We start from the raw sequence: 115,343 nt of genomic DNA, 5'->3' as shown, positions 1-115,343 counted from the left end.
CGTCGGCCCGACCACCGCCTACGCCCTGATGCAGGCCTGCGGCCTGGTCGACGACCACCTGGCGGACTGCCACGTCCGCACCGCCGGGACCCGCGGGGACGAGCGCTAGCGGCCCAGGTACGTGGGCTTCTCCTTGGCGACGAAGGCGCGGACCGCGATCCGGTGGTCCTCGCTCTCGCCGGCCAGGGTCTGCAGCTCGTCCTCCTTGTCGAGCAGTTCGTCCAGCGAGTGCGAAGCGCCGTACGCCAGCGACTCCTTGATGGCGCCGTAGGCCAGCGTCGGGCCCTCGGCCAGCTCCCGGGCGAAGGTCCGCGCGGTGGCGGCGAACTCCTCGGCCGGCACCACCCTGGTGGCCAGGCCCAGCTCCATCGCCTCGGCGGCCTTCACCGTCCGGGGCAGCATCAGCAGTTCGGTGGCCTTGGCGTGCCCGACCAGCCGGGGCAGCGTCCAGGAGGCGCCGGAGTCGGCGGTCAGGGCGATCCCGGCGAAGGCGGTGTTGAAGCCCGCCCGGTCGGAGAGGATCCGGAAGTCGCAGGCGAAGGCCAGCGAGGCGCCCGCGCCGGCCGCCACCCCGCCGACCGCGGCGACGGTCGGCTTGCGCATCCCGGCCAGTGCCCGCACCAACGGGTTGTAGTGCTCGGCGACGGTGCCCAGCGCGGTCTCGCCGGTCTCCTCGGCCCGCTTCAGCATCGTCAGGTGCTCGTTCAGGTCCTGCCCGACGCAGAACGCGCGCTCGCCGGCCCCGGTCAGCAGCACCGCGCGCACCGCCGGGTCCGCGGCCGCGGCGACCACGGCGTCCCGCAGCGCGACCTTGGTCGCGACGTCCAGGGCGTTCATCGCCTCCGGGCGGTTGATGGTGATGACGGCCAGGCCGCCGTCCAGCTCGTACAGCACGGAATCGGACATGGGCGAGGGGCTCCCTTGTGCTCGGATCGGTTGTTCTCGGCTCGGTGTCGGTCGTGTGCCAGGATGCCGGAGCATCCGGCCGGCTGGGGAGTGTGAGGTATCGCACCTTCCGGCGACGTGCGCACCGCCGCCACGCCGGGGCTTATGACGGCAATTGCGGCGCTTGGGGGCGGTCCGGCCGATGTTGCACCGAGAGTGATGTTGGTCATCAGGCCGTGGCATGCGGGATAATGGCTTCCGATCAATGCGTTCGATACCGGCGGTGGACGGACTGCCGGTGCGTAGCTGAGCGGTTGCAGGAAGGGGAACGAGCATGGCGGCCATGAAGCCGCGGACGGGTGACGGCCCGCTCGAAGTCACCAAAGAGGGACGGGGCATCATCATGCGCGTTCCGCTCGAAGGCGGCGGACGCCTTGTGGTGGAGCTCACGCCTGACGAGGCCGACGCGCTCGGCGAGGCCCTGAAGAAGGCCTGCGGCTGACCGCAACGGGTGCTCGTCATCTCCTGGAGATGTGCTGCCGGGCCCGGGTACGACGTCACGTCGGCCCGGGCCCCGCGACGTTCCGGGGTCCGGGCCCGTGGGCCGCGGTCGGTCTGAGGGCCGCCGCCCGCGGGCGGGCCGCTAGCGCTTGACGGCGCAGAGCAGCCCGTCCGAGACCGGCAGGAGTGCCGGCAGCAGCGCCTCACTCTCCCGGACGGCCTGGACGAGGTCGCGTACCGCGCCCGTCTGCGGGTCCTGCAGCTCCGGCTCGGCCAGTCGGCCCTCCTGGAAGACCCCCTCGAAACAGACCATCCCGCCCGGCCGCAGCAGCCGCAGCGCCTCGGCCAGGTACTCCCGCGACTCGGCCGGGTCGCCGTCGCAGAACACCAGGTCGTACTGGCCGTCGGCGAGCCGCGGCAGCACCTCCAGCGCCCGACCCGGTATGAACCGCGAGCGGTTGGCCGCGAACCCGGCCGCGTGGTACGCCTCGCGGGCCAGCTGCTGGCGCACCGGCTCCGAGTCGACCGTGGTGAGCACGCCGTCCGGCCGCATCCCGCGCAGCAGGTACACCCCGGACACACCTGTCCCGGTGCCGATCTCGGCCACCGCCTTGGCGTCCAGTGCGGCGGCCAGCAGCCGCAGGCACGCCCCGCCGCTGGGCCCGATCGCCCGTATCCCGGTACGCGCGGACTGGGCCCGGGCGTAGGTCAACACCGCGTCCTCGCCGACGTAGGTGTCGGCGAGGGCCACGCGCGCGGGCCCGAACTCGCTGATGGCTGCCTCTTTCGGAGCCCCGGGTGACAGCCCGGTGCCGGGGGAAGTCGATATTTCCTGGCACAGATTACTGGCCGACCGGGAACCGCGTACGGCGGCGGGCCGTTGTCACCAAGGACCGGGTACGGGAGACCTCCCGGGCACTTTTATCCGGGCTTGACGGGTGAGGTGGATATGGTGGTGGCCCTGCTGGGCAGAAGAGCCGACCGAGGAGGTGTGGCCGAGGGCGACGTCCCCGTGCGGCGGCACACCCGCGGCACCGCGTCGGCCCGTACGCCGAAGCCCGTGATGAACCAGCCTGCGCACTCCGACCTGGACCAGCCCGCCGCCGAAACGCCGGCCGCCGGTACCACCGAGGCCCCCGCCCTCGCGACCTTCACCGAGGGCCCCGACGCGCAGACCTGGACTCCGCCCTCCTGGGAGGAGATCGTCGAGGCGCACAGCGCCCGCGTCTACCGCCTCGCCTACCGTCTGACGGGCAACCAGCACGACGCCGAGGACCTCACCCAGGAGGTCTTCGTCCGGGTGTTCCGTTCGCTGTCGACCTACACCCCCGGCACGTTCGAGGGCTGGCTGCACCGGATCACCACCAACCTGTTCCTGGACATGGTCCGCCGCCGCCAGCGCATCCGCTTCGACGCGCTCGGCGAGGACGCGGCCGAGCGGCTCGCCTCCCGCGAGCCCAGCCCGGCCCAGCACTTCAGCGACACCCACTTCGACGCCGACGTGCAGCACGCCCTGGACACCCTCGCCCCGGAGTTCCGGGCCGCCGTGGTGCTCTGCGACATCGAGGGCCTGTCCTACGAGGAGATCGCCGCCACGCTGGGCGTCAAGCTCGGCACCGTCCGCAGCCGCATCCACCGCGGCCGCTCGCACCTGCGCGCCGCGCTCAAGCACCGCGCCCCCGGCTCCGCCCCCGGGCGCGAGCGCCGTGGCGGCTCGGAGGAGCCGGTGCCGGTGGGCGCCGCCGCCGTCGAGGGCGCGCTCGCGCCGGGTGCGCGCGGACGGAGGCGATCGTGAGCGGAACCGGCCGGTCCGGGCCGGGCCAGTCGGACGCGTCCGGCCGGTCCGCGGCCCGGCGGGGCTGGGCGCTGCCCGGCCGCCGCGGCAGCGACGAACCCGGTGAGCCCCTGCTGCCCGCACTCCCGCTGCCGGGCGAGACGGCGCTGCGCGCGGTGCCGGTGCGCGCCGCCGAGCCCGCCGCCGAGGAACACCACCTGGGCGAGCGCCTCTCCGCGTTCCTGGACGGCGAACTCGGCCACGACTCGCGCGAGCGCGTCCAGGCCCACCTGGCGACCTGCCCGCAGTGCCTCGCCGAGGCCGACGAGGGCCGGGCCGTCAAGCACCTGCTGACCCGTACCGGCACGCCCGGCCCGTCCTCCGGCCTGATGGCCCGCCTGATGGCCGTCGGCGGCCTGCCCGACGACGACCCGGCGGACACCGACTGGCCCACCGGCCGCGGCACCCGCGGTGACGACGACGACCTGCCCGGCGGCGGGGTCGCGGCCGCCGGCACGCTCGGCGGCAGCCGGCTCACCGGCGGCTCCTTCGGCCGCGGCGCAGGCGCCTCCTTCGGCGCGGGCGCGCTCGGCGCCGGCACCCCGGTGCCCGGGGTCGACCCGCGGGCCTTCGGACGCGGCGGCGCGGTGCTGCGGCCGCTGATGGGCCGGCGTACCGGCCGCCCCGAGGCCGCGGCCCGTCCCGAGAGCCCCGTCCGGCCCCGTCCGGCCGCAGCCGCCGCCGTCCGTTCCGCCGCGCCTCGCGGGCGCCGCTTCGTCTTCGCCGCCGCGGGCGCCTTCTCGGTCGCCGCGGTCACGCTCGGCGGCGTCGGAGGCCTCAGCACCCAGGGCGAGGACCAGCACAGCACCTCGGTCAGCCCGGGCTCCAGCACCGGCCGCACCGGCGGCCTGGTCCCGATGACCGCACAGATCCCGGTGGACTTCCCGGCCCGCCCCGTCGCCGCGACCCGCGCCGCGACCCCGCCGCCCGCCCCGGACCGGAACCCGGGCGGCCTCCCGGCACTGCGCCAACAAACCCGCTAGAGCGGATCTCGCACCCCGGTCGAGACGGCCCTGGCCGTCGGCAGGTCTTTACCACGGCTTCATCACAGCGTGGACCAGGGACCCGCCGATGGCCATTACCCTGTAGAGACCGTCGTCCGACGAGCTAGGGAGCTTAGGTGTTCAGCGATGTAGGCGGGCTGGAGCTCCTGACCCTGGTCGTGATGGCGATCATCATCTTCGGACCGGACAAGCTGCCGAAGCTGATCCAGGACACCATGGGCTTCATCCGGAAGATCCGTTCCTTCGCCGACAACGCGAAGGAGGACATCCGCAGCGAGCTGGGGCCCGAGTTCAAGGACTTCGAGTTCGAGGACCTGCACCCCAAGACCTTCGTCCGCAAGCAGCTCATGGGCGGCCAGGAGGACCCGCTGGGCCTCAAGGAGATGAAGGACTCGCTCGACATCCGCTCCGTCCTGGACGACAAGCCGGCGGCGCCGGTGAACGGCCGCAGCGGCAGCGTCAGCTTCGAGAAGCCCGCCGCCGCGGCGGCAGCCCCGGCGGCAGCCTTCACCGGAGCGCCGCTGCAACCCGGCGAGCGGCCCCCGTTCGACCCCGACGCGACCTGACCGGACCCCGGTCCCGTCGCCGCCGCGCCCCGGCGCGGGCCCCGTAGCACGACACCGCCGCCCCGCCCGGCCACCCGGCTGAGCGGGGCGGCGGCGTGTGCGCCGCTATTGTGCTGATTGTTCCCGCTGAGCCGTCCGTCACATTCCGCGCTGTCGCGGACCAGGATCGGCCCCCGGGGACGGCGCGGTACGCCACGATGGGAGCGCGCCACGGCAGGCACACGTGCGTTTGAGGAGGCCCGGGGATGGACGCGACGAGTCAGGCGGTGGGGACGACGGCCACGGCCGGCGGCCCGGTGGTCGGCGGGCAGGCCGGCCCGCCGGACCCGCTGGTGCCCTACCTGTCCGCAGACTTCCCCTGGTACGGCCTGGACGACGGCTGGACCGGCCGCCGCTACCTGATGCAGGCCGGCGCCGGCGGCCCCCGCGGCGGGGCGGCCGGCAGCGTCGACTACGGCACCCTCGGCCACGGCGAGGAGCCGGCCCGGCAGTACGAGCCGCGCGACATGCGCAGGTTCGCGGTCGTGGTCACGGTGGCCCGCCGCGACAGCCGTCGCAGCGCCGACAACACCGGCACCCTGGAGGCGACCTCCGCCTCCTCCGCCGCCTGGCTGGCCGGCTCCGGCCTGCTCGCGTCGACCTGGCCCGGCCAACTCGACCGCGCGCTGCGCCAGGACTGGCTGGACCAGCAGAGCGCCCTGGCCTGGGACCTCGCCGACGACCTGGCCGGCCCCGGCTGGTCCACCCTCAGCCTGCCGGTCAACGGCCTGCCGCAGCCCTTCCGCTACCGCGAGTCCGAGTACGGCTGGGTGCTCGCCGGCGAGGCCCCCGGCGTCCTGCTCGGCGCCTACGGGCGCGGCGTCAGCGCCTACGGCACCGGCTTCTCCACCGTCCCCGACCTGACCGCCTACGCCCGGCCGTAGGCCCCGCGAAGACGCCGAAGGGGCCGGGTGGTTCGAAACCACCCGGCCCCTTCGGGGCTGTCAGGCCGATCCGCCGTCAGAACTTGTTCTTCGGCGTCAGTCCGAGGGAGAGCCCGGAGAGGCCGCGCTGACGGCCGCCGAGCTTGCCGGCGACGGCGCGCAGGGCGGTGCCGGCCGGGGAGTCGGGGGCGGCGAGCACGACCGGGCGGCCGTCGTCGCCGCCCTCGCGCAGGCGCACGTCGATCGGGATCGAGCCGAGCACCGGGACGGTCGCGCCGACGGTGCGGGTGAGCGCGTCCGCGACGATCTGGCCGCCGCCGGTGCCGAAGACGTCGATCATCTCGTCGCAGTGCGGGCACGGCATGCCGGACATGTTCTCGATCACGCCGACGATCTTCTGGTGGGTCTGCACCGCGATGGTGCCGGCCCGCTCGGCCACCTCGGCGGCGGCCATCTGCGGGGTGGTGACGATCAGGATCTCGGCGTTCGGCACGAGCTGCGCGACCGAGATCGCGATGTCGCCGGTGCCGGGCGGCAGGTCCAGCAGCAGGACGTCCAGGTCGCCCCAGTACACGTCGGCCAGGAACTGCTGGAGCGCGCGGTGCAGCATCGGGCCGCGCCAGACCACCGGGGCGTTGCCCGGGGTGAACATGCCGATCGAGATGACCTTCACGCCGTTCGCCTGCGGCGGCATGATCATGTCCTGGACCTGGGTGGGCCGGCCCTCGACGCCCAGCATGCGCGGCACGCTGTGGCCGTAGATGTCGGCGTCCACGACGGCGACCTTCAGGCCGTCGGCGGCCATCGCGGCGGCCAGGTTGACCGTCACCGAGGACTTGCCGACGCCGCCCTTGCCGGAGGCGACGGCGTAGACCCGGGTCAGCGTGCCCGGCTTGGCGAACGGGATCTCCCGCTCGGGGGCGCCGCCGCGCAGCAGCTGGGAGAGCTCCTTGCGCTGCTCGTCGCTCATCACGTCGAGCTCGACCTCGACGCCGGTCACGCCGGCGACCCGGCCGACCGCCTCGCGGACCCGGGTGGTGATGGTGTCGCGCATCGGACAGCCGGAGACGGTCAGGTAGACCGCGACGCGCACCGCGCCGCCCTCGGCGATCTCGACCGATTTCACCATGCCGATCTCGGTGATCGGGCGGTTGATCTCCGGGTCGTTGACGGTCGCCAGCGCCTGGCGTACGGAGTCCTCCGTGACGCCGGCCGCGACCTCTGTCTCGTTGGCCATGTCTTGATGGTACGGCGCTCGGCGGATCCCCTAACCCGCCGGTAGCGTGCCGCCGGTCACAGCGTCTCGGAGGGCTCCCGGCGCTCGTCGATCTCCTTGAGCAGGGACTGCAGTTCGGAGCGGATGCTCCCCAGCTCGGAGGCGATGAAGGCCCGGGTGGCGACCTCGCCGAGCCCGTGCCGCAGCGCCGCGACCTCGCGGGTGAGGTACTCGGTGTCCGCGATGTTGCGGTCGCTGCGGGCCCGGTCCTGCTCCATGTTGACCCGGTCCCGGTTGTCCTGGCGGTTCTGCGCGAGCAGGATCAGCGGGGCCGCGTACGAGGCCTGGAGCGACAGCACCAGGGTGAGGAAGATGAAGGGGTAGCTGTCGAACCGCACGTTCTCCGGCAGCAGGGTGTTCCAGGCCACCCAGACGATGATCACCACCGTCATCCAGACGATGAACCGGCCGGTGCCCAGGAAGCGCGCGATCCGCTCGGAGAGCTTGCCGAACGCCTCCGGGTCGTAGGAGGGCAGGGTGATCAGGCCGGGCCGGGCGGTGCGGGGCTGGTCGAGCCGGGTGCGGGCCGGGCCCGCCACGGAGATCTCGGTGCGCCGGTCCCGGCCGCCCTCGCGGCCGCGCAGTTCGCGCAGCTGGCGCAGCTCCCGCAGCTCGCTCTGGAGGCGCTGGCGGGGGGACTCGTCCCGCCGTCCCTTGCGGTCAGCGTCCACCGTGCACCTCTTCCCTCGGGTCGTCTTCCCCCGCGTCGTCGTGGCCGTGCAGCACGGACTCGCGCCAGTCCTCCGGCAGCAGGTGGTCGAGCACGTCGTCGACGGTCACCGCGCCGATCAGGTGGTCGGCCTCGTCGACGACCGGCGCGGACACCAGGTTGTAGGTCGCCAGGTAGCTGGTGATCAGCGACAGCGGGGTGTCCGGCGGCAGCGGGTCCAGGTCGTCGTCGACCAGCGAGCCGACCAGCACGTACGGCGGCTCGCGCAGCAGCCGCTGGAAGTGCACGGTGCCCAGGTACTTGCCGGTCGGGGTCTCGTTCGGCGGCCGGCAGACGTACACCTGCGCGGCGAGCGCGGGCTTGTGGTCGGAGACCCGGATGCGGGCGAGTGCCTCGGCCACGGTCGCGTCCGGCTCCAGCACGACCGGCTCGGTGGTCATCAGACCGCCGGCGGTGTTCTCCTCGTACGACAGCAGGCGGCGGACGGGCTCGGCCTCCTCCGGCTCCATCAGCTGGAGCAGCCGCTCGGCCTCGTCGTCGGGCAGCTCGGAGAGCAGGTCCGCGGCGTCGTCCGGGTCCATCGCCTCCAGGATGTCGGCGGCGCGTTCGTCCTTGAGCTTGCCGATGATCTCGACCTGGTCGTCCTCGGGCAGCTCCTCCAGGACATCGGCGAGCCGCTCGTCGTCGAGCGCGGCGGCCACCTCGGCGCGGCGCTTGGCGGACAGGTGGTGCATGACGCTGGCGAGGTCGGCGGCGCGCAGCTGGTCGAAGGTGGCGAGCAGGTTGGCGGCGCCCTGGTCCTGTTCGGGCAGCGCGAAGCCGGTGACGTCCTGCCAGTCCAGGGTGAGCCGCTCGCCCTTGCCCTTGCGCAGCCGGCCGGCCCGGCCGACCTGGACGAAGACCCGGCTGATCTCCCACTCGCGCAGCCGGGTCTGCACCATCCCGACGTCCAGCACGGTGACGTCCTCACCGGTCTTGGACCAGGTGACGGTGCGGTCCAGCAGCTCGGCGAGCACCAGGGTCTCGGACGGGCGCTGCTCGAAGCGCCGCAGGTTGATCACGCCGGTGGTGAGCACCTGACCGGACTCCAGGCTGGTCACCCGGGTCATCGGCAGGAAGATCCGGCGCCGGCCGACCACCTCGACCACCAGGCCGAGCACCCGCGGCGGGCGTCCGCCGAGGCGCAGCGAGACGACCACGTCCCGGACCCGGCCGACCTGGTCGCCGTTCGGGTCGAAGACGGCGAGGGCGGAGAGATGGGAGATGAAGACCCGGGTGCCTGGCCCTGCCATGAACTCCCTCGACTCGTTCGACGCGGTGCCTGGTACGCCGGGGCGCACCCGCGGCCAAGGCTACCCGCGCGTCGGGGACCCGGCCCGACGAGGCACGGTACACATCCGAGGAGTCCCGGGCGTGAATCTTTAGCGGCGCTTGAACAGCAGTTTGGGCAGGCCGGCCGGGATCGGGCGCCGGGTGGTGGCCGGGGTGGGCATCGGCTGGGCGGCGTGCGAGCCGTCCGGCATGGTGCCCGGACGCTCGGTGAGCGCGCCGGCCGGCTCCAGCCGCAGCACCCGGCACTCGCGGGCCCAGCGGTCGGCGATGGTGTCGGTGTCGGGCGCGTTCAGCCGCTTGCCCTTGAGCTCCTCGACGGCGCCCAGCCAGGCCTCGCCGCCCGGGGGCAGCTCCGAGACCCGGGCGTTCCAGCCGGTCAGCCGGCCGCCCTTGTCCTTGCTGCGGACGGTCACCACCGCGCCGGATCCGGCGGTCAGGCCGTGCAGCGGCTGCTCGCCGCCGTCGCCGACCACCACCACCGCGCCGTCGTACCAGGCGTGCCAGAGCGGGCGGGACTGTTCCTGGCCGTCCGCGCGGACCCAGAGCAGGCCGGACTTCTTCGCGGCCTCCTCCAGCAGGGCCCGGTCGAGGAGGTCGTCGGCGGTTGCGGCGGCGGTCGTACGGTCCATGGCGCACAGCGTACGGCTTCTCCCGTCCACGAGGTGTCTCAGCCGTCGGGCGACAGTTCCATCGCCCATCCACGGGCCTTACCGTAGGAGCGCCCGACCCAGCCCACGTGACCAGCAGAGGAGCGCCGTGCCCGCCGCCCGGCCCGCGACCGCACCCGCCGCCACCGCCGCGCCGCCGGCGCACCCGCTGCCCACCCTCGACCTGCTGCTGCTCGCCGTCTCGATCGCCGGCATCTCGCTGTCCGGCCCGCTGATCAGCGCCACCGCCGCACCCGCGCTGGCGATCGCCTTCTGGCGCAACGTCATGTCGGTCGGCGTCCTCGGCCCGTACGCGCTGCTGCGCCACCGTGCCGAGCTGCGCGGGATCGGCCGGCGGGCGCTGCTGCTCGCGACGGCGGCCGGCGCGCTGCTCGCGGTGCACTTCGCGCTCTGGATGCCCAGCCTGCGGATGACCTCGGTGGCCTCGGCGACCGCCCTGGTCACCACCACCCCGCTGTGGACCATCCTGCTGATGCGGCTGTTCGGCGCCCGCGCACCCCGGATGGTCTGGCTCGGCACGGGTGTGGCCTTCGCCGGCGTGCTGGTGCTGACCGGCGTCGACCTCTCGCTCTCCCCGCGCGCGCTGCTCGGAGACGCCCTCGCCCTCGGCGCGGGCCTGGCGGCGGCCGGGTACGTGCTGCTGGGCGCGGAGGTCCGCAAGACCGTCAGCACCACCGCGTACACCCTGGTCTGCTACGCCACCACGGCGGTGGGCCTGCTGGCGATCTGTCTGGTCGCCGGGGCGCCGCTGTCCGGCTGGCCGGCCGGGGTGTGGTGGCAGATCGTGCTGCTGATGGTGGCCGCCCAGCTGCTCGGCCACTCGCTGAGCAACCGCGTGGTGCGCGCCCTCGGCCCGTCGATCACCTCCACCGCGATCCTGCTGGAGACCCCGGGTGCGGCCCTGATCGCCGCTCTCTGGCTCGGTCAGTGGCCCCCGGCGGCCGCCTACCCGGCGGTGGTGCTGATCCTGATCGGCCTGGTCCTGGTCGCCCGCGGCGGCCGCCGCTGAGGACGCCTCAGAGCCAGCCGTTGCGGCGGAAGCCCCGGTACATCCCGATGCAGATCAGGACGATCCCGCCGAGCACCATCGGATAGCCGTACTTGTGGTGCAGTTCGGGCATGTACTCGAAGTTCATGCCGTACACACCGGTGATCATGGTGGGCACGGCGAAGATCGCCGCCCAGGCGGTGATCTTGCGCATGTCCTCGTTCTGCGCCACCGAGACCTGCGCCAGGTTGGCCTGGAGCAGCGAGTTGAGCAGCTCGTCGAAGCTGTGGACCTGCTCGGTGACCCGGGCCAGGTGGTCGGCGACGTCCCGGAAGTACTTCTGGATGTCCGGGTCGACGAGGCGCTGCAGCGGCTCGGACAGCTGCTGCATCGGGCGCAGCAGCGGCACCACGGCGCGCTTGAACTCCAGGACCTCGCGCTTGAGTTGGTAGACCCGACCGACGTCGGCGCTGCGCCCGCCCTTGGCCGAGAAGACGCCGTACTCGATCTCGTCCACGTCGTTCTGCAGCCGCTCGGTGACCAGCAGGTAGTTGTCCACGACGTGGTCGGCGATCGCGTGCAGCACCGCCGAGGGGCCCTTGGCGAGTAGCCCGGACTCGTCCGCGTCGGCCTCCAGCCGGTGCCGCAGCTCCTGGAGCGAGCCGTGGCCGCCGTGCCGGACGGTGATCACGAAGTCCCGCCCGGCGAAGACCATCAGCTCGCCGGTCTCCACCACCTCGCTGGTCGGGGTGAGCTGGTCGTGCTCGACGTAGCGGATGGTCTTGAAGACGGCGAACAGCACGTCGTCGTAGCGCTCGACCTTGGGCCGCTGGTGCGCGTGCACCGCGTCCTCGACCGCGAGCGGGTGCAGGCCGAACCGCTGGGCGATGCCCTCGAACTCGGCCTCGGTCGGCTCGTGCAGCCCGATCCAGCTGAACGAGCCCTTGCCCTCCGGGAGTTGGTGTGCGGCCTTGACTCGGCGGGCGGCCTCGCGGGGGCTGCAGGTCTCGCCGTTGCGCTTGCCGTGCTGGTAGACCGCGCAGTCCACGACCGCCGACCCGGCGCCCATCGGGACGGCGTCGTACCCGCCGACCGCGGACCGGCGGCGGTTGGTGCGGACGGCGGCGCGCAGGCTGTTGATCATCGACATGGCAGGCTCCCTGGGACAGGAGCCGCCGCACAGCGGCGTCGGAGTCCCCCGGTCGGAGGCGGGGGAGGAACGGGCGGCCGTGGTGCGACGGCGAAGAACACCGGTGAAGGGGGATCGGGGTGCTCTCCCGGCCGGTCCGTCCGCGTTCGGTCTGCCCGGGCTACCTCGGCTGGTTCAGCCGGTTCAGCCTGCGTGGCGAGGGGTACGGGGAGGACAGGGCCGGGTAGAGCTGCCGGTACTGCATGGTCGGCCGGTATCCACCGCAACCACCTCCTTCGCGCCGCTGCCCCGGGGACGAAGCGTTCCCGGTGGCCAGTCGCTCACCCTAACATCTGACCGGCCATCGGTGCCCGGGCTTTCCCAAGGCTTTGCCCGGGGTCGCCCGTCCGCGGCCGGTCCGCCCCCGCGGGTTACGCTCACCGGCATGGCGCACGACTTCCCGCTCTTCGGCGAACCCCACGGTGGCAGCTCCCCGGCGCTCTCCCGGGAGGCGGTGCTGGCCGCCGTCGAGGCCAGGCTGATCACCACCTTCGGCGCGTCGAGCGGCCGAGCCGCGGTCACCTTCCTCGGCACCGACCGGATCGAGGTGCTGCGCTTCGGACCGGACGCCGACGGCCTGGTCCGGTACGCGACGCTCGGCATGTCCGCCGCGCCGATGGCCGACCCGACCGCACCGGTCGCCGACCAGCTGCGCGGTCCGCGCGCCGAACTGGTGCTGACGGTGCGCGGCGGGCGCGACAGCGTGCTCCGCAGCCTCGCCACCCTCGCCGCGACGCCGCAGGTCGAGGGCTTGGTGGTGGCCCCGGGCAGCTCGCTCGACCTGGGCGCCCCGCTCTGGGACGGCGCGCCGTTCACCTCGGTGCTGGCCGCCGAGCCGGGCGGCCTGGTGCCGGACCTGGAGCTGGCCGAGCCGGCCGACCCGGTCCGCTTCCTGCCGCTGCTGCCGATGACGCCCAACGAGGCCGGCTGGAAGCGGGTGCACGGCGCGGCCGCGCTCCAGGAGCGCTGGCTGAACCAGGGCACCGACCTGCGCGATCCGGACCGGCGCGGCGTCCGGCTGGACTGACGGCGGCTCAGCGGCGGGGCCGGGGCCGGGCGTACGCGTCGATCGCACGGGCCGGGCGCGCGGGTCGGGCCGGCACCCCGCCGCCGCGCCCCCGCACGCGGGGCGCGCGGCCCTCAGGCCCCGATCGGCTTCGCGCCGGTGGCCTGCTCCAGCAGCGCCTCGTACACCGCCGGATCGGTGGTGTACTCGCCGAGCCGGACGGTCTTGCGGGTGCCGTGGTAGTCGCTGGAGCCGGTGACCAGCAGCCCCAGCTCGCCGGCCAGACCGCGCAGCCGCACCCGGGTCTGCTCGTCGTGGTCGATGTGGTCCACCTCCAGCGCCGCCAGCCCGGCTGCCGCGAGGTCGGCGATCACCTGGTCCGGGACGGTCCGCCCGCGTTTGACCGCGCCGGGGTGGGCGAACACCGGCACCCCGCCGGCCGCCCGGACCAGCCGGACCGCCTCGACGGGGTCGGTCTCGTGCTTGCGCACGTCCGCCCGGCCGCCGTTGGCCAGCCACTCGGGGGTGAAGGCGTCCGAGACGGTGGCCACCACGCCCGCCTCGATCAGCGCGCTGGCGATGTGCGGCCGTCCGACCGAGCCCGCCCCGGCGATCCGCGCCACCTGCTCCCAGCTGATGTCCGCCCCGAGTTCGCGGCAGCGCTCGACGATCGCCCGCCCGCGCCGGAACCGGTCGGTGCGCACCAGCTCCCGCTCGCGCGCGAACTCCGGCTCGTCCGGGTCGAACAGGTACGCCAGCAGGTGCATGCTGACGCCGCCCACCGCGCAGGACAGCTCGGCCCCCGGGACGACGGTCAGCCGGGTGCCGACCGGCAGCGCGCGCACCGCCTCGGCGGCCTCGGCGTGGCCCGCGACGGTGTCGTGGTCGGTGAGCGCCACGACGTCCAGGCCCGCGGCCACGGCCGCCGCGACCAGCTCGGCCGGGGTGTCGGTGCCGTCGGAGGCATTGCTGTGGGCGTGCAGGTCGATGCGCACGGGGCGGACTCCTGGAGGCTCGTGGGTGCCGCCCAGGATAGGACAGGCCCTAAGGCGTGTCTGACAGTTCCCGCCGGGCGTGCGATCCGACGCGAATTGCCAGACACGCCTTAACCGAGCAGGCGGGGGGAGAGGGCCCCGCAGGGGAGCAGGTCCAGTTCGGCGCCGGCCTCGCGCAGGTCGGTGAGGACCAGCTCGTCGTACATCACCAGGGCGGACTGCTCGGGCCAGGCGACCGCCCAGAGCCAGAGCCCGCGGGCCTCGCCGGCGAACACCGCGCGGTCGACCGGGGCGTCCGGGACGTGGAACATCGGGGTGGGCCGCCCGGCGGCCATCAGCTTGGCGTCGGCGGGCTTGTAGAGGCCGACGGAGTCGCCCGGGTCGGGTCCGGCCAGTCCGGCGTAGCGGGCACCGAGGCCGACCCCCAGTTCCTCGGCGATCAGCACCAGCTCGCCGAAGCCGCCGAGCGGCGCCGGGCCGGAGCAGGCGACGGCGGTGGCCCGGGCTCCGGAGACGTCGTCGCCGACGTGCGCGATGCCGGTGTAGAGCCAGCCGACCGGGAGCGGCCAGGGCAGCCAGACGGGGACCTGCGAACGGGCGACGGCGACGCCCAGGGCCTCCACGCTCGGTGGCAGGACGGGCTGCATCGGGTGCACGGCTCCGTGCCGGTCGCACTGCCACGTGTCTGAGAACAGACCGGGGGCGCGGACCCGACCGGCGCACCTCGGGCAGCTTGGCTCGCCCCTCATAGCCGACAACGCTCCTCCCTCCGGACCGCCGCGTCAAGGACGATCACCCGTACGGAGGGCGCGGCGGCACCTGTCGGTGGCGGGGCCCGTCCGACGCGGGGTGGGGCGCGGTACGGGCGGTTCCCGTTGGGGGATGTCCCGTGGCGGGCGACGGCAAACGTCGGGGGCGCCGGGCCCGGACGCACTGACGCCCCGTCATCGGCGATCGCGGTGACGGGGCGTCAGTCGGGTATCGGAACGTCCGGATCGGATGCTCCTGGCTCGTCGGCGGCGGGTGAGGTCTCCCGGTCGGAGGCGCCGCGCGTGGTCAGACGGTCGGGCACGGGCGGATGAGCAGGCGCTCGCCGGTGCGGGCGGCGGCCTGGACGACCTCGCGGACGGTCTCGGCGTCGGCTATCAGACGGCCGGCGGCGGAGCCGTTGACGTCGTCCAGCCGGACGATCTCGAAGCGCATGGTCTTCGTCATGGGCGTCTCCTTTCCTGGCCCCGTCGGTCGGGGCGATTGCGGCTGAGTGGGTACCAGCCCTTTCGGGGTCCTGCGGGTCCGGCGGTGCGGCCGGATCGTTCGGTTCGTGCGCGTGGCGGTCTGCTGCGGCAAGGGCTCCCCCTACTTGCCTGGTGCGTCTGGCGCCTCGTGAACCACGGTGACGTGGTGGTGCTTCCGGGCCGTTGCCCGACCGTAAAGTCCAGGTTTCGGCTGATTCGCGCCGACGCGGAGGCCGGCGATGATTCCCGGACAGAATCAAAGATTACCGTAACTAACGAATTTTGTCCTGCGTTGAGGGCGGTCGAACTTCGAGAAGTGGTTCAGACCACTCTCCGGATCGGTCCGGTCAGGCCCAGAACGCGGCCAGCGCCTCGGCCGTGGCGGCCGGCCGTTCGGCGTTGGGGGAGTGGCCGGCGTCCTCGACGACCACCCGGCGGGCTCCCAGGCGCTCCGCCATCCCGGTCTGCTCCGGCACCGGCCAGGCGTAGTCCCGCACCCCGGACAGCACCAGCACCGGCAACTCGGCGGTGGCGGCGGCCAGCTCCGCCACCCGGTCCGGCGCGGCGACCAGATGACCGCCGGTGACGGTCAGCGCCAGCGGCACGTTGGCCAGCCAGCGGCGGTGCAGGAACTCCTCGACCGCCGGTTCCGGGCGCTGCCGCCGGTCCCCGCTGCCCTCCTCCAGCTGTCGCATGACCTGCCAGATCTCCTCCAGGCCCATGACCGGCAGCACGTCCAGCAGCAGCTTGGTGCGGGCCGCCTCGGCCGGGTCGATCGCGCCCGGGCCGGTGGACATCAGGGCCAGCGAGCGCCACGACGGCGGGCCGTCCGCGGCGGCGGCCAGCACCGCCTCCCGGACCACCTGGCCGCCGAAGGAGTGCCCCAGCAGGTGCGGCGGCGGCCCGCCGTCCGCGGCCAGGGCCTCGGTGAGCGCCCGGACGTCCGCGCCCAGCGCCTCGACCGCGTACGCGGCCGGGTCGTCCGGGCCGCCGGTCTCGTACTGGCCGCGCTGGTCGACGGCGGTCACCCGGTAGCCGGCCGCCGCCAGCGGCTCCAGCAGGGCGATGAAGTCCTCCTTGCTGCCGGTGAAGCCCGGGACCAGCAGCGCCGAGCCGCGCACCGGCCCGTCCGGCTCCGCCCGCAGCGCGGCGAAGGCGCCGCGGGCGGTCGACAGCCGCAGCGCCCGGGCGCAACGGGGGAGGGTGAGGAACGGCGGGGTGCTCATGGGCTGCTCTCCTGCGGGCGGGATAGGGCCCGCCCGGCTGATCCGGCAAGATCGACCGGGCAGGACCTGGCCGGTGACCCCGAGCCTATCCAGGAACGCCGGAGGGGACGGGCCAGGCCGTCAGGGGCCCGGCCCGCCCCCTCCGGGGCGGGGTGCGTCAGCTCTCCGGGGTGGCCTCCGGCGCGGCGGCGGCCTTGCGGGCGCGGGTGCGCTTGCGCGGGGCCGGGACCTCGGCCGCGGCGTCGGCGGCCGCAGCCTCCGGGGCCGCCGGGGCGGTCGCGGCCTCAGCCTTGGGCTTGCGGGTGCGGGTCCGGGTGGCCGGCTTCTTCTCGGCGACGGCCTCGGCGGCCGGGGCCTCGGCGGGGGCCTCGACGGCCTCCACCTTGGGCTTGCGGGTGCGGGTCCGGGTGGCCGGCTTCTCCGCGACCGCGACCGCGGTCTCGGCGACCGCCTCGGCGGTGGGTGCCTCGACGGCCTCGGCCTTGGGCTTGCGGGTGCGGGTCCGGGTGGCCGGCTTCTTCTCGGCGACGACCTCGGCGGCCGGAGCCTCGGCGACCGGAGCCGCCACGGCGGCCTCGGTCACCACGACGGCCTCGGCGACCACGGCAGCGGCCTCGGCGACCACGGCGGCCTCGCCGGCGCCGCGCGAGCGACGGCGACGACGGCGCGGTGCGGCCTCGCCCTCGACGCCCTCGACGGCCGGGGCCGCCAGGGTCTCGACGGCGGTACCGGCCTCGCCCTCGGCGACCGCCGAGCCCCGCCGGGTGCGGCGGCGCTCACGGGTACGGCGCGGCTTCTCCTCGGTGGCCACGGCGGCCTCGGCGGCCTCGGTGCGGCCGGGGCCGCTCCGCGTGCCCCGGCCCCGAGCGGTGCGCGCACCGCGTCCGCCGGTCTCGCCGAGGTCCTCGACCTCCTCCGCGCCCAGCCCGGCCCGGGTCCGCTCCGAACGCGGCAGCACACCCTTGGTGCCCGGCGCGATCTTCAGCAGCTCGTACAGGTGCGGCGAGGTGGAGTAGGTCTCCTCCGGGTCGTTGAACGACAGCTCGAGCGCCTTGTTGATCAGCTGCCAGCGCGGGATGTCGTCCCAGTCGACCAGGGTGACGGCGGTGCCCGAGGCGCCGGCCCGGCCGGTGCGGCCGATCCGGTGCAGGTAGGTCTTCTCGTCCTCGGGGCACTGGTAGTTGATCACGTGCGTGACGCCCTCGACGTCGATGCCGCGGGCGGCGACGTCGGTGCAGACCAGCACGTCGACCTTGCCGTTGCGGAACGCCCGCAGCGCCTGCTCGCGGGCGCCCTGGCCGAGGTCGCCGTGGACGGCGCCGGCCGCGAAGCCGCGCTGGGTCAGCTGGTCGGACACGTCGGCGGCGGTGCGCTTGGTCCGGCAGAAGATCATCGCCAGCCCGCGGCCGTCGGCCTGCAGGATGCGCGAGACGAGCTCGACCTTGTCCAGCGAGTGCGCACGGAAGATGTGCTGCTCGGTGTTGGCGACGGTGGTGCCGGTGTCGTCCGGGGCGGCGGCCCGGATGTGGGTCGGCTGGCTCATGTACCGGCGGGCGAGGCTGATCACCTGGCCCGGCATGGTGGCCGAGAACAGCAGGGTCTGCCGCTTGGCCGGCAGCATGGTGATGATCTTCTCGACGTCCGGCAGGAAGCCGAGGTCGAGCATCTCGTCGGCCTCGTCGAGGACCAGCGAGCGGACCTTGGACAGGTTCAGCTTCTTCTGCCCGGCCAGGTCCAGCAGCCGGCCCGGGGTGCCGACCACGATGTCGACGCCCTTGGCGAGCGCCTCGACCTGCGGCTCGTAGGCGCGGCCGCCGTAGACGGCCAGGACGCGCACGTCGCGGACCTTGCCGGCGGTCTGCAGGTCGTTGGTGACCTGGGTGCAGAGCTCACGCGTCGGGACGACGATCAGCGCCTGCGGGGACCCGCAGAGCTGCTCCTCGGTGGCCCGGCCGGCGTCCACGTCGGCGCGCACGACGACCCGCTCGATCAGCGGGAGGCCGAAGCCGAGGGTCTTGCCGGTGCCGGTCTTGGCCTGGCCGATGACGTCGTGGCCGGTCAGCGCGACCGGGAGGGTCATCTCCTGGATCGGGAAGGGATGGACGATGCCGACGGCCTCGAGCGCCTCGGCGGTCTCCGGGAGGATTCCCAGGTCCCGGAACGTCGTCTTGATGGGTTCAGCGGTGGTGGACAGGGTGCTGCCTCTTCCGTGTGGAGGGGCCGAGAGCGAGCGGCGGGCGGGCAGCCGCACGGCTGCGTACGGGCCTGGGCGGCCCTGATGCAGCTGAGCGGACGCACAACCGCGCCGGTCCCTGCGGCCGGCCGGTGCGCGCTGCCCTGGTACGGGGCGCGTCGCCGGCGGCGTCGGGGAGGATTCCCGTGAGGGACCTGCGCGGGACCTTCGCCAGGGGGCGCGGTCTCGGCGGCCCTCGCTCGGCCACTGATGCGGTGCCAAGGCTTGAAGTCCAAGCCATGGTCGGAGCCGATCGGCTCTCCGACCGGGCATCCGCGTACGTGAGTACCCGTGGCTCCGGTGCGGACACGTCCGGGTGGACGGTGCCGCTACGGAGCGGGCTTGCGCGGGACACCGAGACGGCGGTGACACCGTGCGAGCACGACGGGGCTCCGTACCACCATACAGTCAGGCGACGACTCGAACACGTGACGCGTCTGACATTGCCCCCGCCGACCCGGCCCGGAAGGGGGATTCCGGCCGGTCACCCGGGTGCCGCTCGGCGGCCGCTCCATGTGGGGGAGCCGGGCGGACGGCACTAAGGTGACGGGTCATGGAGACCCATGGTGAGACGCAGGACGCCGCGGCCGGCTCGATCGGGGACTGGGCCGCGTGCTCGGCCGACCCGGGCTACCGGGCGGCGGTGCTGGATCTGCTCGGCGCGCTCGCGTACGGCGAGCTGAGCGCCTTCGAGCGGCTCGCCGAGGACGCCAAGCTGGCTCCGGACCTCGCCGACAAGGCGGCCCTGGCCCGGATGGCCTCCGCCGAGTTCCAGCACTACCAGCGCCTGCACGACCGGCTCGCCGAGGTCGGCGCCGACCCGCAGGAGGCGATGCGCCCGTTCGTCGAGCCGCTGGAGCTGTTCCACCGGATGACCGCGCCCTCGGACTGGCTGGAGGGCCTGGTCAAGGCCTACGTCGGCGACGCCATCGCGACCGACTTCTACCGCGAGGTCGCCGTCCGGCTCGACGACGACACCCGCGAGCTGGTGCTCGGCGTCATGTCCGACACCGGGCACGCCCAGTTCGCGGTGGACAAGGTGCGCCAGGCCATCGAGGCCGACCCGCGCTCCGGCGGCCGGCTCGCGCTGTGGGGCCGGCGGCTGATGGGCGAGGCGCTCAGCCAGGCCCAGCGGGTGGTCGCCGAGCGGGACGCGCTGTCCAACCTGCTGGTCGGCGGCGTCCAGGTGCAGGGCTTCGACCTGGTCGAGGTCGGCAAGATGTTCAACCGGATCACCGAGGCGCACACCCGGCGGATGGCCGCCCTGGGCCTGGCCAGCTGACCGGTCAGGCCGGCCGGTGGCGCCGCGGCGCGCGGTGGGCGCCGCCCCGGTGCGGGTGGTGCCGGTGCGCCGGGGCGAGCCCGGCGGCCAGGTCCGGCCGGGCCAGTGTCGCGGTCAGCACCGCCGAGGCCACCGCGGCGGCCACGATCGACCCCGCCGGGTAACGCCCCTCCAGGCAGAAGTGCGTGACCACCCCGCCGAGCAGCGCCGCCGCCAGCGCGGTGCCCACGGTCAGGGTGCGGGCCGTCCGGAAGTACGAGGGCCGGGCCAGCAGCGCGACCAGGCCCGTGACCAGGCCGACCAGGGCGAAGGCGATCGATTCGACCAGCAAGACTGCCTCCCGGAGGACGGGCGCGCGGCGCCGACGGCCGCACTGTCGCCGTACCCCGCCCCACCCGGCCGTACACGCAGCGGTGCCCCGCTCCCTGGGGGGAGCGGGGCACCGGGTGAGCAGTTCGGGCAGCGCCTCAGAGGGTGCCGAAACCGACCTTGCGGGCGGCCTGCTCGCCGATCTCCACGTACGCCAGGCGCTCGGCCGGGACGATGACGCGGCGGCCGTGCTCGTCGGTCAGCGCGAAGAGCTTCTCCGAACCCTCCAGGGCCTTGGCGATCGCGCTCTGGATCTCATCGGCAGTCTGCGAGCTCTCGATCACGATCTCGCGCGGCGTGTTCTGCACGCCGATCTTGACCTCCACGGCTTCCGTCCCTCCGGGGTTGCAGCCTCCACGCGCGGACACCCGACCGCCTGGGACAAGCGTTCGCGACGACCGCGCCGTACGGCTTCACCATAGAGCACGAGATCACCACGGCGGCGAAGGTCGCCGGATCACCCCTGCTAAGAGGGGGCCTCCCCGTCCTCCGCGACCGGGTGCATCGGGAAGCCCTTCAGACCGCGCCAGGCCAGGCTGGCGACCAGCCGCACCGCCTCGTCGCGGGGGATCTCCAGCCCCTGCGAGAGCCAGTACCGGGCGGTGATCTGGGCCAGGCCGCAGACCCCGGCAGCGAGCAGCTTGGACTCCGACTCGGGCAGGTCGGTGTCCTCCTGGATCACCTTGCTGACCAGCGTCGCGCTCTCCTCGGAGGCCCGCTCGACCCGCTCGCGCACGGCCGGCTCGTTGGTCAGGTCCGACTCGAAGACCAGCCGGAACGCGCCGGACTCGCTGGAGACGTAGTTGAAGTACGCCTCCATCGTCGCGGCCACCCGCAGCTTGTTGTCGGTCGTCGTCGACAGCGCCTCGCGGGTCGACTCGACCAGGGCGTCGCAGTGCTTGTCCAGCAGCGCCAGGTACAGCTCCAGCTTCCCGGGGAAGTGCTGGTACAGCACCGGCTTGCTCACCCCGGCACGGTCGGCGATGTCGTCCATGGCGGCCGCGTGGTAACCCTGCGCGACGAACACCTCCTGGGCGGCACCGAGCAGTTGTTCACGACGGGCGCTTCGCGGCAGGCGGGCACCGCGCGGGCGCTCCTGCGCCTCCTGGATGGCCGTCACGGCGCTCCTCACTTCGGGTTGTTCGGGGCTGGCAAGAGGGCCGATTCTACTTTTCGGTAACCGCTTCCGCGTTCGGCGGGAGTGAGAAAAGGACCTCGGCCTCCTTGTCAGGAGCCCACAATACGGCGCTGACCTCGGCGTCGGCAGTGGTGTGACAGGGGGTGAAACGGCCGGACCGCCCCCGACGGTCCCCGGCCGGGGCTCACTACCATCGTCCACCATGAGCAGCGCTGAGCAGCAGGTACGTACGGTCGAGATCCCCGGCGCGGTGCTCGCGGTGCATCGGCCGGCCACCGGCGGGGAGGGCGACGGACGCGAGCCCGGGCTGTTCGTGCACGGCCTCGGCGGCTCGGCCGGCAACTGGACGGCCCTGATGGACCGGCTCGGCGACCTGGTCGACGGCGAGGCCGTGGACCTGCCCGGCTTCGGCCGCTCCGGCCCGCCCGCCGACGGCAACCTGAGCGTCTCGGGCCACGTCCGCGCGGTGATCGGCTACCTGGAGGCCGCCGGACGCGGGCCGGTGCACCTGTTCGGCAACTCGCTCGGCGGCGCCGTCGCCGTCCGGCTGGCCGCGTTGCGCCCGGACCTCGTCCGTAGCCTCACCCTGGTCTCGCCCGCCCTGCCCGAACTGCCGCCGCAGCGCTCCGCCTGGCCGACCGGCCTGCTCGCGCTGCCCGGGGCGCCCGCGCTGCTGCGCCGCCTCCCGGCGAACGGACGCGGCCCCGAGGCGGCCACCGAGGACCTGCTGCGGCTGGTCTACGGCGACCCGGGCGGCCTCTCCCCGGCGGCCAGGGCCGAGGCGGTGGCCGAGTACCGGCGCCGGCTGCAGGTGCCGCACGCGCTGCAGGCGCTGACCGGCTCGGCCCGCGGCATCGTCTCGGCGTACACCGAGCGCGGCGAGCAGGCGCTGTGGCGGCAGGCCGAGCACGTGCGGGCGCCGGTGCTGCTGGTGTACGGGCTGCGCGACAAGCTCGTCTCCTACCGCTCCGCCCGGCGGGCCGGCGCGGCCTTCGCCGACGTCCGGCTGCTGGTGCTGCCGGAGTCCGGCCACGTCGCGATGATGGAGCACCCCGAGCAGGTCGCCCGCGCCGTGCGGGAGCTGCTGGCCGCGAGCTGACCGGCGGGAACGGGCCGCCGGAACGGGCGGTCGGAACGGGCCGCTGCAACCGGCCGCCGCGGAGGCCGGGTAACGGCCCGGTTCGGGGTGAGGTCACGCCGGTTCACTCGTTCAGGTGGCAACCAGGCAGGTGACCGATGGATTGCCCGGGGCCGGTCCTACCTTTCTGCTGTCGGACCGAACAGGTGTGGGGGAGGTCGTGGCCGCCGGAGGAACCGAGGGCGGCCGCACCCAGGGGTCCCGGCGGGTCGGGCCCGGCCGCCGGAACGGGCGTGCGCCCGGGGGAACGGATCGCGGGAGGGCGCGGCCGGACCGTCGGGACGGACGGCCGCGCCGCCACGCGGTGGTGCTTCGCCCCGGGGGCGTCACGGTGTCGTACCCGGCCGACCGGGCTCCTCGGCCCCGGACCGTCCCCGCCGCCGCGCGGGGCCGCGCCGGGTGACCACGCCGGCCGCTCAAGCCATCCGTCGATCCGCCCGCGATCCGTTCTGCCCTGGAGGTCTCCCGTGCGCGTTGCCCTGCTCACCGAGGGTGCCCGGCCACCTTCCCAGCGTGGCGCCGGAGGCTGGTGCGACCGGCTGGCCGAGGGTCTGCCGGAGCACGGGTTCGAGCTGTACCTGGTGACCGGCCGGGGCGGCGCCGAGCGGCGGTCGCCCGCCTGGCGCGGGGTGCGCGAGCCGGCGCTGTGGGGGCGCCGGCCGGGCGGGCGGTCGCCGGGCGCGCTGCGCAGCCGCCAGTACGCCCGGGCGTACGAGGAGCTGGTCAGCGCGCTGGTCATGCCGGGGGAGCGGGCCGGCTTCGGGGCCGGGCTGTACCGGCTGGCCGCCCTCGCCCGGGAGGACGGCGCGCTGCCCGCCTTCCTCGCCTCCGTGCACGCCCGGCGCACCCTGGAACGGGTCTGGCGGCTGCCGGGCGCGGACACCTCGGCCGGGCGTCCGCTGGTCTGCGACGTGCTGGTCGCGGCGGACCTGCTGGAGCAGTGCCTGCGGCCGCTGTCCGCGCCCTGGTACGGCACCGGGCCCGGCGGCCTCGGCGCCGTCGACCTGTGCCACGTGGTCGGCGGCGGCCTCGCGGCGCTGCCCGCGCTGGCGGCCCGCCACCTGCACGGGGTGCCGTTCGTGGTCACCGAGCACGGCCTGCACCTGCGCGAGCAGTACCTCGGCTACCGCGCGGCGCCGTACCGGTGGCCGGTGCGGGCACTGCTGCTGGCGTTCTTCCGGGCGCTCACCGAGGAGACCTACCGGCAGGCGGCCGTGCTGACCCCCGGCAGCGTCCACGACCAGCAGTGGCAGCGCCGCTGCGGGGCCGACCCGGCGCGCACCCGGGTGGTGTACGAGGGGACGCCCGCGGTGACCCGCCCGGCGGCCGGGCCCGAGCCCGCGGTGCCGACCCTGGTGTGGGCGGGCGCGCTGGAGCCGGGGCGGGACACCGAGCTGATGCTGCACGCCTTCGCGCAGGTGCGCGCCGACCTGCCGCAGGCCCGGCTGGTGATCCACGGCGAGGAGGCCGCGCCCGGCTACCGGGCGCACTGCGCGGCGGTCGCCGAGCGGCTGGGACTGGCGGCGGCGGTGGACTTCGCCGGGCGGCCCGGCTCGCTCGCCGAGGCCTGGGCGGGCGGCACCCTGGCCGTCTTCTCCGCGCTGTCCCAGCGCAGTCCCCGGCTGCTCGCGGACGCGATGCTCAGCGGCCGGGCGGTGGTGTCCACCGATGTCGGGGTGGCCCGCGAGGTGGTCGGGCCGACCGGGCTGCTGGTGCCCGCCCGGGACCCGCGCGCGCTGGCCGGCGCCTGCCTGGCGCTGTTGCGCGACGAGGAGCGGCGGGGCCGGCTCGGGCTGGCCGGACGGCTGCGGGCGCAGGAACGCTTCGCCGTGGAGCCGGTGATCGGCGCCTTCCGGGAGATCTACCTGGAGCTGGTCTCGCAGTACCCGGCCTTCCCCGACGGCGGGGGCGGCGGCGCGGCGGGGGAGCCGCCGCGCCCGTTCGCCCGGCCCGCCGAGTACTGGCTCGCCGACGGCCGGCGCGCCGCGGAGGCCCCGGGTGGTCCGGGCGGCCCGGGCCGCCCCGGCGGTCCGGACAATCCTGGCAGTCCGGACGGTCGGGACGGCCACGCGGGCCGCGACGGGCGGGCCGGGGCCGACGGGGCCGACGGCTTGGCGGACGAGGGCGGCGACGCCGGCGCGCAAGAGCGCCCCGGCGCCCTCGCGGAGGTCGTCTGATGGCCGGCGGCGCGGCGGTGGGCGGCGCCGGGCGCCCGGTGGGCGACCCGGTCCGCGAGGTGATGGCCGAGCACCGGGCGCTGTGCGAGCGGGCCGTCGACCCCCTGGAGATCGCCGCCGGGCTGGAGGAGGCCGGGCTCGGCCCGGAGGCCGCCGCGCGCTGTCGGCACGCCGACCTGTTCTCGCTCGCCGAGGAGCTGTACGCGCGGGTGCCCCGCCGCCCGCCCGCGCCGGAGCCGCCGCGCGGCCGGGAGCGCGCCGCCGCCGTCCGGGCGACGCTGACCGCCGCCGCGCTGGCCGCGCTGCCCTGCGCGGCGGTGGTCGCGTTCGGCGCCCGCTGGACGGTGCTGCTGCCCGCCGCCGTCCCGCTGGCGCTCGCGCCCGCCCTGGCCGCGGACCCCGCGGCCGAGCCCGGCCCGCCGCACACCGGCCCCTGCCGCGCGGCGGACGGGCTGGGCCCGGCGCGGGCGCCGCGGCGGGCCGGCTCCCGGTGGCGCCCGGCGGCGCTGGGGTACGGCCTGGGCCTGGCCGCGCTGCTGCTGCTCCCGCTGGCCGCGCCGGGCGGGGACCGGCCGCTGACCGCCGCGCTGGTGCTGGCCGGGGCGGTGTCGGCCGGGGCGGCCGAGCGGGCGGCCCACTGGTCCCGGCAGGTCGGCCGCGGCCATCTCGGGGCGGCGGCCACGCTGGCCGAGTTCCGGGCCCGGATGCGGCCGGTGCTGCCGGTGGCGGTCGCCCTGCACCTGGCGGTGCTCGCGGTGCTGACCTTCGCCGCGCTGGCGGTGCTGACCGTCGTCGCGCCGCGCCCCGGGCCGGGCCACGGCGGCGGGCTGCTGCACCTGGCGGCCGAGCGGGCCGGCGCCGCGCAGTGGGCGGCGCAGGGCGTGCTGGGCCTGTTGCTGGTGCTGCCCGCGCTGCTGGCCCGCTGCGGCCGGACCGCGGCCGCCGCGGCGGGGGCGCTGGCCGGCCCCGCCGCGACCCTCGGGCTGCTCGCCCTGGGCCGTACCGGTCCGACGGCCGGGCTGCTCGGCGGCGGCGCGGTCGCCGCCGGGCTGCTGGCGTACGCCTGGGCCGTGCTCGGCCGGGCCGGCTCGCACCGCTGAGCGCCGTCCCCGTTCCTGTCTTGGTTCGTCCCGTTGTTGATTTCAGTCCGCCAGGTCGTCTCCGACCTCGCTTCGTGGAAGGACGCCCCCGATGAGGGTGCTGCTGCTGGGCGCCGACGGCTTCATCGGCCGCCGGGTCACCGATCGTCTGCTGATGGACCAGGAGTTGCAGGTGACGGTGCTCGGCCGGCGCGACTCGGCCGACATCCGCTTCGACCTGACCACCGGGAGTCCGGGTGCGCTGGCCCGGTTCCTGGACGCGGTCGCGCCGCAGGTGGTGATCAACTGTGCGGGTGCCACCTACGGCAGCTCGCGGACCCTGATCCGGTCGAACACGCTGGCCGTCGCCACCGTCTGCGAGGCGATCCGGCGCAGCCGGGAGCCGGCCCGGCTGGTGCACGTCGGCTCGGCCGCCGAGTACGGCCCGGTGCCGGGCGGGGTGCCGGTGTCGGAGCAGGCCGAGCCGCGGCCGGTCGGCCCGTACGGGGTGTCCAAGCTGGCCGGGACGGAGCTGGTGCTGGCCTCCGGCCTGGACGCGGCGGTGCTGCGGGTGTTCGACGTGGTGGGCCCGGGGGCGCCGACCGCCTCGCTGTTCGGGCGGCTCGCGGAGGGGCTGCGGCGGGCGCTGGAGCGGGACGAGGCCCAGGTGCGCATGCCGGACCTGTCCGGATACCGGGATTTCGTGGACGTGCGGGACGTCGCGCGGGCGATCCAGGCGGCGGCGGTGTCGGCCGCCACCGGGGTGATCAACATCGGCAGCGGGCATGCCGTCCGGGCCCGGGACGCCGCCCAGCTGCTGGTCCGGGCGTCCGGCTTCGAGGGGGCGATCGTCGAGGAGAACCGGCAGGTCCTGCTGCCCGCGCAGGTCGGCGGGCCGGGCGGCGACCACCTGCCCGGCCACCACCTGCCGGGCCACCGCCCGGAGGGCCGGGTCGCGGCGGGGGAGCCGGTGCCGTGGCGGCAGGCGGACGTGCGCACCGCCCGGGACCGTCTCGGCTGGCGGACACAGGTGCCGCTGGAGGAGTCGCTCGGGGACGTCTGGCTGGAGACGGCCTGCCGGGTCTGAGCGGACGCCGGAAAGCGCCCCGGGCCTGTGCCGACAGGCCCGGGGCGCTTTCCGGGGCCCGGCGGGCGGTCCCACGATCCGACGCCGCGCGTCTCGCCCGTCGGACGAGCTGTCTCGGAATACCGGAGGGGCATGACACTGTTGGCGTAAGGAGCCACCCGCGCGGCGGAGCAGCGACCCCGCCACGAGGGTGGTCCTGGCCACCTGAACAAGACACCCATCGGAGTCCCCGTGTCGTTGCCACCCCTGGTCGAGCCGGCCGACGAGCTCACCGTTGACGAGGTCCGCAGGTACTCCCGCCACCTGATCATCCCCGACGTGGGCATGGCCGGGCAGAAGCGGCTGAAGAACGCCAAGGTGCTGTGCGTCGGCGCCGGCGGCCTGGGCTCGCCCGCGCTGATGTACCTGGCCGCCGCCGGTGTCGGCACGCTGGGCATCGTCGAGTTCGACGTGGTCGACGAGTCCAACCTGCAGCGCCAGATCATCCACGGCCAGTCGGACATCGGCCGCTCCAAGGGCGAGTCGGCGCGGGACTCGGTGAAGGAGATCAACCCCTACGTCGACGTGATCCTCCACGAGGAGCGCCTCGACAACTCCAACGTCCTGGAGATCTTCTCCGGCTACGACCTGATCGTCGACGGCACCGACAACTTCGCCACCCGGTACCTGGTGAACGACGCCGCGGTGCTGCTCGGCAAGCCGTACGTGTGGGGCTCGATCTACCGCTTCGACGGCCAGGCCAGCGTGTTCTGGGCCGAGCACGGCCCCTGCTACCGCTGCCTCTACCCGGAGGCCCCGCCGCCGGGCATGGTCCCCTCCTGCGCCGAGGGCGGCGTGCTGGGCGTGCTCTGCGCGTCCATCGGCTCGATCCAGGTCACCGAGGCGATCAAGCTGCTGGCCGGCGTGGGCGACCCGCTGGTCGGCCGGCTGATGATCTACGACGCCCTGGAGATGAACTACCGCCAGGTGAAGATCCGCAAGGACCCGGACTGCGCGGTCTGCGGCGAGAGCCCGACGGTCACCGAGCTGATCGACTACGAGGCCTTCTGCGGCGTCGTGTCGGAGGAGGCGCAGGCCGCCGCCGCCGGTTCGACCATCACCTCGGCGCAGCTCAAGCAGTGGCAGGACGACAAGGAGGACATCTTCCTGGTCGACGTCCGCGAGCCCGGCGAGTACGAGATCGTCAACATCCCCGGCGCGGTGCTGATCCCGAAGAACGAGTTCCTCATGGGCGACGCCCTGGAGAAGCTGCCGCAGGACCGGAAGATCGTGCTGCACTGCAAGTCGGGCGTGCGCTCGGCCGAGGTGCTGGCCGTGGTGAAGGCGGCCGGCTTCGCCAGCGCCGTCCACCTGGGCGGCGGTGTGCTCGGCTGGGTCAACCAGATCGAGCCGCACAAGCCGGTCTACTAAGACCGACCGACACATGGTGGGCGGCGTCGCGACGCCCAGGCTGTCGCCTGGACGGCTTCTCCTCAGTCGCCGCAGCTCCGCTGCTACTCCCTCGTCGGCACCGCCCAGACTCGGCCCGGACGCCGCTCCTTCATCCACCCACCATGTGCCGGTCGGTCTGAGGCATGACACGGCGAAGGGCCCGCCTCGGCGGGCCCTTCCGCGTCTCCGGGCTCAGAGCGCGCCGCGGCGCTGCAGCATGTTGTAGGAGATCCAGCCCGGCAGCACCGGCAGCCAGAAGGTGAGCGCCCGGTAGAGGAAGACCGCCGGGGTGGCGACCGCCGGCGACACGTCCGCGACCGTCAGGGCGCCGATAAGGGCGACCTCGACCGGGCCGATGCCGCCCGGGGTGGGGATCGCCGAACCGGCCGCGTTGGCGGTCAGGAAGACCACCGCGACCGCCGAGAAGCTGACGTTGCCGCCGAAGGCCTGCACCGAGGCGTCCAGGCAGGCGGTGAAGGACAGGGTCAGCAGCAGGATGCCGCCGAAGCCGGTGACCAGCTTGCTGGGCGTCTGCATCAGGTCGAGCATCCGCGGGACGACGCCGAAGAACAGCGAGCGCAGCCGGCCCAGGACGAACCGGCGCAGCGGCGCGACCGCCGCCACCACCAGGGCGAGCACGGCGGCGGTCAGCACGCCGATGATCACCGCGCGGGAGGCGGAGAGGTCGCCGTTGGTCTGGCTGCCGGTGATCAGGCCGAAGCTGAACAGCAGCAGCAGGTGCCCGGCCAGGCCGGCCAGCTGGGAGGCGCCGACCGAGGCCACCGCCTGGCCCGAGCGGATGCCGGCCTTCTGCAGGTAGCGGGTGTTGAGCGCGATGCCGCCGATCGCGGCGGGCGCGACCAGCTTGACGAACGAGCCGGCCAGCTGGGCCGCGACGGTGCGTCGGAACGGCAGCTTCTCCGGGACGAAGCCGGTCAGGCTCATCGCGGCGGCGACGTAGCTGAAGGCGGCCGCCGCCAGGGCCACCGCGGCCCAGACCCAGTCCATCTGGGAGAGCTTGAGCTGGGCCGGCTTGATGGTGGTCAGGGCCAGGTAGGCGGCGAAGGTGAGCGCGATCACCATGATCAGGCTCTTCGGCTTCAGCCGTTCCAGCTTGGCCGGCTCCATCGGAGCCTCGGGGGCGATCTGCAGGATCTGGCCGCGGATGCGGCTCAGCAGGTCCTCGCCGGCCGCCGCGATGTCCTCCTCGGCCTGCTGCTGGGTGCGCTCGCCGGCCGCGACCTGCTCCAGCGCCCGGGCCTTGGCGGCGGCCTTGCGCTCCTTGCCGAGCCGGGTGAGGTCGATCCGGGTGGAGCGGCTCATCCCGACCGGCTGGAGCAGGGGCAGCGCCTGCGCCACGCGGTCGGCGCCGAGCACCGCGTTGGCGGTGGCGACGGCGCGCTCCGGGCCGATCCGCAGCGCGAAGGTGGTGAGCAGCTGGGCGACGTCGATGCGCAGGGTCAGGTCGGTGGCGGCGATGTCGCCGCCGGAGAGGTTGACCAGGCAGGCCGTCTTCTCGTCCACCACCAGCAGCGACTCGCCGGTCAGCCGCCGGTGGGCGATCCGGCGCTCGTGCAGCGCGGCCACCGACTCCCACAGCGAGGCCATCACCAGGTCGGTGACCTCGTCGTCGGAGAGCTCGTCCAGGATGCGGCCCTCGACCTTGCCGTAGACCAGGATCGCGGCGTCCGGGCCCAGCTCGGAGGTGGCGACCAGCTGCGGCGCGCGGGCGCCCGAGGCGGCCGCCGCGTACGCGATCAGGGCCTCCTGCTCCAGCGCCTGGCGCAGCGACTGCGGGCTGCGGCGCACCGCGACCGAGCGCAGCCGCAGCCGCCGCCAGGCCCGGTAGAAGAACCCGGAGGCCTGCTGCTCGCGGTCGATGATGTGGACGTCCAGCGGCGGGCCGCTCTGCTGGGTCACGTAGTAGCGGCGGGTGCCGCCGGGCGCGTCCGGGGCGCGGTGGGCGCTCTGCGGGGTGAAGCCGACCTTGCGCAGGCCGATCATCAGGTGCTGGCCGGTGGGCCGGATGTTCGGGGAGCCGATCGCGTACAGCGTGCCGTAGGCGACGGACCAGCCGATCAGGACGGTGAGCAGCAGCGACAGCGGGGTGGTGTAGCCGCCGAGCAGTTCGGTGATCCCGCTGAAGACCACCACCACCCACAGGGCGACCCGCCAGCGCGGTCTGCTCGACATGCCGACCGCGGTCATGTAGGCGATCACCGGGGCGAGGTAGCCGTGCACCGGGTCGGTGAGGGTGCCGTTGCTGTCCATCGGCAGCCGGGTCAGCGCGTCCCGGATGTGGTCGGAGGCGCCCTCGGCCACCCACCAGTCGATGCCCAGCGAGACGCCGTAGGCGAGCACCGAGGCGAGGACGCCGTCGGCGACCCGCAGGCCGTCGCGTTTGATCAGCCGCTCGACCGCGAAGGCCAGCGGTACGGCGAGCACCGCGACGCTGGAGAGCAGGCCGGTGATCGTGGAGAGCACCGCGGAGAAGTGCGGCGCGTTGGTGGCGATGTCCTGTTCGATGCCGGTGGTGGTCGAGGTGGCGATGCCCGCCAGCACGAAGACGGCGACTATGCCGCAGACGCCGGCCAGGAAGCGGATCAGGTCGGACGGGCGGTGCGCCCGGGCGGCGAGCAGCGGCTCGTCGACGTCCAGGTGCGGGGTGTCGTCCAGCGGGTCGTGGTAGTCCGGCAGCGGGCGCCGGGCCGGTGGCTCGCCGGCGGGGGCGGGGACGGTCGGTTCCCCGGGGGCCGCGGCGGCTTCGGCGGCTTCGGCGGGTTCCTCGGGGGCCTCGGTGGGCGCGGGGGTCTTGATCGTCAGGTCCTTGATCAGGGAGACTTCCGGGGTCGGCCCGGCTGCGGGCCCTCCACCAGGAGCCGAGGGTACGGCGGCGGCGGACTCGTCGGAGTCCTTGTCCACGCCCACGTCAGCCGTCCCGGTCATCTGGTCTTGTCCTCGTATCACCACTCACCGCCCCGAAGATGGTGGCATGCCCTGGCGCCCCGTGCTGGACAGGGGGCGGATCGGGCGCGGCGGATCGTTCGTACGGGGCCTGGGGCGCGCGCCGGTGAGGAAGAATGCCGCAGGTGACGGACGTAACAGACGACGGCCTCCCGGACGCCCTGCCATCCTTCGCCGAACTGGTGCTCGACCTGACCGAGCGGATTCCACCCGGCAGGGTGATGACCTACGGGGACGTTGCCGAGTACCTCGGCCAGGGCGGCCCCCGGCAGGTCGGCCGGGTGATGGCCCTGTACGGCGGCTCGGTCCCCTGGTGGCGGGTGATCCGCGCCGACGGCCGCTTCCTGCCCGGGCACGAGCACCGCGCCTTCGCCCACTACGGCGAGGAGGGCACCCCGCTGCGCGAGCTCGCCGACCCGCCCCGGGTCGACCTGCGGCGGGCCCGCTGGGACGGCCGGGAGCTTCCGGGGAATCCGCCGCGCGGACGGGATTGACGGGGCAGGATCGTAGGCTCGATGCGGGCGGGCCCCGGCGGGCCCGCTCGACCACGCCTCCAGCACAACCCCAGGATCCGTTCAGTGAGTTCTCCGTACCGGCTCGTGCGCAGCCCGCTCGTCCAGCCCGCCCCGCCGGTGCTGGACGAGTACCAGCGCGCCGTGGTCGAGCACGACGGCGGCCCGCTGCTGGTGCTCGCCGGCCCCGGGACGGGCAAGACCACCACGCTGGTCGAGGCGGTCGCCCGGCGGATCGAGGACGGCACCGACCCCGAGCGCATCCTCGTCCTCACCTTCAGCCGCAAGGCCGCGCTGGAGCTGCGCGACCGGATGTCCGGCCGGCTCGGCGCCTCGGCCGCGGCCGCGCAGGCCACCACCTTCCACTCCTTCTGCTACGCCCTGCTGCGCGCCCACCAGGACCCGCAGGACTACGCCGAGCCGCTGCGGCTGCTCTCCGGCCCCGAACAGGACGTCATGGTCCGCGAACTGCTGGCCGGCGGCGCCGAGGACGCCCGGCTCGGCAGTTCCCGGATCCACTGGCCGCTCGACCTGCGGGCCTGCCTGACCACCCGCGGTTTCGCCGACGAGGTCCGCGCCGTCCTCGCCCGCAGCCGCGAGCTGGGCCTCGGCGAGGCCGAACTGGAGCGCTTCGCCCAGGGTGTCCAGCGCCCCGACTGGGCCGCCGCCGCGCACTTCCTGGCCGACTACCTCGACGTGCTCGACCTGCGCGGCGTCCTCGACTACGCCGAACTCGTCCACCGGGCCGTGCTGCTCGCCGAACGCCCCGAGGTCGGCGAGGAACTGCGGCGGCGCTACGAGGTGGTGTTCGTCGACGAGTACCAGGACACCGACCCCTCCCAGGTCCGGCTGCTGCGCCAGCTGGCCGGGGACGGACGGGCGCTCGTCGCGGTCGGCGACCCCGACCAGTCGATCTACGCCTTCCGCGGCGCCGACATCAACGGCATCCTCGACTTCCCGCAGACCTTCCGCCGGGCCGACGGCGGCCCCGCCGACGTCAAGGTGCTGCGCGTCTCCCGCCGCTCCGGCGCCGTCCTGCTCGCCGCCTCCCGGGAGATCGCCCGGCGGATGCCGATGGGCCGGCTGCCCGCCGACAAGCTCGCCCAGCACCGCGCGCTGCTGCCCTCCCGCGAGGGCGGCCGGGTCGAGGTCTACACCTACCCCACCCCCGGCGCCGAACTCGACTCGATCGCCGACCTGCTGCGCCGCGCCCACCTGGAGGACGGCGTGCCCTGGGGCGAGATGGCCGTCCTCGTCCGGGCCGGCGCCCGTTCCATCCCCGGCGTCCGGCGGGCGCTCAGCGCGGCGGGCGTCCCGCTGGAGATCGACGGCGACGACCTGCCGCTGCGCGAGGAGCCGGCCGTCGCCCAGCTGCTGCTCGCCCTGCGGGTCTGCGCCGAGCAGGCCGCCCGCGACCGGCACGGCGACCCGGACACGCCCGACCCGCTCACCACCGAGCTGGCCCACGCCCTGCTCACCGGCCCGCTCGGCGGCCTCGACGGCTCCGACCTGCGCCGCCTCGGCCGCGCCCTGCGCGAGGAGGAGCGCGCCGCCCTGCGCGCCGACGGCAACCCCGCCGCCCCGCGCCCGGCCGGCGACCTCCTGCGCGAGGCCCTCGCCGAGCCCGAGCGGCTGGTCGCCCTCGACCCCGCCCACGCCCGCCGGGCCCGCGACCTCGGCACCCTGCTGCGCAAGGTCCGCGAGCGGCTGGCCGGCGGCTGCACCGCCGAGGAGGCGCTCTGGGAGCTGTGGGACGGCAGCCGCCGCTGGCGCGAGCGCCTGGAGCGGGCCGCCCTGCGCGGCGGCGCCGCCGGCCGCAACGCCGACCGCGACCTCGACGCGCTGTGCGCGCTGTTCGAGACCGCCGCCCGCGCCGAGGAGCAGGTCACCGGCCACCGCGGCGCCCTCGACCTGCTCGCCGAGCTCGACGCCCAGGACATCGCCGCCGACACCCTCACCGTGCGGGCCGTGCGCCCCGAGGCCGTCCGGCTGATGACCGCCCACCGCGCCAAGGGCCTGGAGTGGCGCCTGGTCGTCGTCGCCGGCGTCCAGGACGGCCTCTGGCCCGACCTGCGCCGTCGCGGCTCCCTGCTGGAGGCCGACCGGATCGGCCGCGACGGCCTCGCCGAACCGCTCTCCCCGGGCGCCCTGCTAGGCGAGGAACGCCGGCTCTTCTACGTCGCCGCGACCCGCGCCAGGGAGCGGCTGATCGTCACCGCCGTCAAGGCCCCCGCCGACGACGGCGACGAGCCCTCCCGCTTCCTGCGCGAGCTCTACCGCGAGGACGTCGACCCGCGCACCGGCCGGGTCGTGCGCCGCACCCCGCCGGTCACCGTCGAGGACGTCACCCACCGCCCGCGCCGCCCGCTGTCCGTCCCCGCGCTGATCGCCGAACTGCGGGCCGTCACCGTCGACCCGGCCCGCTCGCCCGAACTGCGCCGGGCCGCCGCCGAACGGCTCGCCGTCCTCGCCGCCGCCACCGACGACGAGGGCCTGCCGCTGGTGCCCGCCGCCCGCCCCGAGCGCTGGTGGGGCCTGGACGACCCCACCGCCGCCCCCGAGCCGCTGCGCAGCGCCGACCTGCCGGTACGGCTGTCCGGCAGCGGCCTGGAGCAGCTGGAGAGCTGCTCGCTGCAGTGGTTCCTGGACAAGGAGGTCAAGGCCCGCGTCGCCGGCTCCGCCGCCCAGGGCTTCGGCAACGTCGTGCACGCGCTCGCCGACGAGGTCGGCTCCGGGCGCACCCCCGCCGACCTCGCCGTCCTGATGGAACGCCTGGACACCGTCTGGGACGCGCTGGCCTTCGACGCGCCCTGGAAGTCCCAGCAGGAGAAGACCGAGGCCCGCGCCGCCCTGGAGCGCTTCCTCAACTGGCACGTGCTGGAGCGCGGCCGCGACCTGGTCGCCACCGAGCACGGCTTCGACGTCACCCTCGACGTCGGCGGCGTCTCGGTGCGCATCCGCGGCTCGATGGACCGGGTCGAGAAGGACACCGCCGGGCGCGCCTACGTGGTCGACTTCAAGACCGGCAAGCAGATCCCCACCGACAAGTCGCTGCCCGAGCACAAGCAGCTCGCCGTCTACCAGCTCGCCGTCCGCGCCGGGGCGCTCAACGAGCTGCCCGGCTTCGCCGACCGCCCCCCGGCCACCGGCGGCGCCGAACTCGTCCACCTGCGCGAGCCCGCCGCCAAGGCCGCCCAGGACGCCCCCAAGGTGCAGCGGCAGGACCCGCCGGAGGGCGAGCCGTGGATCGAGAACCTGCTCGCCGCCGCGGCCGGCAAGGTCCTCGCCGAGCGCTTCGTCCCGCAGACCGGCGGCGGCTGCGACCGCTGCGCCTTCCGCCGCAGCTGCTCCGCCCAGCGGGACGGGGCGCAACTCGTCGAGTGAAGGTTGTCCGCCGCTCCGGTTAACGTTGCGGGGTGACCGCCGTGCTCAGCCATCCCGACCAGCTCAAGGAGCTGCTGGGCATCCCGTTCAACCGGGAGCAGATGGCGGCCATCGGCGCCCCCCTGGAACCGGCCGTGATCGTGGCCGGCGCCGGCTCCGGCAAGACCACGGTGATGGCCGCCCGCGTCGTCTGGCTGGTCGGCTCCGGCGCCGTACGGCCCGAGGAGGTGCTCGGCCTCACCTTCACCAACAAGGCCGCCGGCGAGCTCGCCGAGCGGGTGCGCGCCGCCCTGCTGAGAGCCGGCGTCGCCGGGGAGGACGACGCGGAGCCGCTCGGCGAACCGGAGATCTCCACCTACCACGCCTTCGCCGGCCGGCTGCTCAAGGAGCACGGCCTGCGGATCGGCGTCGAACCCGACGTGCGGCTGCTCGCCGACGCCACCCGCTTCCAGCTCGCCGCCAAGGTGCTGCGCACCGCCCGCGGCCCGTTCCCCGCGCTCACCGGCACCTTCGCCAACCTGGTCGCCGACCTGATCGCGCTGGACGGCGAACTCGCCGAGCACCTGGTCGAACCGCACGTCCTGCGCGCCCACGACGAGGACCTGCTGGACACCCTCGCCACCGTCAAGCTCACCAACGACGACCTGCGGGCCGTGCCCGTCACCGCCCGGGCCCGGCTGGAGCTGCTGCGCCTGGTCGAGGACTACCGGCGCCGCAAGCAGGCCGCGGGACTGATGGACTTCGGCGACCAGATAGCCGCCGCCGCCCGGCTCGCCCAGCAGCGGCCCGAGGTCGGCGACCTGCTCCGCGGCCAGTTCCGGGTCGTGCTGCTCGACGAGTACCAGGACACCTCGGTCGCCCAGCGGCTGATGCTCGCCGGCCTGTTCGGCGCCGGCCCCGAAGCCGCCGGCCCCGACACCGCAGGCCCCGACGGCGCCGCCCCCGGCCACCGCGCCACCGGCCACCCCGTCACCGCCGTCGGCGACCCCTGCCAGGCGATCTACGGCTGGCGCGGCGCCTCCGTCGCCAACCTCGACGAGTTCCCCCGGCACTTCCCGAAGGCCGACGGCAGCCCCGCCGCCCGCTACGCGCTCAGCGAGAACCGCCGCAGCGGCGGGCGGCTGCTCGCCTTCGCCAACGAACTCGCCGCGCCGCTGCGGGCCATGCACGAGGGCGTCGAGGCGCTGCGCCCGGCCCCCGGCGCGGAGCGGGACGGCTTCGTACGGGCGGCGCTGCTGCCCACCCACGCCGAGGAGGTCGACTGGCTCGCCGACTCGATCGCCCACCTGGTGCGCACCGGCACCGCGCCCGGCCGGATCGCCGTGCTGTGCCGCGGCGGCGCGGCCTTCCCGGACATCCACGCGGCCCTGGTCGCCCGCGAGGTGCCGGTCGAGGTGGTGGGCCTGGGCGGACTGCTGCAACTGCCCGAGGTGGCCGACCTGGTGGCGGTCTGCGAGGTGCTCCAGGACCCGACCGCCAACGCCGCGCTGGTGCGCCTGCTGATCGGCCCGCGCTGGCGGATCGGCCCGCGCGACCTCGCCCTGCTCGGGCGCCGGGCCGCCGACCTGGTGCGCACCGACCGGCCCGAGGGCGTCGAGGCGCTGACGGCGGCCGTCGCCGAGGCCGACCCCACCGAGGTGGTCTCGCTCGCCGACGCGGTGGAGACCTTCCTCGACGCGGAGCAGCCCGACGAGCTGCCGTTCTCCGCCGAGGCCAGGGTCCGCCTCGCCCGCCTGGCCCAGGAGCTGCGCGACCTGCGCCGCTCGCTCGCCGACCCGCTGATGGACGTGCTGCACCGGGTGCTGGCCGTCACCGGCCTGGAGGTCGAACTCGCCGCCTCCCCGCAGGCGCTGGCCGCGCGGCGGCGCGAGACCCTGCACGCCTTCCTGGACGTCGCCGCCTCCTTCGCCGACCTCGACGGCGACCCGGGCCTGGCCGCCTTCCTCGGCTTCCTGCGCGCGGCCCAGGAGTACGAGCGCGGCCTGGACAGCAGCCTGCCCGGCGGCGAGGACACCGTGAAGGTGCTCACCGCGCACAAGTCCAAGGGCCTGGAGTGGGACGTCGTCGCCGTCCCCGGCCTGGTCAAGGGCGCCTTCCCGTCCGGCACCGCGCGCGAGCGCTGGACCAGTACCAAGAGGGTGCTCCCGCACGCCCTGCGCGGCGACGCGGCCACCCTGCCGGACGTGCGCGGCGGGTGGAACGGCAAGTCCATGACCGCGTTCAAGCAGCAGCTGGCCGAGCACTCCCGCACCGAGGAGCTGCGCCTGGGCTACGTCGCGTTCACCCGCCCGCGCACGCTGCTGCTGGCCTCCGGGCACTGGTGGGGGCCGAGCCAGAAGACCGTCCGCGGCCCGTCCGTCTTCCTGGAGCAGCTGCGCGAGCACTGCGACCTCCCCGGCGCCGGGGAGGTCGAGCGCTGGGCCGAGCAGCCGGAGAAGGGCGCCGAGAACCCGGCGCTGGCCGCCCCCGTCGAGCGTCCCTGGCCGCTTCCGCTGGACCCGGCCGCCCAGCACGCCCGCCGCCGGGTCGCCGCGGTGGTGCACGCCCGACTGGCCGGCGCGCCCGCCCCCGAACCCGAGCCGATGGCCGCCGAGGACCAGCGCCAGGTGGCCTCCTGGGACCGCGATCTCACCGCGCTGCTGGGCGAGTTGGAGCGTTCCCGGCGCACCGCCCGCGAGGTGCCGCTGCCCGCCGCGCTGTCCGCCACCCAGCTGTTGCGGCTGGCCGCCGACCCGGACGGCTTCGCGCACGACCTGGCCCGGCCGATGCCGCGTCCGCCGCAGCCGGCCGCCCGGCGCGGCACCCGCTTCCACGCCTGGGTGCAGTCCCGGATCGAACCGCTGCTGCTGATCGAGCCCGGCGCGCTGCCCGGCGCCGACGACGACGGCATCGAGGACGAGCAGGACCTGGAGCGGCTCAAGGAGGCGTTCCTGCGCACCCCGTACGCCCAGCGCCGGCCCCACCGGGTGGAGGCGCCGTTCCACCTGGTGCTCGGGGGGCGGGTGGTGCGCGGCCGGATCGACGCGGTCTACCGGGACGGTGACGTGTCGTCGGTAACCGGTGGCGCGTCACGCTACGAAGTGGTGGACTGGAAGACCCACCGCGAGGAGACCGCCGACCCGCTGCAGCTCGCGGTCTACCGGATCGCCTGGGCCGAGCAGGCGGGCGTTCCGCCGGAGCAGGTCACGGCGTCCTTCCTGTACGTCCGCAGCGGGCGGATCGTCCGTCCGGCAGGACTTCCCGACCGAAAAGAGTTGGAACGGCTCCTGATCGGGAACAGTGAAGAATGAGTCACGCAGAGCATTCAAGTCATCACGGCAACGCCCGAAACCTGTGCGTCATGCACGTTTCGCGCCTATTGTGGGGTCGGTAACCGGTCAACCCCCGTGCTCCGGCCGCCAGCGAGGCCCGCATTCCCTGACCCTCAGTCATCACCGCAGGTGCCCCCGGGCACCGGCGTCTTCTGCTGGAGTAACGACGTTGAGCGCGACCGGATGGATCAGAGAGCGGTTCACCGGGCCGACCCCGGGACCCGCTCCAGGCGTGACCGGCACCTGGCCGAGGACGGCGCTCGCGCTGCCCTTCATCGGCATGGCGCTGATCGTCGCCCTCGACTACGTCAGCAACACCGAGGTGACGGTCGAACCGGCCCTCACCGCCGTCCCCGCGCTGGCCGCCGTGGTCAGCCACCGCACCTGGTACCCGCTCGCCATCGGCCTGTTCACCGAGGCGGTGGCCTTCCTGATGGCCTTGCGCAGCGACACGCTCGACCAGTCCGTGCACACCGCCAGCGTCTTCGCGATCCTGCTGGTCGCCGCGATCGGCTGGGTCAGCGCCACCCTTCGGCTGCGCCAGGAGCGGGCGCTGGCCGACGCCCAACTCGTCGCCTCGATCGCCCGCCGGGTGCTGCTGCGGCCCGTCCCCGAGCGGGTCGGCACCGTCCGGGCGGCCGTCCACTACGAGGCCGCCGCCGCGCACGCCAGGATCGGCGGCGACCTGTACGAGGTGGTCAACACCCGGCACGGCGTCCGGGCCGTGGTCGGCGACGTCCGCGGCAAGGGCCTCGGCGCGGTCGAGACGGCCGCCGCCGTCCTCGGGGCCTTCCGCGAGGCCGCGCACCAGGAGCCCGCGCTGGACCGGGTCGCCGGCTGGCTGGCCGTCAGCCTCGACCGGGCCCTGCACGAGAACGACCACCCGGGAGTGGAGGAGGAGTTCGTCACCCTGGTGCTGATCGGCGTCGGAGCGGACGGCACCGCCGAACTGGTCAACTGCGGCCACCCCGCCCCGCTGCTGCTGCGCGGCGAGGACGTCCGGCCGCTCGAACTCGCCGAGACCGTACCGCCGCTGGGCGTCCTCGACCCGGCCGACGTCCGGCCGCCGGTGCACCGGGTGCCGCTGCGGCCCGGCGACCGGGTCCTGCTGTTCACCGACGGGGTGATCGAGGCCCGCGACCGCTCCGGCACCTTCTACCCGCTCGCCGAACGCCTCCCGCGCTGCGCCGACGGCCGCCCGGCGGACGTCCTGCAGCGCCTGCACGAGGACGTGGTGCGCCACGTCGGCCGCCAACTCGGCGACGACGCGGCCATGCTGCTCCTCCAGTACGAGCCACCCCCGGCCATCGGGGCCCAACTCCCGCACCAGAACGGCGTCCTGACCCACACCACCCAGAGCTAGGCCCTGGAGCCCGCCGGCCTCAGAGGCCGACCTCCACCAGCAGCGGCCGGTGGTCCGACACCGCCGCGCGCGGCGCCGCCGCCGGGCCGACCGCGGCGCGCGGCACGCCGATCGCCAGCACGTGGTCGAACTGCACCGCCGGGCGGTGCGAGGGGTACGTCGGGGTGCGGGCCAGGTCGTGCCAGCCCTGCAGGCGGGCGCGGGGCTCGCGCACCCGGCGCCGGCGCGGCTCGGCCAGCGCCGGCCGGGCCCGCCGGGCCGCCCGCAGCTCCCGTACCCGCACCCGCGCCCGGGGTGCGGTGCGCTCCAGCGCGGTCGCCCCGCCGAGGACGGTTCGGGGCACCGCGCCGATCAGGTTGAAGTCGCCCAGCACCAGGTACGGCTGCGGCAGGTCCGCGATCCACCGCCGGATGCCGGCCAGCTGCGCCATGTTCCAGCCGGGGACGAAGGACAGGTGCGCCGCCACCACGGTGAACGGGCCGTGCTCGCCCTCCAGTACGGCCGCCAGCGCCGCCCGCGGCTCGTCCGGCACCGGGGTGAGCCCGCGCCGGCCGGCCACCCGCAGCGGCAGTCCGAACGGCGCCGGGGCGAACCGGCGGGCCCGCCAGTGCCGCACCGGCAGCCGGGTCAGCAGCGCCGTGCCGTACGAGGGGACGGCGCCGTCGCCCACGTCGCCCGGCCCGTACACCCGCAGGCCGCCGGGCGCGGACGGCTCCGGCACCCAGCCCGCGACCGGCGCCGGGCGCCCGTGCAGGGCGGCGGCGAAACGCCAGTCGGCGGCCCCCATCGCCTTGGCCGCGACCGCGGCCTGGTCGGTGCCGCCGGAGCGGGACTGGTGGCGGTCCACCTCCTGCAGGGCCAGGACGTCGGCGTCCAGCGCGGCCACCGCCTCCGCCAGCGGCCCGCCGGCGTCGGCCGGGTAGGGCCGCGGGGCGCCGTCCGGGGCGAGCGGCTGACCGTGCAGCAGGTTGAAGGTGGCGATGCGCAACTGGCTCACACCGCACGACGGTACCCGGTCGCCGGGGGAGGAGGCGCGGCTTGAGGCCGTAGGGCATACCGGGTATACATACTCGGTATGTCCATCCGTCACGGTCTGCTCGCCCTGCTCGACCAGGGCCCGCGCTACGGCTACCAGCTGCGCACCGAGTTCGAGGCGCGCACCGGCGCCACCTGGCCGCTCAACGTCGGGCAGGTCTACACCACGCTGTCCCGGCTGGAACGGGACGGGCTGGTCGAGCCCGCCGGGGAGGACGAGGAGGGCCACCAGTTCTACGCCGTCACCGCATCGGGACGAGCCGAGCTGCGGGCCTGGTTCGACACCCCGGTGCCCCGGACCAACCCGCCGCGCGACGAACTGGCCATCAAGCTCGCCATGGCGGTCACCGTCCCCGGGGTGGACGTCACCACCGTCGTCCAGGGCCAGCGCCGGCACAGCATCAAGGCGCTCCAGGACTACACCCGGCTCAAGGGCCGCGCGCTGGCCGGGGAACCGAGGCCCGGCGTCGCGTCCTCCGCGAGCCACGACCTCGCCTGGCTGCTCGTCCTCGACCAGCTGATCTTCCAGACCGAGGCCGAGATCCGCTGGCTCGACCACTGCGAGACCCGCCTCGCCCAGCACGCGGAGGCCGAACAGGCCCGCGCCGCCGAGGCCGCCCGCGACGGCGGCGCCACGGGCGCCCCGCCCGCCCGCCGCCGCTTGCGCGCCTGAGCGCGCCCGGCCGCGGCGGCCACCCGAACCACCGACTCGGACCCGACGCCGAGCACACCACCAGCACAAGGGGGGAACCATGTCCCACACCCAACCGGCCCGGCAGACGCCGGTACTGCACCTGGAGAACGTCACCCGAGTCCATGGCCAAGGCGCCGCGCAGGTCCAAGCCCTGCGCGGCATCGACCTCAAGGTCCACCCCGGCGAGTTCGTCGCCGTCATGGGCCCGTCCGGCTCCGGGAAGTCGACGCTCCTGACCCTCGCCGGCGGACTGGACACCCCGACCGACGGCCAGGTCCTCGTCGAGGGCGTCGCCCTCGGCGGGCTCACCCGCAAGCGGCTCGCCCAGGTCCGCCGCCGCTCCGTCGGCTACGTCTTCCAGGACTACAACCTGATACCGGCCCTCACCGCTGGCGAGAACATCTCGCTGCCGCGCGAACTCGACGGCCTCTCCGCCCGCGCCGCCCGCCGCGAGGCGCTCGCCGCCCTGGAGGAACTCGGCATCCCCGAGCTCGCCGACCGCTTCCCCGACGACATGTCCGGCGGCCAGCAGCAGCGCGTCGCCATCGCCCGCGCCCTGATCGGCGACCGCCGCCTGGTCCTCGCCGATGAGCCCACCGGCGCCCTCGACTCCACCACCGGCGAGGCCGTCCTCGCCGTCCTGCGCGCCCGCTGCGACGCCGGTGCCGCCGCCATGATGGTCACCCACGAGGCCCGGCACGCCGCCTGGGCCGACCGCGTGGTCTTCCTGCGCGACGGCCGCATGGTCGACGAGAGCGTCAGCCAGGACGCCGCCAGCCTGCTCGTCACCGCCGCCACCAACAGCGTGAAGGTGGACGAGTGAAGCTCAGCGCCTGGCGGGTCGCCCTGCGCATCGCCCGCCGCGACGCCTTGCGGGCCAAGGGCCGCAGCGCCCTGGTCATCGCCATGGTCGCGCTGCCCGTTCTCGGGGTCACCGGCGCCGACGTGGTCTTCCGCAGCGCCGACCTCGAACCCGCCGAACACGTCGTGCGCGTCATGGGCCAGGCCGACGGCGAACTGGAGATGGTCGAACGCGGCGCCACCGTCCTGCAGGCGCCCGACCCCGAAAAGGGCATGACCGTCAACAGCCCCAAGTACGAGGCCAAGGACGGCGCCGCCCCCCGGTACACCCCCGTCCAGCAGCGCAGCCTCGACACCGAACCCGCCGAACTGGCGCGGCAACTGCTCCCGCCCGGCGCCACCCTCGTGCCCGAGCGGCAGGGCCCCTTCACCGCCGCCGGCAGTGCCCAGGGCCTGCTCAGCGCCCGGACCACCGAGCTGGACCTCACCGATCCGGTCTGGAAGGGCCGGGTCAACCTGGTGAAGGGCCGCGCTCCGGCCACCGACCGCGAAACCGCCGTCACCGGGGAGTTCCTCTCCCGCTCCGGCCTCAAGATCGGCGACCAGACCACCGTGCGCGGCCTGGAGGACGCCCCCTTCACCATCACCGGCGTCGTCGAGTACCCCGGCGAGCTGACGGCCACCGAGATCGTCGCCCGGCCCGGCACCCTGATCAGCAAGGTCGCCAAGCTCACGGGCGCCGGCGACGGCCGCAACGCCGGTACCGACGAGCCCACCCGCTGGCTCGTCAAGCTCCCCGCCGGCGCCACCCTCGACTGGTCCAAGGTCACCGAGCTCGGCGGCTACGGCTTCACCCTCGCCTCCCGCACCGTCCTGCTCGACCCGCCGGCCCGCGCCGACGTGCCCTACTACGTCGAGGCCGACAAGCACGGCGGCAGCAGCACCGGCTACCTCGACCGCACCTCCGTCGTCATCCTCGCCACCGTCGTCGGCATGGCCCTGCTGGAGATCGTCCTCCTCGCGGGCCCCGCCTTCGCCGTCGGGGCCCGGCGCTCCCGGCGGCAGCTCGGCCTGCTCGCCGCGGGCGGCGGTGAGCGCGCCAACGTCCGTGCCGTCGTCCTCGGCGGCGGCATCGTCCTCGGCGTCACCGGCGCCGTCGTCGGCCTCGGACTCGGCATCGGACTGGTCGCCCTGCTGCGCACCCAGGCGGAGGAGTACGCCGGCCAGCGCTTCGGCCACTTCAACCTGCAGCCGCTCGACCTGCTGGGCGTGCTCCTGGTCGGCCTGGTCACCGGCCTGCTCGCCGCCGTGGTGCCCGCCGTCCAGGCCTCCCGCCAGGACGTCGTCGCCGCGCTCACCGGGCGCGACTCGCTCAAGCCCCCGAGCCGCAAGCTCGCCCTGCTCGGTCTGCTGATGGTCGGCGGCGGCGCCGCGCTCGCCCTGCTCGGCGCCACCAGCGGCTTCGCCAGCCGCAGCCTGGCCGTCCTCGGCGGCTCGGCCGTCGCCGAACTCGGCATGGTCGCCCTGACGCCCTACCTGGTCGGGCTGTTCGGCCGGCTCGGCCGCTGGCTCTCGCTCGGCCCCCGGCTCGCCCTGCGCGACTCGGTGCGCCACCGCGGCCGCACCGCGCCCGCCGTCGCCGCCGTGATGGCCGCCGTCGCCGGCACCGTCGCGGTCAGCGTCTACACGGCCAGCTACGACGAGGAGGGCCGTCGCGAGTACGTCGCCGCGGCCCCCGCCGGCGCCGTCCTGATCGGCAGCGGCTGGCTGCCCGCCGCCGAGGGCAAGCTGCTGCCGCAGATGCGCGACGAGGTGGAGCGCAACATCCCCGCCCTCGGGCCGCGCGCCGACGTCCAGCGCGTGAACTACAAGGGCGACTGCTCCGCCGGCGGCAGCTGCGGCTACATCCGGGTCGAGCTGCCCAAGGAACTGCGCTGCCCCGTCGTCGACAACGACGACCTCGGTTCCGCCGAGACCGAGCGCCTCCTCACCACCGACCCGCGCTGCAAGAGCATGGGCCACCGGGGCAGCCCCTACGGCGACCTCAGCGCGGGTGACGCCACCCTGTTGCGCAACCTCTTCGGCGTCACCGACCCGGCCGCCGGCCGGGCCCTCGCCGCCGGCAAGGCCGTGGTCTTCGACGCGCGCTACCTCAAGGACGGCAAGGTCGCCGTCGAGTTGAACGATCCGTTCCAAGCGGGCGACGTGCCGTCCCCCGGCAAGCGCGGCCACACCGAGATCGCCGTCGACGCCGTCCTCGTGTCCGCGACGGTGCCGGCCAACGGCGCAGCCGTGATCAGCCCCGACACCGCCACCCGGCTCGGGCTCACCACCTCCCCGGCGGGCTCGGTCTGGCTGCCCGACGGCGCCCCCTCCGACGGCGCCCAGCAGAAGGCCAACGGGGCGCTCGCCAAGCTCACCGACCAGGACGTCCTCTCGATCGAGCGCGGCTACCAGTCCAGGGCCGATCTGATCAGCCTCGGGCTGTCGATCTTCGCCGCCGTCGTCGCCCTCGGCGCGGCCGGCATCGCCACCGGCCTCGCCGCCGCCGACTCCCAGCGCGACCTGACCACCCTCGCGGCGGTCGGCGCCGAGCCCCGGATCCGGCGCACACTGTCCGGCTTCCAGTGCGGGGTGATCGCCGCCATGGGCACCGTGCTCGGCACCGTCTGCGGGATCGTGCCGGCGGTGGCGCTGCGCAAGGTCCAGGGCGCGGCGGCCACGGTACCGGGGATGACCGCCGACGTGATCGCCAACAAGTCGGTCGTGGTCTTCCCGTGGACCACCCTCGCGATCACCGTGGTGGTGCTGCCGCTGCTCGCGGCGGGCCTGGCCGCGCTGCTCACCCGCTCGCGGATCTCGCTGCTGCGCCGCTCCGGCTGAGGTCCCCGTGCCCTCCCGTCACCCCCGTCCGCGCCCCGGTCACCGCCGGGTCGCGGCCGGGGGTGACGGAGGTTACAGCCCCGGCGGCGCCCGGCAGCCGGACGGCCCGGGCGGGCACCCGCACGGGCGAACTAAAGTCGTCCGTATGACGAGAACTCCGGACAGCGTCGTCCGCGCCTTCATCGACCAGCACCAGGCCGCCTTCCTCGCCGACCTCTCCGAGTGGCTGGCCATCCCCTCGGTCTCCGCCGACCCCGGCCGCGCCGGCGACGTGCGGCGCTCCGCCGAGTGGCTGGCCGCCAAGCTGCGCGACACCGGCTTCCCGGTGGCGGAGGTCTGGGAGACCGACGGTCTGCCGGCGGTGTTCGCCGAGTGGCCCTCCGGGGACTCGTCCGCGCCGACCGTCCTGGTCTACGGGCACCACGACGTGCAGCCGGCCGCCAAGGAGGACGGCTGGGACACCGAGCCGTTCACCCCGACCGTGGTCGGCAAGCAGCTGTTCGCCCGCGGCGCCGCCGACGACAAGGGCCAGGTGTTCTTCCACACCCTGGGCGTGCGCGCCCACCTGGCCGCCACCGGGCGCACCGCGCCGGCCGTCAACCTCAAGCTCCTGATCGAGGGCGAGGAGGAGTCCGGCTCGCCGCACTTCGCCGACCTGGTCCGGCGCGAGGCCGGGCGGCTGGCCGCCGACGTGGTGGTCATCTCGGACACCGGCATGTGGTCCGAGACCACACCGACCGTCTGCACCGGGATGCGGGGCCTGGCCGACGCCCAGATCGACCTGTACGGCCCGGACACCGACATCCACTCCGGCTCCTTCGGCGGCGCCGTCCCCAACCCGGCCGAGGTCGCCGCCGAACTGGCGGCCGCCCTGCACGACGCCGACCGGCGGGTGGACATCCCGGGCTTCTACGACGGCGTGATCGAGCTGACCGACCGCGAGCGCGAGCTGTTCGCCGAACTGCCCTTCGACGAGGCGCAGTGGCTGCGGGTCGCCAAGTCGTACGGCACCCGGGGCGAGGCCGGGTACTCGACCCTGGAGCGGGTCTGGGCCCGCCCGACCGCGGAGGTCAACGGCGTCTGGGGCGGCTACACCGGCCCCGGCGGCAAGACCATCGTGCCGTCCTCGGCGCACCTGAAGCTGTCCTTCCGGCTGGTCGCCGGGCAGGAGGTGGAGAAGGTGCGCGAGGCCGTCCGGGAGTGGGTGGCCGCGCGGGTGCCCGAGGGCGTCCGTTACGAGCTGGCCTTCCCGGGCGCGACCCGGCCCTGCCTGACCCCGCTGGACCACCCGGCGCTGCAGTCCACTGTCCGCGCCATGGGGCGGGCCTTCGGGCAGAAGATCCTCTTCACCCGCGAGGGCGGCTCCGGCCCCGCCGCCGACCTGCAGGACGTGCTCGGCGCGCCGGTGCTGTTCCTCGGTATCTCGGTGCCCTCGGACGGCTGGCACTCGGTCAACGAGAAGGTCGAGCTGGACCTGCTGGCCAAGGGCGTGGAGACCGCCGCGTACCTGTGGGGGGACCTGGCCGAGAACTTCCGGCCCGGCGCGTGAGCCCGTCCGGCCCGCCGGGGGAGCCCGCGCGAGCACACCATGGCAGTCAGATCACTCATCCGGATGATTCATCACGTGGGGATGGAACGAAGTGAGCACCGTGCCTGAGACCGAACGCCCACTGAACCTGGCACTGGCCCGGGCCGGGGTGGACCGGGCGGCCGAGCACCGGTTCGACGAGCCCTGGCTGGCGGCCGCCTGGAGCCACCCGGCCACCCGGGTGCTGCCGATCGCCGGCGGCGAGGCGTTCGTCGTCGACACCGCGCAGGGCACCGAACTCGTGCTGCTGCCCTCCTTCGAGGCGCCGCAGACCGGGGACCGGTACTTCCTGGGCACCGACGAGGACGGCGTCTCGTACTTCGCGCTGGCCGGGGACAGCCTGCCCGGGCGGCTGGACGGCGACGCCCGTCCGGCCGGGCTGCGCGAGGTCGGCGCGCTGCTGTCGGACCGGGACGCCGGACTGCTGGTGCACGCCGTCGCGCTGGAGCACTGGCACCGGCTGCACAGCTTCTGCTCGCGCTGCGGGCACCCGACCGAGAAGGCCGGTGCCGGGCACGTGCGGCGCTGCACCTCCTGCGCGGCCGAGCACTACCCGCGCACCGACCCGGCGGTGATCATGGTGATCACCGACGAGCAGGACCGCTGCCTGCTCGGCCGCCAGGCGCTGTGGCCGGAGGGCCGCTGGTCCACCCTGGCCGGCTTCGTCGAGCCGGGGGAGTCGATCGAGCAGGCGGTGGTGCGCGAGGTGCAGGAGGAGGCCGGTGTGAAGGTCGGCGAGGTGCGCTACGTCGCCAGCCAGCCCTGGCCCTTCCCGTCGAGCCTGATGCTCGGCTTCACGGGCCGGGCACTGCCGGGCGGCACGGAGATCACCGTGGACGGCGAGGAACTGGCCGAGGCGCGCTGGTTCTCCCGCGAGGAGCTGAAGGCCGGGATGGAGGCGGGGGAGATCCTGCCGCCGTCCGGGATCTCGATCGCGCGCCACCTGGTCGAGCTCTGGTACGGCGGACCGCTGCCGTCGGCGGCGCGCTGGTAATCCTGTCCGAATGGGGGCGTGCGGATTATGCCGCGCGCCCCCGTTTTTCTTTTCCATCCCCTCCCGAATCCGCCACGATCGGATGTTCGTGGCCGGACGGGCCAGTTCTGCTACCGCCGCACGCCACCCGGTATCCGCCGTCAACCCGCGCGGACGACATTGCCGGAAACGGCTGAAACCCCGCCACGGCGCTCGCTACATTCACTCGGGTGACAATCCCCCGGGGCACCGCCCAATCCCCCAAATACCAGCGCCTCGCCGCCGACCTGCGCCGCCGGATCGCCGAGGGCGAGTTCACCGCCGACGCCGCGCTGCCGGTCGAGAGCGAACTGGAACGCCAGTACGGAGTCGCCCGCAACACCGTCCGGCTCGCGGTCGACGTCCTGGTCAACGAAGGCCGCCTGGTCCGCCTCCAGGGCAAGGGCACCTACCTGCGGGAACACCCCGTCCTGGACCACCGCGCCTACGGCCCCACCCTGGCCCCCACCCCCCGGGACTGCCTGGCCCTGCCCTCCGCCGTCTACCTCGGCGAGGCCGCCGAGGCCGGCCGCGAACTCACCAGCGACTTCGAGATGATGATCGTCCGGGCCCGGGTGGACATCGCCGAACGGCTCGGACTGCGCCCCGGCGAGGCCATCGTGGTCCGCCGCCAGCTGCGCCTGCTCGACCGCGAGCCCTACTCGATCGAGGAGAGCCACTACCGGGCCGGACTCGCCGCCGGCACCCCGCTGATGGAACCCGACCCGGTCGAGGGCGGCGACGAGGCCGTCCTCAACGGACTCGGCCGCACCGAGATCGGCGCCGTCGACCACCTGGTCGCCCGGATGCCCGGCCCCGAGGAGGCCCAGTGGTTCCAGGGCGGCCCCGGCGTGCCGCTGATGGTGCAGACCCGCGTCACCTTCGACCGGCGCGGGCCCGTCCGGGTCATCGAGACCCGCTACTCCGCCGACCGCAGCCGGCTCGTCTACGGCATCGGCGACCTCGCGGCGCGCACCATCCTGCCCGCGCCCGCCGCGCCCGTCGACCCCGCCCGGGCCGACGCGCCGTGACGCGCGCCGACCCGGGCCCCGGCCGGTTCAGACCCCGAGGGCCTTCTTCACCTGCAGCAGGCTCGGGTTGGTCATCACGACCCGCTCGCCGCCGGCGTTCGGCGTCACCAGCACCGTCGGCACCGTCTGGTTGCCGCCGTTGACCGACTCGACGAAGGACGCCGACGCCGGGTCCTCCTCGATGTTGATCTCCGTGTAGCCGATCCCCTCCCGGTCCAGCTGGCTCTTGAGTCGGTTGCAGTACCCGCACCAGGTCGTGCTGTACATCGTCACGCTGCCGGACATCGAGGAGGCTCCTTCAGGAAGAGGGCGTACGGTCTCAAGGCGGGAACGCCCGCCGCGCGGCGGTCATTCCGCACGGCCACGCCCCGGCGCAGACGGCGGCGCACGAACGGACTCGCGCGCCCCGGTGCGCAGCGATCATCCTGCGATCACACCGGACCTGTGGACAACCCCACCCCCGTTGTCCCAGCGGGCTGAGAGGATGGAACGCATGCAGGAAGACCTCTTGAGCGGCAGCCCGTCCGACGGCCCCCACGGCTCCCTCTGGGCCGACCCCACCGCCGCCACGGGCCCCGACGCCGTGCTCGCCGGGCTCGACCCCGAACAGCGCGCCGTCGCCACCGCCCTGCACGGGCCCGTCTGCGTCCTGGCCGGCGCCGGCACCGGCAAGACCCGCGCCATCACCCACCGGATCGCCTACGGCGTGCGCAGCGGCGTCTACCAGCCCCAGCAGGTCCTCGCCGTCACCTTCACCGCCCGCGCCGCCGGCGAGATGCGCGGCCGGCTGCGCCAGCTCGGCGCCGACGGCGTCCAGGCCCGCACCTTCCACGCCGCCGCCCTGCGCCAGCTCCAGTACTTCTGGCCGCGCGCCGTCGGCGGGCCCGTCCCCTCGCTGCTCGAACGCAAGGTCCAGCTCGTCGCCGAGTCCGCCGGCCGCTGCGGCCTGCGCGTCCAGCGCACCGAACTGCGCGACCTCACCGCCGAGATCGAATGGGCCAAGGTCACCCAGATCGGCCCCGACGACTACCCCGCCGCCGTCCAGAAGTCCGGCCGCGAGGCCCCCCGCGACCCGGCCGAGACCGCCCAGGTCTACCGCGTCTACGAGGAGGCCAAGAGCCGCCGCGGCGTGATCGACTTCGAGGACGTCCTGCTGCTCACCGCCGCCATCCTGGAGGACCGCCCCGACATCGCCGACCAGGTCCGCGGCCAGTACCGGCACTTCACCGTCGACGAGTACCAGGACGTCTCCCCGCTCCAGCAGCGCCTCCTCGACCAGTGGACCGGCCCCGGCGGCGGCGCCAGTCTCTGCGTCGTCGGCGACGCCAGCCAGACCATCTACTCCTTCACCGGCGCCACCCCCGACTACCTGCTCAACTTCCGCACCCGCCACCCCGAGGCGACGGTCGTCAAGCTGGTCCGCGACTACCGCTCCACCCCGCAGGTCGTCCACCTCGCCAACGGGCTGCTCTCCCAGGCCCGCGGCGAGGCCGCCCGGCACCGGCTCGAACTCGTCTCCCAGCGCGAGGCCGGCCCCGAACCCGTCTACACCGAGTACGAGGACGAGCCCACCGAGGCCGAGACCACCGCCCGCCGGATCAAGGACCTGCTCGCCGCCGGCGTGCGCGCCAGCGAGATCGCCGTCCTGTTCCGCACCAACGGCCAGTCCGAGGTCTACGAACAGGCCCTCGCCGACCTCGGCGTCCCCTACCAGCTCAAGGGCGCCGAGCGGTTCTTCGAACGCCCCGAGGTCCGCGACGCCGGCGTCCTGCTGCGCGGTGCCGCCCGGGCCGCCGCCGACCCGCTCACCGCCGACGCCCCCGACCTCGCCGGCCAGGTCCGCGCCGTCCTCGCCACCCGCGGCTTCACCGCCGAACCGCCCGCCGGCTCCGGCGCCGTCCGCGACCGCTGGGAGTCCCTCGCCGCGCTCGTCCGGCTCGCCGAGGAGTTCGAGCGCACCCGCGCCGCCGCCGGCCACGGCGCCGAACTCGCCGCCTACGTCGCCGAACTCGACGCCCGGGCCGCCGCCCAGCACGCCCCCGCCGTCGAAGGCGTCACCCTCGCCTCGCTGCACGCCGCCAAGGGCCTCGAATGGGACGCCGTCTTCCTCGTCGGCCTCACCGAGGGCACCCTGCCGATCATCTACGCCAAGACCGACGAGCAGATCGAGGAGGAGCGCCGGCTCCTCTACGTCGGCGTCACCCGCGCCCGCAAGCACCTCTCGCTCTCCTGGGCGCTCAGCCGCTCCCCGGGCGGCCGCGCCAGCCGCAAGCCCAGCCGCTTCATGGACGGGCTGCGCCCGGGCTCCAGCGCGCCCGGCGCGCGCACCGGCGGGCGGAGCGGGCGCGGGGGCGTCGAGCCCGGTGAGCGCTCCGCCGGGCGGCGGGTCCGCGGGCCGGTGAAGTGCCGGGTCTGCGAGAAGGTGCTCACCGAGGCGGTCGAGCGCAAGCTGCGCCGCTGCGAGAGCTGCCCGTCCACGATGGACGAGGCGCTGTACGAGCGGCTGCGCGAGTGGCGGGCCGGGCAGGCCAGGAAGCAGGGAGCACCGGCCTACGTGGTGTTCACCGACGCGACGCTCATGGCGATCGCCGAGGACGTGCCGGCCAGTCGCCAGGAGCTGGCGGTCATCTCCGGGGTCGGTGCGCTGAAGCTGGACAAGTACGGGGCCGCCGTGCTCTCGTTGTGTGCGGGGGAGGAGCCCGTGGAGGATCCGGACGGTGTCGAGGACGGCGAGCCGGTCGATCCGGCGTGAGCCGGTCCGGGCGCGGTCCGGGCGAGTCGCCCGGGGGCCGCTCGGGGGACTTCGGAACCCGCCGCGAAAAATAGTTTGCGCGGCATACCGGGAGCGCAATAGCCTGCCGGAGCGGTCAAGGGGACGCGATCGCACGGGGTGACACCTGTGCCGAATCCCCCACACCCAACAGCTTCACCGAGACAGACATCCGAACATTCGGAGCCGGGGGAACCGGGCTCCGCGAGACGCCGAGAGGAGGCGAAGACAGTGGGAAACATCATGATCACCAAACTGACTGGCCAGACCGTTGTCGCTGCCTCCCTGCGTGCCGCCCGTCTGCGGGCGCTCGCCGAGCTCGGTGGAACCGGTCTGGGTCTCGACACCACCGGTGTCTCCGTCGTCCCCGCTGTCAGTGCCCTTGGACACACTGATCTCTGCGGCGCGGCCGGCAGGAACGTCGAAGGCACCGCTGTCGAGACCGGTCTGTCCCGCGACTGGGCGTCGTTCGGCACGTCGCGCTCCCTGCGTGATGAGCGACCGACCCAGGCACCGAAGGCACTCGTAGCCGCCGCCATGCATGGCGACTATGCGCAGGTCATCGGTGCCGGAAACGCCCAGAAGCAGAACGAGCAGCAGATTAACCAGGCCATGGCGGCCCTCGCGGGCGCCAAGGCCATCCGGATGCGGGCCTTCCGCGGGCCTGAACCCTGGAGAGAACGAACCTGAGCAAGCCTCAGGTCGGCACCTCCAGGGCCGCGGAACCCGTCACACCGGGATCCGCGGCCCTTCTGTTTTGTCCGGTACGCAAGACCACCCAGGCCCCCCGGGGCCTCCGGCCCAGACCCACCAGCCATCTGGGCCGGAACCACTGAGAAGACGAGGAAGACGCCAACAGTGTCCACGGTCATCACACCGCCCATCCCGTCCGTACCGCCGACAAGCCAGATCACCAAGGCCGACCAGGCCGACCCTCCGGAGGTTCCTTCCATGCAGATCAGCTCCATCGAGCAGGCCGAGGCGCTCGGGCTCCCCATCCCCTGCCGCGCCTTCGACCCCGAGGTCTTCTTCGCCGAGACGCCCGCCGACGTCGAGTACGCGAAGTCCCTCTGCGGCACCTGCCCGGTCAAGGACGCCTGTCTGACCGGCGCGCTGGAGCGGCGCGAGCCGTGGGGCGTCTGGGGTGGCGAGCTCTTCGTCCAGGGCGTCGTCGTGGCCCGCAAGCGGCCGCGTGGCCGTCCGCGCAAGACCGAGGTCATGGCGTGAACCCCGCCCACGGCGCCAGGGCCGTCCGCCGGGGAGAGCAGCCCCTGCTGGACACCTCCCTCCGCCGTTCCGTCCGGATCGCCGCCGCCAAGGCCGACGCAGCCCGACCAGTCCCCTTCCCGAGCACGCACCACGAGCAGGACCACCACATGACCGCCGCCGCCATCGATCCGACCGTCCGCGCCGAGCAGACCACCGAACTTCAGATCCAGAACAGGACCCTCGAAATGCAACTCCTCCACGAATCCCTGGCCCGGGCCCATATGCAAGAGCGCCTGCACGAGGCGGAGCACCAACGCCTCGTCACCCGGGTCGCCAGGGCCCGCCGGCTCAAGCAGCGGGCCGAGCGCGCCTCGCTGCGCGCCCGCAAGGCCCTCGCCGTCGCGCTGATGTAGTCGCGGCGCGGGGCCTCCCCGCGTTTCACCCCCGTCGTGCCGCAGGCCGCCCCCCGTCATGGGGAGCGGCCTGCGGCCGTTGCTGCGTCCGGGTCAGCTCTTGCGGGTGCGGCCGGCGGCCTTTCCGCTCGCGGGCCTGCGGCCGGCCGGCTTCGCGGGTTCCTGTTCGGCGAACCGGGGCAGCCACGCCAGCATCTCCGCCCGGAACGGCGCCTGGGCGCCCAGCTGGCAGAGCACGCCGATGGTGCTCAGCGTCACCCGGTGGATCAGCAGGTACGCGGGCGGCAGGTTCAGCTGCTTGCCCAGGTTGTAGGCGGGTGAGCGCGGATCCGCGATCCGGGCCGCCTGGGCGCGCATCCAGGCCCGGGTGAAGTGGAAGCTGTCCACGGCGGCCGGCTCGATGATCGGCAGCAGGTAGTCCAGCACCGCGTCCGGGTCCAGCTCGATCGAGGGCTTGACGAAGCCCTCCTCGCGCAGCATCGTCAGCACGCCCGCCGCGTCGCCGTCCAGCGCCATCCGCAACGACGCCCCGATCGGCTCGGGCAGCCCGCCCGGCAGCCGGTCCACCGTGCCGAAGTCCAGCACCCCCAGCCGCCAGCCCGACGCCGGGCCGTCGTCCTTCAGCAGCCGGAAGTTGCCCGGGTGCGGGTCCGCGTGCAGCAGGCCGGTCCGGGACGGGCCCGCGAACAGGAACCGGGCCAGCAGCTGCCCGGCGCGGTCGCGCTCCTCCTGGGTGCCGTTCGCGATCACCTCGGCCAGCGGGGTGCCGTCCATCCACTCGGTGACCAGCACCTGGTCGGCCTGCGCCACCACGTCGGGCACCAGGATGTCCGCGTCGTCGGCGAACTCCTCGGCGTGCCGGCGCTGGGCCTGCGCCTCCAGCTCGTAGTCCAGTTCCTCCGACACGCGCTCGCGCAGCTCGGTGATCAGCGGCTTGATGTCCAGCCCGGGGATCAACGGGCCCAACAGCCAAGCCACCCGGCTCAGTTGCGTCAGGTCCGCGAGCAGTGCGTCGCCCGCGCCCGGGTACTGCACCTTGACCGCGACCCGGCGCCCGTCGTGCCAGACCGCCCGGTGCACCTGCCCGATCGAGGCGGCCGCCGCCGGTCGGTCGTCGAACTCCCGGAACAGCTCGCGCCAGTTGTCCCCGAGTCGCTGGGCGAGCGCGGTGTGCACCTTGGCGGCGGGCATCGGGGGAGCGGCGTCCTGCAGCTTTGTGAGCGCGGCCCGGTACGGCCCGGCGACCTCCTCGGGCAGCGCGGCCTCGAAGACGGACAGCACCTGCCCGAACTTCATCGCCCCGCCCTTGAGTTCGCCCAGGACCTTGAACAACTGGTCGGCGGTGGCCTGCTGGAGCTCGGCCGTCACCACCTCGGCGGAGCGGCCGCCGATGCGCCTGCCCAGTCCGAGCGTGGCGCGACCGGCTATTCCCAGCGGCAGGGCGGCGAGCCGTGCCGTGCGGGTCACTGCCTTGCGCGGAAGATCGCTCACCCGGGCCTCCAATTCCCTGGCCCCCCGACACCGGACGGCCCACCATCACTAGGCCATTGTGCCCGCTCCCCACCCCGTCCCCGGCGGTATTTCCCCGGGTGGGGAGGGGAGCACCGTGCGCGGGCCGCGGCCGCTGCCCCTTTGCGGGGGAGTTGGGCGGCTTGGTCCGGTGCGGGGGAGTCGGGCGGCTCGGTCCGGTCGGGCCGGGCGCGGGGAACCGGGGCGGCGGTCAGCGGGGCAGGCGGAGGGCCAGACCGTCCAGGACCACGTCGAGGCCGTAGGCGAACTTGGCGTCGCGCACGGCGGCCGGGTCCGGTTCCGGGTCCGCGGTGGCGACCGCGTAGGCGTCGGTGAGGTGGTCGAAGCCCGCGGTGGCCTCCTGGGCGGCGGGCATCAGACGGGCGATGAACTCGGCCTCGCTCTCGCCGGCCCGGGCGACGGTGGTGAGCCAGGCCGCCTCCGTGGTGCTCATCCCGACGACGTAGGAGATGACCGTGTCGATCGCCCGGGCCGGCTCGGGGAAGCCGGCCGAGGCGAAGAAGGCGGTCAGCCGCTCGCCGTAGGACATCAGGTTGGGGCCGAGGTAGGCGAGGCCGGCCTGGCCGAGGATGGACGACAGCCAGGGGTGGCGCAGGGCCGTCGCCCGGAACGCCCCGGCGGCCTCGGTGGCGGCGGCGCGCCAGTCGGGGCTGTCGGCGGGCGGCAGGGTGATCTCGCCGAAGACCTCGTCCACCGCGAGCTCCATCAGCTCGTCCTTGGTCGCCACGTGCCGGTAGAGGGAGGTGGCGCCCGCGTTCAGGCGGGCGGCGAGCTTGCGCATGCTCAGGGCCTCGATGCCCTCGGCGTCCAGCATGGTGATCGCCTCGCGGACGATCGCGGCCCGGCTGAGTGCGGGCTGGTCGGGCTCGCGCTGTCGGCGGGCCCATACGGACGGGATCGGGTTCGTCTTGGCGGCCATGGTGGCTTCCCTTCCCTCTGCTCCTGCTTCGTTGCGTACACCGTTCGCATTGAGCGTACAGGAGTCTGGTGTTGCGCACACTGTTCCTCAATGCGTACAGTGTTCGCATGGCAGGAACGGAGTGCGCACCGGGGGAACGGTGTGCGCAGAATGGAGGGGTGGCTGATGGAAGCCCGCAAGGTGGTCGAAGGTCGCAATCCGCACCGCTGGTGGATCCTGATCGTGCTGTGCCTTAGCTCGCTCGTCCTGGTGGTCGACAGCATGGCGTTGACGGTCGCGGTGCCCTCGATGACGGCGGACCTCGGCGCCGGCGCCCAGGACACCCAGTGGATCCTCGACTCCTACGTCCTGGTCTTCGCCGGGCTGCTGCTCACCTCCGGCAGCCTCGGAGACCGCTTCGGCCGCCGGAAGATCATGATCATCGGATTGCTGCTCTTCGGGGCGGCCTCCCTCGCGGCGACCTTCTGCACCAACCCCGGCGAGGTGATCGCGGCGCGGGTCGCGATGGGCGTCGGCGGATCGCTGATCATGCCCTCGACGCTGTCGATCCTCATCACCGTCTTCGACGAGGACGAGCGCAACAAGGCGATGGCCGCCTGGAGTTCGGTGGCGATGCTGGGGCTGGTCGGCAGCCCGGTCCTCGGCGGCGTGCTGATCAACCACTTCTCCTGGCACTCGATCTTCTTCATCAACGTCCCGGTCGTGGCGCTGGCGATCCTGGCGGGCCTGCTGCTGATGCCGGAGTCCAAGGGGCCGTGGCAGAAGCCCGACCCGCTCGGCGCGGTGCTGTCCGCGGTCGGCATGACCGCGCTGGTCTGGTGGATCATCGAGATCCCGCAGCACGGTGCCTTCGGCGGCCAGTCCCTGGTCACCCTGGCCGTCGCGGTGCTCGGCCTCGGCGGGTTCGTGGTGTGGGAGAACGTCACCTCCGCGCCGATGGTGCCGCTGGTGCTCTTCAAGCAGCGCAACTTCAGCGGGGGCTCGCTGTCGCTGACCCTGGTGCAGATCGGCAACGGCGGCCTGCTGCTCGTGCTCACCCAGTACCTGCAGTTCGTGCTCGGGTACTCGCCGGTCAAGGCGGGCCTCGCGTTCGTGCCGCTGGCCATCGCCGCGCTGGTCGGCAACGGGGTCGGCGCCAAGCTCGCGGCCAAGATCGGCAACCGCCTGCTCATCCTCGCCGGAATGCTCGTCATGGCCGCCTCCTTCGCCCTGCTGACCACCGTCACCGCCGACACCGGCTTCGCCGTCCCGGCGATCGCCCTCGGACTGCTCGGTCTCGGTGCGGGCCTGGCGATGCCGGCCGCGGTCGGTGCGCTGATGGGCACCATCCCGGCGGAGCAGGCGGGCGTCGGCTCGGCGCTGAACGACACCATCCAGCAGGCCGGTACCGCGCTCGGCATCGCCATCCTGGGCTCGCTGCTGTCGAGCGGCTTCGCGAGTGGGATGCCGACCGGGATGCCGGAGGAGGCGAAGCACTCCATCGGCGGGGCGTTGGCGCTGGCCAACGGGGACGCCGGGCTCGTCCGGACCGTCCGGGAGGCGTTCACCTCGGCGATGTCGACGACCTTCACGGTCAGCGCGGTCGGTGTGCTGGCGGCGGCGCTGGTGGCCACGCTGCTGATGCGGGACCGGAAGGCGGAGGCGGTCGCGGCGGAGGCGCCGGCGGAGGGCGCCGGGATCGGCGCCTGACTCCGGCGGGCCCGGGCGGTCCACCTCACCGAGAAGGCCGGTGCCCTGGGGGCACCGGCCTTCGGCGTGTTGTGGCGCTCTGCTGGGGCCCCCTCCCCCCTCCTCCGCCTCCCGCCTGCCCACCACCTTCCGCACCCACCGCCCGCCCGGAATGGCGGATCCCAGCTTCGACCGGCCCGCGCCCTGCCCCCAGGCAGGGCGCGGGCCATGGGCTCACCTGGCCGGGCGTCCGCCCGGGGTGCCGTGGCTTCGGGTCGGGCGGCTGCCGAGCCTCGCAGCCGCCGAGCCGACGCCCCGGCACGTTCCGCTCGTTCTCCTCCTCCCTACCTCGGCGGCAGCGGTTGCCAGAGGCACCCGCAGTCCGGATGCCCGCGCAGGCGCAGACGCCGTGGCATCCCGTCGCTCGCCGACACCTCGCACCACCCGTCCACGCTCGGCGGCCGCCCGCCGTCCAGGTAGACCTGGACGTGCAGCGCCGCCAGCCCGGCCACCGTCGTCGCCAGCGCGGTGTCGCAGGCCGGTGTGCGCGCCCGGCCGGGCCCGCCGTCCGCCAGCTGGGCCAGGACCCGGGGCCAGGCGGCGTCCTCGTCCTCCCGGCGCAGGACCAGGCAGTGTCCGCACGCCGACACCCCCGGCAGCACCAGGGGCCCGATCACCCCGAACTCCTCGACCACTCCCACGTACAGGTGCGGCACCCCGGCCCGGAGCAGCAGTCGGGCCTCGTACGTCCCACCGGCGAAGGCCCCGCTCCCGTCCCTGGGCGCGAGCACCACGAGATCGGGTGGCGGCCCGTCGGCCTTCCGCCGGGGCACGGGCACCAGTGGCCGGGCCGAGGCTCGTTGCACCGCCTCCCGTGCGGCCGTCGACCGCAGCCGCCCGACGTCTCCCGGTGGCAGCCCCGCGGGGGAGCAGTCGCCGGGGCGTACCCGGCCGCCGTCCACGACGGTGACCGCGCCTGCTCCGCCGGCCGCGAGTACGGCCGCCACGGCGGCCCCCACCCGGCCCGCGCCGCGGACCTCGATCCGGATGTCGGCCCGCCGGGCCAGGATCGCCGGTGCGGCGCCCGGGCCGGAGTGGACCAGGGAGAGCGAGGCGAGGTCCGGCCCGAGCATGTCCCGGTGGGGTTGGGGGAAGCGGGCCAGCGCCGTGTCGGTCGCCTCCGCGTCGTCCAGTAACCCGGTCTCCTCCAGGTCGGTCAGCAGTGCGTCGGCGGGCTCCCGGCCGAGGCCGATCCGCTCGCCGGCCTCCAGGAGCTCCGGCCGGTCGCGGGTTCCGTCGACCAGGCCGAGGAAGTCGCAGAGGGTCTTGTCGGCCTGGCCGAGCACCCCGGCGTAGCGGGTGACGGTGCCGAACTGCAGGGTGTCGGAGTCCCGCCAGCTGCGGGACAGGGCGGGCTTCAGGACGAGGCGCACGGCGATCTCCCTTCCGATCGTTTCCGGACGGCTGACCGCAGCATGCCCTATCGCGCCGACGTCGTGCGCAAAGTTATCCACAGGCGAAGGTCCATGATCACATCATCTGTTCGTAGGCCCTGTGGATAACTGCACATCCCCTCCGATGTCGGTTTCCGGACACCCTCCGTCGACTTTTCGTTCCCGATCACTCCACGAAAGATTTCGGCCACGGCAGCGGACTTCTGTCAGGGGTACCGGGTAACGTCGTGTGCCATGGCAGCCGAGCGGGACTCCCATCCATCGGCGTCGCGTCGGCGTGCCCGTGCAGCGTCCGGGTCGCAAGTGGCGGCGCCCAGCACGCGTGGGCGCCCGGACCAGGATCAGCAGTCGAGGCCCGCGTCACCGCAGCACTCACCCGCCGCGCCCGCGCCACCGGAGCCGCACGACCGCGGTCGGGTGGAGGTGCGCCGCAGCGCCCGCCGGAGCCGCACCGTCTCGGCCTATCGCGAGGGCGACCGCACGATCGTGTTGATCCCGGCCCGGATGTCGCACTCCGAGGAGCAGCGCTGGGTCGCGCAGATGCTGGAGAAGCTCGCCGCCCAGGAGAGCCGCCGGATCCTCGGGGACGACGCGCTGATGGAGCGGGCCCGCGGCTTGTCGGCCGCCTACCTGGGCGATCGCGCCCAGCCCGTCCAGGTCCGCTGGGTCACCAACCAGAACTCCCGCTGGGGGTCCTGCACCCCCAGTGAGGGGACGATCCGCCTCTCCCACCGCCTGCAGGGCATGCCGGAGTACGTGCTCGACTACGTGCTGCTGCACGAACTCGCCCACCTGCTGGTGCCGGACCACGGACCGGCGTTCTGGGCCCTGCTGGAGGCCTACCCCCGCACCGAACGGGCCCGCGGCTATCTGGAGGGCGTGGTCTCGGCGGCCCGGTTGCCGCACATCCCCGGCGCCCGGCACGCCGACCGGGGCGCCGACCCGGCCTGCTCCTGCGGTTGACGACCGGTCGTACGTGGGAACGACGAGAGGGGGCGCGGGCCGATAAGGCCCGCGCCCCCTCTTGGTGTCTCACCTCAACTGGTCAGCCGGCGTGCCCGGGCCACCAGATCCCGCACCGAGTGGTCGGTCAGCTCCGGCAGCCGGTCGTAGTCGAACCAGCGCAGGTCCAGCGACTCCTCGCTGATCAGTGCCTGCGCACCGGGCGGTGCCACCGCGATGTACTGGATGTCCAGGTGGGTGTTCTCCGGCTTGTCCTTGCCCGTGCAGCGGACCAGGTGCCGGTCCAGCTTGGCCGGCACCGGGGCGCCGTCCACCTCCAGCAGGACCAGGTCGGGGATGCCGGACTCCTCGACGGCCTCCCGCAGCGCGGCCGACGCGAGGTCGCGGTCGTCGGGCTCGCAGTGCCCGCCCATCTGCAGCCACATGCCGACCTTCGGGTGCAGGGTGAGCAGCACCCGCCCGGCCGCCGGGTCGACGACCGCCGCGCTCGCGGTGATGTGCGCGGGCAGACAGGACCGGTACAGACCCTCCGGCTGCTCGGCCAGGTGCGCCAGGTAGTCGCGCCGCAGCCGCTCCTGTTCCTCCTCGGCGGGCCGCCACCCGGTCAGGGCGCGGACCGCGTCCGCGTGCAGGGCGGACGCCCCCGTGTCGGTGACCGTCATGCGCTGGGCTCGCCCTTCCCGTCGGTGCCGCCGTCGTCCTGCTTCGGCTCGTCGCTCTTCGCCGGCCCGTCGTTCTTGGTGAGGTCCGGCTTGGCGGCGGTGCCGCCCGCGGCGGCCTCGCCCAGCAGCTTGTCGATCGCGTCGAAGTCGAGGCCGCCCTCCAGGTCGTCGGCGCCGCCCCGGTGCACGAAGGCGTCCGGGTCGTCCAGGTCGGCGGCGGTGGGCAGCATGTCCGGGTGCTGCCAGAGCGCGTCGCGGCCCTCGATGCCGCGCGCGTCGGCGAGCAGCGCCCACAACCGGGCGGCGTCGCGCAGTCGGCGCGGGCGCAGTTCCAGGCCGACCAGGGTGGCGAAGGTCTGCTCGGCGGGCCCGCCGGCGGCCCGGCGGCGGCGGACGGTCTCGCGCAGCGCACCGGCCTGCGGCAGGTGCGGCTCGGCGGCGGCGTGCACGACGGCGTCGACCCAGCCTTCGAGCAGCGCGAGCGCGGTCTCCAGGCGGGCGAGCGCGGCCTTCTGCTCGGGGGTGTCATCGGGCTGGAGCAGCCCGCCGGCCAGTGCCTCCTGGAGCGCCTCCGGGTTGCTCGGGTCGAGCTGGCCGACGAGCTCCTCCATCCGGGAGGTGTCGACCTTGATGCCGCGGGCGTAGGCCTCGACGGCGCCCAGCAGGTGGGCCCGCAGCCATGGCACGTGGGCGAAGAGCCGCTGGTGGGCGGCCTCGCGCAGGGCGAGGTAGAGCCGGACCTCGTCGGTGGGCACGTTCAGGCCCTCGCCGAACTCGGCGACGTTCTGCGGCAGCAGCGCGGCCTTGCCGGCCGGGGCGAGCGGCAGGCCGACGTCGGTGGAGCCGACCACCTCGCCGGCGAGGGCGCCGATCGCCTGGCCGATCTGGGTGCCGAACATGGCGCCGCCCATCGAGCGCATCATGCCCATCAGCGGGCCGGCCATGGCCTGCATCTCCTCGGGCAGGACGCCGCCCATGGCGTTGCCGACCCGCTCGGCGACCGGGTCGACGAGGTCCTTCCAGACCGGGAGGGTGGCCTCGATCCACTCGGCGCGGCTCCAGGCGACGGCGGTGCCGGCGCCGGAGGGGAACTCGGTGACGCCGTCGAGCCACAGGTCGGCGAGCCGGACGGCCTCGGCCACGGCGGAGTGCTCGGTGGCGCTGACCGAGCGGTCCTTGCTCTTGCCCTCGGCGGGCTCGGCGACGACGGTCTGGCGGGCGATGTTCTTGGCGAGGTCCCAGTTCACCGGGCCGCCCTCGAACGAGAGCATCTGCCCGAGCTGCTGGAACGCGGCGCCGAGGTCGTTGGGGTTGAGGCCGCCGAACATCGCGGCGAACGGGTTGTCGCCGCCGGGACCGCCCGGGGCCCCACCGGGCGTGCCGAACAGCGCGCCGAAGGGGTTGCCGGCGCCGAAGCCGAACGGCTGCGCGCCGCCCTGGTCGGAGCCGCCGGAGCCCTGGTCCTGCTTCTTCTGCTCGTCGTCGGGCTTGGCCTTGCCGTCCTCGGGCTCCTCGGGCGGAACGCCGAATCCGAAGGGAAGGTCGCTCACGGGGTCCTCGATCCGGTCGGCCGTCATGCGGGTGTGGCGGGATGTGCTGCCCGCCCGGGGCAGCGGCGGAGTGGGGGCTCGTGGGCGGCTCCCACGCGGCAGGCCCGCGCCGGGTGCACCGCCGGGCCTTCGCCTCGGGCAGGATGGACGTACGTGACACACGTCCGTACGCACATAAGCTAACCGTGGAGGATGGCCGGTGAGTTCCCCGCCTTCGGACGTTCGCTCTGGGCTGACCGGAGGAGAGGACGCCCCGGACACCACGGCGTCGCCGCCTCCAGCCTACGGCGGACGGCCGGTCACCGTGGCCGTCACCGGTGCCGCCGGCGTGCTCGGCGAGCGGGTCGCCGCCCGTCTGGTCGCCTCGCCGCACGTGCGCAAGGTGCTGGCGGTGGACGACCGGCGCGGCGACGTGCCGGGCGTGCAGTGGCGGGTGCTGGACGTGCGGGACCCGGCGGTGGCCGAGCGGCTGTCCGGGGTGGACGTGGTGGTGCACCTGGCGATGGACTTCGGCATGGAGTCGGATCCGCGCGCCCGCAGCGCCTACAACGTGCGCGGCGCGCAGACCGTCCTGACCGCCGCCGCGGCCGCCGGGGTGCACCGGGTGGTGCTCTGCACCTCCGCGATGGTCTACGGCGCGCTGGCCGACAACGAGGTGCCGCTGGCCGAGGACTCCGAGCTGCGGGCGACCGAGGAGGCCTCGCTGGTCGGGGACCTGCTGGAGATCGAGCGGCTGGCCCGCCGCGCGCCGCGCGCCCACCCGGGTCTGCAGGTGACGGTGCTGCGCCCGGCCGTGGTGGTCGGCCCCGGTGTGGACACCGTGCTGACCCGGCACTTCGAGGCGCCGCGGTTGCTGGTGGTGGCCGGTTCCCGCCCGTGCTGGCAGTTCTGCCACGTGGACGACCTGGCGGCGGCGCTGGAGTACGCGGCGCTGGGCCTGGTGGAGGGCGAGGTGACGGTCGGCTGCGACGGCTGGCTGGAGCAGGAGGACGTGGAGCGGCTGTCGGGGATCCGGCGGATGGAGCTGCCGGCCTCGCTGGCGCTGGGCACCGCGGCCCGGCTGCACCGGCTGGGCCTGACCCCGGCCCCGGCGGGGGACCTGGCCTACACGATGTATCCGTGGGTGGTGTCCGGCAGCCGGCTGCACGAGGCGGGCTGGCGTCCGGCGCACACCAATGAGCAGGTGCTGGCCGAGTTGCTGGGGCAGGTGGCCGGCAAGCACGCGGTGGCCGGGCGCCGGCTGGGCGGCAAGGAGGCCGCGACCAGCCTGGGGGCGGCCGGGGCGACGGTGGCGCTGGTCGGTACGGCGGCGCTGGTGCGCCGGGCCCGCAAGCGGCGCCGTTTCTGAGGCCCGCGGTTCCGGGACGGACGTCGGGCGGCCCGCAGTTCCGAAGCCTGCCGTCCCGAAGCCTGCCGTCCCGAAGCCCGCGGTGCCGAGGCGCCCGGCCGATGCTTTCTCACGATGCGGAATCACGGGATCGTGATGCGGAAGCCACTTGCCCCAAACCACCCGGGATGGGGAATCATGGGGGCATGTCCGAGAATCACGACCCCATCCGCCTGCTCGCCATCCGCGACACCCCGCTCTCGCTGGACGAGGTGTACGAGGCGGTGGGCGACGACGCGGCCGGCGGTACGACCGTCTTCGTCGGGACGGTCCGTGACCACGACGGCGGCAAGTCGGTCACCGCGCTGGAGTACAGCTGCCACCCCACCGCCGAGCAGGAGATGCGCCGGATCGCCGAGAAGGTCGTCGCGGACTTCCCGGTGAAGGCGCTGGCCGCGGTGCACCGGATCGGCCGGCTGGAGATCACCGACAAGGCGGTGATCGTCGCCGTGTCCTGCGCCCACCGGGGCGAGGCCTTCGCGGCCGCCCGCCGGCTGATCGACGACCTCAAGCACGAGGTGCCGATCTGGAAGCACCAGGTCTTCACCGACGGCGAGGAGGAGTGGGTCGGCGCCGGCAGCTGCTGACCCGGCCTCCGGCCGGCGGTCCGCATGCGGAGAGTCGCCATGTGCACACGTAGTGCTGCGATCATGCCAGGCGCGCCGGGCTCTCACTCGAACGGGTCCGGGCCGGTGCTCCGAATACTCCCTGGCGGTGAGCCGATCGGCCCTCCCGTAACCCGGACGGCGCTGCCCGCGTTGTCCGCCGGAGTGGTTAATCTGCTCGTAGACACGACGAGCTGGGAGTACTGATATGGGTGCGCTCGCCTGGTTGATCATTCCGGTTGTCGCCGTCCTGCTCGCCGCGCTGTGGGCGGGCTGGGCCCAGCGGGCCCCGAGAGCCACGGGGGACCCGGCCTCACTCGCCGAGCACCGGCGGTTCATGGCCGCGATGGAACGCACCACCGCCGGGAGCGGCGCCCAGGGGGACGGTTCCGGCCGGTAGCCCGGGGGGCGCTCGCTCACCGGCGTCCCGTACTGTCGAGGCATGCCACGCCGCTCCGCGACGATGCTCGCTGCCACCCTGCTGCTCATAGCGCTGCTCTGCGTCTCGGTGCTGATGAAGGTGCCGTACACGGAGATGAGCCCGGGGCCGACGTACAACACGCTCGGCAACCAGGGCGGCAAGCCGGTGATCACCATCACCGGGCGCGAGTCGTACCCGACCACCGGGCACCTCAACATGACCACCGTCCAGGTCACCGGGGCCAAGTACGAGCCCAGCCTGGTCAACGCGGTGGTCGGCTGGCTGCGCGACGACGTGCTGGTCGTGCCGCACGGCAACGTCTACCCGAAGGGGCAGACGGACGCCGACGCCAAGAAGCAGAACGCCGAGGAGTTCGCCTCCTCCGAGGACAGCGCCCGCACCGCCGCGCTCAACCAGCTGGGCGTCCCGGTGGGCAATGAGCTGATCGTCAAGTCGGTCACGGCCGGGGCCCCGGCCGAGGGCCGGCTGCACGCGGGCGACCAGATCGTGGCGGTCGACGGCGCGCCGGTCAGCACGGTCGAGCAGGTGGTGGCCGCGGTCACCAAGCACAAGCCGGGCGAGTCCGCGGTCTTCACCGTGGTGCCGCGGGTCAAGGACGCCTCCGGCAACGGCGGCGCGAACCCGGGGAGCAGGACCGACGTCACCGTCCCCACCGTGCGGGCCAAGGACCTGGACCCGAAGGCGCCGGCCGAGCGGGCGGAGCTCGCGGTGGTCGGCATCGGCACCGCGATCCGGCACACCTACCCGTTCCAGATCGACATCGGCCTGCAGGACGTCGGCGGGCCGAGTGCCGGGCTGATGTTCTCGCTCGGCATCATCGACAAGCTCACCCCGGGCGGCGACATCACCGGCGGCAAGTTCGTGGCGGGCACCGGCACCATCGACGACGACGGCAAGGTCGGCCCGATCGGCGGCATATCGATGAAGCTGATCGCCGCCCGGGACGCCGGCGCCGAGTACTTCTTCACCCCGTCCTCGAACTGCGCCGAGGCGACCAAGAGCATCCCGTCCGGGCTGACCCTGATCAAGACGGACACGCTGGACGGCGCGCTGAAGTCGCTGGAGCAGATCCGCTCCGGGCAGACCTCCGCGCTGCCGTCCTGCGCCGCGAAGTAGCGCCCCGCGGGGGCGCGGCTACGAGAAGGTCGCGAGCAGCGCCTTGGTCAGCCCGGGCACCAGGTCCGGGCCGGTCAGCACCTCGCGGGCGGTGTCCTTGGAGCGCAGCCGCAGCGCGATCTCCCGCTTGCCGTCGCGCAGTACGGCGGCGGTGATCCGCACCTCCTCGCGCTTGGGGTGGTTGGCCACCCACTCGGCGAGCTGGGCGTCGCTGGCGTTGCGCGGGCGGGACTGCTCGGCGCCGGGCGGCAGCATCATCCGCTCGACGACGAGGGCGCAGCCGGCCACCGCGTCGGGCCAGGCGATGGTGCCGAGGAACTTGTCCAGCTCCATGCCGGCCGGCAGTTCGTCCTGCTCGACCGGGGTGAGGCCGGCCGTGTCGTCGTCGCCGAGGCCGAGCTGGGCGGCGATCTTCGGGTCGGCCTTGCGCAGGGCGGAGCTGTCCACCAGGGCGAACAGCCGGGCCGGGAGGTCCCAGCCGAGCGTGGCGGCGTACTCGTCGATCTCCAGCGCGGCCCGGGTGAGCGGGGTGGCGGCGGGGAGCTTGGAGACGTCGTCGGGGGAGCCGGGGGAGTTGAGTGCATTGGGCGCGTCGGACATGCCCCAATCCTCACACGTCGGGCGGGGGCGCGGGCGCCGGGCGCCGTCCGAGAGGCGGGGAACGGCCGGAGCGGGGAACGGTGTAGTAACCGTCTGCTAACGGTGGGAACTCGGCCAAAGCCTGGTTAAGTTTCCCTGAAGACCAACCGACTCCAGACGACACAGCTGAGGTGCCACCGTGGTATTCCAGATGCCGGAACGCTCAGGGCCGGGTTTCCGGCGCAGGGTAGGCCCGCCCTCCCGGCGGGCGCGGGTGGCCCTGCTGACCCTGGGCGTGCTCGCGGTGCTGTTCCTGCTGTTCGTCATGTTCGCCGGGTTCTGGACGGACTGGCTCTGGTTCAGATCCGTCCGCTACTCGTCGGTCTTCACCACCCAACTGTGGACGAAGATCGGCCTGTTCGCGGTGTTCGGCCTGCTGATGGCGGTGATCGTCGGCTTCAACATCTGGCTGGCGCACCGGCTGCGGCCGCCGCTGTCGGCGATGTCGGTCGAGCAGCAGAGCCTGGACCGCTACCGGTCGGGCCTGGCGCCGTTCAAGCGCTGGGCGCTGATCGGCGTCTCGCTGGTGATCGGCCTGGTGGCGGGCGCCGCGGCGTCGGGCCAGTGGCGGACCTGGCTGATGTGGACGAACGCGACGTCCTTCGGCGAGAAGGACGCCCAGTTCGGCATGGACGTCTCGTTCTACGCCTTCGACCTGCCGTTCTACGAGTTCCTGCTGGGCTTCGCGTTCAGCGCGGTGATCGTCTCGCTGCTGACCTCGGCGCTGGTGCACTACCTGTACGGGGGGCTGCGGCTGCAGGGCCCGGGCCGGCGGGCGAGCGTGGGCGCGCAGGGGCACCTGGCGGTGCTGCTGGGCGTGTTCGTGCTGCTGAAGGCCGTCGCGTACTGGCTGGACCGGTACGCGCTGGCGGTGAAGACCGGCTCGTACAAGGGGGTTTCCGGCTGGACCGGCCTGCGGTACGTGGACGCCAACGCGTTCCTGCCGGCCAAGACGATCCTGTTCTTCGTCGCGATCATCTGCGCGGTGCTGTTCTTCCTGACCCCGGTGCGCCGCACCTGGGCGCCGGCCCTGATCGGGCTGGGCCTGATGGTGCTGTCGGCGGTGCTGATCGGCGGGCTGTACCCGGCGATCGTGCAGCAGTTCCAGGTCAAGCCGAACGAGCAGGCCAAGGAGACGCCGTACATCCAGAAGAACATCGACGCGACGCGGCAGGCGTACGGGATCGCCGACGCGCAGACCACCCAGTACAGCCCGCAGGCGGCGACGACGGCCGACGCGCTCAAGCCGGACGCGCAGACCATCGCCGACATCCGCCTGCTGGACCCGAACATCGTCTCGCCGACCTTCCAGTCGATCGAGCAGCAGCGCAGCTACTACGCCTTCCCGAACACCCTGGACGTGGACCGCTACGGCTCCGGCACCGACAAGCAGGACACCGTGATCGGCCTGCGCGAGCTGGACCTCAACGGCGTGCAGCGCAACTGGATCAACGACCACTTCAAGTACACCCACGGCTACGGTGCGGTCGTGGCCAAGGGCAACCAGGTCAACGACAAGGGCCAGCCGGTGTTCACCGAGTCCGGTCTGCCGGCCACCGGCGCGCTGGGCGACTACGAGCAGCGGATCTACTACGGCGAGAAGACGACCTCGTACTCGATCGTCGGCGGCTCGAACCAGGAGATCGACTACACCACCGAGACCGGCGAGAACAAGCAGTACCAGTACACCGGCAACAGCGGGGTCTCGCTGGACAACCCGATCACCCGGGCCGCGTACGCGGTGCGCTTCGCCGAGCCGCAGATCCTGTACGCGGGGGCGATCACCGACGGCGCGAAGGTGATCTACAACCGGACGCCGAAGGAGCGGGTGGAGAAGGTCGCCCCGTGGCTGTCGATCGACGCCGACCCGTACCCGGTGGTGCAGGACGGCCGGGTGGTCTGGGTGCTGGACGGCTACACCACCTCGGACGGCTACCCGTTCTCGTCGAAGACGACGCTGGGCACCGCGACCAAGGACTCGCTGACCAACCAGCGCGGTGAGCTGCTGACCGTCGCCAACCAGGTCAACTACATCCGCAACTCGGTCAAGGCCACGGTGGACGCCTACACCGGCGAGGTGAAGCTCTACCAGTGGGACGACCAGGACCCGGTGCTGCGGACCTGGATGAAGGCGTTCCCGGGCACCGTCGAGCCGAAGGCGGACATCCCGGCGGCGCTGCTGCCGCACCTGCGCTACCCGCAGGACATGTTCAAGGTGCAGCGCGACCTGCTCGGCCAGTACCACGTGACCGACTCCAACTCCTTCTTCAACGGCAGCGACATCTGGCAGATCCCGGTGGACCCGACCAGCGACACCAAGCAGGTCCAGCCGCCGTACTACCTGACGGTCCGGATGCCGGACCCGGCGGTCACCTCGGCGAGCTTCTCGCTGACCACGACCTTCGTGCCCAACGGCCGGGACAACCTGGCGGCCTTCATGGCGGTCGACGCCGACCCGGGGCCGGACTACGGGAAGATCCGGATCCTCAAGATCCCGGGCGACAGCAAGACGCTCGGGCCCAACCTGGTGCAGTCGCAGTTCAACTCCCGGCAGGAGGTGGCCTCGCAGATCTACGCGCTGAAGAGCGGCGGTGACGCCGAGCTGGAGTACGGCAACCTGCTGACCCTGCCGGTCGGCGGCGGGCTGCTCAACGTCGAGCCGGTGTACGTGCGCGGACGCGGCGCCAAGTACCCGACGCTGCAGAAGGTCCTGGCGGTGTACGGGAACGACAACGTGGCGTTCGAGAACACCCTGGAGGACGCGTTGAAGAAGGTGTTCGCCGGGGCGGCCCCGCCGACCACGCCGACCGCGCCCTCCACACCAAACACCCCGACGGCGCCGACCAGCCCGACGACGCCCACGTCCCCGACCACGCCGGCGCCGGGCGGGACGATCTCGCCCGAACTGCAGAAGGCGCTCGGGGACGCGGAGAAGGCGTACAACGACAGCCAGACCGCGTTCAAGAACGGCGACTGGGTGGCCTACGGCAACGCCCAGAAGGCGCTCGGCGACGCGCTGAAGGCGGCCGACGCGGCCCGCGGCGGTGCCCCGGCGGCCGCCCCGAGCGCGGGCGCGACCCCGACCGGATCGCAGAGCCCGCACCCGTAGCCCGCTGAGCTGCGACAACCGATTCCTGTTCCACCCCGCGCCCGTGCTATGGTTTAACTACCGACGCGGGGTGGAGCAGCTCGGTAGCTCGCTGGGCTCATAACCCAGAGGTCGCAGGTTCAAATCCTGTCCCCGCTACACAGTGGCCAGAGGCCCGGAGGATTCTTCCTCCGGGCCTCTGGTGTTTTCACCCCGAAGCGGCGGGAACCGCTCCGGTAGTATCGACCGTCGCCAACGACGACGACACGGGGTTTGTGGGGCCCAAGTGTCGGGAAATCGACAAAGCGCCGAAGCAATTTCGTCGGCTTCGGGTCGGCCCCGCCCGAATTCGGCCGGGGCAGGTGTACGCGGGTTGCGGGTGATGCGACGATGGGACACATGGGGGACGGTGCGCGGCCGCTGACCGGTCGTCGGGTCCGGCGCCTCCCCTGGGGGTCCCCCCGGCCGCGGGCCGGGGCACGATGCCGCGACACTCTGGGGGAGCGGGAGTCGGCATGAGGCTGATCGGTAAGAACGGGTCAGGCACCAAGTCCGCGGCGGCCACCGAGGCGGACACCGACGCCTGGGCGGAGAGCCCCGAGAGCCGGCCCGGAGCCCTGCCCGCCCAGCGCACCAGCGGCCTGTCCGAGCGCCCCCCGGCCGCCGGCTACGGCCCCGACAGCCTGGTCCACGTGTCCACCCGTCAGTTCGCCGACGCCGTCCGCCCGTACGGGACCGAGGCCGCCGACGGCCCGCACGCCGCCGCCCTCGACCCGGCCGGCCTGGACACCACCAGCTTCGAGACCGCGCTGGCCGCCCGCGAGAGCGCCGCGCTGGAGGCCCGCCACCGCCAGGCCGCCGACGACGGCGACCCGGACGCCGCCTGCCGGCTCGGCACCCTGCTGCTGCGCCGCGGCGACCTGGAGGACGCCGAACCGTACCTGCGCGCCGCCGCGGCCGCCGGGACGCGCGCCGCCGCCAACAACCTCGGCGTGCTGCTGCACCAGCAGGGCCACCGGGGCGAGGCCGCCCAGTGGTGGCGCCAGGCCGCGGTGGCCGGCAGCGCCCCCGCCGCGCACGCGCTCGGGCTCCAACTGCGCGACCAGGGCGAGGAGGAGGCCGCCGAGTACTGGCTGCACTTCGCCGCCGACCACGGCCACCCGCTCGGCGCCTACGCGCTGGGCGACCTGATGGAGCACCGGCGCGACGTGCGCGCCGAGCGCTGGTTCAAGATCTCCGCCGACGCCGGGCACCGGGAGGCCGCCTACCGGCTGGCCCGGATGCGCGAGGCCGCCGGGGACAAGGAGACCGCCGAGGCCTGGTACCGCACCGCCGCCGCGCGCGGCCACGCCCGTGCCGCGCTGCGCCTGGGCGTGCTGCTGGAGGAGCGCGCCGGCACCGACCAGCCGCTGCTGGAGGAGGCCGCCCGCTGGTACCGGCAGTCCGCGCAGAACGGCGAACCGCGTGCCGCCTGCGCGCTGGGCTTCCTGCTGCGCGACTCCGGGGACCTGGCCGCCGCCGCCGACTGGTGGCGGGAGGCCGCCGAGGCCGGCGACGGCAACGCCGCCAACGCGCTGGGCGCCCTGCACGCCGGGCGCGGCGAGGCCAAGGAGGCCGAGCGCTGGTACCGCACCGCCCTGGACGCGGGCGACCAGAACGGCGCCTTCAACCTCGGCCTGCTCTGCGTCGCCACCGGCCGCGACCAGCAGGCCGAGCAGTGGTACCGCCGGGCCGCGTACGCCGGGCACCGGGAGGCCTGCAACGCGCTGGCCGTGGTGCTGCTGCAGCGTGGTGACGAGTCGGGCGCCGAACCGTGGTTCTCCAAGGCGGCCGAGGCCGGCAGCGTGGACGGCGCGTTCAACCTGGGCGTGCTGCACGCCGGGCGCGGCGAGCAGCGGCAGGCCCAGGAGTGGTACGCGCGCGCCGCCGCCGAGGGCCACGGCGAGGCCGCGCTGCAGCTGGCCGTCGCCCAGGAGCAGCGGGGCAACCTGGCCGGCGCCCTGGAGCGCTACCGGCAGGCGGCCGCCGGCGGGTCGGCGGAGGGCGCGTTCCGGCTGGCCTCGGTGCTGGACCGGCGCGGCGACGCGGACGCCGAGGCCGAGCACTGGTACGCGGTCGCGGCCGACGCCGGCCACCGCCGGGCGCAGGTGCGGATGGGCGTGCGGGCGGCCGAGCGGGGCGCGCTGGAGATCGCCGAGAGCTGGTACCGGCGGGCGGCCGAGGCGGGCAGCCGCAGCGCCGCCTTCAACCTGGGGCTGCTGCTGGCCCGGCAGGACCGGGAGGCCCAGGCGATGCTCTGGTACACCCGGGCCGCCGACGCCGGGCACGGGCGGGCGGCGCTGCGGCTGGCCCTGCTGGCGCTGCGCCGGGGCGAGCCGGTGCAGGCCGAGAACTGGTGCCGCCGGGCGGCCGACTACGGGCCGGCCGAGGTGGCGGAGCGGGCCGGGCGCCTGCTGGGCGCGCTGCACGCGGAGCTGAGCGCGTAGCGCTGCGTGCTGCTAGGCCTGGCCCGTACAGTCCGGGCAGAGGCCGCGGTAGGTGATCTCGGCCGCGGTGACGGTGAAGCCGAAGCGCTCGTCGGCGGGGAGGGCGGCGAGCGGGTCGCCGTGCGGGTGGACGTCGCGGATGGCGCCGCAGCCGGAGCAGACCAGGTGCTGGTGGGCGCGGTGGGCGTTGGGGTCGTAGCGCTTGGCGCGGCCGTCGGTGGCGACCTCCAGGACCTCGCCGAGGCCGACCAGTTCACCGAGGGTGTTGTAGACGGTCGCGCGGCTGATCTCCGGCAGGCGGGCCACCGCGCGGGCGTGCACCTCGTCCGCGGTCAGGTGGACGTGGTCGCCGTCGAGGACCTCGGCCACGACCCGGCGCTGTGAGGTCAGCCGCCAGCCGCGTCCGCGAAGTCGTTCCAGCAGGTCGCTCATGGGAACAGGGTAAGTCACGCTCTGAGATTGGTTCCAGTATTGACTTGGACAAAGTCCAAGTTAGGATCGAGTCGTCACGACCGGATAACGCGGAGGCCCTCTTATGACGACCCAGGACGAGCTGCGCCCCACCCTCACCACGGAGGCGGGTGCCCCCGTCGCCGACAACCAGAACACCGAGACCGCGGGTGTCGGCGGCCCGGCGCTCATCCAGGACCAGCAGCTGTTCGAGAAGCTCGCGCACTTCAACCGCGAGCGGATCCCGGAGCGCGTGGTGCACGCCCGCGGCGCGGCGGCGTACGGCACCTTCACGGTGACCGCCGACCTGACGCCCTTCACCCGGGCCGCGTTCCTGTCCGAGGTCGGCAAGCAGACCGAGGTGTTCCTGCGGTTCTCCACCGTGGCCGGTAACCTCGGCTCGGCCGACGCGGTGCGCGACCCGCGCGGCTTCGCGCTGAAGTTCTACACCGAGGAGGGCAACTACGACCTCGTCGGCAACAACACCCCGGTGTTCTTCATCAAGGACGCCGTAAAGTTCCCCGACTTCATCCACACCCAGAAGCGGGACCCGTACACCGGCTCCCAGGAGGCGGACAACGTCTGGGACTTCTGGGGCCTGTCGCCCGAGGCCACCCACCAGGTGACCTGGCTGTTCGGCGACCGCGGCATCCCGGCCAGCTACCGCCACCTCAACGGCTACGGCTCGCACACCTTCCAGTGGCAGAACGAGGCCGGCGAGTACTTCTGGGTCAAGTACCACTTCAAGACCGACCAGGGCATCCGGAACCTGACCCAGGCCGAGGCCAACCGGCTGGCCGGCGAGGACCCGGACAGCCACCAGCGCGACCTGCGCGAGTCGATCGAGCGCGGCGAGTTCCCCAGCTGGACCGTGCAGGTGCAGATCATGCCGGCGGCCGACGCGGCGAACTACCGCTTCAACCCCTTCGACCTCACCAAGGTCTGGCCGCACGCCGACTACCCGCCGATCGAGATCGGCCGGCTGGAGCTCAACCGCAACCCCGACAACGTCTTCGCCGAGGTCGAGCAGTCGATCTTCTCCCCGGCGCACTTCGTGCCCGGCATCGGCCCGTCCCCGGACAAGATGCTGCAGGGCCGCCTGTTCGCGTACGCGGACGCCCACCGCTACCGCGTCGGCATCAACGCCGACCACCTGCCGGTGAACCGCCCGCACGCCACCGAGGCGCGCACCAACAGCCGCGACGGCCACCTGTACGACGGCCGCCACGGCCGCCAGAAGAACTACGAGCCGAACAGCTTCGGCGGCCCGGCGCAGACCGGCCGCCCGCTGTGGGCCGCCACCCCGGTCACCGGTGCCACCGGCAACCACGAGGCGCCCTCGCACGCCGAGGACGACGACTTCGTGCAGGCCGGCAACCTCTACCGGCTGTTCTCGGAGGACGAGAAGCAGCGGCTGATCGCCAACCTGGCCGGCTTCATCGCCAAGGTCTCGGCCGACCGCGAGGACATCGTCGAGCGGGCGATCGACAACTTCCGCAAGGCCGACGCCGACTACGGGCAGCGGCTGGAGGTGGCCGTCCGGGAGCTGCGCAAGCAGTAGCCGGGTGGCGCCCCTTTGAGCGGCGGGCCCGGTCGACCGGAGGACTGGTCGACCGGGCCCGCACCAGGTCCGGGGCCGGACACTCCCTAGACGCTCAGGCGGCGCAGGGCCTCCTCGTGCAGGATGCCGTTGCTGGCGACGGCGTCCGCGCCGCCGGGGCCGGGAACGCCGTCCAGCCCGGTGAAGCGGCCGCCGGCCTCCTCGACGATGACGCAGTTGGCGGCCATGTCCCAGAGCGACAGCTCGGGCTCGGCGGCGATGTCGACCGCGCCCTCGGCCACCATCATGTAGGACCAGAAGTCGCCGTAGGCGCGGGTGCGCCAGCAGGCGCGGGTGAGGTCCAGGAAGGGGTCGAGGCGGCCGCGCTCCTCCCAGCCGGAGAGGGAGGAGTAGGAGAAGGAGGCGTCCTCGATCCGGGAGACGCCGGAGACGTGGATCCGGGAGGCCTTGGCGAGGCTGCGGCCGGCGAAGGCGCCGAGGTCCTTGGCCGCCCACCAGCGGCGCTGGATCGCGGGGGCGGAGACGATGCCGACCACCGGGCGCTCGACGCCGTCCGGGCCGTCCTCCACCAGGGCGATCAGGGTGGCCCAGACCGGGACGCCGCGGATGTAGTTCTTGGTGCCGTCGATCGGGTCGATCACCCAGCGGCGCGGGCCGGAGCCCAGCAGGCCGAACTCCTCGCCGAGCACCGCGTCGCGCGGGCGGGCGCGCTGCAGCACGCTGCGGACGAGCTCCTCGGCAGCCTTGTCGGCGTCGCTGACGGGGGTGAGGTCGGGCTTGGTCTCGATCCTCAGGTCGAGGGCGCGGAAACGCTCCAGGGTGACCGAGTCGGCCGAGTCGGCGAGGACGTGGGCGAGTCGGAGATCGTCGTGGTAGTCGGCCATGTCCGAAACCCTAGCGAGCCCACCCGGATCGGGACAGCCGGGCTCGCGGAGCGGGACGCGACCGGCCGCCCGGCGTCAGTGCGCCGTGCCGCTGAGCTGGAGGCCGATCACGCCGGCGATCACCAGGGAGATCGAGACCAGCTTCAGCACCGAGGTGGTCTCCTCCAGGAAGACCATGCCGTAGATGGCGGTGCCGGCCGCGCCGATGCCGGTCCACACCGCGTAGGCGGGGCCGACCGGCAGGGTCTTCAGGGAGAGGGTGAGCAGGCCGAAGCTGCCCAGGGCGAACACGCAGAAGCTGATGGTGGGCCAGAGCCGGGTGAAGCCCTCGCTGAGCTTGAGGTTGATCGCGAAGCCGGTCTCCAGCAGGCCGGCCAGGACCACCAGGGCCCATGCCATCGCGCGCCCTCCCTGTCGATCGACGGGTCGGGCCGCGATGTGGCCCGACCTTCCTATGATCACCAGGCCGGCGCGGTCCGACACCTCGAACGGTCGGGAAACCCCATGGGACGGTAAAACCGCCGAGCGGATCAGTCGCCCTCGCGGGCCTCCTTGCTGGCCAGCAGGCGGCGCAGCGAGTAGAGCCGGGCGGCCTCGGCGTGGCCGTCGGCGACCCAGGCGTCCAGCGCGCAGTCAGGCTCGTCGTGGCTGCAGGCGCGCGGGCAGTCGACGGTGCCGGGCTCCAGGTCGGGGAAGGCGTGGATGACCCGGGACGGGTCGATGTGCGAGAGGCCGAAGGAGCGGAAGCCCGGGGTGTCGATCACCCAGCCCGGGTCCAGCGCCTTCCTGGAGCCCGGCTTGGCGCCGGGCGGCGGGGGCAGCCGCAGCGCCAGGGCGGACACGGTGGTGTGCCGGCCGCGGCCGGTGACCGCGTTGACCCGGCCGGTCTGCCGCTGGTGGTCCGGGACGAGGGCGTTGACCAGGGTGGTCTTGCCGACGCCGGAGTGGCCGATGAACACCGTGGAGAGGCCGCGCAGGTGCTCGCGGACGGCCTCGGCGCCAGCCGTCTCCAGTTCGTCCCGACGGGTGACCACGTAGTCGATGCCGAGCGGCGCGTACGACTCCAGCAGCGGCCCGGCCGGGGCGAGGTCGGACTTGGTGAGCACCAGCAGTGGCTCCATGCCCGCGTCGTACGCGGCCACCAGGCAGCGGTCGATCAGCCGGGGCCGCGGCTCCGGGTCGGCCAGCGCGGTGACGATGGCCAGCTGCTGGGCGTTGGCGACGACGATCCGCTCGTACGGGTCGTCGTCGTCCGCGGTGCGCCGCAGCACCGAGCTGCGCTCCTCGACCCGGACGATCCGGGCGAGCGTGTCGGCGTCCCCCGAGAGGTCGCCGACGATGTTGACCACGTCGCCGACGACGACGCCCTTGCGGCCCAGTTCGCGGGCCTTCATGGCGACGATCTCGCGTTCCTGCTTGGTGCCCGGGTCGATCAGGCAGGTCAGCCGGCCGCGGTCGACGGTCAGCACCATCGCCTCGGCGGCGTCCTCGTGTTTGGGCCGGATCCGGGTCCGCGGCCGGGAGCCCCGGCGGGCGGGGCGGTTGCGGATGTCGTCCTCGTCGGCGTCCTTGCCGTAGCGGCGCATGTGCTCAGTCTCCGCTCAGGCGTCCGCCACCGCTTCGCCGAGCAGTTCCGCCCACATCTTCGGGAAGTCCGGCAGGGTCTTGGCGGTGGTGGCCACGTTCTCCACCTCGACGCCGGGCACGGCCAGGCCGAGCACCGCGGCGGCGGTGGCCAGGCGGTGGTCCTCGTAGGTGTGGAAGATGCCGCCGCGCAGCGGGCGCGGGCGGATCCGCAGGCCGTCCTCGGTCTCGGTGACGTCGCCGCCGAGGTCGTTGATCTCCTTGGCGAGCGCGGCGAGCCGGTCGGTCTCGTGCAGCCGCAGGTGGGCGATGCCGTACAGGTGGGACTCGGAGTCGGCCAGCGCGGCGACGGCGGCGATCACCGGGGTGAGCTCGCCGACGTCGTGCAGGTCCGCCTCGATGCCGTGGATCCGGCCGGTGCCGGTGAACTGCAGGCCCTCGTCGGTGAACTCGCAGGCGCCGCCCATCCGGGTGTAGATCTCGCGCAGCTGGTCGCCGGGCTGGGAGGTGTGCTTGGGCCAGTCGCGCACGGTCACCCGGCCGCCGGTGACCAGGGCGGCGGCGAAGAACGGCGCGGCGTTGGAGAGGTCCGGCTCGACCACCAGGTCGCGGCCGATCAGGGCGCCGGGGGTGACCCGCCAGACGTCCTTCTCGCCGCCGTCCTCGGGGGCGTCGACCTGGACGCCGGCCAGGCGCAGCATCTCGACGGTCATCCGGATGTGCGGCAGCGACGGCACCGGGCCGCCGACGTGCCGGACCTCGACGCCGTGGTTGTAGCGGGCGCCGGAGAGCAGCAGGGCGGAGACGAACTGGGAGGAGGAGGAGGCGTCCAGCTCGACCGGGCCGCCGTCGAGCGCGCCGGTGCCGTGCACGGTGAGCGGGAAGGCGCCGCGGCCGCCGTCGTCGATCCGGGCGCCGAGCGCGCGCAGGGCGTTGATCACGCCGTGCTGGGGGCGCTCGTAGCTGCGCGGGTCGCCGTCGAAGTGCACCGGGCCGTCGGCGAGGACGGCGAGCGGGGGCAGGAAGCGCATGACGGTGCCGGCGTTGCCGACGTCGATCGAGGCGGGGCCGCGCAGCGCGGGGGCCGGGATGACCCGCCAGGCCTCGCCGCCGCCGGTGCCGCCGGAGTCGTTGTTGACCTTCTCCTCGATGCCGACGCCGAGGGCGCGCAGGCCGTCGGCCATCAGCTGGGAGTCGCGGCTGCGCAGCGGGCGGCGCACCCAGCCGGGCTCGTCGGCGAGCGCCGCCAGCACCAGGGCTCGGTTGGTGACCGACTTGGAGCCGGGGATGGTGACGGTGGCGTCAACGGGGGTGGTCGCGACGGGGGCGGGCCACAGGGTCTCGGTCATGGGGGCCAGTTTAGGGGCCGTACCGGAACGGCCCCTGCTGCGGCCGGATGACGGACGGCTGCCCGCCCGCCGGGTCACAGCGGCTTGAGCAGCCAGCTCGTGCTGAGGGCCAGGCAGGCGAGGGCGGTGAGCAGGAAGACGGTGATCCAGGCGAGGCCGGGGATGTGGGTGAGGCGGGCGAGCTGGTCGGCGTCGGAGTCGCGGGCCCAGCCGATGCGGCGCTGGTGCTGGAGTTCGAGGACCGGGCGGACGGCGCCGAACAGCAGGAACCAGCAGCCGAGGTAGGCGAAGCCGGCCTGGACCTCGGCGCTGCCGAACCAGGAGACCAGGAAGAAGGCGCCGCCGGCGACCAGCACGGTGAACAGGCCGAAGGCGTTGCGGATGCGCACCAGCAGGGCGAGCAGCAGGGCGATGGCCAGCCAGAGCAGCAGGGTGATCCGGCCGGTGGAGAGCAGGGCGGCGCAGCCGAGGCCGAGCAGGGCGGGGGCGGTGTAGCCGGCGGCGGCGGTGAGGATCATGCCGGGGCCGGTGGGGCGGCCGTAGGAGAGGGTGAGGCCGGAGGTGTCGGAGTGCAGCCGGATGCCGGCGAGCCGGCGGCCGGTGACGAGGGCGATCAGGCCGTGGCCGCCCTCGTGGGCGATGGTCACGGCGTTGCGGGTGACGTGCCAGAGCGGGCGGGCGAGGACGGCGAGCAGGGCGGCGCCCGCGGTGGCCAGGACCAGCCAGCCGGGCGGGGCGGGCTGGGTCCCGGTGACCTGGTTCCACAGTGCGCCGAGGTTCTGGTCGGTCGGTTGTGTACTCATCGTTTCTTCTCCGCCTCCGTCCGCTGCGTTGGGCCGTTCGGGGCAGCCTCCCATGCGGGGACGGGCGGGCGGGAGCGGGCGGTTCTCCTGGTGGGATGAAGAAGTGGTGAGCGGGCCCGGCATGGCAAGCTGGCCCGCATGTGCGGTCGCTTCGCAGCCAGTGGCAAGCCCGAGGACATCGTGGAGCTCTTCGGCGTCGAGCAGTGGGATCCGGCGGAGACGTTGGCCCCCAGCTGGAACGTCGCTCCGACGAACAGCGCCTTCGTGGTGCTGGACCGGGTGCCCAGGGGCGGGTCGCGGGCGGTGCGGCAGTTGCGGGTGCTGCGGTGGGGCCTGGTGCCGCAGTGGTCGAAGTCGGCCGAGACGGCGGTGAAGATGATCAACGCCCGCTCGGACACGGTGCACGAGAAGCCCTCGTACCGGCAGGCCTTCGCCTCGCGCCGGTGCATCCTGCCGGTGGACGGCTACTACGAGTGGCAGACGGTGGCGGCCGAGCGGGGCAAGCCGCGCAAGAAGCCGTTCTTCGTCGCCCGGGCCGACGGCACCCCGCTGGCGCTGGCCGGACTGTACGAGTTCTGGCGGGACCGGACGGTGCCGGCCGACCACCCGGCGGCCTGGCTGGTGACCTTCACCATCGTCACCACCGACGCCGAGGAGTCGCTGGCGCCGATCCACGAGCGGATGCCGCTGTTCCTCGACCCGGCCTCCTACGACGAGTGGCTGGACCCGGGGCAGGCCGACCCGGACGAGCTGCGCCGGCTGCTGATACCCCCGCCGCCCGGCGCGCTGCTGGCCACCCCGGTCTCGCCGGCGGTCGGCAACATCCGCAACGACGGCCCGGAGCTCAAGGAGCCGTGGGCCGAGGTCGAGTACGAGACCACCCTGTTCTGAAACCTGCTGGAGTGACTGCTGTGAGGACCACCGAGCTCGTCCCCACCGAGGCGGGGGACGCCCGGATCACCTACCACCGGGCGGCCGACCCGAGGGTGGTGCTGGCGCTCGGGCACGGCACCAGCGGGGCGATCGACAGCCGGGACCTGGCGGCGCTGGCCGGGCGGCTGCCGTCACGCGGGATCACCGTGGCGCTGGTCGAGCAGCCCTGGAAGGTGGCCGGGAGGAAGCTGGGCCCGTCGGCAGCGAAGACGCTGGACCTCGGCTGGCGGCCGGTGGCCGAGCGGCTGGCCGGGCAGGGGCCGGCGCTGGTGGTCGGCGGGCGCAGCGCCGGGGCGCGGGTGGCCTGCCGCACCGGCGCGGCGACCGGGGCGGTGGGGGTGGTGGCGCTGGCCTTCCCGCTGCACCCGCCGGGCAAGCCGGAGAAGAGCCGGGCGCAGGAGCTGCTGGAGTCGGGGCTGCCGACGCTGGTGGTGCAGGGCGCGGCGGATCCGTTCGGCGGGCCGCAGGAGTTCCCGGAGCTGCCGGCCGGGCACGAGCTGGTGGCGCTGCCGTACGGCAACCACGGTTTCGAGGTGCCCAAGCGGGCGTCGCTGGGCCAGGACGAGGTGCTGGAGCTGATCTGCCGGGCGGTGGGGGACTGGGTGCTGAGGGTCGGGTGAGGCGGCGCGGGCGGCCGTGAGCAGGGAGTTTCCACTCGATCACTCGTGCGAGTGATTCCGGGGTGGGCACGGGAATGCGGGCGAGGTCCGGGTGGTTGACACCCTCGTCAGCACGATTCCCGTTGAGAGGCAGGGCAGATGGGTTCGATCGCGTGCCCCGAGCGGTCACAGCAGCGCGAGGCCGCCGCGGCGTTCGCCCCCGCCTGGTCCGACTGGATTGTCGCGGGCGAGAAGCCCGTCAGCCCGATATCCTCCATTTCGGGGCGGCCCGCCGTGGGTCGTGCCCGCCATGGCGAGGAGGTGGGTCCGGTCGTCGGGACCGAGCACGAGGCCGAGCCGGGCCGGGGCCCGGAGGAGGGCCAGCCCGCGGGCGAGGCGCTCACCGGTGAGGAGCTGGCCGAGGCGATCGGTGAGGACACCTTCCGGGTGTCGGCGGAGGAGTCCGAGGAGGCCCGGCGGGAGCGCTTCGAGCGCGACGCCCTGGGCTACCTGGATCCGATGTACTCGGCGGCGCTGCGCATGACGCGCAACCCCGCGGATGCGGAGGACCTGCTCCAGGAGGCGTTCGCCAAGGCGTACGCGTCCTTCCACCAGTTCCGTGAGGGCACGAACCTCAAGGCCTGGCTGTACCGCATCCTCACCAACACGTTCATCAACTCGTACCGCAAGAAGCAGCGCGAGCCCCAGCGCACGGCGGCGGAGGAGATCGAGGACTGGCAGCTGGCCCGCGCCGAGTCGCACATGTCGACCGGTCTGCGCTCGGCCGAGACCCAGGCACTCGACCACCTGCCCGACAGCGATGTGAAGGACGCGCTCCAGGCCATCCCGGAGGAATTCCGGATCGCCGTCTATCTCGCGGACGTAGAGGGCTTTGCGTACAAGGAGATCGCGGACATCATGGGTACTCCCATCGGTACGGTGATGTCCCGGCTGCACCGCGGCCGCCGTCAGCTGCGCGGCATGCTGGAGGATTACGCCCGTGAGCGCGGGCTGGTCCCGGCCGGTAGCGGGGCAGGGCAGGAAGCGAAGGGCTCGGGCTCATGAGCTGCGGCGATCCGCACGAGACGGAGTGTGGCGAGGTCCTCGACCACCTCTACGAATTCCTCGACAACGAGATGACCGAGGGCGACTGCGCCAAGCTGCGCGTGCACTTCGAGGAGTGCTCGCCCTGCCTGAAGCAGTACGGGCTGGAGCAGGCGATCAAGGCGCTGATCAAGCGCTCCTGCGGGTGCGACGACGCCCCGAGCGACCTGCGCAGCAAGGTGCTGGCCAGGATCGACTCGATCCGGGCCGGGCAGCGCTCGGGCGAGCAGGTGGTGGTCGCGGTCGACACCACGGTCGAGATCCACGTCGAGCAGGCCCGGCCGGCGCCGACGGCCGCCGAGGCCTCGGACGAGCCGGCGGTGCGCCCCGGCGCACCCGTCGAGGCGGGCGCCCCGGCGGAGTAGCCGGGCGGCCGGGCGGAGCAACCGGACGGGCCCGCCGGCGAGGGCGGGACGAACGGTCCGGACACGGAGTCCAACGGCCCCGGGAGCGTGCGCTCCCGGGGCCGCTCCCGTTGTGCTCGCATGCGCCCCTCACTCGTTCGAGTGAGTTGACGGTGCGCCAGCTGCGTCATCGCGCGATCATGCGTCCTTGCGTCCGGGTGGCGGCCTATCCTCCTGACGGACGCTCACCGCCGGTCCGCCCGGCGCGCTGAGGCAACGCGGGCCCGGACGGCGGGGGAGGTCGAGATCGCTACCGACAGTGGAGGCGCGGCCCTGCCGGAGGGGGCGACGCGCTACCTGGTGGCCGTCCCGGTGGCGGCGCTGTGCTGCCTGCTGCCGCTGCTGCCGACCGGGGTGGCGCCCGGCCTCCCGCGCTGGCTCGGCGCCCCCGTGGACTGGCCCAAGGTCGGGCTGCTGGCCTTCCTGCACGGCTGCTGGGAGTCGCTGGCCCAGGGCCTGCCGACGCCCTGCCTGCGGCTGGTGCGCCGACTGCTGCGCCGCCCGCCGCCGCCCGAGCGGGCGCCCGCCCGCCCCGGGGTCAACGCCTTCTTCCCGGTGCTGTTCGCCGGCGTGCTGATGCTGCCGCCGGCCGCCGCCGCGCTGGTCGCGGTGCCCGCCGCGCTGCTCGGCGGGCCGAGCGGACGCACCTGCCGCACCCGCCAGCTGTGGAACGGCTCCCAGCTCGCGCTGTGCGCCTTCGCCGCCTCGGCCGCCTTCCACCTGCTGCACGGGCCGCAGCTTCTGCTCGGCTCCCGCTTCCCGGCCGCGCTGCTGCCCGGCTTCGCCGCCGTCGTCACGTTCTGCCTGGTCAACGGGGTGCTGGTGGGTGCCATGCTGATGCTCGCCGAGGACCGCCGCCCCGGGGTGCTGCTGCGCGGGGCGGGCGCGGTGTGCGGGCTGCCGGTGCTGGTGCACGCGGCCGGCGGGCTGATGGTGGCCGTGCTCTGGCAGGGCCCGTACGGGGCGTTCGCGGCGCTGCTGGCCTTGCTGCCGCTGTCGATCTCGGCCTGGGTGTTCGCCCAGGGCCAGCGCGAGCGGGACGCCCACCAGGCCACCGTGCAGTCGCTGGTGCAGGCGGTGGAGATCAAGGACGCCTACACCCGCGGGCACAGTGAACGGGTCGGCCGGGCCTCGGTGTTGATCGCCGGTCAGCTCGGCATGGAGGCCGAGCGGCTGCGCACCCTGCGCTTCGCGGGGATCCTGCACGACGTCGGCAAGCTGGGCGTGGCCACCGAGCTGCTGCGCAGAAACGGTCCCCTCAGCGCGGCGGAGCGGCGGGCCGTCGAGGTCCACCCGGTGTACGGGTACGAGCTGGTGCGCGGGATCGCCTTCCTCGGCGAGGCGCACGCCGGGATCCTGCACCACCACGAGCGGATGGACGGCCGGGGCTACCCGAGCGGGCTGGCCGGCGAGCAGATCCCCGAGTTCGCCCGGATCATCTCGGTCGCCGACGCCTTCGACTCGATGACCTCCACCCGCTCCTACCGGCGCGGCCGCCCGGTCGCCGAGGCCGTGGCCGAGCTGGAGCGCTGCTCGGGCAGCCAGTTCGACCCGGTGATGGTCCGGGCGCTGATCGACGCGCTGGCCGGGTACGACTGGCAGCCGGTGCTGCCGCCGCCCGAGGACAGCATCCGGGCCGTCCCGGACATCCCGCTCGGGGTGCCCGAGCCGGTGCGGGCGGCGCCGGTGCGGGTGCCCGCGCAGGGCGGGACCGCCTCCCCGGCCGGGCAGCCGTGACCGCGGCCGGCCGCGAGGCCCGCGCGGTGCACGCGGCGGCGGCCGCGCTGCTGGCGTTCGCGGGGGGCGCGGTCGGGCTGCGCGGGGTGGCCGAGCCGAGGGTCGCGCTGGCGTTCACCGCGCTGATCGCGCTCGGCGAGTGCGTCCGGATCACCCTTCCGGGGGACCGCGAGCAGGCGCCGATCGGCGCGGCCGGCGCGCTGGCGTACGCCCTGCTCGGGCCGCTGCGCGGGGTGCCCACCGCGCACGGCACGCTCCAGGTGGTCGCGGTGACCGGCGTCGGCCTGCTGCTGGCCTGGCTGCCCGGGCTCGCGCTGCCCTGGCTCAGGGCGTGCCGTGCGCCGCTGGGCCGGCCGGGCCCGCCGCACCGCTCCCGCCCGGGGCGCCCGCACCGGCGCCCGCCCTGGGCCGACCCGGCCCGGCGGGACAGCGCCGCCCGCCGGCTGCTCGGGGTCGGTTTCGCGGCCGCCGTCTTCCAGCCGCTCTACAACGGCGGTCTGGTCGACCGCTTCTCGCCCGAGGGCCCGGCGTACGGCGCGTTCCTGACCACCGTCGCTGCGTTGGCCGCGCTCTGCGACGCGACCCTGGCGGCGCTGCTGCGCCGGTCGGCGGCGGGCCCGGAGACCGGGCTGCGGTTCCCGGCGGCGCTGGAGGACGAGCTGCGCTCGCTGTTCGGGATCGGCTCGGCGATCGTCGCCACCGGGATGCTGGTCAGCCTGGCGGCCGGCGAGGTCGGGCTGTGGGCGCTGCCGCTGTTCTGCACCCCGCTGCTGCTCGCCCAGGTGTCGTTCCGGCGGGCCGCGGCGGTGCGGGCCACCACCGGGCAGACCATCGCCAGCCTGGCCCGGGCCACCGAGGTGGCCGGCTACACCCCGCACGGCCACGCCCGCCGGGTCGCGGACACGGCGTGCGCGCTGGGGCGCGAGCTGGGGCTGGGCACCCGCGAGCTCGCCCTGCTGGAGTACGCGGCGCTGATGCACGATGTGGGCCAGCTGTCGCTGGTCGAGCCGGTGCCGGACGGCGCGACCGCGCTGCTGCCCTGCGCCGAGCAGCAGCGGATCGCCCGGCTGGGCAGCGAGGTGATCCGCCGCACCGGGGTGCCCCGGCAGGTCGCCGAGCAGGTCGCCCGGCTGGCCGACCCGGTGCCCGGTCCGGTCGGCGGGGACGGCTCGGTGCCGCTGGCGGCCAGGATCATCCGGGTGGCCAACGCCCACGACGACCTGCTGACCGCGGCGCGCGGCCGCGGGCTGGGCGAGGCGGTGGGCCGGCTGGAGGCGCTGGAGCTGCTGCGGCTGGGCCGCGGCCGGGTGTACGACGCCCGGGTGGTGGACGCGCTGGCCCGGGTGGGCGGCCAGGCGCGGGCCTGAGCCGGTGCCCGGTCCGGCGCCCGGCTCGGTGCCCGGTCCGGCGCCCGGCTCGGTGCCCGGCCCGGTGCCCGGCTCGGGTCTCCGGCGCCCGGTCCGGACCGGGCGGCCCCCACCGGGGTTGAGGCGTGGCGGCCGGGCGGGCAGGCTGGGTAGGGGCGGGCCCCGACCTCGGCGGTGGGGAGCGCGGGCGGGGGCGGGCGTGGTTGGATGCGGTCGTAGCGTGGAAACACCGACCCGGGGCACCGGGCCCCGACCCCGCGGAAGCGGATCCGGGCGCGGTGGTACGGGACTTGAGCGGACGACGACGGCAGGGACGAACGTGAGGATCTTCCACCGGGCACGGCACCGGCCGTCCGCCACCTGGCGGCAGACGACCGACCGGGCCTTCACGCTGATCGGCGACGGCCGCTACGAGGACGCCGGCGCGCTGCTGGTGATGGCCGCCGACCTGGAGCCCTGGCTGTCCGACTCCTGGTTCAACCTCGCCCTGCTGCACAAGTTCCGCCGGGACTGGGAGCAGGCCCGCTCGGCCGGACTGCGGGCCGTCGCCCTGCTGGACCGCGAGCACGGCGCCCCCGACTGGTGGAACCTCGGCATCACCGCGACCGCCCTGCAGGACTGGCCGCTGGCCCGCCGCGCCTGGCAGGCGTACGGGTTGAAACTGCCCGGCGGCCCGGGCGGGCAGCCGGACGGCCCGGTCAGCCTGGACCTCGGCACCACCCCGGTGCGGCTCTCCCCGGACGGCGAGTCCGAGGTGGTGTGGGGCCGCCGGCTGGACCCGGCCCGGATCGAGGTGCTGTCCATCCCGCTGCCGTCCTCCGGCCGCCGCTGGGGCGAGGTGGTGCTGCACGACGGCGCCCCGCACGGCGAGCGGGTCACCGACGGGGTCGCCTACCCGGTGTTCGACGAGATCGAGCTGTGGGCGCCCTCCCCGGTGCCGACCTACGTGGTGCTGCTGCAGGCCGCCACGGCGGGGGACCGGGACGCGCTGGAGCGGGTGGTCGCGGACGCCGGCTTCGCGGCGGAGGACTGGACGTCCTCGGTGCGGCTGCTCTGCCGGGCCTGCTCGGAGAGCCGGATGGCCGCGGACGACGGGCACACCGCCCACCACGACCCGCACGACGACGGCGACGCCGCGCACCCCGGCCACCTGAGCCACCTCAGCCAGGGCGGCGCGGCCGGGATGTCCTGGCTGGTGGAGCGGGAGTGCGGGATCGCCGCGCCCGCCCTGCTGGTCCGTTCGCTGCTGGACCGCTGGGCCGCGGCGTCCCCCGGGACGAGGGCGTACCGTGATCTGGAGGAAGTCTGTTGAGCGCGCCGCTTACCCTTGACCGGTATACCCGGCGCGAGCCGTATACCTGGACCATTCTCGGAAGCGGAAGCGGATAGGCAGCGATGGCGGAGCAGCACGACCACCAGCACGACCACGACCACGACCACGGCCACGAGTCGGCGGCCGACGAGGCCCCGCTGAAGGTGGTCGGCGAGGAGCCGGACCTCTCCCGGGGCACCGCGCGTCCGATCACCGTCGTGGGCAACCCGGTCCTGCACCGCGAGGTCAAGGACGTCACCGCGTTCGACGGTGAGCTGTCCGGGCTGATCGACGACATGTTCCAGTCGATGTACGCGGCCGAGGGCGTGGGCCTGGCGGCCAACCAGATCGGCGTGGACCTGAAGGTCTTCGTCTACGACTGCCCGGACGACGAGGGCGTGCGTCACATCGGCCACGTGATCAACCCGACGCTGGAGGAGTACCCGGCGGACCGCCGGCGGGTGCTGGACGACGGCAACGAGGGCTGCCTGTCGGTGCCGACCGCGTACGCCGAACTGCCCCGCCCGGACTACGCGGCGGTGACCGGCGTGGACAAGGACGGCACGGCGATCCGGGTCGAGGGCACCGGCTTCTTCGCCCGCTGCCTGCAGCACGAGACCGACCACCTGTACGGCACCCTCTACATCGACAAACTGTCGAAGCGGGACCGCAAGGACGCGCTGAAGCAGATGGCCGAGGGCACCCCGCGCTACGCGACGGTGCCGAACAGCTGACAGCGCCGAACAACTGACAGCGCCGAACAACTGACGGTGCGGGACGTACGAGGGCCGGGACACGAGCGGTGTCCCGGCCCTCGGCGTTGCGTCAGCCGGGCGCCCGGCCGGTGGACTCGCGGGCGACCAGCTCCGGCGTGAACAGGTAGTCCCGGGCCTGGCCGCCGTGCCCCTCCAGCTGGCGCCACACGCCTCGCTCGCCAACTTCACCGCGCTGTTCAGCAGCGGGCAGTACCCGTTCGCCCGGTGGCTGGGGAACACGGCGCTGGTCTGCGGCACCTTCGCGGTGCTGAACGTGCTGCTCGGGGTGCTGGCCGCGTACGCCTTCTCGCGGTTCCGCTTCCGGGGCCGGCGGATCGGGCTGATGGCGGTCTTCCTGGTGCAGATGTTCCCGCAGTTCCTCGCGGTGATCTCGCTCTACCTGATGTTCGCCAAGATCGGGGACGTCCTGCCGGCGATCGGCCTGGACACCCCGTGGGGGCTGGTGCTGGTCTACCTCGGCGGCGCGATGGGGGTGAACACCTGGCTGATGACGGGCTACCTGGACACCATCCCGCGCGAGATCGACGAGGCCGCCAAGGTGGACGGCGCCGGGCACGCGCAGATCTTCTTCCGGCTGATCCTCCCGCTCGCCGCGCCGATGCTGGATCTCGATCCTGTCGCTGACCGCCGCGCTCAACGACGTGATCCTGGCGAACATCTTCCTGACCTCGAACGACTCCAAGACCGTCGCGGTCGGCCTCTACGGCATCATCTCCGGCCAACAGGACCAGAACTACGGCCTGTTCGCGGCCGGGGCGCTGGTGACCTCGCTGCCGGTGATCGTGGTCTACCAGTTCCTCCAGCGCTACCTGGCCCAGGGCCTGACCGCCGGCTCGGTCAAGGGCTGAGCGCCGCAACGCCGCTGCCCCGTGAGGAACTTCCTCACGGGGCAGCGGCGTTGCGGCGCCTGTCAGGCCGGGACGAAGAGCCACTCCGGGCCGTAAGTGAAGCGCGGGTCGGCGGGGAGCTTGACGCCGTTGATCTGCTGGGCGGTGCCGCGCAGTTGGCCCATCAGCCCGATCGCCTGGAAGAGCGAGTTCGGCCCGGCGGCGCCCCAGGCCTGTTCGAGGGCGCGCAGCATGTCGCTGTACTGCTGGTTGAAGGTCCGCAGGAGGGCGGCCGTGGCCTGGTCGGGCTTGTTGGCGGGGTCGTTGGCCCAGCCGCCGGCCGGGACGCGGGCGACCGGGTGGGCGTCCGGCAGCGGGAGGTCGGGGCCGGTGAACTCGAACTTCTTCGTCGTGGGGTTCTGGACCAGCTTCTTGCCGACGGCGATCTCCTTGAAGGCGTAGTAGTGGGCGAGTTCGCCCGGGACGCCGGGGAAGGGGTTGTCCGGGGAGGCGTCGGTGCCCTCGCCCTGGGCCTGGATGACGTGGATGGCGTTCAGCACGTCGTCGATGGTGTTCATCGGGACGATGTCGTTGCCGGCACCGTGGCTCGACCCGAGCGGAAAGCTCACCTGGTGCCGGCCGGTGAGGAGGTCGGCGAAGTTCGGGAAGACCTTGGCGATGCGCTGGTAGAAGGCGCCGATGGTGTTGCCGTCGGCGGCGAAGGCGAGCGGGTTCTCGGGCTTCTCGATGTCGGAGAAGAGGCCCGCCGAGTCGCGGGTCAGGCCGCTGAGGAAGACCTCCAGCCCGGGGTTGACGCCGCCGGGCAGCTCGCCCGGGTACGTGGGGACAGTGAGCGGGTCGGTGAGGACGACGGTGCCGCCGATGCTGGTGAGCATGTTGCAGACCAGGCCGAAGTGTGACATCTCGTCGAAGACGATCTCGTGGATGGTGTTGCGGATCGGCTGGCTGTTGTCCGGATCGGTGATCGACCAGAGCGCGGTGGCGTACGGCGGGATGGTCGACAACTCCAGCATGATCGCCCGCTGGAGCGCGTCCTTGAGCTCCTGCTCGGTCCAGTCCTCCTCCGGGATGTTCATGAGCTGGACGATCGCGTCGCTCCGGTAGTCCAGGATTCCGGTCGTCACGGCGTGCCCCTTTCGTTCGGCTGTGCGCCGGACCGTAGCGGGGGACTGGTGGTACGTGTGCGCGCGATGCCGGTGCGGCCCGGGAGTTCATTCGGACGGGCGGGGGTACCGTTCGGCGCGCGTCTGTACGAGCGCACCCTTGGGCGCGCCTCTGCGCATCTACCGCCGAGCAACGGTGGCCCACAAGGATGGGCAGCCGGACGTGTTCCGCACGCGAAGGGATCGCAGCATGGGTGAGCACGAGAAGCCGCCGCCGGACCCGAGCCAGGGAGAGCCGCCGCCGGGCAATGCCGACGGGCAGGTGCCGCCTCCGCCGCCGAGCGGGGGGAAGCACAAGAAGTGACCCGTGACCTGGCGGGCCGCCGCGAGCGGCTGGACACGGTGATGGAGCAGCGCGGGGCGTGGCCGACCGACTCGCCGTGGCTTCGCGAGGCCATGGCCGCGCTGCCCCGCGACGCGTTCGCGCCGGATCGGCTGTGGCGCTGGGACGGCCACGCCTACGTGCCGCTCGACCGTGCGACTGATCCAGCCGCGTGGGCGGACGAGCTGTATGCCGGCCCCGACGCGGCGGCGGTCACCCAGGTCACCGGTGGACTTCCGTCGTCGAGTCTCTCGGCGCCCGCAGTGGTCGCGGACATGCTGGACAGCCTCGTGCTGGAGCCCGGCCACACGGTGTGGGACATCGGTACCGGGCAGGGCTGGAGCTGCGCGCTCGCCGCGTGGCGCGCCGGCCCCGGCCGGGTCGTCTCCACGGAGATCGACGAAGGCCTCGCCGTGCTCGCCCGCCGACGGCTTGCCACCGCCGGGGTCGGCGCCGAGATATCTGTCGGCAACGGCACCGGCAGTGTGCCGCCCGGCGGCCCGTTCGACCGGATCCACGCGACCTATGCCGTCGAGACCGTCCCGGACGAGTGGATCAACGCCGCCAGGCCGGGCGGCCGGATCGTCTATCCGTGGGGACGGCTCGGGCACGTGGCGCTGACGGTGGGGGCCGACGGGCGCAGTGCGAGCGGCTGGGTACAGGGCCTCGGACAGTTCATGGCCGACCGGTCCGGTCCGGCTCCGGCTTCGGCCGGTTACGACGGCTACGCGAAAGTACGCGGCACCGGCGATCCCGACGCCGGGCAGGTCGTCGAACGTGACCTCGCCCCGCTCGCCGACAACTGGGATCTACGGTTCGCGGTGCGCGTCGCCGTTCCGGGCGCCCTGGTGGTCACCGGCCGGGACGAGGAGGGCGTCAACGCCTGGATCCACGACGGCACCGCGTCGTGGGCGGCCCTGTCCGCGCGTGGCGACGGCAGCGCCGTGCTGTACCAAGGCGGTCGGCGACGCATCGGCGACGAGCTGTTGACGGCCTGGGCGCAGTGGGAGGCGCACGGCCGACCGGCACCGTACGACTACGGGATCACCGTGACGCCGGAGCGCCAGTGGGCGTGGCTGCGCGAGCCGGACGGCTGCCGCTGGCCCATCACCGCTGTTCTCCCGTTCGGGTGACCGGCCTGGCCGACGATCGCGCATGAGGTACGACGAAACGCCCCCGCCCGGTGGTCCGGGCGGGGGCGCGCGCCTTCTTCGGGCCGCCCCGCCCGGCGTGAGAGCCGGGCGGGGCGGGGGAGTTCAGGGCTGGTGGGTGGTGATGGTGATCGGGTGGGCGGTCCAGTCGGTCATCTCGCCGACGTAGAGGGTCATGCTCCAGCTGCCGCCCCGGGAGAGGCAGAGGGCGACTCCGTCGCCGCCACCGGGCCCGATGCAGAGGCGGATGAAGTCGCGGTGGGCCTCGCGGACGGGGAGTTCGCGGACGCGCTCCCAGAGGACGGGCAGTGCGTGGCCGAGGCTGGGGAAGTCGGCGGGCGCCATGATGCCGCTGATCCCGGCGCGGACGGCGCTCACGCGGCGTGCTCGGCGGGGGAGGCGACGTGGCACCAGACGAACTTACCGATGCCGCCCTTGCGGGGGCAGCAGCCCCACTGGGTGGCCAACTCCTGGACGAGCAGCAGGCCTCGGCCGGTTTCGGCGGAGGCGGAGGCCGGGTGGAGCGTTGGCTTCTCGCTGTCGGCGTCGTGCACCTCGATGCGGAGGGTGTCGTCCGGGGCGAGGTGGTAGCGGACGAAGATCAGCCGGTCGCGCGGGGCGTGGGCGTGCTGGACGGCGTTGGTGACGAGCTCGCTGACCAGCAACTCGCCGATGGGGAGGAGGGTTTCGCCGGAGGGGAGGGGGAGGAGGAAGTCCCGGAGCTCCTGGCGGGCGGCTCGGGGGGACTTCCGGTGCCGGGGCAGCCAGCAGGTCTGCTCGGCAGGGGTGGGGGAGGGGGAGACGGTTTCAGGCATGGCAGGGCCACCTCCGATGGTGCGGGATGAAGACGCCTGAAGAAGGCATGGGAATGCCCTAGTGATGAACCAGCCACGATGACGCTGTGTGGCGGCTCCAACTACTCCAGGTAGCATGCACCTGCAGCAGTGCAAACTGCAAGCGAAACGACTGCAACGATGCAGATCAAGTTACGCTGGATTGACGAATCGTCACGAGGCACACTGAGGCTCGTCAGGTGAGAGGACTTGTGCATGGCTGATGAACCGAAGCCGACCGTCCGTGCCCGCCGACTCGGCTCGGAGCTTCGCCGTCTTCGCGAAGCTGCGGGAAAGGGGGCGGACGATGCGGCGCAGGCCCTTGCTTGTTCCCGTGCCAAGATCAGCCGCATAGAGACCGGGGTGTCGGGTGTGCGCCGTCTGGACCTCGGGATTTTGCTTGATCTGTACGGGGTGGCGGGTAAGGAGCGTGATGCTCTTGAGGAGTTGTCCAGGCAGAGCAAGAAACGTGGCTGGTGGCACGACTACGGCGACACGATCCCGTCGGCCTACGTCGATGTTCTCGGGCTGGAAGACGATGCTCGGTACATCCGCATGTGGCAGACCATGGTTGTGCCGGGCTTGTTGCAGACGAAGCGCTATGCCCGGGCCCTGCTTGAAGCCAATCCTGCTGCCGTGCGACCGGAGCGCATTGATCAACTGGTCGAGATCCGGATGGAACGGAAGGAAGTTCTCGCGAAGCCGGATCCGGCCCGATTCTGGGCGATCATCTGGGAGCCCGTACTCAGGTGCCCGGTTGGAGGGGCGGAGGTGCACAAGGAGCAGCTGGAGCACCTGGCGGAGATGGCGCAGCTCCCCAATGTCACCTTGCAGGTGGTGCCGTTGGAGGTTGGCGCGACTGCCGGTGCATGTGGTGCCTTCGTGATGTACGGCTTCTCTGACTCGCCTACTCCCGGAGCGGTGTTCCTGGAGACGCTGACGAGCAGCCATTATCTGGAGCAGCAGGGCGAACTGGATGGCTATGGGCTGGTCTTCGAGTACTTGCGATCGACTGCTCTGAACCCCAAGGAGTCGCTGGATATGATCGCGGCCATCGCGGCGGTGACATGACGATGAGATCAGAAGAGGTGTGAGCGCGTGACTGTGCCGGAGAGTGCCGCTCGGGGTTGGTACAAGAGCAGCTACAGCGCCCAGGCGAACGAGTGCGTGGAGACCCGGCGGTTGGTGTTGAGCGGGATGGCTGTCCGCGACTCGAAGGATCAGGGTGGGCCGGCTCTGCTCTTCCCGACTGAGGCATGGGCGTCCTTCGTAGCCGGGATCAAGGGCGGGGAGTTTCCGACCGACTGAACCAACAGAGGTGCCCCGCACGGGTTGTGGCCGTGCGGGGCACCTCTGTCATATCTGGGGGCTTAGAAGTCGTCGTCGAAGGCGACCGAACCTTCAACGGCGACCTGGTACGCGGACACCCGGCGCTCGAAGAAGTTGGTCAGCTCCTGGACGTTCTGCAGCTCCATGAAGCCGAACGGGTTGGTCGACCCGTACCGGATCGGCAGGCCGAGGCGGGCCAGGCGCTGGTCGGCCACGGCCTCCAGGTACTGGCGCATCGACTCGGTGTTCATGCCGGCGAGACCGTCACCGCACAGGTCCTGGGCGAACTGGAGCTCGGCCTCGACGGCCTCCTCCAGCATCTCCGTGACCTGCTTGGCCATCTCGTCGTCGAAGAGGTCGGGCTCCTCCTCGCGAACCGTGTCCACGACCGACATCGCGAAGTCCATGTGCATGGACTCGTCGCGGAACACCCAGTTGGTGCCCGTCGCCAGGCCGTGCAGCAGGCCGCGCGACCGGAACCAGTACACGTACGCGAACGCGCCGTAGAAGAACAGACCCTCCACACACGCCGCGAAGCAGATCAGGTTGAGCAGGAACGCCCGCCGATCTTCCTTCGTCTGCAGCGAGTCGATGTGGTCGACCGCGTTCATGTACTTGAAGCAGAACTGCGCCTTCTGGCGGATGGAGGGGATGTTCTCCACCGCGTCGAAGGCCGCCGCGCGGTCCTCCGGGTCGGGCAGGTAGGTGTCGAGCAGCGTCAGGTAGAACTGGACGTGCACGGCCTCCTCGAACAGCTGGCGCGACAGGTACAGCCGCGCCTCCGGGGAGTTGATGTGCTTGTAGAGGCTCAGCACCACGTTGTTGGAGACGATCGAGTCACCGGTGGCGAAGAAGGCGACCAGGCGGCCGATCAGGTGGCGCTCGCCCTCGCTCAGCTTGGCCAGGTCGGCGACGTCGGAGTGCAGGTCCACCTCCTCGACGGTCCAGGTGTTCTTGATCGCGTCGCGGTAGCGGTCGTAGAACGACGGGTAGCGCATCGGGCGCAGGGTCAGCTCGAAGCCGGGGTCGAGCAGCATCTTGCGGTCGTCGGCGGTCATTACTGGCAGGCCTCGCAGGACTCGGGGTTCTCCAGGGAGCAGGCCAGCGCGGCCTCCTGCTCCGGGGTGAGAGCGGGGGTGTTCACCGGCACGGGCGCGGGCGCGGGCGCGGCGGCCCGGGCGGCACCGGAGGCGGCCTGGGCGATCCGGGTGGCCGGGCGCGAGCGCAGGTAGTAGGTGGTCTTCAGACCGACCTTCCACGCGTAGGCGTACATCGAGCTGAGCTTGCCGATGGTCGGCGCGGCCATGAACAGGTTCAGCGACTGGCTCTGGTCCAGGTACGGCATGCGGGCCGCGGCCAGGTCGATCAGCGCACGCTGCGGCAGCTCCCAGGCCGTCCGGTACAGCGACCGCACCTCGGCGGGCAGCCAACCCAGCTCCTGCACCGAGCCGTTGGCCTCGCGCAGGGCGTCCCGGGTCTGCTGGTCCCAGACACCGAGCTCCTTCAGCTCGCGCACCAGGTACGGGTTGACCTGGAGGAACTCGCCGCTCAGCGTCTCGCGCTTGAACAGGTTGGACACCTGCGGCTCGATGCACTCGTAGACGCCCGCGATGGACGCGATGGTCGCGGTCGGCGCGATGGCCAGCAGCAGCGAGTTGCGCAGGCCGGTCTCGGCGATCCGGGCGCGCAGCGCGCTCCAGCGGTCGGCCCACTGCGGGGCGGCCGTCGGGAAGTGGTCGATGTGCAGCTCGCCGCGCGCGGCGCGGGTCTCGCCGTACGCCTCGTGGCGGCCCAGCTGCTCGGCCAGGTCGGCGGAGCGCTCGTAGGCGGTGAGCATGATGCGCTCGGCGATCAGGGTGGACAGCCGCGCGGCCTCCGCCGAGTCGAAGTCGATCCGCAGCTTGAAGAAGACGTCCTGCAGGCCCATCACGCCGAGGCCCACCGGGCGCCAGCGGGAGTTGGAGGTGCCGGCCTCGGTGGTCGGGTAGAAGTTGATGTCCACCACGCGGTCGAGGAAGGTGACGGCGGTGCGCACGGTGGCGTCCAGCCGCTCCCAGTCCATGGCGCCGAGCAGGTCCTCAGCCGAGGCCCCCTCAGCCACGTGGGCGCCGAGGTTGACCGAGCCGAGGTTGCAGACGGCGGTCTCGGAGTCGTCCGTGACCTCCAGGATCTCGGTGCACAGGTTGGAGGAGTGCACCGTGCGGCCGGGCAGCGCGGTCTGGTTGGCGGCGCGGTTGGAGGCGTCCTTGAAGGTCATCCAGCCGTTGCCGGTCTGCGCCAGGGTGCGCATCATCCGGGCGTACAGGGTCTGCGCGGGGATGGTGCGCACGGCCTTGCCGGCCAGCTCGGCCTTGCGGTAGGCCTCGTCGAAGTCGGAGCCCCACAGGTCGACCAGCTCGGGCACGTCGGCGGGGGAGAACAGCGACCAGTCCGCGTTGGCGTTGACCCGGCGCATGAACTCGTCCGGGATCCAGTGCGCCAGGTTGAGGTTGTGGGTGCGCCGCGCCTCCTCGCCGGTGTTGTCGCGGAGCTCCAGGAACTCCTCGATGTCGGCGTGCCAGGTCTCCAGGTAGACGCAGGCCGCGCCCTTGCGGCGGCCGCCCTGGTTGACCGCGGCGACCGAGGAGTCGAGGGTGCGCAGGAACGGGACGATGCCGTTGGACTGGCCGTTGGTGCCGCGGATCAGGCTGCCGCGGGAGCGGATGCGCGAGTAGGACAGGCCGATGCCGCCGGCGTGCTTGGACAGCCGGGCGATCTGCGCGTAGCGGCTGTAGATCGAGTCCAGGTTGTCCAGCGGCGAGTCGAGCAGGTAGCAGCTCGACATCTGCGGGTGCCGGGTGCCGGAGTTGAACAGGGTCGGCGAGGAGGTCAGGTACTCCAGCCGGCTCATCAGGCCGTACAGCTCGGCGACCTCGCGCACCGACTGCTCGCTGTCGCCGACCGCCAGGCCGCAGGCGACGCGGAGCAGGAAGTGCTGCGGGGTCTCGATGACCTTGCGGGTGATCGGGTGGCGCAGCAGGTAGCGGGACTGCACGGTGCGCAGGCCGAAGTACTCGAAGCGGTCGTCGCCGCGCGGGTCGATCAGCGCGTCCAGGGCGGCGGCGTGCTTGGCGACGAAGGCGGCGGTGGTGTCGCCGATCAGGCCCTCGGCGTGGCCGACGGCGATCGAGGCGGCGAAGGAGACCGAGCCCTGGCTGTTCGCCTCGTCGACGATCTCCAGGGCGAGCAGCCGGGCGGCCAGCTTCGAGTACTGGGGGTCCTCGGCGATCATCGACGCGGCGGCGTCCACGGCCAGCCCGCGCAGCTCGGCGAAGTCCGAACCGGCGTGGCGGCCGCGCAGCGCGGCGGCGGCGACGTGGCCGGGGTCGGCCTGGGGGAGGTCGACGCTGCGGTCGGTGAGCAGCCGCAGCAGCGCGCCCCCGGGGTCGGAGACCGTCGGGTCGGTGAAGGCGGAGCCGGTTCCCTGGGCGGGCAGGGTGGCTGAGGCAGCGATGGTCAAGGCGCTCTCTCCTGGCGGCGATCGTGCGGCGGTGATCGGGGCACCGGACCGTTCGGGGCAGGGGAGCACGGCACGTACGCAGGATGCGTCGCGCGACAGTGGCGTCCCCGGCCCGCCCGCGAGGCCCGGAAGGTACTTCTCGTGCTGGTGCGGCCTCTGCGGGAGGGCCGGTGCGCACACCATCGGCAGGTATTCGGACTCGCGGGGCGGCTGCTGGAGCCGCCCGCACACCGCTGCGGGGCAGTCCCGGATTCGCACCGGGTTCCCCTGCGTCGACAGCAGGGACGAGCATACATCTAGTGGCGTGAGTCCGATGCAGCCCCACATGTAGTGTCGCGCGGCAGGGTCGATCGAGTCTGTGTGCGGTAATCTGCTCAGGCCGGAGGGTGCCACTCCTGGGCCGTACGGCCGTCGCACGGGCGCATCCGCACCTGCGTCGCGCCGCCCGTGGAGGCGCCCGGATTCTCGATGCAGCGCCCCGTGTCCTGGTTCGCGAGCTGCCCGGCGGGGGTGACCCGCCAGCGCTGGTCGGGGCGCGAGGTGCAGCCGGTGAGGACGGGGAAGCCGATGTCCGGGTCCTCGACGCAGCGCCCGGACTGGCCGATCGAGCCGTCGTCCCCCATCGTCCAGGTCTGCGCGGGCGAGCCGTCGCAGGTGCCGGCGCCCAGCAGGGCGGGATCGTCCGTCATCCGGCTGTCCAGGCAGCGGCCGGGCACGGCCGAGGTGATCGCCCCGCTGGGCTGACCGGCGGCGGCCTGGAACGAGAAGGAGTCGCTGCTGAGCCCGGCGCCGCCGTCCCAGATCTCGAACCCGGCCTGGACGGCGCACAGGTACGAGCCGGCCGGGACGTAGCCGCGCTGGACGGCGTCGCGGGTGAAGGCCCGCAGGTCCAGGTCGGTGACGGAGGTGGCGCTGGTGGCCATCTCGTAGGTGATCAGGGTGTGGCTGCTCTTCTTCGGCGCCTGGTAGACGCGGTAGGAGGCGCCGCCGGCCCGCAGCTCGCCGGCCTGCTGCCCGAACGGCGTCTTGCCGTTCCCGCGCAGCCAGATCATCAGCTCGGCGCTCTCGGTGAAGGAGCAGCTGGTCCGGCTGGTGCTGTACCAGACGTCGTACGACGCGTTGTAGACGCCGTCGTCGACCTGGGTGGTGCGCCAGCTGCTGGTCGCGTACCGCAGGTTGTTGACGGCGATGGGCAGCGGGCCGGTGCCGGGCTGGAGCTGGGTGCTGATGTGCGGGTAGGCGCCGGGTCCCCGGTCCGGGTCGGTCAGGCTGGTGGGGCTGATCCCGCTGCGGGTCACCCGGAAGCCGGGTCCGCCGTCGGTGCTGCTGATGCAGAGGCCGCCGGTGGCGTTCCACTCGTTCGGGTTGATCAGGTAGCGGCCGGAGTCGACGGCCTGGGACGGGTAGCGGTTGTCCCCCGTGGAGCAGATCTCGCCGGCGGTGGCGGCCGGCAGCGGGGTGACCGCGGGGGCGGCCCTGGTGGGCTCCTGGCGGTCCTGCGGGAGCAGCACCGCGCACAGGGCCAGCACGATCGCGATGGACGGCGCGAGCCACCACCACGGTCGCAGACGGGGGCGCCCGGTTCCGGGCACGACGGGGTGGGCCATGGGGTCCTCGCCTCCCTGCGGCGGTGTGGCCGGCCGGTGCTGGGGCCGGGTCGGTGGCGCGTTCACCCTGCGGGCGTGGAACCCGACCGGGGCCGGGTGGCACCGGAGGTCGGCTTCTTGGCGGGGGGCTTCGTGGTGGTGGCCGACGGGGACGTCGAGGGGGTGGGGGAGGCCGGCGGGTCGGGGACCGGCGGGGGGACGGTCAGGGCCGGCTCGGAGCGGACGGTCCACGGCGTGCTGTAGCGGGGCGCGGCGACCCCGGCGGCGTACGCCTCGGCGGCCGCACCGGACGCGGCCACCCGCCAGTCCACCTCCTTCCGCGCCTCGTACCAGATCACGCCGATGATGTCGGGGTGCTGCGGGAGCTGGGAGAACATCTCGGTGATCCACTGGGCCTTGAGCCCCGAGGTGTCGGTGGCCCCGGTCTCGGTGATCACCACGGGCTTCTGGGTGAACTCCCGGACCTGCTTGATGGTCGGCTGGAAGATCTGGTCGAACGACTTGTACTTCTCGACGCCGGTGGTGCCGTAGTAGCCGGACAGCCCGATCCAGTCGGCGTAGTCGTCGCCGGGGTAGAGCGAGTTCAGGCTGGTGGCGTTCTCGTAGTCGACGTTGGGACTCCACACCCAGGTGACCCGGGTGGCGCCCGCCTGCTTGAAGATGTCGTGGACGTGCCGCCAGGCCTGGACGTACTGGCCCTTCCTGTTGCCGTTCGCCTGCTCGGCCCAGGGGTACCAGTAGCCGTTCATCTCGTGGGCGAAGCGCAGGGCGACGGGGTAGCCGAGGCCCTTGATGCCCTCCGCCCAGGTCCTGATGTAGTCGTCGAACTTGCCGTCGATGATGTTGGACAGGGCATACTCGGGCTGGTCGCCGCGGAGCTTGTCGTCCTTCGATTCCTTGTGGTAGTCCCAGGGTTCCCAGGCGACCATCGGCATGATGCCGCGTTCGGCGACGGTGTCGAAGACCCGGCGGTCGAACTTCCGGTCCCACCAGCCCACCGAGAACTCCAGCACGTTCGGCTGGTGTTTGACGGCGGCGGTGAACTCGTCGAGCGGGCCGAGGTCGTACGGGCCGGTCTTGGTCATGATGCCGGTGAACGCGCCGCCGGCCGGCGGGAACAGCGGCGGCGGGGGCGGTGCGGCGGTCGTCGGTGCGGGGGCCGTCGGTGCGGGGGCCGTCGGTGCGGGGGCCGCCGGTGTGCCGGGGGTGGTGGGGTCGGCGCTCGGCGGCGTGGCCAGGGCGCTGGCCAGCCAGCTCGGCAGCGCGGTCGGGGCGGCGCCGGCGAAGGCGTACGGCTCCCGGTCGGCGTGGGAGAGCCGGGGCGCCAGGACGAAGGTGTACCCGACCATCAGGGCCAGGGCGACCAGGGCGGCGATCCGGGGCACGGTGATCCGCAGCATCAGCGGCCTCCCTGCTTCGACCGGCCGCCGGCCCGGGCGGGCTCCAGCAGTTCCTCGAACTCGTCCGCGGCGGCGGGTTCGTCGCTGCGGCCGGTCGTCCCGTCGTGCGGCGGTTCGCTCCGCTGGGCCGGCAGGTGTCCGGCCGCGGGGGCGTGGGCGGCCCCGACGGGCGCCGACGTCGCCGCGGCGCGCCGGGCGCGGGCCTCGCGGCGTCCGCTGACGAAGGAGATCACCGGCGGCGCGACGCCGGTGAACAGGCTGACTCCGGCCCAGAACCGCAGGATCCAGAGGTCGTGGTGGAGCGTGAAGCTCGCGCCGAGCAGTCCGCCCGCGACGGCCGCCCACACCAGGTGCAGCCGGAACGTCGACAGCGACTCGGCGCTGCGCAGGTCGCCCTTGGCGGTGACGGCGTACGCGAGCGGACGGCGCAGCAGCGCGGCGACGGCGGCGGCGACGTAGACCGGGCCGGCGAACAGGGCCAGTCCCATGCCCGCCATGCCGATCTCGCGTCGCTCGTGCGCGGCCAGGTTGAACCGGCGCAGCCAGAGCCACAGCACGAACCAGCTACCCATGCTGGCGCCCCACAGGGCCACCCAGTGGGCGCTGTTGAGGTGGATGGAGGTGACGCCGAGGGCCAGGTACACGGAGGTGGCGAGGCTGCCGAGGACGGTGGTGAGCGCCACGCTCGGGTAGTAGAACTGGACCAGGCCGTAGAGCACCCGCTGGCGCAGCCGCAGCTTGATGCCCGAGCGCAGCCGGTTCTTGAGCAGGATCTCCCAGATGCCGTACGCCCAGCGCTTCTGCTGGTTGAAGTAGTCGGTCCAGGAGGTCGGGCCCTCGCCGACGGCGAGGACGTCCGGGGTGTAGACGCCCTTCCAGTGGTGGCCGGTCTCCGGGTTCACGGAGGCCTGGACCCGCATGCTGGTGAGGTGGTCCTCGATGATCGAGTCCTGGTAGCCGCCGATCTGCTGCCAGGCGGTGGGCCGGTACAGGTGGTTGGTGCCGATCAGCAGCGGCGCGTCCATGCCGTTGCCGCCGCGCTCGACCAGGCCGGAGAACAGGTACTGCTGCACGGAGGCGCCGTGGGCGACCCAGTTGTCGTACATGTTGCCGTACACCTGGGGGGCCACCACGAAGGCGACGTCGGGGTCGCGGAAGTAGCCGAGGGTGCGCTGCAGGAAGCAGGGCAGCGGGACGTGGTCCGGGTCCATCTGGGCGACCACGTCGTACCCGTGCTCGTGCTCGGCGCGCCAGGAGTTGTGGTTGCCGGACTTGGTCTTGGCCCGGAACTCGCCCTCGGACCGGTTGTACTCGGGGCGTCCCTTGCGGCTGAAGTGGTGGACGCCGAGCCGGGCGGCCATCTTCTTGACCCGGTCGTCGTCGCCCTCGTCGAGGATCCAGACGTCGACCCGGCCGTCGTACTCGATCCGCAGCATCGCCGCGAGGGTGCGTTCGACGATCTCGATCGGCTCCTTGGAGGGCACGATCGTGGTCAGCACGGCGACCCGCAGCCCGGGCGGCGGGGTGACCGGCACCGGGTCCTTGGCGCGGAAGGCGAACACCCAGACGGCGAGGTTCTGGACCAGCCGGACCAGTTCCACCGTGATGACGGCACAGAAGCAGATGCGGGCCAGGTTGATCCGCCAGTCCGGGGACCAGCCGACACCGGAACCGGGGATGTGTTCGGGCAGCAGCAGCCAGCCGACGAAGGCGAGGCCGGCCAGTGCGTTGGCCGTCACCAGGACGGTCATCACGAACGTGGTGCCGCGGGAGGAGACCGAGCGGTAGCGGACGGCGGCGCCGTCCTCGCCGGGGGTCAGCGGGCCGGCGGTCTCGGCGCAGGCGACGTAGGCGCGTTGGGCGGCGGTGTTGCGCACGTCCCTGCGGACGATCCGCCGTTCGTGCCGGGCCCGGGGGAGGACGCGTCCGTGGCGTCCCCGTCCCCGGTTGCCCCTGGTCGCCGCGTGTTCGTTGGTGGAGTCCACCGGTATGCCCCCATGCAACCGCTCCGTTGGGCCGAAGCCGTTGGTTCCCTGCTCTGTCACCGCTCTTCGGCGCTGGTCACCCGGCCGTCGGTGGGACGGGTCCGCGGGTGGGCCGACACCCTCGCTGGCTTGGCTGATAGTCGTTCAAACGGCCAGCATACGGGCCGCTGCCGGACGGTCACAGTCGGGGTTCGGGTCCAGGGGCGCCGGGACGCCGCAGGCCCCACCGGGACGGTGGGGCCTGCGGGGTGGCCCGTGGGTCGGGAGGGCTTCAGGGGGTGATCTTGACGGAGTTCGCGATCTGGTCCATCAGCGCCAGCGAGGGGGCCTCCGGCGCCTGGTCGAGGCAGATCTGGAGCACCGGCACGGTGGTGGCCCCGGCCGCCGGGGTGACCTGGAGGACGCCGCAGTAGCCGTCCGGCGTGGAGGAGCCGCTGGACATCGGGACGTGCCACAGCGCGAGGTAGCCGTCCAGGCCCTGGATCTTGACGGCCGACTGCTTCACCGGCTCCGGCGGGGTCGGCGCGTCGGAGCCGTAACGGGCGTTGTAGAGCAGCTGGCCCATGCCGAGCACCAGGGACTTCGGGTCGGACCAGCCGCCGTTGAACACCCGGAGGTTCTGGATGACCAGGCCGCGGGTGCAGGCCCCGCTGCCGTGGCCCACGCAGGCGTACGGGCCGACCGCGTAGCGGACGTCGGTCGGGTTCTTGGCGTCGACCTGGACCTGCCAGTCCGGCGGCAGCATGAAGTTCATCTTCGAGTCCTGGCCGGTGATCTGCCGCCCGCCGGCGAGTGGCTGGCCGCCGGTCAGGGCGGTACCCATGAAGCCGTTCGGGCTCTTCGGGTCGCCGGTGGCCGTCGGGGCGGCGGTCGGGTCGGCCTTCGCCGAGCCGGAGTTGCCGGTCTTGTCGCCGACGACGTACCCGGCGCCGGCCATCACGACCGACAGCACGACGGCGCCGACGGCCAGGAGCACCCTGCGCTTGGCGCGGTTCGGCTCGACCGTCTCGAAGACCACCGAGGTCGGGATCGGCTTGGGGGCCGGCGCGACGGGCCCGGGCTGCGGACCAGGCACCGTGGGGGAGACGACGGTCGACGCGGCGGCGTTCTGGGCGGTGTGGCCCGGGAAGGCGCTCGCGGGCGCGGCGGCGCCTCCGGGCTTGGCCTGAATCCTGTCGGTCCAGGCGGAACCGTCCCACCAGCGCAGCGTGTTGGGCTGCCCGGAAGGGTCGTCGTACCAGCCGCTTGGCGTACTCCCCGTCGTCATGCGGCGGATCCTAGCAGTGCCCCGATCAGATGGTCATTTCACGTCACCGGCCCGTGCGCAGCGGCCGACGCGGCCTCAGAAAGCCATCGTGTAGACCATCAGGTCCATCCCCGGGTACGGCGCCCAGTCGCGCTCCGGAGTGCGCAGGAAGCCGGTCCGCTCGTAGATGCGGTGGGCGGCGGTCATCTCGGGGCGGGTGGAGAAGGCCATGCCGGCCAGGCCGAGTTCGCGGCTGCGGGCGACGGTGGCGCGGACCAGGGCCTCGCCGACGCCCCGGCCGCGGGCGGCCGCGGCGGTGGCCAGCATCCGTATCTCGCCCTCGCTCGGGGCGGCGATGTCGGCCCACTCGGTGCCGCCGACGGCGAAGGTCACACAGCCGAGGACCCGTCCTTCGGCCGCGTCGACCGCGACGAGGAGCTCGGCCTCCCGGGCCCGGCGGGCGGCGTCGCGCAGGAGCTTGACGTAGCCGCTCGTGGGCGAGGTGTGGCCGTCGCCGACGAAGGCCTCGACGGTGATGCGGCCGGCGTCGTCGAGGTCCTCCGAACGGGCCTGACGGATGAGGATGTCCATCCCGCCAGTGTGCCGGAGCCGTGCGGTGTGGTGATCTCCGGGGTGGACCGGACCGGGAGGGTGGCCGGGTCGGCGGAGGGGCGCAGCGAGGCGGCCGGCAGGCTGCCGTACAGCCGGTCCAGGCGCTCCGGGCCGGCCGGGTAGCCGCCCGGGCGGTGCCAGTTGTCGCGGCCGGCGGCGGCGCCGCGGGCGACCTCCCGGCCGATCAGGGTGCCGAGCAGGCCGAAACCGCCGACGGTCCCGGCCAGGGCGAGTGCGCTTGCGAGAGTGTCGGTGTCCATGGCTCCACTCTGGCCGGGCCGCGCGGCGGCCACGAGTGGCAGGAACGACCGATTGCCTCGAAATCCTGCCACCCGGGCCCTTCCGCCCGCGACGCCCGCCGGGCATCCTGGGCGGCATGCTGAAGAACGTGGTCGCCGTGGTGCTGGAGGAGGTCCACCCCTTCGAGCTCGGCGTCGCCTGCGAGGTCTTCGGCCTGGACCGCACCGACGAGGGCCTGCCCGGCTACGACTTCGCGATCGCCGGGGCCCGTCCCGGGCCGCACGCGACCCACTCCGGGTTCGCGGTGGACGTCCCGCACGGCCCCGAGCGGCTGGCCGGGGCCGACCTGGCGGTGGTCACCGCGACGGCGATCCGCCCGGACTACCCGGAGCCGCTGCTGGCGGCGCTGCGCTCGGTGGTGGCGGACGGCGGCCGGGTGCTCTCCATCTGCAGCGGCGCCTTCGTGCTCGGCGCCGCCGGACTGCTGGACGGCCGCCGCTCCAGCACCCACTGGCGGCACAGCGAGGAGCTGGCCCGGCGCTTCCCGCTGACCACGGTCGAGCCGGACGTGCTGTACGTGGACGACGACCCGGTGATCACCTCCGCCGGGACGGCCGCCGGCATCGACGCCTGCCTGCACCTGGTGCGCAAGGTGCAGGGCGCCGAGGTGGCCCGGGGGATCGCCCGCCGGATGGTGGTGGCGCCGCACCGGGAGGGCGGGCAGGCCCAGTTCGTGAACCGCCCGCTGCCCGGGGGCGACGGCGACTCGCTGGCCCCGCTGCTCGACTGGATGCGCCACCACCTGGACCGCGACGCGACCGTCGAGCAGCTGGCCGCCCGGGTCCACATGTCCCCGCGCACCTTCGCCCGCCGCTTCCAGCAGGAGACCGGCACCACCCCGCACCGCTGGCTGACCGGGCAGCGGGTGCTGCTCGCCCAGCGGCTGCTGGAGTCCACCACCGAGCCGGTGGACGCGATCGCCGCCCGCTGCGGCTTCGGCAACGCGGCGGCGCTGCGGCACCACTTCGGGCGCCGGCTGGGGACCACGCCGCTGGCCTACCGGCGCTGCTTCGCCGACCCGCGGGAGCGCGGGTGACGGATCGTCAGTTCTCCAGGGCCAGGTGGTCGACGGTGTTCCAGCGGTCCGGGTGCAGCCGCCCGTCCTGGGCGCGCCAGAGGCTGGTGGAGCAGTTGTGCACCGGCCCGAGCGCGGTGAGCCGCTCCTCGGTGAGCCGGTCCAGCACGTAGCGCAGCATCAGCACCGTGCAGTCGTGCGCGACCAGCAGGACGGGCCGTCCGGCCTCCTCCTCGCAGAGGTCCCGCAGCAGGCTGCGCACCCGCAGCGCGACGTCGGCCCAGGACTCGCCGCCGGGCGGGCGGTAGTACAGCTCGCCCATCTTGCGCCGCCGGGCGGCCTCCTCCGGGTGCCTGGCCTCGATCGCGGCCCGCGGCAGCATCTCCAGGACGCCCAGCTCGCGGTCGCGCAGCCGCTCGTCGTAGCGCACCGCGAGCGTGACCGGGACGGCGCCGAGCCCGGCGGCCTGGGCGAGCGCGATCCGGGCGGTCTCGGTGGTGCGCACGTACGGCGAACACCAGACGCTGCGCGGGCGGTCGGCGCTGGGCAGGCCGGCCCACCAGCGGCCGAGCGCCTGGGCCTGCTGCTGGCCGTGCAGCGACAGCGGGATGTCGGCGTCCCGGCAGCTGATCGGGACGCTGAGCGCGCCGGCGGCCTCGGCCAGCTGGAACTCGACGTTGGCGGTGGACTCGCCGTGCCGGGTGGCGATCAGGACGGACGGCAGCCGGGTGGCCGTCGCCGGGCGGTGGGTGGTGAGGTGGTGCGGGCTCTGGGTGGACTGGTGCTGGCCGTTGAGGGTGGTGCCGAGTTCTGCCATGGCCGCGTGCTCCCCGTGGGTCGATCAGTTTCCGGCCGGTCGCCGGTCCGGTCTGGTGGTGCCCTGCGAAGGCGGCTGTTCATACATATGATCGCGCCGCCTTCTCCAGTGTTCACGGAGAGGGCGGCGCGATCACAGGGCGCGTGCAGCGCGAATCAGTGCGCTGCTACGGGCTCCGGCGCGTTCTCCGGCTCCTCGTCGCCGGCTTCGGCGCTGTAGTCGGCGGGTCGGGTCTCGTCCGGGCCCTCGGGCGCCTTGACCGCGCGCAGCACCAGGGTGAGCGCCACCGCGACGAGCAGGTTGAGCGCGAAGGCGGTCAGGCCGATGTAGCCGATCTCGCCGATGCCGGGGATCGCGGCCGCGTTGCCGCCGAAGTGCTTGGTGGCCGGGCTGGCGATGCCGTACGCCGTCCAGGTGCCGTACGCCATGCCGGCCGCCCAGCCGGCGAACAGCGCCCAGTGGTGGAACCAGCGGGTGAACAGGCCGCCGACGATCGCCACGAAGGTCTGCAGGATCCACAGGCCGCCGAGCAGCTGGAGGTTGATCGCGGCCTGCTTGTCCATGCCGAGCACGAAGACCAGCGCGCCGACCTTGACCAGCAGTGAGACCAGCTTGGCGATCCGGGTCTCGTCCGCGGGGCTGGCGGTGGGCTTCAGCCACTCCTTGTAGACGTTGCGGGTGAACAGGTTGGCCGCCGCGATCGACATGATGGCGGCCGGCACCAGCGCGCCGATTCCGATCGCGGCGAAGGCCACGCCGGTGAACCAGTCCGGGAACATGTCGGCGAACAGCTGCGGCACCGACAGCTGGGCGTTGAACTTCTTGTCGCCCTGGCCGACGCCCGCGGCGATCGCCATGAAGCCGAGCAGCGCCAGCAGGCCCAGCATCAGCGAGTACGCGGGCATGATGGCCATGTTGCGGCGCACGGTGTTGCGGGACTTGGAGGCCAGCACGCCGGTCACCGAGTGCGGGTACATGAACAGCGCCATCGCCGAGCCCAGCGCCAGCGTCGCGTACGTCCACTGCTTGTTGTCTGGGAGGGTCATCGAGCCGCCGGACTTGGGGGCGCTGAACTTGTGCGCCGCCGCGTCGAAGATGTGCCCGTAGCCGCCGAGCCGGATCGGGATGTAGATCACCGCGACGATGATCACGATGTAGATCAGCGCGTCCTTGACGAAGGCGATCAGCGCCGGGGCGCGCAGCCCGGAGGAGTAGGTGTAGGCGGCCAGCACGCCGAAGGCGATGAACAGCGGCAGGTCCTTGACGAACCAGTTGGCGTGCTCGCCGCCGCCGACGCCGAGCACGTCCAGCACCGCCTGGATGCCGACGAGCTGGAGCGCGATGTACGGCATGGTGGCCAGGATCCCGGTCAGCGCGACGACCAGGGAGAGCGGCCGCGAGCCGTACCGGCCGCGGACGAAGTCGGCCGGGGTGACGTACCCGTGCACCCGGGAGACCGACCAGAGCCGGGGCAGGAAGAGGAAGACCAGCGGGTAGGCGACGATCGTGTACGGCACCGCGAAGAAGCCCGCCGCGCCGGTCGCGTAGACCGCCGCCGGGACGGCGACGAAGGTGTACGCGGTGTAGAGGTCGCCGCCGAGCAGGAACCAGGTGACCCAGGTCCCGAAGCTGCGGCCGCCCAGGCCCCACTCGTCCAGGTGCGCCGCGTCGTCGGCCCGGCGCCAGCGCGAGGCGAGGAAGCCCATCACGGTGACCAGGGCGAAGAACAGCACGAAGACCACGAGGGCCGGCACGTTGACGTCCTTCATCGCGCGCCACCCGCCTTCCGGGCCGCCGTGCGGGCCTTCTCGTCCCGGTTGATCAGCAGGTACGCGGCGACGGTGAACACCGCCGACACCGGCACCCAGAGCAGCTGGTACCAGTAGAAGAACGGCACCCCGCCCGCGGGCGGGTCGGTCTTGTCGTACGAGGACACCCAGAGCAACGCGACGATCGGCACCAGCAGGGCGAGCCCGGCCAGCACCCGCTCGGGGGTCACCGCCGGCACCCGGTCCCCGGGTGGCTCGGGCATGACAGGTTCGGTGGCATCGGGATCAGACGGCATCTTCGGCTCCGCTCCGGAGGGTTCCCCGTCGGCGCCGCAGCCCCGGGAGCACCGCACGCCCCCGCGAGCCCGCCGAGCAGCACCATCGGTGATCGGCAGTCAGTACGGCTGCGCAATCTAGGGCATGGGGTGATCCATGTCACCGGGATCGGGGCGACTTCCCGCCATTCGGACGCCGTCCGGGTGTATTCGACCGGTACGGGCCGTCCGGGTGACGCGAACGGGCACCGGCGCGCGGGTCGCGCGCGCCGGTGCCCGTGGTGCGAAGGGGGCGTGAGCCGCCGTCGACTACTCCGGCCGCTTGAGCCGGGTGATGAACTTGTAGCGGTCGCCGCGGTAGATCGAGCGGACCCACTCCACCGGGTCGCCCTCGGCGTCGAAGGAGTGCCGGGAGAGCTGGAGCATCGGCAGCCCGAGGTCGGAGCCGAGCAGCCCGGCCTCGCGCGGGTTGGCGAGGGTGGTCTCGATGGTCTCCTCGGCCTCGGCCACGGTGACCCCGTACACCTCGCGCAGCGCCGCGTAGAGCGAGTTGTGCTTGGCGAGGTTGCGGCGCAGCGCGGGGAAGCGCTTGGCGGACAGGTGCGCGACCTCGATGGCCATCGGGTCGCCGTTGGCCAGCCGCAGGCGCTCGATCCGCAGCACCCGGCCGCCGGGCTTGATGTCGAGCAGCGGGGCGAGCCGGTCGTCGGCGGTGATGTAGCCGATCTCGATCAGCCGCGAGGCGGGCTCCAGGCCCTGGGCCCGCATGTCCTCGGTGTAGGAGGTGAGCTGGAGGGCCTGGGCGACCTTGGGCTTGGCGACGAAGGTGCCCTTGCCCTGGATGCGCTCCAGCCGGCCCTCGACGACCAGTTCCTGCAGTGCCTGGCGGACGGTGGTGCGCGAGGTGTCGAACTGGGCGGCCAGCGCGCGCTCCGGCGGGACCGGGGTGCCGGCGGGCTGGGTCTCGGTCAGTTGGAGCAGGTGGCGCTTGAGACCGTAGTACTTGGGGACGCGCGCGGTCGGGTCGGTGCCGGCCTGCGCCGGGAGGTTTTTCACCTCGGGGTCGTTGACCTGGGCGGTGGATCCCCCGTCGCTGCTCATCGGACCTGTTCTCCCGCTTCTCACAGGGTCTTTACGGACCCCGCCACATCGTTAACGGGTGACATCGTTGCATGTATGGCTACGGAACGAATACCTCATCACGCGATGAACGATGTGCGGTGTCGGCTTGATAACGGGTGGTCCGGATCGGTCGAACTCCCGTTGACAGGCCCATTGGTCTAGGCCAAGCTCCAGGCATCTGGTCTACACCACTAGGCCGGTCACTACGAATCCCCCCACCCGCTCGAAGGGGTCCGCGGCACCTTTCCCCCCGCTCTACGTGGGTCTGCCGCTGCCGCCCGACGGGGGTAACCCAGGCATCCCTCAGGAGGATGGCGTGAAGCGTCAGCTCATCGCGGCGGTCGGCGTCGCAGCAATGGTCGTCGGCCTGGCGGCTTGTGGCTCCGACGGCAAGAAGGACGACAACGCCGGTTCGGGCTCGTCGTCCGCGGCGGGCGCCAAGAACTACAGCGGCAAGACGCTGAAGGTGTGGCTGATGAGCGGCTCCGCCCCGAAGGGCTGGACCGACGCGGTCAAGACCGAGTTCGAGACCACCTACCCGGGTTCGAAGGTCGACTTCCAGATCCAGGAGTGGGGCGGCATCGGCGCGAAGGTCACCGCCGCGCTGTCCGAGGGCTCGGTCGACGTCGTGGAGGTCGGCAACACCCAGACCGCCGGCTACGCGGCCTCGGGCGGCCTGCTCGACATCACCAAGGACAAGGCCAACCTGGGCGGGGCCGACTGGGCCGCCAACCAGAACGAGTCCGCGATCCTGGACGGCAAGCAGTACGCCGCCCCGTGGTGGGTCTCCAACCGCGTCGTCGCCTACAACAAGGACCTGTGGACCAAGGCCGGCCTGACCGACGCGCCGAAGACCCTGGACGAGTTCTACACCGACCTGGAGAAGCTGAAGGCCACCGACGGCGTCGCCGACCCGATCTACCTGCCGGGTCAGGAGTGGTACACCTACTTCGGCTTGCTCACCGGTGAGGGCGGCAAGATCGCCAAGAAGGACGGCGACAAGTGGGTCGGCGGCCTGTCCTCGCCCGAGGCGCAGAAGGCCTTCGAGACCTACAAGAAGCTGCAGGGCTACTCGGTCACCGGCCCGAAGGACAAGGACGAGGCCACCCCGCAGCAGAAGGACGTCTTCGGCAAGGGCAACGTCGGCGCCATGATCGGCCTCGGCTGGGAGCTGCCCGACGAGAAGACCATGCCCAAGGACAAGATCGGCTTCTTCCCGCTCCCGGGCAAGACCGCCGACAAGCCCTCCGGCGTCTTCCTCGGCGGCTCGAACCTGGCGATCGCCTCGCAGGGCAAGAACACCGACATGGCGAAGGACTTCCTGAAGGTCGCCCTCAACGACAAGAACGAGGGTCTGGTCGCCGCCGCGGGCAACATCCCGAACAAGGCCGCGCTGAACAGCCAGCTCACCGGTGACTTCGCGAAGGCCGCCCAGTCGGCCGCCGCGGTCGGCGGGATCACCCCGAACACCCCGAACTGGGCCAGCGTCGAGGACAACCCGAACCCGGTCAAGGACTTCCTGACCGCGGTCCTGCAGGGTGGCGACTACGCGGCCACGGCCAAGAAGTACGACGACGAGATCGCGAAGCGGCTCAACCAGAAGCAGTAGGCACCGAGCGGCGTCGCTCACCGGCCCCCGGCGGGGGGTCGGTGAGCGACGCCTGTCCGTCGTGGTCGGGTTGTGAGGAAGTGAGAACGATGGCTGTGCATTCAGAGCGGGTGCAGACACAGTCCCCGGAGCCAGGGAAGGCTGTTGTGGCCAGTATTGAGACGCGTGCCGCGGGCGGCGGTGCCAAGGGCTCCGCCCCGAAGGGCACCAGATCCGCGGACGGCCCCGGCCTGGGCTCCCGTCTCGCCCCGTACCTGCTGCTGCTGCCGGCCACCGTGGCGACCATCGCCCTGCTGGGCTGGCCGCTGGTGAAGACCGTCCTGCTGTCGTTCCAGAACCTCAACAAGCGCCAGCTGGTCCTGCACCTGACCGAGTGGAACGGCTTCGACAACTACAAGGAGCAGCTGACCGACCCGGAGTTCTGGTCGGTCACCGGGCGCACCGTCGTCTTCACCCTGGTCAACGTGGTGCTGATCATGGTCGGCGGCACCCTGATCGGCCTGCTGCTCAACCACCTCGGCAAGAAGATGCGCCTGGTGCTGTCGATCGGGCTGCTGATGGCCTGGGCCATGCCGGTGGTCGCCGCGACCACCGTCTACAGCTGGCTGTTCGACCAGCAGTGGGGTGTCGTCAACTGGGTCCTGGACCAGCTGGGTTGGCACTCGATGGCCGACTACAACTGGATGAGCGACCAGTACTCGACCTTCTTCGTCGTCATCCTGCTGATCGTCTGGCAGTCGGTGCCGTTCGTGGCGTTCAACATGTACGCCGGCCTGACCACCATCCCCAGGGAGCTCTACGAGGCCGCCCGGATGGACGGCGCCGGCTCCTTCAAGATCTTCGGCTCGGTGATCTTCCCCAGCCTGAAGCCGTTCTTCCTGGCCACGACCTTCCTGGAGATCATCTGGGTCTTCAAGGCCTTCACCCAGGTGTACGCGATCAACGCCGGCGGTCCCGAGAAGCTGACCCGCACCCTGCCCGTGCACGCCTTCCTCGAAGGCTCGTCCGGCCAGCACTACGGCGTCGGCTCCGCGATCGCGGTGCTCACCATCCTGATGCTGGGCGCGCTGATGGCGTACTACTTCCGCATCATGATCAAGCAGGAGGACGAGCTGTGAGGCGCTCTCTCTTCGGACGTACCTGGCCGAACGTGATCGCGGTCGTCCTCTTCGTCTTCTTCATCTTCCCCGTCTACTGGATGGTCGCGACTGCCTTCAAGCAGAACAACGACATCATCAGCAAGACGCCGGTCTTCATCCCGTTCAACGGCACCTTCGAGCACTTCACCACCGCGGTGAACGCGCCGAACTTCTGGACGTACGTCACCAACAGCCTCATCGCCACCGTCGGTGCGGTGCTGGCCTCGCTGGTGATCGCGACCCTGGCGGCCTTCGCCATCGCCCGGATGAAGTTCCGCGGCCGCAAGTCCTTCGTGCTGGTCGTCATGATCGCGCAGATGGCGCCGTGGGAGGTCATGACCATCGCGGTCTACATCATCTCCCGCGACAACGGCATGCTGAACAGCCTGGTGCCGCTGACCTTCTTCTACATGATGATGGTCCTGCCCTTCACCATCTGGACGCTGCGCAGCTTCATCGCCGCCGTGCCGAAGGAGCTGGAGGAGTCGGCCATGGTGGACGGCTGCACCCGCACCCAGGCCTTCGTGAAGGTGATCTTCCCGCTGCTGGCCCCCGGTCTGATGTCGACCTCGCTGTTCGGCTTCATCACCGCGTGGAACGAGTTCCCGCTCGTCCTGATCCTCAACAAGGAGGAGGGCAAGACCCTCCCGCTCTGGCTGTCCTCCTTCAAGACCGCCTTCGGCAACGACTGGGGCGCCACCATGGCGGCGTCCACGATGTTCGCCATCCCCGTGCTGATCCTGTTCGTCTTCCTGCAGCGCAAGGCGGTCGGTGGACTGACCGACGGCGCCGTGAAGGGCTGAGTCATCGTGAGCATCCTCGTTCCCACCGTGCCGGACAGCGACCAGCTGCACCGCGACGCCCTGACCGTCCTGCAGCCCGGCTTCGTCGGCACCAAGGTGCCGCAGTGGCTGCGCCGCCACCTCGCCGCCGGGCTCGGCTCGGTCGCGCTGTTCGACCGCAACGTGGTCGACCTCGACCAGCTCGCCACGCTCACCAGGGCGCTGCGCGAGGAGAACCCCGACCTCCTGATCGCGATCGACGAGGAGAGCGGGGACGTCACCCGGCTGGAGGCGGGCTCCGGCTCGTCCTGGCCCGGCAACCTCGCGCTCGGCGCGATCGACGACCCGGCGCTGACCCGGGACGTCGCCCGCGAGCTGGGCCGGGCGCTGGCCGCGGCCGGCGTCAACTACAACTGGGCGCCCACCGCGGACGTCAACTCCAACCCGCGCAACCCGGTGATCGGCGTCCGCTCCTTCGGCGCCGACCCGGAGCTGTGCGCCCGGCACACCGCCGCCTGGGTGGAGGGCCTGCAGTCGGCCGGCGTGGCCGCCTGCTCCAAGCACTTCCCCGGCCACGGCGACACCGCGGTCGACTCGCACCACGGCCTGCCGGTCATCGACGTCGACCTGGACGTGCTGCGGGCCCGCGACCTGATCCCGTTCCAGGCGGCGATCGCGGCCGGCACCAAGGCCGTGATGACCGCCCACATCATGATCCCGGCGCTCGACCCGAAGCTGCCGGCCACCCTCAGCCCCACCGTGCTGCGCGACCTGCTGCGCGCCGCCCCGGCCGACGGCGGCCTCGGCTACCAGGGCCTGATCGTCAGCGACGCGATCGAGATGGGCGCCATCGCCGACACCTTCGGGATGGGCGAGGGCACCGTACTGGCCCTGGCGGCCGGCGCGGACGCGATCTGCGTCGGCGGCGGGCTGGCCGACGAGGAGACCGTGCTGATGCTGCGCGACGCCATCGTGGCGGGCGTGCGGGCTGGCCGGCTCTCCGAGGAGCGGTTGGCGGACGCCGCCGACCGGGTCCGCGCGCTCGGCAGCTGGGGCCGGATCTCGGCCCAGGGCGAGCGGCCGGAGCCGGACCTCGCGGTCGGCCTGCGGGCCGCCCGCCGGGCGCTGAAGGTGGTCCGGGCGCCGGGCCACGAGCCGCTGCCGGTGTCCGAGCGCCCGTTCGTGGCCTCGTTCTCGGACGAGCCGAACATCGCCGTCGGCGACGTCACCCCGTGGGGCGTGGCCGGCATGCTGGCCGACCGCTTCCCCGGCACCCGCACCCGCGCGGTCTCGGCGGCCGAGGCCACCCCCGAGCTGCTGGACGCGCTGGTCGCCGGGCTGGTGGCCGCCGCCGAGGGGCGTCGCCTGGTGCTGGTGGTCCGCGACGCGCACCGGCACGCCTGGATGTCCGCCGCGCTGGGCCGCCTGGTGGCGGCCCGCCCGGACGCCGCGGTGGTCGAGATGGGGCTGCCGCAGTCCGAGCCGGTCGGCGCGCTCTACATCGCCACCCACGGCGCCGCCCGGGTCTGCGGGCTGGCGGCCGTGGAGGTGCTCACCGGGCAGCCGGGAGCGATCGGCTGAGCCGAGGGGGGAACGTCACCGGCGGTGTCCGGAGGGCGTTGGCCGACGGGCCCGTCATGCGCATGTCGCATGGCGGGCCCGTCCCGTTTTCCCCGCGTTGACCTGCGAGTTCACCATGTGACCGTGCTCCCTCAAGTGAGCCTTAAATTCACCTTAAGTTCGACTGAGGGTGATGGAACGGCAACGGTTGGCCACGGGGTACAACGGCTCTGCAACGGCCTTGGTGACGAGGGCTTTTGGCCGTTGACACCACCTTTGGTCTAGGCCAGAGTCCAGTCATCCGGTTCGAACTTCAACCTCACCGGATGTGGTACCGGCCCTCCCCGAAGCTCTTCGCCCCTGCCCGGACTCTCCGCTGCGGGCGCCATCACGCTGCCGGCGGGCAACACGGCTCTAGCACCCTCGGAGGATGGCGTGAAGAAGCGTCAGCTCATGTCGACGTTCGGAATCACAGCCCTGGCGGTCGGACTGACGGCCTGTTCCTCGGCCGGCACATCGTCGACGGACGGCAGGAGCCCCGCCGCCGATCCGAAGGCCGCGACCGGCACCGTCACCGTCTGGCTGATGGACGACGCCCAGAAGAACTGGCCCGACCTGGTGCAGCAGGTCAACGACCAGTTCGCCGCGAAGTACCCGAACGTCACCCTCAGGCTTTCGTACCAGGGCTGGGCCGACAAGGTGACCAAGCTCGACAAGGCCATCGCCGAGGGCGGCGCCCCCGACGTGGTCGAGCTGGGCAACACCGAGACCATGAAGTACGTGCTCTCCGGCGCGCTGGCTCCGGTCGACCGGACCAGCTTCGACAACTCCGACAGCTGGATCAAGGCGCTCGCCAACACCTGTACGTACCAGGACAAGCTCTGGTGCGTGCCCTACTACGCCGGCGCCCGGGTCGCCATCTACAACTCCGCCGGCTTCCAACAGGCCACCGGCAGCGCGGAGTTCCCCAAGACCGAAGCCGACCTGCTGACGGCCCTGGACAAGGTCGCCGACAAGAACAAGGCCGACAAGAGCTTCTCCCCGCTCTACCTGCCCGGCCCGTACTGGTACGCCGCGATGAGCTACGTGGCCGCGTACGGCGGCAGCATCGCCAAGTTCGACAGCTCCGGCAACTGGCACGGAACCCTGCACGACGCCAAGTCCCAGCAGGGCGTCAGCCACTTCATCGACCTGGTCCGCAAGTACAACAAGGGCGACCTGGCGGTGAACGAGCAGAACCAGTTCGAGTCGATGGCCCGGGGGCACGCCGCGTCCTTCTACGGCAACGGCTACGAGGCGGCCAGCGTGACCGCGCCGGTCACCGGCGACCCGGGACTCAAGGACGCCGTCAAGGTGGCCACCATGCCCGGCCCGGACGGCAAGCCGCTGCCCACCTTCATCGGCGGCTCCGACCTCGCCGTCACCGCCAAGTCCGCGCAGGTCGCGCTGGCCACCGACTGGGTGCGGATGTTCACCGGCACCAAGTCCCAGCAGGCGCTGGCCGACAAGGACATCCTGCCGAACAACCTCACCCAGCTGAACCCGCTGAAGAGCAAGCCGAGCACCTCCGCCGCGGCCAACGCGGTGCCGGACGCCTGGTTCACCCCGCTGGCGCCCGGCTGGGGCGCGATCGAGAAGCAGAAGATCCTGCCCGACATGCTGAGCGCCATCCTCAAGGGCAAGTCGGTGGACCAGGCCACCAAGGAGGCCGACGCCGCGATCGACCAGCTGATCAACACCCCGTCCTGACCGTCCGTCCCGTCCCCGGGCGCCGCCGCCGAGCGCCCGGGGCGGGGCGGTTCGGGTGTGCCCGCCCGGGGCGCCCACCGTAGGATTGCGGCAGGAAACCACCGCAGCGAGTGTGCGGACTCGCCGCCGTAGAGGTCCCCGCCGGGCAACTGCCCGGTCGGGGTCGAACCATCTCATCGGAGGCACATCCTGATGTCCGACCCGCAGACTGTTTCCGTCCCCGGCCGGATCATGGCGGCGGAGATGGCCGAGCAGCCGGCCGTCCTCCAGCGCATCCTCGACGAGGGCGCTCCGAAGATCCGCGAGATCGCAGCCGAGATCGCCGCCCGCAACCCTCGCTTCGTCCTGCTGACCGCGCGCGGCACGTCCGACAACGCGGCGCTGTACGCCAAGTACCTGATCGAGATCCTGCTCGGCAAGCCCGCCGGCCTGACCTCGATGTCCACCACCACCGCCTACGGCGCCAAGCCGGACCTCACCGACGTGCTGGTGATCACCGTCAGCCAGTCCGGCGGCTCGCCGGACCTGGTGGCCTCCACCAAGGCCGCCCGCGAGGCCGGTGCCATCACCCTCGCCGTCACCAACAACGCGGCCTCGCCGCTGGCCGAGGTCTCCGAGTACCACATCGACGTGCTGG

The 115,343-nt window shown here is 73.3% G+C and carries 101 protein-coding genes, 1 tRNA gene and 1 riboswitch (2 of these 103 running past the window's edge); of the genes, 57 read left to right on the top strand and 45 right to left on the bottom strand.

All coding sequences use genetic code 11. The features are described from left to right. A protein-coding gene (locus P3T27_RS09485; RefSeq protein WP_280676388.1) for a DNA-3-methyladenine glycosylase I crosses the window boundary here: on the top strand, positions 1–109 show its 3' portion. Its footprint begins 497 nt before the window's first position; the window shows 109 of its 606 coding nt (coding positions 498–606); its start codon lies off the left edge, out of view; it ends in the stop codon at positions 107–109. Here the strand turns inward: P3T27_RS09485 and P3T27_RS09480 are convergent. Further along, positions 106–906, bottom strand: coding sequence for an enoyl-CoA hydratase-related protein (locus tag P3T27_RS09480; RefSeq protein WP_280676387.1), 801 nt, complete (start codon positions 904–906; stop codon positions 106–108). The two genes, P3T27_RS09485 and P3T27_RS09480, sit on opposite strands and share 4 nt — an antisense overlap. A gap of 313 nt (positions 907–1,219) precedes the next feature. Here P3T27_RS09480 and P3T27_RS09475 point away from each other — a divergent pair, with 313 nt between their 5' ends. Continuing rightward, positions 1,220–1,387: a DUF3117 domain-containing protein gene (locus tag P3T27_RS09475; RefSeq protein WP_014137929.1), complete on the top strand. Its 168-nt coding sequence runs from the start codon at positions 1,220–1,222 to the stop codon at positions 1,385–1,387. 141 nt (positions 1,388–1,528) lie between these two features. On the opposite strand, the gene P3T27_RS09470 is transcribed toward P3T27_RS09475, so the two are convergent. After that, entirely contained in the window at positions 1,529–2,137 is a 609-nt protein-coding gene (locus P3T27_RS09470) for an O-methyltransferase (protein WP_348534075.1), read from the bottom strand. A gap of 198 nt (positions 2,138–2,335) precedes the next feature. Here P3T27_RS09470 and sigE point away from each other — a divergent pair, with 198 nt between their 5' ends. The 4 genes from sigE (at position 2,336) to P3T27_RS09450 (ending at position 5,713) form a co-directional block, all read left to right on the top strand. Continuing rightward, on the top strand, positions 2,336–3,181 hold the full coding sequence (gene sigE / locus P3T27_RS09465; RefSeq protein WP_280676378.1) for an RNA polymerase sigma factor SigE: 846 nt from the start codon (positions 2,336–2,338) through the stop codon (positions 3,179–3,181). Further along, complete coding sequence (locus tag P3T27_RS09460; RefSeq protein ID WP_280676376.1) at positions 3,178–4,203, top strand: zf-HC2 domain-containing protein; 1,026 nt, start codon at positions 3,178–3,180, stop codon at positions 4,201–4,203. The genes sigE and P3T27_RS09460 overlap by 4 nt, the downstream gene beginning before the upstream one ends. 137 nt (positions 4,204–4,340) lie before the next feature. Beyond that, positions 4,341–4,790 carry a sec-independent translocase gene (locus tag P3T27_RS09455; RefSeq protein WP_280676374.1) on the top strand — a complete coding sequence of 150 codons (450 nt, stop codon included), beginning with the start codon at positions 4,341–4,343 and terminating at the stop codon, positions 4,788–4,790. A gap of 245 nt (positions 4,791–5,035) precedes the next feature. Then, positions 5,036–5,713, top strand: a complete 678-nt coding sequence (locus tag P3T27_RS09450) for a hypothetical protein (RefSeq protein ID WP_280676372.1) — start codon at positions 5,036–5,038, stop codon at positions 5,711–5,713. 76 nt (positions 5,714–5,789) lie between these two features. Here the strand turns inward: P3T27_RS09450 and P3T27_RS09445 are convergent, their stop codons facing one another. From P3T27_RS09445 to P3T27_RS09430, 4 genes are all read right to left on the bottom strand, one after another. Next, positions 5,790–6,950: an Mrp/NBP35 family ATP-binding protein gene (locus P3T27_RS09445; protein ID WP_280676370.1), complete on the bottom strand. Its 1,161-nt coding sequence runs from the start codon at positions 6,948–6,950 to the stop codon at positions 5,790–5,792. Between the two features lie 56 nt (positions 6,951–7,006). Next, positions 7,007–7,573, bottom strand: coding sequence for a DUF1003 domain-containing protein (locus P3T27_RS09440; protein ID WP_280676628.1), 567 nt, complete (start codon positions 7,571–7,573; stop codon positions 7,007–7,009). A gap of 76 nt (positions 7,574–7,649) precedes the next feature. Further along, a complete protein-coding gene (locus tag P3T27_RS09435) occupies positions 7,650–8,951 on the bottom strand; it encodes a CBS domain-containing protein (protein WP_280676368.1) in 1,302 nt (433 codons plus the stop codon). Between the two features lie 129 nt (positions 8,952–9,080). After that, positions 9,081–9,620, bottom strand: a complete 540-nt coding sequence (locus P3T27_RS09430; RefSeq protein WP_280676366.1) for a hypothetical protein — start codon at positions 9,618–9,620, stop codon at positions 9,081–9,083. A gap of 187 nt (positions 9,621–9,807) precedes the next feature. Here P3T27_RS09430 and P3T27_RS09425 point away from each other — a divergent pair, with 187 nt between their 5' ends. Further along, positions 9,808–10,668, top strand: coding sequence for a DMT family transporter (locus P3T27_RS09425; RefSeq protein WP_280676626.1), 861 nt, complete (start codon positions 9,808–9,810; stop codon positions 10,666–10,668). Positions 10,669–10,675: 7 nt separating this feature from the next. Here the strand turns inward: P3T27_RS09425 and corA are convergent, their stop codons facing one another. Next, positions 10,676–11,797, bottom strand: coding sequence for a magnesium/cobalt transporter CorA (gene corA, locus P3T27_RS09420; RefSeq protein ID WP_280676364.1), 1,122 nt, complete (start codon positions 11,795–11,797; stop codon positions 10,676–10,678). Between the two features lie 424 nt (positions 11,798–12,221). On the opposite strand from corA, the gene P3T27_RS09415 reads away from it, so the two are divergent. Further along, positions 12,222–12,863 carry a suppressor of fused domain protein gene (locus tag P3T27_RS09415; RefSeq protein WP_280676362.1) on the top strand — a complete coding sequence of 214 codons (642 nt, stop codon included), beginning with the start codon at positions 12,222–12,224 and terminating at the stop codon, positions 12,861–12,863. Between the two features lie 113 nt (positions 12,864–12,976). On the opposite strand, the gene P3T27_RS09410 is transcribed toward P3T27_RS09415, so the two are convergent. From P3T27_RS09410 to P3T27_RS09390, 5 genes are all read right to left on the bottom strand, one after another. Next, complete coding sequence (locus P3T27_RS09410; RefSeq protein ID WP_280676360.1) at positions 12,977–13,837, bottom strand: PHP domain-containing protein; 861 nt, start codon at positions 13,835–13,837, stop codon at positions 12,977–12,979. 110 nt (positions 13,838–13,947) lie between these two features. After that, the gene (locus P3T27_RS09405; RefSeq protein ID WP_280676358.1) at positions 13,948–14,586 is read right to left on the bottom strand and encodes a DUF6758 family protein; all 639 of its coding nucleotides are present in this window, start codon (positions 14,584–14,586) and stop codon (positions 13,948–13,950) included. A 307-nt stretch (positions 14,587–14,893) separates the two neighbouring features. After that, complete coding sequence (locus tag P3T27_RS09400; protein ID WP_280676647.1) at positions 14,894–15,052, bottom strand: hypothetical protein; 159 nt, start codon at positions 15,050–15,052, stop codon at positions 14,894–14,896. A gap of 367 nt (positions 15,053–15,419) precedes the next feature. Next, positions 15,420–16,298 (bottom strand): alpha/beta fold hydrolase, encoded by an 879-nt coding sequence (locus P3T27_RS09395; RefSeq protein ID WP_280676356.1) that lies wholly within the window; start codon positions 16,296–16,298, stop codon positions 15,420–15,422. Positions 16,299–16,455: 157 nt separating this feature from the next. Next, entirely contained in the window at positions 16,456–18,492 is a 2,037-nt protein-coding gene (locus P3T27_RS09390) for a DEAD/DEAH box helicase (RefSeq protein ID WP_280676624.1), read from the bottom strand. Positions 18,493–19,084: 592 nt separating this feature from the next. On the opposite strand from P3T27_RS09390, the gene P3T27_RS09385 reads away from it, so the two are divergent. Beyond that, positions 19,085–19,813, top strand: coding sequence for a ferritin-like fold-containing protein (locus P3T27_RS09385; protein ID WP_280676354.1), 729 nt, complete (start codon positions 19,085–19,087; stop codon positions 19,811–19,813). A 4-nt stretch (positions 19,814–19,817) separates the two neighbouring features. Here the strand turns inward: P3T27_RS09385 and P3T27_RS09380 are convergent, their stop codons facing one another. The 3 genes from P3T27_RS09380 to P3T27_RS09370 form a co-directional block, all read right to left on the bottom strand. Continuing rightward, positions 19,818–20,144: a hypothetical protein gene (locus tag P3T27_RS09380; protein ID WP_280676352.1), complete on the bottom strand. Its 327-nt coding sequence runs from the start codon at positions 20,142–20,144 to the stop codon at positions 19,818–19,820. A gap of 136 nt (positions 20,145–20,280) precedes the next feature. Further along, on the bottom strand, positions 20,281–20,508 hold the full coding sequence (locus P3T27_RS09375; RefSeq protein ID WP_280676350.1) for a DUF3107 domain-containing protein: 228 nt from the start codon (positions 20,506–20,508) through the stop codon (positions 20,281–20,283). Positions 20,509–20,648: 140 nt separating this feature from the next. Further along, positions 20,649–21,302: a TetR/AcrR family transcriptional regulator gene (locus P3T27_RS09370; RefSeq protein ID WP_280676348.1), complete on the bottom strand. Its 654-nt coding sequence runs from the start codon at positions 21,300–21,302 to the stop codon at positions 20,649–20,651. 220 nt (positions 21,303–21,522) lie between these two features. Here P3T27_RS09370 and P3T27_RS09365 point away from each other — a divergent pair, with 220 nt between their 5' ends. The 5 genes from P3T27_RS09365 to moeZ all read left to right on the top strand — a co-directional run bounded on the left by P3T27_RS09365 (position 21,523) and on the right by moeZ (position 28,211). Continuing rightward, positions 21,523–22,419, top strand: a complete 897-nt coding sequence (locus tag P3T27_RS09365; RefSeq protein WP_280676345.1) for an alpha/beta fold hydrolase — start codon at positions 21,523–21,525, stop codon at positions 22,417–22,419. 506 nt (positions 22,420–22,925) lie between these two features. Next, positions 22,926–24,635, top strand: coding sequence for a DUF3492 domain-containing protein (locus P3T27_RS09360; RefSeq protein WP_280676343.1), 1,710 nt, complete (start codon positions 22,926–22,928; stop codon positions 24,633–24,635). Next, positions 24,635–25,735: a hypothetical protein gene (locus P3T27_RS09355; protein ID WP_280676341.1), complete on the top strand. Its 1,101-nt coding sequence runs from the start codon at positions 24,635–24,637 to the stop codon at positions 25,733–25,735. Before P3T27_RS09360 ends, P3T27_RS09355 begins: the two co-directional genes overlap by 1 nt. A gap of 91 nt (positions 25,736–25,826) precedes the next feature. Then, positions 25,827–26,801, top strand: a complete 975-nt coding sequence (locus tag P3T27_RS09350) for an NAD-dependent epimerase/dehydratase family protein (RefSeq protein ID WP_280676339.1) — start codon at positions 25,827–25,829, stop codon at positions 26,799–26,801. A gap of 231 nt (positions 26,802–27,032) precedes the next feature. Further along, on the top strand, positions 27,033–28,211 hold the full coding sequence (gene moeZ, locus P3T27_RS09345; protein ID WP_280676337.1) for an adenylyltransferase/sulfurtransferase MoeZ: 1,179 nt from the start codon (positions 27,033–27,035) through the stop codon (positions 28,209–28,211). Positions 28,212–28,424: 213 nt separating this feature from the next. Here moeZ and P3T27_RS09340 read toward each other — a convergent pair whose 3' ends face one another. Further along, positions 28,425–31,178, bottom strand: a complete 2,754-nt coding sequence (locus tag P3T27_RS09340) for a lysylphosphatidylglycerol synthase transmembrane domain-containing protein (RefSeq protein WP_280676335.1) — start codon at positions 31,176–31,178, stop codon at positions 28,425–28,427. A 143-nt stretch (positions 31,179–31,321) separates the two neighbouring features. Between P3T27_RS09340 and P3T27_RS09335 the strand changes: the two genes are divergently transcribed. The 4 genes from P3T27_RS09335 to P3T27_RS09320 all read left to right on the top strand — a co-directional run bounded on the left by P3T27_RS09335 (position 31,322) and on the right by P3T27_RS09320 (position 39,766). Beyond that, positions 31,322–31,690 (top strand): MGMT family protein, encoded by a 369-nt coding sequence (locus P3T27_RS09335; protein WP_280676333.1) that lies wholly within the window; start codon positions 31,322–31,324, stop codon positions 31,688–31,690. A gap of 84 nt (positions 31,691–31,774) precedes the next feature. Next, on the top strand, positions 31,775–35,092 hold the full coding sequence (locus P3T27_RS09330; protein ID WP_280676331.1) for an ATP-dependent DNA helicase: 3,318 nt from the start codon (positions 31,775–31,777) through the stop codon (positions 35,090–35,092). Between the two features lie 32 nt (positions 35,093–35,124). Continuing rightward, positions 35,125–38,382, top strand: coding sequence for an ATP-dependent DNA helicase (locus P3T27_RS09325; protein ID WP_280676329.1), 3,258 nt, complete (start codon positions 35,125–35,127; stop codon positions 38,380–38,382). Positions 38,383–38,635: 253 nt separating this feature from the next. Then, a complete protein-coding gene (locus P3T27_RS09320) occupies positions 38,636–39,766 on the top strand; it encodes a PP2C family protein-serine/threonine phosphatase (protein ID WP_280676317.1) in 1,131 nt (376 codons plus the stop codon). 19 nt (positions 39,767–39,785) lie between these two features. Here the strand turns inward: P3T27_RS09320 and P3T27_RS09315 are convergent, their stop codons facing one another. Continuing rightward, positions 39,786–40,763 carry an endonuclease/exonuclease/phosphatase family protein gene (locus P3T27_RS09315; protein WP_280676315.1) on the bottom strand — a complete coding sequence of 326 codons (978 nt, stop codon included), beginning with the start codon at positions 40,761–40,763 and terminating at the stop codon, positions 39,786–39,788. 78 nt (positions 40,764–40,841) lie between these two features. Between P3T27_RS09315 and P3T27_RS09310 the strand changes: the two genes are divergently transcribed. The 6 genes from P3T27_RS09310 (at position 40,842) to P3T27_RS09285 (ending at position 48,810) form a co-directional block, all read left to right on the top strand. Continuing rightward, complete coding sequence (locus P3T27_RS09310) at positions 40,842–41,474, top strand: PadR family transcriptional regulator (protein ID WP_280676313.1); 633 nt, start codon at positions 40,842–40,844, stop codon at positions 41,472–41,474. Between the two features lie 79 nt (positions 41,475–41,553). After that, on the top strand, positions 41,554–42,318 hold the full coding sequence (locus P3T27_RS09305) for an ABC transporter ATP-binding protein (RefSeq protein ID WP_280676311.1): 765 nt from the start codon (positions 41,554–41,556) through the stop codon (positions 42,316–42,318). Then, positions 42,315–45,179, top strand: coding sequence for an ABC transporter permease (locus tag P3T27_RS09300; RefSeq protein WP_280676309.1), 2,865 nt, complete (start codon positions 42,315–42,317; stop codon positions 45,177–45,179). The genes P3T27_RS09305 and P3T27_RS09300 overlap by 4 nt, the downstream gene beginning before the upstream one ends. A 145-nt stretch (positions 45,180–45,324) precedes the next feature. Beyond that, positions 45,325–46,728, top strand: a complete 1,404-nt coding sequence (locus P3T27_RS09295; RefSeq protein ID WP_280676307.1) for a dipeptidase — start codon at positions 45,325–45,327, stop codon at positions 46,726–46,728. A gap of 91 nt (positions 46,729–46,819) precedes the next feature. Beyond that, on the top strand, positions 46,820–47,761 hold the full coding sequence (gene nudC, locus P3T27_RS09290) for an NAD(+) diphosphatase (RefSeq protein ID WP_280676305.1): 942 nt from the start codon (positions 46,820–46,822) through the stop codon (positions 47,759–47,761). 209 nt (positions 47,762–47,970) lie between these two features. Further along, positions 47,971–48,810, top strand: a complete 840-nt coding sequence (locus tag P3T27_RS09285) for a GntR family transcriptional regulator (RefSeq protein ID WP_280676303.1) — start codon at positions 47,971–47,973, stop codon at positions 48,808–48,810. A 27-nt stretch (positions 48,811–48,837) separates the two neighbouring features. Here P3T27_RS09285 and P3T27_RS09280 read toward each other — a convergent pair whose 3' ends face one another. Beyond that, positions 48,838–49,095, bottom strand: a complete 258-nt coding sequence (locus P3T27_RS09280) for a mycoredoxin (protein WP_280676301.1) — start codon at positions 49,093–49,095, stop codon at positions 48,838–48,840. Positions 49,096–49,393: 298 nt separating this feature from the next. Here P3T27_RS09280 and P3T27_RS09275 point away from each other — a divergent pair, with 298 nt between their 5' ends. From P3T27_RS09275 to P3T27_RS09260, 4 genes are all read left to right on the top strand, one after another. Beyond that, the gene (locus P3T27_RS09275) at positions 49,394–51,562 is read left to right on the top strand and encodes an ATP-dependent DNA helicase UvrD2 (protein WP_280676622.1); all 2,169 of its coding nucleotides are present in this window, start codon (positions 49,394–49,396) and stop codon (positions 51,560–51,562) included. A 261-nt stretch (positions 51,563–51,823) separates the two neighbouring features. After that, positions 51,824–52,270: a hypothetical protein gene (locus P3T27_RS09270; RefSeq protein ID WP_280676298.1), complete on the top strand. Its 447-nt coding sequence runs from the start codon at positions 51,824–51,826 to the stop codon at positions 52,268–52,270. Between the two features lie 219 nt (positions 52,271–52,489). Then, a complete protein-coding gene (locus P3T27_RS09265) occupies positions 52,490–52,807 on the top strand; it encodes a WhiB family transcriptional regulator (RefSeq protein WP_280676621.1) in 318 nt (105 codons plus the stop codon). Beyond that, positions 52,804–53,202, top strand: a complete 399-nt coding sequence (locus tag P3T27_RS09260; RefSeq protein ID WP_280676296.1) for a hypothetical protein — start codon at positions 52,804–52,806, stop codon at positions 53,200–53,202. The genes P3T27_RS09265 and P3T27_RS09260 overlap by 4 nt, the downstream gene beginning before the upstream one ends. 93 nt (positions 53,203–53,295) lie before the next feature. Here the strand turns inward: P3T27_RS09260 and P3T27_RS09255 are convergent, their stop codons facing one another. Both P3T27_RS09255 and P3T27_RS09250 read right to left on the bottom strand, forming a co-directional pair. Next, a complete protein-coding gene (locus P3T27_RS09255; RefSeq protein ID WP_280676294.1) occupies positions 53,296–54,693 on the bottom strand; it encodes an AarF/ABC1/UbiB kinase family protein in 1,398 nt (465 codons plus the stop codon). A 229-nt stretch (positions 54,694–54,922) separates the two neighbouring features. Further along, positions 54,923–55,651 (bottom strand): TetR/AcrR family transcriptional regulator, encoded by a 729-nt coding sequence (locus P3T27_RS09250; RefSeq protein WP_280676292.1) that lies wholly within the window; start codon positions 55,649–55,651, stop codon positions 54,923–54,925. A 165-nt stretch (positions 55,652–55,816) separates the two neighbouring features. On the opposite strand from P3T27_RS09250, the gene P3T27_RS09245 reads away from it, so the two are divergent. After that, positions 55,817–57,340, top strand: coding sequence for an MFS transporter (locus P3T27_RS09245; protein ID WP_280676289.1), 1,524 nt, complete (start codon positions 55,817–55,819; stop codon positions 57,338–57,340). 323 nt (positions 57,341–57,663) lie between these two features. Here the strand turns inward: P3T27_RS09245 and P3T27_RS09240 are convergent, their stop codons facing one another. Next, positions 57,664–58,752 carry a ThiF family adenylyltransferase gene (locus P3T27_RS09240; protein ID WP_280676287.1) on the bottom strand — a complete coding sequence of 363 codons (1,089 nt, stop codon included), beginning with the start codon at positions 58,750–58,752 and terminating at the stop codon, positions 57,664–57,666. A gap of 324 nt (positions 58,753–59,076) precedes the next feature. On the opposite strand from P3T27_RS09240, the gene P3T27_RS09235 reads away from it, so the two are divergent. Next, positions 59,077–59,736, top strand: a complete 660-nt coding sequence (locus P3T27_RS09235) for a M48 family metallopeptidase (RefSeq protein WP_280676285.1) — start codon at positions 59,077–59,079, stop codon at positions 59,734–59,736. A 74-nt stretch (positions 59,737–59,810) separates the two neighbouring features. Here P3T27_RS09235 and P3T27_RS09230 read toward each other — a convergent pair whose 3' ends face one another. Both P3T27_RS09230 and P3T27_RS09225 read right to left on the bottom strand, forming a co-directional pair. Then, positions 59,811–60,398, bottom strand: coding sequence for an NUDIX hydrolase (locus P3T27_RS09230; RefSeq protein WP_280676283.1), 588 nt, complete (start codon positions 60,396–60,398; stop codon positions 59,811–59,813). Beyond that, positions 60,395–61,948, bottom strand: coding sequence for a zinc-dependent metalloprotease (locus tag P3T27_RS09225; protein WP_280676281.1), 1,554 nt, complete (start codon positions 61,946–61,948; stop codon positions 60,395–60,397). The genes P3T27_RS09230 and P3T27_RS09225 overlap by 4 nt, the downstream gene beginning before the upstream one ends. A 304-nt stretch (positions 61,949–62,252) precedes the next feature. Here P3T27_RS09225 and P3T27_RS09220 point away from each other — a divergent pair, with 304 nt between their 5' ends. The 4 genes from P3T27_RS09220 to P3T27_RS09205 all read left to right on the top strand — a co-directional run bounded on the left by P3T27_RS09220 (position 62,253) and on the right by P3T27_RS09205 (position 65,498). Continuing rightward, positions 62,253–63,296 (top strand): NAD-dependent epimerase/dehydratase family protein, encoded by a 1,044-nt coding sequence (locus P3T27_RS09220; RefSeq protein ID WP_280676279.1) that lies wholly within the window; start codon positions 62,253–62,255, stop codon positions 63,294–63,296. A gap of 185 nt (positions 63,297–63,481) precedes the next feature. Continuing rightward, positions 63,482–63,922, top strand: coding sequence for a molybdenum cofactor biosynthesis protein MoaE (locus P3T27_RS09215; RefSeq protein WP_280676277.1), 441 nt, complete (start codon positions 63,482–63,484; stop codon positions 63,920–63,922). Between the two features lie 244 nt (positions 63,923–64,166). Further along, positions 64,167–64,340, top strand: coding sequence for a hypothetical protein (locus P3T27_RS09210; RefSeq protein WP_348534074.1), 174 nt, complete (start codon positions 64,167–64,169; stop codon positions 64,338–64,340). Positions 64,341–64,382: 42 nt separating this feature from the next. After that, entirely contained in the window at positions 64,383–65,498 is a 1,116-nt protein-coding gene (locus P3T27_RS09205) for a PDZ domain-containing protein (RefSeq protein ID WP_280676273.1), read from the top strand. Between the two features lie 18 nt (positions 65,499–65,516). Here the strand turns inward: P3T27_RS09205 and P3T27_RS09200 are convergent, their stop codons facing one another. Next, positions 65,517–66,098, bottom strand: coding sequence for a PPA1309 family protein (locus P3T27_RS09200; RefSeq protein ID WP_280676271.1), 582 nt, complete (start codon positions 66,096–66,098; stop codon positions 65,517–65,519). 190 nt (positions 66,099–66,288) lie between these two features. Between P3T27_RS09200 and P3T27_RS09195 the strand changes: the two genes are divergently transcribed. From P3T27_RS09195 to P3T27_RS09185, 3 genes are all read left to right on the top strand, one after another. Next, the gene (locus P3T27_RS09195; protein WP_280676268.1) at positions 66,289–69,246 is read left to right on the top strand and encodes a UPF0182 family protein; all 2,958 of its coding nucleotides are present in this window, start codon (positions 66,289–66,291) and stop codon (positions 69,244–69,246) included. Between the two features lie 64 nt (positions 69,247–69,310). Further along, positions 69,311–69,384, top strand: a tRNA-Met gene (locus P3T27_RS09190). Positions 69,385–69,740: 356 nt separating this feature from the next. Continuing rightward, positions 69,741–71,711, top strand: a complete 1,971-nt coding sequence (locus P3T27_RS09185) for a tetratricopeptide repeat protein (RefSeq protein WP_280676265.1) — start codon at positions 69,741–69,743, stop codon at positions 71,709–71,711. Between the two features lie 12 nt (positions 71,712–71,723). Here P3T27_RS09185 and P3T27_RS09180 read toward each other — a convergent pair whose 3' ends face one another. Then, positions 71,724–72,143: a Fur family transcriptional regulator gene (locus P3T27_RS09180; protein WP_280676263.1), complete on the bottom strand. Its 420-nt coding sequence runs from the start codon at positions 72,141–72,143 to the stop codon at positions 71,724–71,726. 103 nt (positions 72,144–72,246) lie between these two features. Between P3T27_RS09180 and P3T27_RS09175 the strand changes: the two genes are divergently transcribed. Then, positions 72,247–73,722, top strand: coding sequence for a catalase (locus P3T27_RS09175; RefSeq protein WP_280676261.1), 1,476 nt, complete (start codon positions 72,247–72,249; stop codon positions 73,720–73,722). 86 nt (positions 73,723–73,808) lie between these two features. On the opposite strand, the gene hisN is transcribed toward P3T27_RS09175, so the two are convergent. From hisN to P3T27_RS09150, 5 genes are all read right to left on the bottom strand, one after another. Beyond that, positions 73,809–74,606 carry a histidinol-phosphatase gene (gene hisN / locus P3T27_RS09170; protein ID WP_280676259.1) on the bottom strand — a complete coding sequence of 266 codons (798 nt, stop codon included), beginning with the start codon at positions 74,604–74,606 and terminating at the stop codon, positions 73,809–73,811. A 75-nt stretch (positions 74,607–74,681) separates the two neighbouring features. Beyond that, positions 74,682–75,005 (bottom strand): multidrug efflux SMR transporter, encoded by a 324-nt coding sequence (locus P3T27_RS09165; protein WP_280676257.1) that lies wholly within the window; start codon positions 75,003–75,005, stop codon positions 74,682–74,684. A 131-nt stretch (positions 75,006–75,136) separates the two neighbouring features. Beyond that, on the bottom strand, positions 75,137–76,192 hold the full coding sequence (rsgA, locus tag P3T27_RS09160; protein WP_280676255.1) for a ribosome small subunit-dependent GTPase A: 1,056 nt from the start codon (positions 76,190–76,192) through the stop codon (positions 75,137–75,139). A gap of 15 nt (positions 76,193–76,207) precedes the next feature. Next, positions 76,208–77,539 carry a 3-phosphoshikimate 1-carboxyvinyltransferase gene (gene aroA, locus P3T27_RS09155; protein WP_280676252.1) on the bottom strand — a complete coding sequence of 444 codons (1,332 nt, stop codon included), beginning with the start codon at positions 77,537–77,539 and terminating at the stop codon, positions 76,208–76,210. A gap of 74 nt (positions 77,540–77,613) precedes the next feature. Continuing rightward, the gene (locus P3T27_RS09150) at positions 77,614–78,342 is read right to left on the bottom strand and encodes a M50 family metallopeptidase (protein WP_280676250.1); all 729 of its coding nucleotides are present in this window, start codon (positions 78,340–78,342) and stop codon (positions 77,614–77,616) included. A gap of 138 nt (positions 78,343–78,480) precedes the next feature. On the opposite strand from P3T27_RS09150, the gene P3T27_RS09145 reads away from it, so the two are divergent. From P3T27_RS09145 to def, 8 genes are all read left to right on the top strand, one after another. Next, positions 78,481–79,233: an SOS response-associated peptidase gene (locus P3T27_RS09145; RefSeq protein WP_280676248.1), complete on the top strand. Its 753-nt coding sequence runs from the start codon at positions 78,481–78,483 to the stop codon at positions 79,231–79,233. A gap of 20 nt (positions 79,234–79,253) precedes the next feature. After that, entirely contained in the window at positions 79,254–79,895 is a 642-nt protein-coding gene (locus P3T27_RS09140) for an alpha/beta family hydrolase (RefSeq protein ID WP_280676246.1), read from the top strand. 405 nt (positions 79,896–80,300) lie between these two features. Beyond that, on the top strand, positions 80,301–80,939 hold the full coding sequence (locus P3T27_RS09135) for a sigma-70 family RNA polymerase sigma factor (RefSeq protein ID WP_045703751.1): 639 nt from the start codon (positions 80,301–80,303) through the stop codon (positions 80,937–80,939). After that, positions 80,936–81,343 carry a mycothiol system anti-sigma-R factor gene (gene rsrA / locus P3T27_RS09130; RefSeq protein ID WP_280676244.1) on the top strand — a complete coding sequence of 136 codons (408 nt, stop codon included), beginning with the start codon at positions 80,936–80,938 and terminating at the stop codon, positions 81,341–81,343. The genes P3T27_RS09135 and rsrA overlap by 4 nt, the downstream gene beginning before the upstream one ends. Positions 81,344–81,682: 339 nt before the next feature. Further along, positions 81,683–83,119, top strand: a complete 1,437-nt coding sequence (locus P3T27_RS09125; RefSeq protein ID WP_280676242.1) for an HD-GYP domain-containing protein — start codon at positions 81,683–81,685, stop codon at positions 83,117–83,119. After that, positions 83,116–84,486, top strand: coding sequence for an HD domain-containing protein (locus tag P3T27_RS09120; RefSeq protein WP_280676240.1), 1,371 nt, complete (start codon positions 83,116–83,118; stop codon positions 84,484–84,486). Before P3T27_RS09125 ends, P3T27_RS09120 begins: the two co-directional genes overlap by 4 nt. 319 nt (positions 84,487–84,805) lie before the next feature. After that, complete coding sequence (locus P3T27_RS09115; RefSeq protein ID WP_280676238.1) at positions 84,806–85,798, top strand: hypothetical protein; 993 nt, start codon at positions 84,806–84,808, stop codon at positions 85,796–85,798. A 158-nt stretch (positions 85,799–85,956) separates the two neighbouring features. After that, entirely contained in the window at positions 85,957–86,532 is a 576-nt protein-coding gene (gene def, locus P3T27_RS09110) for a peptide deformylase (RefSeq protein WP_280676616.1), read from the top strand. Positions 86,533–86,623: 91 nt separating this feature from the next. Here def and P3T27_RS09105 read toward each other — a convergent pair whose 3' ends face one another. Next, on the bottom strand, positions 86,624–87,232 hold the full coding sequence (locus tag P3T27_RS09105) for a hypothetical protein (RefSeq protein WP_280676236.1): 609 nt from the start codon (positions 87,230–87,232) through the stop codon (positions 86,624–86,626). Between P3T27_RS09105 and P3T27_RS09100 the strand changes: the two genes are divergently transcribed. After that, positions 87,216–87,422: a hypothetical protein gene (locus tag P3T27_RS09100; RefSeq protein WP_280676234.1), complete on the top strand. Its 207-nt coding sequence runs from the start codon at positions 87,216–87,218 to the stop codon at positions 87,420–87,422. The two genes, P3T27_RS09105 and P3T27_RS09100, sit on opposite strands and share 17 nt — an antisense overlap. Positions 87,423–87,484: 62 nt before the next feature. Here P3T27_RS09100 and P3T27_RS09095 read toward each other — a convergent pair whose 3' ends face one another. Beyond that, positions 87,485–88,546, bottom strand: a complete 1,062-nt coding sequence (locus P3T27_RS09095; RefSeq protein WP_280676232.1) for a ferritin-like protein — start codon at positions 88,544–88,546, stop codon at positions 87,485–87,487. Positions 88,547–88,885: 339 nt separating this feature from the next. On the opposite strand from P3T27_RS09095, the gene P3T27_RS09090 reads away from it, so the two are divergent. Continuing rightward, entirely contained in the window at positions 88,886–90,040 is a 1,155-nt protein-coding gene (locus P3T27_RS09090; RefSeq protein ID WP_280676230.1) for a methyltransferase domain-containing protein, read from the top strand. A 123-nt stretch (positions 90,041–90,163) separates the two neighbouring features. Here P3T27_RS09090 and P3T27_RS09085 read toward each other — a convergent pair whose 3' ends face one another. Both P3T27_RS09085 and P3T27_RS09080 read right to left on the bottom strand, forming a co-directional pair. Next, positions 90,164–90,436 (bottom strand): hypothetical protein, encoded by a 273-nt coding sequence (locus tag P3T27_RS09085; RefSeq protein ID WP_280676228.1) that lies wholly within the window; start codon positions 90,434–90,436, stop codon positions 90,164–90,166. Further along, on the bottom strand, positions 90,433–90,873 hold the full coding sequence (locus tag P3T27_RS09080) for an ATP-binding protein (RefSeq protein WP_280676226.1): 441 nt from the start codon (positions 90,871–90,873) through the stop codon (positions 90,433–90,435). The genes P3T27_RS09085 and P3T27_RS09080 overlap by 4 nt, the downstream gene beginning before the upstream one ends. A 234-nt stretch (positions 90,874–91,107) precedes the next feature. Here P3T27_RS09080 and P3T27_RS09075 point away from each other — a divergent pair, with 234 nt between their 5' ends. Both P3T27_RS09075 and P3T27_RS09070 read left to right on the top strand, forming a co-directional pair. After that, positions 91,108–91,962 carry a helix-turn-helix transcriptional regulator gene (locus tag P3T27_RS09075; RefSeq protein ID WP_280676224.1) on the top strand — a complete coding sequence of 285 codons (855 nt, stop codon included), beginning with the start codon at positions 91,108–91,110 and terminating at the stop codon, positions 91,960–91,962. Positions 91,963–91,989: 27 nt separating this feature from the next. Then, positions 91,990–92,199, top strand: a complete 210-nt coding sequence (locus tag P3T27_RS09070; protein WP_280676222.1) for a DUF397 domain-containing protein — start codon at positions 91,990–91,992, stop codon at positions 92,197–92,199. 62 nt (positions 92,200–92,261) lie between these two features. On the opposite strand, the gene P3T27_RS09065 is transcribed toward P3T27_RS09070, so the two are convergent. The 7 genes from P3T27_RS09065 to P3T27_RS09035 form a co-directional block, all read right to left on the bottom strand. Further along, positions 92,262–93,278, bottom strand: coding sequence for a ribonucleotide-diphosphate reductase subunit beta (locus P3T27_RS09065; RefSeq protein WP_280676219.1), 1,017 nt, complete (start codon positions 93,276–93,278; stop codon positions 92,262–92,264). Beyond that, on the bottom strand, positions 93,278–95,695 hold the full coding sequence (locus P3T27_RS09060) for a ribonucleoside-diphosphate reductase subunit alpha (protein WP_280676613.1): 2,418 nt from the start codon (positions 95,693–95,695) through the stop codon (positions 93,278–93,280). Before P3T27_RS09060 ends, P3T27_RS09065 begins: the two co-directional genes overlap by 1 nt. Positions 95,696–95,885: 190 nt before the next feature. After that, positions 95,886–96,028: riboswitch (cobalamin riboswitch) on the bottom strand. 65 nt (positions 96,029–96,093) lie between these two features. Beyond that, positions 96,094–97,326, bottom strand: a complete 1,233-nt coding sequence (locus tag P3T27_RS09055; RefSeq protein ID WP_280676217.1) for a ricin-type beta-trefoil lectin domain protein — start codon at positions 97,324–97,326, stop codon at positions 96,094–96,096. A gap of 62 nt (positions 97,327–97,388) precedes the next feature. Beyond that, positions 97,389–98,726 carry a glycosyl hydrolase gene (locus P3T27_RS09050; protein WP_280676215.1) on the bottom strand — a complete coding sequence of 446 codons (1,338 nt, stop codon included), beginning with the start codon at positions 98,724–98,726 and terminating at the stop codon, positions 97,389–97,391. After that, a complete protein-coding gene (locus P3T27_RS09045; protein WP_280676213.1) occupies positions 98,726–100,711 on the bottom strand; it encodes a glycosyltransferase family 2 protein in 1,986 nt (661 codons plus the stop codon). Before P3T27_RS09045 ends, P3T27_RS09050 begins: the two co-directional genes overlap by 1 nt. A 271-nt stretch (positions 100,712–100,982) precedes the next feature. After that, positions 100,983–101,978: a DUF2510 domain-containing protein gene (locus tag P3T27_RS09040; protein ID WP_280676211.1), complete on the bottom strand. Its 996-nt coding sequence runs from the start codon at positions 101,976–101,978 to the stop codon at positions 100,983–100,985. A 75-nt stretch (positions 101,979–102,053) separates the two neighbouring features. Then, the gene (locus P3T27_RS09035; RefSeq protein ID WP_280676209.1) at positions 102,054–102,548 is read right to left on the bottom strand and encodes a GNAT family N-acetyltransferase; all 495 of its coding nucleotides are present in this window, start codon (positions 102,546–102,548) and stop codon (positions 102,054–102,056) included. A gap of 397 nt (positions 102,549–102,945) precedes the next feature. Between P3T27_RS09035 and P3T27_RS09030 the strand changes: the two genes are divergently transcribed. Next, complete coding sequence (locus tag P3T27_RS09030) at positions 102,946–103,905, top strand: helix-turn-helix domain-containing protein (protein ID WP_280676207.1); 960 nt, start codon at positions 102,946–102,948, stop codon at positions 103,903–103,905. 7 nt (positions 103,906–103,912) lie between these two features. On the opposite strand, the gene P3T27_RS09025 is transcribed toward P3T27_RS09030, so the two are convergent. The 4 genes from P3T27_RS09025 to P3T27_RS09010 form a co-directional block, all read right to left on the bottom strand. Further along, positions 103,913–104,701, bottom strand: a complete 789-nt coding sequence (locus P3T27_RS09025) for a histidine phosphatase family protein (protein WP_280676205.1) — start codon at positions 104,699–104,701, stop codon at positions 103,913–103,915. A 155-nt stretch (positions 104,702–104,856) separates the two neighbouring features. Next, entirely contained in the window at positions 104,857–106,470 is a 1,614-nt protein-coding gene (locus P3T27_RS09020) for a sodium:solute symporter family protein (protein ID WP_280676203.1), read from the bottom strand. Beyond that, entirely contained in the window at positions 106,467–106,733 is a 267-nt protein-coding gene (locus P3T27_RS09015; RefSeq protein ID WP_280676201.1) for a DUF3311 domain-containing protein, read from the bottom strand. The genes P3T27_RS09020 and P3T27_RS09015 overlap by 4 nt, the downstream gene beginning before the upstream one ends. Before the next feature lie 321 nt (positions 106,734–107,054). Beyond that, the gene (locus P3T27_RS09010; RefSeq protein ID WP_280676199.1) at positions 107,055–107,846 is read right to left on the bottom strand and encodes a GntR family transcriptional regulator; all 792 of its coding nucleotides are present in this window, start codon (positions 107,844–107,846) and stop codon (positions 107,055–107,057) included. A gap of 337 nt (positions 107,847–108,183) precedes the next feature. On the opposite strand from P3T27_RS09010, the gene P3T27_RS09005 reads away from it, so the two are divergent. From P3T27_RS09005 to P3T27_RS08980, 6 genes are all read left to right on the top strand, one after another. Next, positions 108,184–109,476 (top strand): extracellular solute-binding protein, encoded by a 1,293-nt coding sequence (locus tag P3T27_RS09005; protein ID WP_280676174.1) that lies wholly within the window; start codon positions 108,184–108,186, stop codon positions 109,474–109,476. A gap of 146 nt (positions 109,477–109,622) precedes the next feature. Beyond that, on the top strand, positions 109,623–110,594 hold the full coding sequence (locus P3T27_RS09000) for a sugar ABC transporter permease (protein WP_280676172.1): 972 nt from the start codon (positions 109,623–109,625) through the stop codon (positions 110,592–110,594). After that, entirely contained in the window at positions 110,591–111,418 is an 828-nt protein-coding gene (locus P3T27_RS08995) for a carbohydrate ABC transporter permease (protein WP_280676170.1), read from the top strand. Before P3T27_RS09000 ends, P3T27_RS08995 begins: the two co-directional genes overlap by 4 nt. 6 nt (positions 111,419–111,424) lie before the next feature. Further along, entirely contained in the window at positions 111,425–112,978 is a 1,554-nt protein-coding gene (locus tag P3T27_RS08990) for a glycoside hydrolase family 3 protein (protein ID WP_280676168.1), read from the top strand. Between the two features lie 432 nt (positions 112,979–113,410). Continuing rightward, the gene (locus tag P3T27_RS08985) at positions 113,411–114,706 is read left to right on the top strand and encodes an extracellular solute-binding protein (RefSeq protein WP_280676166.1); all 1,296 of its coding nucleotides are present in this window, start codon (positions 113,411–113,413) and stop codon (positions 114,704–114,706) included. Between the two features lie 192 nt (positions 114,707–114,898). After that, positions 114,899–115,343, top strand: partial view of an SIS domain-containing protein gene (locus P3T27_RS08980; RefSeq protein WP_280676164.1) — the beginning only. The gene runs 614 nt beyond the window's last position; 445 of the gene's 1,059 nt are visible here — the first part of the coding sequence; it begins with the start codon at positions 114,899–114,901; its stop codon lies off the right edge, out of view.

The sequence above is a fragment of the Kitasatospora sp. MAA19 genome, assembly GCF_029894125.1.
GTDB lineage: Bacteria > Actinomycetota > Actinomycetes > Streptomycetales > Streptomycetaceae > Kitasatospora.
Note: the sequence above shows the minus strand (reverse complement) of the source record. Positions and strands in the feature narration are given on the sequence as shown.

Bases quoted from the DNA above. Each gene is read 5' to 3' on its own strand.
- P3T27_RS09065 (WP_280676219.1), bottom strand. From the start codon at position 93,278: ATGACCGCCGACGACCGCAAGATGCTGCTCGACCCCGGCTTCGAGCTG.
- P3T27_RS09015 (WP_280676201.1), bottom strand. From the start codon at position 106,733: ATGCCCGAGCCACCCGGGGACCGGGTGCCGGCGGTGACCCCCGAGCGG.
- hisN (WP_280676259.1), bottom strand. From the start codon at position 74,606: ATGGCCGACTACCACGACGATCTCCGACTCGCCCACGTCCTCGCCGAC.
- P3T27_RS09020 (WP_280676203.1), bottom strand. From the start codon at position 106,470: ATGAAGGACGTCAACGTGCCGGCCCTCGTGGTCTTCGTGCTGTTCTTC.
- P3T27_RS09180 (WP_280676263.1), bottom strand. From the start codon at position 72,143: ATGAGCGACCTGCTGGAACGACTTCGCGGACGCGGCTGGCGGCTGACC.
- P3T27_RS09050 (WP_280676215.1), bottom strand. From the start codon at position 98,726: ATGCTGCGGATCACCGTGCCCCGGATCGCCGCCCTGGTCGCCCTGGCC.
- P3T27_RS09200 (WP_280676271.1), bottom strand. From the start codon at position 66,098: ATGTCCGACGCGCCCAATGCACTCAACTCCCCCGGCTCCCCCGACGAC.
- P3T27_RS09040 (WP_280676211.1), bottom strand. From the start codon at position 101,978: ATGACGACGGGGAGTACGCCAAGCGGCTGGTACGACGACCCTTCCGGG.
- P3T27_RS08985 (WP_280676166.1), top strand. From the start codon at position 113,411: ATGTCGACGTTCGGAATCACAGCCCTGGCGGTCGGACTGACGGCCTGT.
- P3T27_RS09150 (WP_280676250.1), bottom strand. From the start codon at position 78,342: ATGAGTACACAACCGACCGACCAGAACCTCGGCGCACTGTGGAACCAG.
- aroA (WP_280676252.1), bottom strand. From the start codon at position 77,539: ATGACCGAGACCCTGTGGCCCGCCCCCGTCGCGACCACCCCCGTTGAC.
- P3T27_RS09165 (WP_280676257.1), bottom strand. From the start codon at position 75,005: ATGGCATGGGCCCTGGTGGTCCTGGCCGGCCTGCTGGAGACCGGCTTC.
- P3T27_RS09105 (WP_280676236.1), bottom strand. From the start codon at position 87,232: ATGTTCGCCAGGATCACGTCGTTGAGCGCGGCGGTCAGCGACAGGATC.
- P3T27_RS09205 (WP_280676273.1), top strand. From the start codon at position 64,383: ATGCCACGCCGCTCCGCGACGATGCTCGCTGCCACCCTGCTGCTCATA.
- P3T27_RS09395 (WP_280676356.1), bottom strand. From the start codon at position 16,298: ATGAGCACCCCGCCGTTCCTCACCCTCCCCCGTTGCGCCCGGGCGCTG.
- P3T27_RS09430 (WP_280676366.1), bottom strand. From the start codon at position 9,620: ATGGACCGTACGACCGCCGCCGCAACCGCCGACGACCTCCTCGACCGG.
- P3T27_RS09305 (WP_280676311.1), top strand. From the start codon at position 41,554: ATGTCCCACACCCAACCGGCCCGGCAGACGCCGGTACTGCACCTGGAG.
- P3T27_RS09250 (WP_280676292.1), bottom strand. From the start codon at position 55,651: ATGGCCGCCAAGACGAACCCGATCCCGTCCGTATGGGCCCGCCGACAG.
- P3T27_RS09010 (WP_280676199.1), bottom strand. From the start codon at position 107,846: ATGAGCAGCGACGGGGGATCCACCGCCCAGGTCAACGACCCCGAGGTG.
- corA (WP_280676364.1), bottom strand. From the start codon at position 11,797: ATGTCGATGATCAACAGCCTGCGCGCCGCCGTCCGCACCAACCGCCGC.
- P3T27_RS09340 (WP_280676335.1), bottom strand. From the start codon at position 31,178: ATGACCGGGACGGCTGACGTGGGCGTGGACAAGGACTCCGACGAGTCC.
- P3T27_RS09280 (WP_280676301.1), bottom strand. From the start codon at position 49,095: ATGTCCGGCAGCGTGACGATGTACAGCACGACCTGGTGCGGGTACTGC.
- P3T27_RS09355 (WP_280676341.1), top strand. From the start codon at position 24,635: ATGGCCGGCGGCGCGGCGGTGGGCGGCGCCGGGCGCCCGGTGGGCGAC.
- rsgA (WP_280676255.1), bottom strand. From the start codon at position 76,192: ATGCGCCGCTACGGCAAGGACGCCGACGAGGACGACATCCGCAACCGC.
- P3T27_RS09080 (WP_280676226.1), bottom strand. From the start codon at position 90,873: ATGCCTGAAACCGTCTCCCCCTCCCCCACCCCTGCCGAGCAGACCTGC.
- P3T27_RS09030 (WP_280676207.1), top strand. From the start codon at position 102,946: ATGCTGAAGAACGTGGTCGCCGTGGTGCTGGAGGAGGTCCACCCCTTC.
- P3T27_RS09035 (WP_280676209.1), bottom strand. From the start codon at position 102,548: ATGGACATCCTCATCCGTCAGGCCCGTTCGGAGGACCTCGACGACGCC.
- P3T27_RS09415 (WP_280676362.1), top strand. From the start codon at position 12,222: ATGGCGCACGACTTCCCGCTCTTCGGCGAACCCCACGGTGGCAGCTCC.
- P3T27_RS09145 (WP_280676248.1), top strand. From the start codon at position 78,481: ATGTGCGGTCGCTTCGCAGCCAGTGGCAAGCCCGAGGACATCGTGGAG.
- P3T27_RS09475 (WP_014137929.1), top strand. From the start codon at position 1,220: ATGGCGGCCATGAAGCCGCGGACGGGTGACGGCCCGCTCGAAGTCACC.
- P3T27_RS09215 (WP_280676277.1), top strand. From the start codon at position 63,482: ATGTCCGAGAATCACGACCCCATCCGCCTGCTCGCCATCCGCGACACC.
- P3T27_RS09270 (WP_280676298.1), top strand. From the start codon at position 51,824: ATGATCACCAAACTGACTGGCCAGACCGTTGTCGCTGCCTCCCTGCGT.
- P3T27_RS09295 (WP_280676307.1), top strand. From the start codon at position 45,325: ATGACGAGAACTCCGGACAGCGTCGTCCGCGCCTTCATCGACCAGCAC.
- P3T27_RS09450 (WP_280676372.1), top strand. From the start codon at position 5,036: ATGGACGCGACGAGTCAGGCGGTGGGGACGACGGCCACGGCCGGCGGC.
- P3T27_RS09350 (WP_280676339.1), top strand. From the start codon at position 25,827: ATGAGGGTGCTGCTGCTGGGCGCCGACGGCTTCATCGGCCGCCGGGTC.
- P3T27_RS09075 (WP_280676224.1), top strand. From the start codon at position 91,108: ATGGCTGATGAACCGAAGCCGACCGTCCGTGCCCGCCGACTCGGCTCG.
- P3T27_RS09310 (WP_280676313.1), top strand. From the start codon at position 40,842: ATGTCCATCCGTCACGGTCTGCTCGCCCTGCTCGACCAGGGCCCGCGC.
- P3T27_RS09195 (WP_280676268.1), top strand. From the start codon at position 66,289: ATGCCGGAACGCTCAGGGCCGGGTTTCCGGCGCAGGGTAGGCCCGCCC.
- P3T27_RS09365 (WP_280676345.1), top strand. From the start codon at position 21,523: ATGAGCAGCGCTGAGCAGCAGGTACGTACGGTCGAGATCCCCGGCGCG.
- P3T27_RS09385 (WP_280676354.1), top strand. From the start codon at position 19,085: ATGGAGACCCATGGTGAGACGCAGGACGCCGCGGCCGGCTCGATCGGG.
- P3T27_RS09245 (WP_280676289.1), top strand. From the start codon at position 55,817: ATGGAAGCCCGCAAGGTGGTCGAAGGTCGCAATCCGCACCGCTGGTGG.
- P3T27_RS09480 (WP_280676387.1), bottom strand. From the start codon at position 906: ATGTCCGATTCCGTGCTGTACGAGCTGGACGGCGGCCTGGCCGTCATC.
- P3T27_RS09405 (WP_280676358.1), bottom strand. From the start codon at position 14,586: ATGAGGGGCGAGCCAAGCTGCCCGAGGTGCGCCGGTCGGGTCCGCGCC.
- P3T27_RS09025 (WP_280676205.1), bottom strand. From the start codon at position 104,701: ATGGCAGAACTCGGCACCACCCTCAACGGCCAGCACCAGTCCACCCAG.
- P3T27_RS09445 (WP_280676370.1), bottom strand. From the start codon at position 6,950: ATGGCCAACGAGACAGAGGTCGCGGCCGGCGTCACGGAGGACTCCGTA.
- P3T27_RS09400 (WP_280676647.1), bottom strand. From the start codon at position 15,052: ATGACGAAGACCATGCGCTTCGAGATCGTCCGGCTGGACGACGTCAAC.
- P3T27_RS09435 (WP_280676368.1), bottom strand. From the start codon at position 8,951: ATGGCAGGGCCAGGCACCCGGGTCTTCATCTCCCATCTCTCCGCCCTC.
- P3T27_RS09230 (WP_280676283.1), bottom strand. From the start codon at position 60,398: ATGACGGTCACCGACACGGGGGCGTCCGCCCTGCACGCGGACGCGGTC.
- sigE (WP_280676378.1), top strand. From the start codon at position 2,336: ATGGTGGTGGCCCTGCTGGGCAGAAGAGCCGACCGAGGAGGTGTGGCC.
- P3T27_RS09055 (WP_280676217.1), bottom strand. From the start codon at position 97,326: ATGGCCCACCCCGTCGTGCCCGGAACCGGGCGCCCCCGTCTGCGACCG.
- rsrA (WP_280676244.1), top strand. From the start codon at position 80,936: ATGAGCTGCGGCGATCCGCACGAGACGGAGTGTGGCGAGGTCCTCGAC.
- P3T27_RS09185 (WP_280676265.1), top strand. From the start codon at position 69,741: ATGAGGCTGATCGGTAAGAACGGGTCAGGCACCAAGTCCGCGGCGGCC.
- P3T27_RS09175 (WP_280676261.1), top strand. From the start codon at position 72,247: ATGACGACCCAGGACGAGCTGCGCCCCACCCTCACCACGGAGGCGGGT.